The sequence below is a fragment of the Nocardiopsis flavescens genome, from assembly GCF_900141985.1.
Lineage (GTDB): Bacteria > Actinomycetota > Actinomycetes > Streptosporangiales > Streptosporangiaceae > Nocardiopsis > Nocardiopsis flavescens.
This window is the reverse complement of the sequence record NZ_FQZK01000017.1, coordinates 1-114393: the sequence shown is the minus strand read 5'-3', so window position 1 is coordinate 114393 and position 114393 is coordinate 1. Positions and strand designations below refer to the sequence as shown.

The 114393-nt window shown below is 72.8% G+C and carries 104 protein-coding genes (1 of these 104 only partly in view); 61 read left to right on the top strand and 43 right to left on the bottom strand.

Features of this window, described 5'->3' with window-relative positions; all coding sequences use genetic code 11:
* The 5 genes from BUE45_RS23390 to BUE45_RS23370 form a co-directional block, all read right to left on the bottom strand.
* A protein-coding gene (locus BUE45_RS23390; RefSeq protein ID WP_073381696.1) for a M20/M25/M40 family metallo-hydrolase crosses the window boundary here: on the bottom strand, positions 1-57 show its 5' end (the start). Its footprint begins 1314 nt before the window's first position; 57 of the gene's 1371 nt are visible here — the first part of the coding sequence; its start codon is at positions 55-57; its stop codon lies off the left edge, out of view.
* A gap of 65 nt (positions 58-122) precedes the next feature.
* The gene (locus BUE45_RS23385) at positions 123-956 is read right to left on the bottom strand and encodes a M55 family metallopeptidase (RefSeq protein ID WP_073381694.1); all 834 of its coding nucleotides are present in this window, start codon (positions 954-956) and stop codon (positions 123-125) included.
* Between the two features lie 60 nt (positions 957-1016).
* Positions 1017-1811, bottom strand: coding sequence for a HEAT repeat domain-containing protein (locus BUE45_RS23380; RefSeq protein ID WP_073381693.1), 795 nt, complete (start codon positions 1809-1811; stop codon positions 1017-1019).
* 100 nt (positions 1812-1911) lie between these two features.
* Complete coding sequence (locus tag BUE45_RS23375; RefSeq protein WP_073381691.1) at positions 1912-2121, bottom strand: DUF397 domain-containing protein; 210 nt, start codon at positions 2119-2121, stop codon at positions 1912-1914.
* The gene (locus tag BUE45_RS23370; RefSeq protein ID WP_073381690.1) at positions 2118-2981 is read right to left on the bottom strand and encodes a helix-turn-helix domain-containing protein; all 864 of its coding nucleotides are present in this window, start codon (positions 2979-2981) and stop codon (positions 2118-2120) included. The genes BUE45_RS23375 and BUE45_RS23370 overlap by 4 nt, the downstream gene beginning before the upstream one ends.
* Positions 2982-3270: 289 nt before the next feature.
* Between BUE45_RS23370 and BUE45_RS23365 the strand changes: the two genes are divergently transcribed.
* Positions 3271-3564: a hypothetical protein gene (locus tag BUE45_RS23365; protein ID WP_073381688.1), complete on the top strand. Its 294-nt coding sequence runs from the start codon at positions 3271-3273 to the stop codon at positions 3562-3564.
* 181 nt (positions 3565-3745) lie between these two features.
* Here the strand turns inward: BUE45_RS23365 and map are convergent, their stop codons facing one another.
* On the bottom strand, positions 3746-4597 hold the full coding sequence (map, locus tag BUE45_RS23360) for a type I methionyl aminopeptidase (protein WP_218619583.1): 852 nt from the start codon (positions 4595-4597) through the stop codon (positions 3746-3748).
* 106 nt (positions 4598-4703) lie between these two features.
* On the opposite strand from map, the gene BUE45_RS23355 reads away from it, so the two are divergent.
* Together BUE45_RS23355 and npdG are read left to right on the top strand one after the other, a co-directional pair.
* On the top strand, positions 4704-4892 hold the full coding sequence (locus BUE45_RS23355) for a hypothetical protein (protein ID WP_073381717.1): 189 nt from the start codon (positions 4704-4706) through the stop codon (positions 4890-4892).
* Between the two features lie 46 nt (positions 4893-4938).
* Positions 4939-5634 carry an NADPH-dependent F420 reductase gene (npdG, locus tag BUE45_RS23350; RefSeq protein ID WP_073381686.1) on the top strand — a complete coding sequence of 232 codons (696 nt, stop codon included), beginning with the start codon at positions 4939-4941 and terminating at the stop codon, positions 5632-5634.
* 43 nt (positions 5635-5677) lie between these two features.
* On the opposite strand, the gene BUE45_RS23345 is transcribed toward npdG, so the two are convergent.
* The 3 genes from BUE45_RS23345 to panB all read right to left on the bottom strand — a co-directional run bounded on the left by BUE45_RS23345 (position 5678) and on the right by panB (position 8779).
* Positions 5678-6718, bottom strand: coding sequence for an LLM class F420-dependent oxidoreductase (locus BUE45_RS23345; protein WP_073381685.1), 1041 nt, complete (start codon positions 6716-6718; stop codon positions 5678-5680).
* A gap of 148 nt (positions 6719-6866) precedes the next feature.
* Positions 6867-7757, bottom strand: a complete 891-nt coding sequence (locus BUE45_RS23340; RefSeq protein WP_073381683.1) for a sulfurtransferase — start codon at positions 7755-7757, stop codon at positions 6867-6869.
* 167 nt (positions 7758-7924) lie between these two features.
* Positions 7925-8779: a 3-methyl-2-oxobutanoate hydroxymethyltransferase gene (panB, locus tag BUE45_RS23335; RefSeq protein ID WP_073381682.1), complete on the bottom strand. Its 855-nt coding sequence runs from the start codon at positions 8777-8779 to the stop codon at positions 7925-7927.
* Positions 8780-9190: 411 nt separating this feature from the next.
* On the opposite strand from panB, the gene BUE45_RS23330 reads away from it, so the two are divergent.
* The 6 genes from BUE45_RS23330 (at position 9191) to BUE45_RS23305 (ending at position 19403) form a co-directional block, all read left to right on the top strand.
* Positions 9191-10792 carry an MFS transporter gene (locus BUE45_RS23330; protein WP_073381680.1) on the top strand — a complete coding sequence of 534 codons (1602 nt, stop codon included), beginning with the start codon at positions 9191-9193 and terminating at the stop codon, positions 10790-10792.
* A 40-nt stretch (positions 10793-10832) separates the two neighbouring features.
* Entirely contained in the window at positions 10833-11294 is a 462-nt protein-coding gene (locus tag BUE45_RS23325) for an RrF2 family transcriptional regulator (protein WP_073381679.1), read from the top strand.
* A gap of 215 nt (positions 11295-11509) precedes the next feature.
* A complete protein-coding gene (locus BUE45_RS23320) occupies positions 11510-12691 on the top strand; it encodes a globin domain-containing protein (protein ID WP_073381677.1) in 1182 nt (393 codons plus the stop codon).
* Between the two features lie 47 nt (positions 12692-12738).
* Entirely contained in the window at positions 12739-15597 is a 2859-nt protein-coding gene (locus BUE45_RS23315; protein ID WP_073381715.1) for a helix-turn-helix transcriptional regulator, read from the top strand.
* A 90-nt stretch (positions 15598-15687) separates the two neighbouring features.
* Positions 15688-18534, top strand: coding sequence for a helix-turn-helix transcriptional regulator (locus tag BUE45_RS23310; RefSeq protein WP_073381675.1), 2847 nt, complete (start codon positions 15688-15690; stop codon positions 18532-18534).
* Positions 18535-18914: 380 nt separating this feature from the next.
* A complete protein-coding gene (locus BUE45_RS23305; protein ID WP_073381674.1) occupies positions 18915-19403 on the top strand; it encodes a hypothetical protein in 489 nt (162 codons plus the stop codon).
* 51 nt (positions 19404-19454) lie between these two features.
* Here the strand turns inward: BUE45_RS23305 and BUE45_RS23300 are convergent, their stop codons facing one another.
* Positions 19455-20816 carry a glutamine synthetase family protein gene (locus BUE45_RS23300; protein WP_178378625.1) on the bottom strand — a complete coding sequence of 454 codons (1362 nt, stop codon included), beginning with the start codon at positions 20814-20816 and terminating at the stop codon, positions 19455-19457.
* 249 nt (positions 20817-21065) lie between these two features.
* Here BUE45_RS23300 and BUE45_RS23295 point away from each other — a divergent pair, with 249 nt between their 5' ends.
* A complete protein-coding gene (locus BUE45_RS23295; RefSeq protein ID WP_073381670.1) occupies positions 21066-22838 on the top strand; it encodes an NAD+ synthase in 1773 nt (590 codons plus the stop codon).
* A gap of 40 nt (positions 22839-22878) precedes the next feature.
* On the opposite strand, the gene BUE45_RS23290 is transcribed toward BUE45_RS23295, so the two are convergent.
* The 4 genes from BUE45_RS23290 to BUE45_RS23280 all read right to left on the bottom strand — a co-directional run bounded on the left by BUE45_RS23290 (position 22879) and on the right by BUE45_RS23280 (position 29513).
* Entirely contained in the window at positions 22879-25890 is a 3012-nt protein-coding gene (locus BUE45_RS23290) for an AAA family ATPase (RefSeq protein ID WP_084737704.1), read from the bottom strand.
* Between the two features lie 86 nt (positions 25891-25976).
* Positions 25977-26147 (bottom strand): hypothetical protein, encoded by a 171-nt coding sequence (locus BUE45_RS32690; protein WP_178378624.1) that lies wholly within the window; start codon positions 26145-26147, stop codon positions 25977-25979.
* Positions 26148-26359: 212 nt separating this feature from the next.
* Positions 26360-29284 carry a helix-turn-helix transcriptional regulator gene (locus tag BUE45_RS23285; RefSeq protein ID WP_342746041.1) on the bottom strand — a complete coding sequence of 975 codons (2925 nt, stop codon included), beginning with the start codon at positions 29282-29284 and terminating at the stop codon, positions 26360-26362.
* 46 nt (positions 29285-29330) lie between these two features.
* A complete protein-coding gene (locus BUE45_RS23280) occupies positions 29331-29513 on the bottom strand; it encodes a hypothetical protein (protein ID WP_073381667.1) in 183 nt (60 codons plus the stop codon).
* A 266-nt stretch (positions 29514-29779) separates the two neighbouring features.
* Here BUE45_RS23280 and BUE45_RS23275 point away from each other — a divergent pair, with 266 nt between their 5' ends.
* The 3 genes from BUE45_RS23275 (at position 29780) to BUE45_RS23265 (ending at position 32990) form a co-directional block, all read left to right on the top strand.
* The gene (locus tag BUE45_RS23275; RefSeq protein ID WP_342746040.1) at positions 29780-30397 is read left to right on the top strand and encodes a hypothetical protein; all 618 of its coding nucleotides are present in this window, start codon (positions 29780-29782) and stop codon (positions 30395-30397) included.
* A 73-nt stretch (positions 30398-30470) separates the two neighbouring features.
* Positions 30471-30812 carry a hypothetical protein gene (locus BUE45_RS23270; RefSeq protein ID WP_073381665.1) on the top strand — a complete coding sequence of 114 codons (342 nt, stop codon included), beginning with the start codon at positions 30471-30473 and terminating at the stop codon, positions 30810-30812.
* A gap of 381 nt (positions 30813-31193) precedes the next feature.
* Entirely contained in the window at positions 31194-32990 is a 1797-nt protein-coding gene (locus BUE45_RS23265) for a carbohydrate-binding module family 20 domain-containing protein (RefSeq protein ID WP_073381663.1), read from the top strand.
* A gap of 34 nt (positions 32991-33024) precedes the next feature.
* Here BUE45_RS23265 and BUE45_RS23260 read toward each other — a convergent pair whose 3' ends face one another.
* Positions 33025-33624, bottom strand: a complete 600-nt coding sequence (locus tag BUE45_RS23260) for a D-alanyl-D-alanine carboxypeptidase family protein (RefSeq protein WP_084737702.1) — start codon at positions 33622-33624, stop codon at positions 33025-33027.
* A gap of 172 nt (positions 33625-33796) precedes the next feature.
* On the opposite strand from BUE45_RS23260, the gene BUE45_RS23255 reads away from it, so the two are divergent.
* Positions 33797-34471 carry a response regulator transcription factor gene (locus tag BUE45_RS23255; protein ID WP_073381662.1) on the top strand — a complete coding sequence of 225 codons (675 nt, stop codon included), beginning with the start codon at positions 33797-33799 and terminating at the stop codon, positions 34469-34471.
* The gene (locus tag BUE45_RS23250) at positions 34468-35580 is read left to right on the top strand and encodes a sensor histidine kinase (protein WP_073381660.1); all 1113 of its coding nucleotides are present in this window, start codon (positions 34468-34470) and stop codon (positions 35578-35580) included. Before BUE45_RS23255 ends, BUE45_RS23250 begins: the two co-directional genes overlap by 4 nt.
* Here BUE45_RS23250 and BUE45_RS23245 read toward each other — a convergent pair.
* A complete protein-coding gene (locus BUE45_RS23245; protein WP_073381659.1) occupies positions 35568-38612 on the bottom strand; it encodes a bifunctional [glutamine synthetase] adenylyltransferase/[glutamine synthetase]-adenylyl-L-tyrosine phosphorylase in 3045 nt (1014 codons plus the stop codon). The two genes, BUE45_RS23250 and BUE45_RS23245, sit on opposite strands and share 13 nt — an antisense overlap.
* A 1013-nt stretch (positions 38613-39625) precedes the next feature.
* Here BUE45_RS23245 and BUE45_RS31985 point away from each other — a divergent pair.
* A complete protein-coding gene (locus BUE45_RS31985) occupies positions 39626-40813 on the top strand; it encodes a hypothetical protein (RefSeq protein WP_143173454.1) in 1188 nt (395 codons plus the stop codon).
* A 73-nt stretch (positions 40814-40886) separates the two neighbouring features.
* Here the strand turns inward: BUE45_RS31985 and BUE45_RS31980 are convergent, their stop codons facing one another.
* Complete coding sequence (locus tag BUE45_RS31980; RefSeq protein WP_143173453.1) at positions 40887-41720, bottom strand: GNAT family N-acetyltransferase; 834 nt, start codon at positions 41718-41720, stop codon at positions 40887-40889.
* The gene (locus BUE45_RS23240; RefSeq protein ID WP_073381657.1) at positions 41717-42475 is read right to left on the bottom strand and encodes a GntR family transcriptional regulator; all 759 of its coding nucleotides are present in this window, start codon (positions 42473-42475) and stop codon (positions 41717-41719) included. Before BUE45_RS23240 ends, BUE45_RS31980 begins: the two co-directional genes overlap by 4 nt.
* A 540-nt stretch (positions 42476-43015) precedes the next feature.
* Here BUE45_RS23240 and BUE45_RS23235 point away from each other — a divergent pair.
* The 16 genes from BUE45_RS23235 (at position 43016) to BUE45_RS23165 (ending at position 55083) form a co-directional block, all read left to right on the top strand.
* On the top strand, positions 43016-43348 hold the full coding sequence (locus BUE45_RS23235; RefSeq protein WP_143173452.1) for a hypothetical protein: 333 nt from the start codon (positions 43016-43018) through the stop codon (positions 43346-43348).
* 93 nt (positions 43349-43441) lie between these two features.
* A complete protein-coding gene (locus tag BUE45_RS23230) occupies positions 43442-43687 on the top strand; it encodes a hypothetical protein (protein ID WP_073381654.1) in 246 nt (81 codons plus the stop codon).
* Between the two features lie 88 nt (positions 43688-43775).
* On the top strand, positions 43776-43958 hold the full coding sequence (locus BUE45_RS23225; RefSeq protein ID WP_073381652.1) for a hypothetical protein: 183 nt from the start codon (positions 43776-43778) through the stop codon (positions 43956-43958).
* Positions 43955-44113, top strand: coding sequence for a hypothetical protein (locus tag BUE45_RS32685; RefSeq protein ID WP_178378623.1), 159 nt, complete (start codon positions 43955-43957; stop codon positions 44111-44113). Before BUE45_RS23225 ends, BUE45_RS32685 begins: the two co-directional genes overlap by 4 nt.
* Positions 44110-44307, top strand: a complete 198-nt coding sequence (locus BUE45_RS23220; protein WP_073381651.1) for a hypothetical protein — start codon at positions 44110-44112, stop codon at positions 44305-44307. The genes BUE45_RS32685 and BUE45_RS23220 overlap by 4 nt, the downstream gene beginning before the upstream one ends.
* Complete coding sequence (locus BUE45_RS23215) at positions 44304-45560, top strand: hypothetical protein (protein WP_073381649.1); 1257 nt, start codon at positions 44304-44306, stop codon at positions 45558-45560. The genes BUE45_RS23220 and BUE45_RS23215 overlap by 4 nt, the downstream gene beginning before the upstream one ends.
* 217 nt (positions 45561-45777) lie before the next feature.
* On the top strand, positions 45778-46059 hold the full coding sequence (locus BUE45_RS23210) for a hypothetical protein (RefSeq protein WP_073381648.1): 282 nt from the start codon (positions 45778-45780) through the stop codon (positions 46057-46059).
* Positions 46060-46298: 239 nt separating this feature from the next.
* Positions 46299-46691 (top strand): hypothetical protein, encoded by a 393-nt coding sequence (locus BUE45_RS23205; protein ID WP_073381647.1) that lies wholly within the window; start codon positions 46299-46301, stop codon positions 46689-46691.
* 78 nt (positions 46692-46769) lie between these two features.
* Positions 46770-48764: an FtsK/SpoIIIE domain-containing protein gene (locus BUE45_RS23200; protein WP_073381645.1), complete on the top strand. Its 1995-nt coding sequence runs from the start codon at positions 46770-46772 to the stop codon at positions 48762-48764.
* Positions 48765-48949: 185 nt separating this feature from the next.
* Positions 48950-49303, top strand: a complete 354-nt coding sequence (locus tag BUE45_RS23195; protein ID WP_073381644.1) for a hypothetical protein — start codon at positions 48950-48952, stop codon at positions 49301-49303.
* Positions 49304-49452: 149 nt separating this feature from the next.
* Entirely contained in the window at positions 49453-49878 is a 426-nt protein-coding gene (locus tag BUE45_RS23190) for a hypothetical protein (protein ID WP_073381642.1), read from the top strand.
* Positions 49879-50046: 168 nt separating this feature from the next.
* Positions 50047-50724, top strand: a complete 678-nt coding sequence (locus BUE45_RS23185; protein WP_218619582.1) for a DNA cytosine methyltransferase — start codon at positions 50047-50049, stop codon at positions 50722-50724.
* On the top strand, positions 50721-51686 hold the full coding sequence (locus tag BUE45_RS23180) for a bifunctional DNA primase/polymerase (RefSeq protein ID WP_073381639.1): 966 nt from the start codon (positions 50721-50723) through the stop codon (positions 51684-51686). The genes BUE45_RS23185 and BUE45_RS23180 overlap by 4 nt, the downstream gene beginning before the upstream one ends.
* Positions 51687-53480, top strand: coding sequence for an ATP-binding protein (locus tag BUE45_RS23175; RefSeq protein ID WP_073381638.1), 1794 nt, complete (start codon positions 51687-51689; stop codon positions 53478-53480). It begins immediately after the preceding gene.
* 86 nt (positions 53481-53566) lie between these two features.
* Positions 53567-53776, top strand: a complete 210-nt coding sequence (locus tag BUE45_RS23170; RefSeq protein ID WP_073381636.1) for a helix-turn-helix transcriptional regulator — start codon at positions 53567-53569, stop codon at positions 53774-53776.
* Between the two features lie 86 nt (positions 53777-53862).
* Positions 53863-55083 carry a tyrosine-type recombinase/integrase gene (locus BUE45_RS23165; RefSeq protein ID WP_073381635.1) on the top strand — a complete coding sequence of 407 codons (1221 nt, stop codon included), beginning with the start codon at positions 53863-53865 and terminating at the stop codon, positions 55081-55083.
* Positions 55084-55157: 74 nt separating this feature from the next.
* Here the strand turns inward: BUE45_RS23165 and glnA are convergent, their stop codons facing one another.
* Positions 55158-56582, bottom strand: coding sequence for a type I glutamate--ammonia ligase (gene glnA / locus BUE45_RS23160; RefSeq protein ID WP_073381633.1), 1425 nt, complete (start codon positions 56580-56582; stop codon positions 55158-55160).
* 309 nt (positions 56583-56891) lie between these two features.
* Between glnA and BUE45_RS23155 the strand changes: the two genes are divergently transcribed.
* The 3 genes from BUE45_RS23155 (at position 56892) to BUE45_RS23145 (ending at position 60575) form a co-directional block, all read left to right on the top strand.
* Positions 56892-57362: an RDD family protein gene (locus tag BUE45_RS23155; RefSeq protein ID WP_073381632.1), complete on the top strand. Its 471-nt coding sequence runs from the start codon at positions 56892-56894 to the stop codon at positions 57360-57362.
* Between the two features lie 169 nt (positions 57363-57531).
* On the top strand, positions 57532-58956 hold the full coding sequence (locus tag BUE45_RS23150) for an LCP family protein (RefSeq protein WP_073381630.1): 1425 nt from the start codon (positions 57532-57534) through the stop codon (positions 58954-58956).
* 227 nt (positions 58957-59183) lie between these two features.
* Positions 59184-60575, top strand: a complete 1392-nt coding sequence (locus BUE45_RS23145; protein WP_073381629.1) for an LCP family protein — start codon at positions 59184-59186, stop codon at positions 60573-60575.
* Positions 60576-61132: 557 nt separating this feature from the next.
* Here the strand turns inward: BUE45_RS23145 and BUE45_RS23140 are convergent.
* The 10 genes from BUE45_RS23140 to BUE45_RS23095 form a co-directional block, all read right to left on the bottom strand.
* Positions 61133-61849, bottom strand: coding sequence for a DUF4191 domain-containing protein (locus BUE45_RS23140; protein ID WP_073381627.1), 717 nt, complete (start codon positions 61847-61849; stop codon positions 61133-61135).
* Between the two features lie 225 nt (positions 61850-62074).
* Positions 62075-63022: a lipoyl synthase gene (gene lipA / locus BUE45_RS23135; protein ID WP_073381626.1), complete on the bottom strand. Its 948-nt coding sequence runs from the start codon at positions 63020-63022 to the stop codon at positions 62075-62077.
* Positions 63023-63110: 88 nt separating this feature from the next.
* A complete protein-coding gene (gene lipB / locus BUE45_RS23130; RefSeq protein WP_073381624.1) occupies positions 63111-63815 on the bottom strand; it encodes a lipoyl(octanoyl) transferase LipB in 705 nt (234 codons plus the stop codon).
* Between the two features lie 9 nt (positions 63816-63824).
* Positions 63825-64757, bottom strand: a complete 933-nt coding sequence (locus tag BUE45_RS23125) for a TIGR01777 family oxidoreductase (protein ID WP_073381623.1) — start codon at positions 64755-64757, stop codon at positions 63825-63827.
* Positions 64758-65092: 335 nt separating this feature from the next.
* A complete protein-coding gene (locus BUE45_RS23120; RefSeq protein WP_073381621.1) occupies positions 65093-65662 on the bottom strand; it encodes an NADPH-dependent FMN reductase in 570 nt (189 codons plus the stop codon).
* 189 nt (positions 65663-65851) lie between these two features.
* The gene (gene sucB / locus BUE45_RS23115; protein ID WP_073381620.1) at positions 65852-67207 is read right to left on the bottom strand and encodes a 2-oxoglutarate dehydrogenase, E2 component, dihydrolipoamide succinyltransferase; all 1356 of its coding nucleotides are present in this window, start codon (positions 67205-67207) and stop codon (positions 65852-65854) included.
* A gap of 105 nt (positions 67208-67312) precedes the next feature.
* Entirely contained in the window at positions 67313-68689 is a 1377-nt protein-coding gene (gene lpdA / locus BUE45_RS23110) for a dihydrolipoyl dehydrogenase (protein WP_073381619.1), read from the bottom strand.
* Between the two features lie 117 nt (positions 68690-68806).
* Positions 68807-70315 carry a leucyl aminopeptidase gene (locus tag BUE45_RS23105; RefSeq protein WP_073381617.1) on the bottom strand — a complete coding sequence of 503 codons (1509 nt, stop codon included), beginning with the start codon at positions 70313-70315 and terminating at the stop codon, positions 68807-68809.
* A 299-nt stretch (positions 70316-70614) separates the two neighbouring features.
* Positions 70615-71403: an adenosylcobinamide-GDP ribazoletransferase gene (locus BUE45_RS23100; protein ID WP_073381616.1), complete on the bottom strand. Its 789-nt coding sequence runs from the start codon at positions 71401-71403 to the stop codon at positions 70615-70617.
* Complete coding sequence (locus tag BUE45_RS23095; RefSeq protein WP_073381710.1) at positions 71400-72389, bottom strand: bifunctional adenosylcobinamide kinase/adenosylcobinamide-phosphate guanylyltransferase; 990 nt, start codon at positions 72387-72389, stop codon at positions 71400-71402. The genes BUE45_RS23100 and BUE45_RS23095 overlap by 4 nt, the downstream gene beginning before the upstream one ends.
* A gap of 212 nt (positions 72390-72601) precedes the next feature.
* Here BUE45_RS23095 and BUE45_RS23090 point away from each other — a divergent pair, with 212 nt between their 5' ends.
* Complete coding sequence (locus BUE45_RS23090) at positions 72602-72808, top strand: hypothetical protein (RefSeq protein WP_073381614.1); 207 nt, start codon at positions 72602-72604, stop codon at positions 72806-72808.
* Positions 72809-72982: 174 nt separating this feature from the next.
* Here the strand turns inward: BUE45_RS23090 and BUE45_RS23085 are convergent, their stop codons facing one another.
* Together BUE45_RS23085 and BUE45_RS23080 are read right to left on the bottom strand one after the other, a co-directional pair.
* Entirely contained in the window at positions 72983-73987 is a 1005-nt protein-coding gene (locus BUE45_RS23085) for an aldo/keto reductase family protein (RefSeq protein ID WP_073381612.1), read from the bottom strand.
* A gap of 327 nt (positions 73988-74314) precedes the next feature.
* Entirely contained in the window at positions 74315-74959 is a 645-nt protein-coding gene (locus BUE45_RS23080; protein WP_342746039.1) for a DUF3043 domain-containing protein, read from the bottom strand.
* 117 nt (positions 74960-75076) lie between these two features.
* Between BUE45_RS23080 and BUE45_RS23075 the strand changes: the two genes are divergently transcribed.
* The 8 genes from BUE45_RS23075 to rpsD all read left to right on the top strand — a co-directional run bounded on the left by BUE45_RS23075 (position 75077) and on the right by rpsD (position 81889).
* Complete coding sequence (locus BUE45_RS23075; protein ID WP_073381608.1) at positions 75077-75844, top strand: PspA/IM30 family protein; 768 nt, start codon at positions 75077-75079, stop codon at positions 75842-75844.
* Positions 75841-76119, top strand: a complete 279-nt coding sequence (gene pspAA / locus BUE45_RS23070; protein ID WP_073381606.1) for a PspA-associated protein PspAA — start codon at positions 75841-75843, stop codon at positions 76117-76119. The genes BUE45_RS23075 and pspAA overlap by 4 nt, the downstream gene beginning before the upstream one ends.
* 313 nt (positions 76120-76432) lie before the next feature.
* Complete coding sequence (gene htpX, locus BUE45_RS23065) at positions 76433-77350, top strand: zinc metalloprotease HtpX (protein ID WP_073381604.1); 918 nt, start codon at positions 76433-76435, stop codon at positions 77348-77350.
* A 32-nt stretch (positions 77351-77382) separates the two neighbouring features.
* A complete protein-coding gene (gene pspAB, locus BUE45_RS23060; protein ID WP_073381602.1) occupies positions 77383-77979 on the top strand; it encodes a PspA-associated protein PspAB in 597 nt (198 codons plus the stop codon).
* A gap of 90 nt (positions 77980-78069) precedes the next feature.
* A complete protein-coding gene (locus tag BUE45_RS23055) occupies positions 78070-79170 on the top strand; it encodes a glycerate kinase family protein (RefSeq protein ID WP_073381601.1) in 1101 nt (366 codons plus the stop codon).
* A 253-nt stretch (positions 79171-79423) separates the two neighbouring features.
* Positions 79424-79771 carry an iron-sulfur cluster insertion protein ErpA gene (gene erpA, locus BUE45_RS23050; protein ID WP_073381599.1) on the top strand — a complete coding sequence of 116 codons (348 nt, stop codon included), beginning with the start codon at positions 79424-79426 and terminating at the stop codon, positions 79769-79771.
* A gap of 231 nt (positions 79772-80002) precedes the next feature.
* Positions 80003-80974, top strand: a complete 972-nt coding sequence (locus tag BUE45_RS23045; RefSeq protein ID WP_073381597.1) for a carbohydrate kinase family protein — start codon at positions 80003-80005, stop codon at positions 80972-80974.
* Between the two features lie 303 nt (positions 80975-81277).
* Positions 81278-81889, top strand: coding sequence for a 30S ribosomal protein S4 (rpsD, locus tag BUE45_RS23040; protein WP_073381595.1), 612 nt, complete (start codon positions 81278-81280; stop codon positions 81887-81889).
* 150 nt (positions 81890-82039) lie between these two features.
* Here rpsD and BUE45_RS23035 read toward each other — a convergent pair whose 3' ends face one another.
* Positions 82040-82297 (bottom strand): sulfurtransferase TusA family protein, encoded by a 258-nt coding sequence (locus BUE45_RS23035; RefSeq protein WP_073381593.1) that lies wholly within the window; start codon positions 82295-82297, stop codon positions 82040-82042.
* Positions 82298-82743: 446 nt separating this feature from the next.
* Between BUE45_RS23035 and ctaC the strand changes: the two genes are divergently transcribed.
* The 4 genes from ctaC (at position 82744) to BUE45_RS23015 (ending at position 87257) form a co-directional block, all read left to right on the top strand.
* The gene (ctaC, locus tag BUE45_RS23030) at positions 82744-83691 is read left to right on the top strand and encodes an aa3-type cytochrome oxidase subunit II (RefSeq protein WP_449406663.1); all 948 of its coding nucleotides are present in this window, start codon (positions 82744-82746) and stop codon (positions 83689-83691) included.
* Positions 83691-85367 carry an aa3-type cytochrome oxidase subunit I gene (gene ctaD, locus BUE45_RS23025; protein ID WP_073381589.1) on the top strand — a complete coding sequence of 559 codons (1677 nt, stop codon included), beginning with the start codon at positions 83691-83693 and terminating at the stop codon, positions 85365-85367. The genes ctaC and ctaD overlap by 1 nt, the downstream gene beginning before the upstream one ends.
* Before the next feature lie 6 nt (positions 85368-85373).
* Positions 85374-85799, top strand: a complete 426-nt coding sequence (locus BUE45_RS23020; RefSeq protein ID WP_073381587.1) for a cytochrome c oxidase subunit 4 — start codon at positions 85374-85376, stop codon at positions 85797-85799.
* A gap of 183 nt (positions 85800-85982) precedes the next feature.
* On the top strand, positions 85983-87257 hold the full coding sequence (locus tag BUE45_RS23015; RefSeq protein WP_073381585.1) for a L,D-transpeptidase: 1275 nt from the start codon (positions 85983-85985) through the stop codon (positions 87255-87257).
* Positions 87258-87363: 106 nt separating this feature from the next.
* Here the strand turns inward: BUE45_RS23015 and BUE45_RS23010 are convergent, their stop codons facing one another.
* The 5 genes from BUE45_RS23010 to BUE45_RS22990 all read right to left on the bottom strand — a co-directional run bounded on the left by BUE45_RS23010 (position 87364) and on the right by BUE45_RS22990 (position 92916).
* Positions 87364-88488, bottom strand: coding sequence for a glycosyltransferase family 4 protein (locus BUE45_RS23010; RefSeq protein WP_073381584.1), 1125 nt, complete (start codon positions 88486-88488; stop codon positions 87364-87366).
* A 199-nt stretch (positions 88489-88687) separates the two neighbouring features.
* Positions 88688-89713, bottom strand: coding sequence for a C40 family peptidase (locus BUE45_RS23005; RefSeq protein WP_245833418.1), 1026 nt, complete (start codon positions 89711-89713; stop codon positions 88688-88690).
* A gap of 274 nt (positions 89714-89987) precedes the next feature.
* A complete protein-coding gene (locus BUE45_RS23000; protein ID WP_084737697.1) occupies positions 89988-90989 on the bottom strand; it encodes a C40 family peptidase in 1002 nt (333 codons plus the stop codon).
* 275 nt (positions 90990-91264) lie between these two features.
* The gene (locus tag BUE45_RS22995) at positions 91265-92638 is read right to left on the bottom strand and encodes an NYN domain-containing protein (protein ID WP_073381581.1); all 1374 of its coding nucleotides are present in this window, start codon (positions 92636-92638) and stop codon (positions 91265-91267) included.
* Complete coding sequence (locus BUE45_RS22990; protein ID WP_073381580.1) at positions 92635-92916, bottom strand: hypothetical protein; 282 nt, start codon at positions 92914-92916, stop codon at positions 92635-92637. The genes BUE45_RS22995 and BUE45_RS22990 overlap by 4 nt, the downstream gene beginning before the upstream one ends.
* Positions 92917-93037: 121 nt before the next feature.
* Between BUE45_RS22990 and BUE45_RS22985 the strand changes: the two genes are divergently transcribed.
* The 3 genes from BUE45_RS22985 to BUE45_RS22975 are packed head-to-tail and all read left to right on the top strand — an operon-like array spanning position 93038 to position 95839.
* The gene (locus tag BUE45_RS22985) at positions 93038-94768 is read left to right on the top strand and encodes a DEDD exonuclease domain-containing protein (RefSeq protein WP_073381579.1); all 1731 of its coding nucleotides are present in this window, start codon (positions 93038-93040) and stop codon (positions 94766-94768) included.
* Positions 94746-95510 carry a rhomboid family intramembrane serine protease gene (locus tag BUE45_RS22980; protein WP_073381578.1) on the top strand — a complete coding sequence of 255 codons (765 nt, stop codon included), beginning with the start codon at positions 94746-94748 and terminating at the stop codon, positions 95508-95510. The genes BUE45_RS22985 and BUE45_RS22980 overlap by 23 nt, the downstream gene beginning before the upstream one ends.
* Before the next feature lie 53 nt (positions 95511-95563).
* Positions 95564-95839 carry an Lrp/AsnC family transcriptional regulator gene (locus BUE45_RS22975; RefSeq protein ID WP_073381577.1) on the top strand — a complete coding sequence of 92 codons (276 nt, stop codon included), beginning with the start codon at positions 95564-95566 and terminating at the stop codon, positions 95837-95839.
* A 105-nt stretch (positions 95840-95944) separates the two neighbouring features.
* On the opposite strand, the gene trpD is transcribed toward BUE45_RS22975, so the two are convergent.
* From trpD to BUE45_RS22965, 3 genes are all read right to left on the bottom strand, one after another.
* Positions 95945-97021 (bottom strand): anthranilate phosphoribosyltransferase, encoded by a 1077-nt coding sequence (gene trpD, locus BUE45_RS22970; protein ID WP_073381576.1) that lies wholly within the window; start codon positions 97019-97021, stop codon positions 95945-95947.
* An 85-nt stretch (positions 97022-97106) separates the two neighbouring features.
* Entirely contained in the window at positions 97107-97229 is a 123-nt protein-coding gene (locus BUE45_RS33915) for a hypothetical protein (RefSeq protein ID WP_281256366.1), read from the bottom strand.
* Between the two features lie 5 nt (positions 97230-97234).
* Positions 97235-97672 (bottom strand): response regulator transcription factor, encoded by a 438-nt coding sequence (locus tag BUE45_RS22965; protein ID WP_073381574.1) that lies wholly within the window; start codon positions 97670-97672, stop codon positions 97235-97237.
* Between the two features lie 482 nt (positions 97673-98154).
* On the opposite strand from BUE45_RS22965, the gene ctaE reads away from it, so the two are divergent.
* From ctaE to qcrB, 4 genes are read left to right on the top strand one after another with little or no spacing between them, the layout of a single operon-like run.
* The gene (gene ctaE / locus BUE45_RS22960) at positions 98155-98781 is read left to right on the top strand and encodes an aa3-type cytochrome oxidase subunit III (protein WP_178378622.1); all 627 of its coding nucleotides are present in this window, start codon (positions 98155-98157) and stop codon (positions 98779-98781) included.
* Positions 98782-98798: 17 nt separating this feature from the next.
* A complete protein-coding gene (locus tag BUE45_RS22955) occupies positions 98799-99770 on the top strand; it encodes a cytochrome c (RefSeq protein ID WP_084737694.1) in 972 nt (323 codons plus the stop codon).
* Positions 99763-100878, top strand: a complete 1116-nt coding sequence (qcrA, locus tag BUE45_RS22950) for a cytochrome bc1 complex Rieske iron-sulfur subunit (RefSeq protein WP_073381571.1) — start codon at positions 99763-99765, stop codon at positions 100876-100878. Before BUE45_RS22955 ends, qcrA begins: the two co-directional genes overlap by 8 nt.
* A gap of 3 nt (positions 100879-100881) precedes the next feature.
* Positions 100882-102531, top strand: a complete 1650-nt coding sequence (gene qcrB, locus BUE45_RS22945) for a cytochrome bc1 complex cytochrome b subunit (RefSeq protein WP_073381568.1) — start codon at positions 100882-100884, stop codon at positions 102529-102531.
* A 2142-nt stretch (positions 102532-104673) separates the two neighbouring features.
* On the opposite strand, the gene BUE45_RS22940 is transcribed toward qcrB, so the two are convergent.
* Positions 104674-106473: an AMP-dependent synthetase/ligase gene (locus BUE45_RS22940; protein WP_073381566.1), complete on the bottom strand. Its 1800-nt coding sequence runs from the start codon at positions 106471-106473 to the stop codon at positions 104674-104676.
* 375 nt (positions 106474-106848) lie between these two features.
* Here BUE45_RS22940 and BUE45_RS22935 point away from each other — a divergent pair, with 375 nt between their 5' ends.
* Together BUE45_RS22935 and BUE45_RS22930 are read left to right on the top strand one after the other, a co-directional pair.
* The gene (locus BUE45_RS22935) at positions 106849-107241 is read left to right on the top strand and encodes a hypothetical protein (RefSeq protein WP_073381564.1); all 393 of its coding nucleotides are present in this window, start codon (positions 106849-106851) and stop codon (positions 107239-107241) included.
* A gap of 130 nt (positions 107242-107371) precedes the next feature.
* On the top strand, positions 107372-108313 hold the full coding sequence (locus tag BUE45_RS22930) for an ROK family glucokinase (protein ID WP_073381563.1): 942 nt from the start codon (positions 107372-107374) through the stop codon (positions 108311-108313).
* 51 nt (positions 108314-108364) lie between these two features.
* On the opposite strand, the gene BUE45_RS22925 is transcribed toward BUE45_RS22930, so the two are convergent.
* The gene (locus BUE45_RS22925; protein WP_073381561.1) at positions 108365-109177 is read right to left on the bottom strand and encodes a lysophospholipid acyltransferase family protein; all 813 of its coding nucleotides are present in this window, start codon (positions 109175-109177) and stop codon (positions 108365-108367) included.
* Between the two features lie 275 nt (positions 109178-109452).
* Between BUE45_RS22925 and BUE45_RS22920 the strand changes: the two genes are divergently transcribed.
* Genes BUE45_RS22920 through macS form a run of 3 tightly spaced genes read left to right on the top strand, consistent with a single transcriptional unit; the run spans position 109453 to position 112289 of the window.
* Positions 109453-110256, top strand: coding sequence for an alpha/beta hydrolase (locus tag BUE45_RS22920; RefSeq protein WP_073381559.1), 804 nt, complete (start codon positions 109453-109455; stop codon positions 110254-110256).
* Positions 110253-111116, top strand: a complete 864-nt coding sequence (locus tag BUE45_RS22915) for a hypothetical protein (RefSeq protein WP_073381557.1) — start codon at positions 110253-110255, stop codon at positions 111114-111116. Before BUE45_RS22920 ends, BUE45_RS22915 begins: the two co-directional genes overlap by 4 nt.
* A gap of 3 nt (positions 111117-111119) precedes the next feature.
* Positions 111120-112289 (top strand): MacS family sensor histidine kinase, encoded by a 1170-nt coding sequence (macS, locus tag BUE45_RS22910; protein ID WP_394328542.1) that lies wholly within the window; start codon positions 111120-111122, stop codon positions 112287-112289.
* Positions 112290-112303: 14 nt separating this feature from the next.
* On the opposite strand, the gene BUE45_RS22905 is transcribed toward macS, so the two are convergent.
* The gene (locus BUE45_RS22905) at positions 112304-112936 is read right to left on the bottom strand and encodes a molybdopterin-dependent oxidoreductase (RefSeq protein WP_084737687.1); all 633 of its coding nucleotides are present in this window, start codon (positions 112934-112936) and stop codon (positions 112304-112306) included.
* 298 nt (positions 112937-113234) lie between these two features.
* Between BUE45_RS22905 and aroF the strand changes: the two genes are divergently transcribed.
* Positions 113235-114281, top strand: coding sequence for a 3-deoxy-7-phosphoheptulonate synthase (gene aroF, locus BUE45_RS22900; protein ID WP_073381553.1), 1047 nt, complete (start codon positions 113235-113237; stop codon positions 114279-114281).
* Positions 114282-114393 lie beyond the last annotated feature (112 nt).

The window sequence follows — 114393 nt, the reverse complement described above, 5'->3', positions numbered from 1 at the left end:
GGCGACGGCGTCCTCACCGGCCCGGGCGGTGTCGGTGGCGGAGGAGGTGGGGGCCACGGCGCGGCCTTTCTGCGGTGCGGGGAATCGGTGTGCGGGGAGCGGGGAGCGGGGTCGGGCGGCGGTCAGCCGTAGTCCTTCTCCATCGCCTGGGAGATCATCGTGGTGACGGTCTTGAAGCAGCGGATCATCTCGTAGGCGTCCGGCGAGGTGTAGCGGACCCGGCGTGCTCCGGTCCGGGTCACCCCGGGGACGAGGGCGGCGGCCTGGGCCAGGTGGGCGGCGTCCACCTCCACCTCCACGGCCCGGGGGGAGGGGTCGGCCGGGTCCAGGCGGCCGGCGAGCAGGGTCGCCTTCGACGCGGCCAGCCGGATGTCCTGGGCGGTGCGCGCGGGCGGGCGGCAGCGGGCCGCGTACCGGCTCACGTACTCCTTGACGGCGACGGTGCGGGCGAACGGGGCGTAGGTCTCGGCGTCCTCGCAGGCGCGGTCGTCGCCGGTGACCAGGATGACGGGGGTGCCGTACTCGGCGGCCACGGCGGCGTTGAGCCGCCCCTCGCTCGCGGGCTCCCCGTCCAGCCACACCCCGGTGACGGCGTTGGGCAGGTAGGTGTGGGCGAGCACGCCCTCCTCGCCCGCCCCGCAGTGGTAGCCCAGGAAGACGGCGCCGTCGCAGTCGCCGTGCTGGACGCCCTCCACCATGGAGAGTTCCTTGTGGCGGCCGGTGACCATGGTGGCGCGCTCGTCCAGCTCCTCCAGCAGCAGGTTGCGCATGGTGGCGTGGGCCTCGTTGACCAGCACCTCGGTGGCGCCGCCGTCGAAGAGCCCGGCGACGGCGGCGTTCACGTCGCCGGTGAACATGGTGCGGCAGCGCTGCCACTGCTCGGTGCCGGGCTCGCAGTCGGCGGGCCAGGTGACGCCGGTGGCGCCCTCCATGTCCGCGGAGATGAGGATCTTCACGCGCCCGACCCTAGCTTCCGCCGCCCTGACCGCGCCAGATGCCGCCGGACCGGGCGCGGCCTAGCGGTCCGCACGGCTCTCCCGGACGTCGTCGGCGTCCTCGCGCACCCGCGGGTCGGGGTCGGCGGCCAGCCGGTCCAGCAGGGCGCCGGTGCCGGGGGTGGTCCACCAGGAGACCGCCCACGCCAGGGCGGAGCGCACCCCGGGGTCGGGGTGGTCCGCCAGCGGGGAGAGCCGGTCCAGGGGGCCGCGCCGCCGGACGGAGAAGCCGTCCAGTGCGGCGCGCAGTGCGGCGGTGTCGTCGTCGGCGAGCGCGCGGTCGACGCGCTCCAGCAGCACGCGGGGCGGCGGTCCGGGGCCGTCGGCGCCGGGGCGGCGTTCGAGCAGCCGCCGCGACCCGTACCCGCCGCGCACCCGGCAGCCGAAGCAGGTGCAGGGCGGCCGCCCGTGGGCGTCGGGGCGGTACCGCCAGCCCGTCCCCTGGCGCACGGCGCGCACCCGGCGGACCTCGCGGGCGGTGACGGAGCGGGGGAGGAAGACCTCCCAGCCGCGCGGGTCCTCCAGCGCGGCGACGATCCCCACGGCCCCGGCCGCGGTGGTGTGCCGGACGGGTCCGCCGTAGTGGCCGACCGTCACCGGCTGGTCGTCGGGCAGCAGCAGGTCCACGGCGGCCAGGCTCCGGGAGCCCTTCCAGCGGGCCAGCTCGCGCAGCCACTGGTGGGTGAGGGTGTAGGAGGGCAGGACGGGGAAGCAGAAGACCCCGCGTTCCCCGTGGTGCCCGGGGGAGGCGCGCAGCCCGGAGCGGACCGCGCGCGCCGCGCGGGCGGCGGGCGCCAGGTGGACGAAGCGGGCCATGGGGCCTCCGTGGGTCGCGGGTACGGAGGGGGAGACGCCGCAGGGCACCGGGAGGTTCGCCCTGGTGCCCTGGCCAGCCGCTGTTCTAGTGGGGTGGGGGTCAGTCGGTCACCCCGGCCACGAAGGCCGCCCACTCGTTGCGGGTGAAGGTGAGGTGTCCGTGGGCGGGGTGCTCGGAGTCGCGTACGGCGTAGGCGTTACTGCCGTCGGTGAACGCTCCCGCCTCGACACACTGGCCGCTGCCGTTTGCGCTGTAGCTGCTGATATGCCAGGCGACCGAGGAGAGGGTGGCCACCTTGTCCTTGCTCATCGAAGTTCCTTTTCTAGGTCTGCCAGTAGCGCGGCGGTGTCCTCAATACCAAGGCTGTGCTCCTGCAACCAATCGTAGGTGTCCACGAAGCGGTCCACGGCTTCGGTTTCCAGGTAGATGGAACCGGCGGGACTTTCGATATGTGCGACTTCGGGGAACGGGTCGTCCATCTTGACGAGTGCGAAGGGGCCATCGGGGCTGGAATGAGCGCCTATGTTGAACGGCAGGACCTGGATGTTCACGTTCGCCCGCTGGGACATCAGTATCAGATGGCGTATCTGGTCGCGCATGATCTCCCGGCCTCCTACGAGCCTGCGCAGCACGGACTCGTCCACGACCGCTGAGAGGTGCGCCGGCTCCCCCTCACGATCGAGAACTCTTTGCCGGTCGAGACGAAGGCTCACCCAGCGCTCGATCTCCCGCTGCGTGGAATGTCTGTTGGCGACCTGTATCAAGGAGCGGGCGTACTGCTCCGTTTGAAGTAGGCCGGGCACGGTCGTCGTCGCGAACATGCGAAGTGAGTGGGCCCGGCTTTCCAGCCAGGCGAGGTCGATCGTGGAGCCCCACACATCGTCCTTCGTGTACTTCTCCCACCAACCCGTACGGGTGAGTTCACCGGTGAGCGAGATCAACATGTCCCGTTGCGGCCGGTCCTCGACCCCGTACAGGTCCATCAGTGCGAGTACGTCGCCCCTTCGGATCGGATGCACGCCCGACTCGAACCGACTCAGCGCAGAGAGGTCGCGCTGGAGGTACTCGGCGGCCTCTTTCAACGTGTAGCCGTTGCTCTCGCGCAGCTCACGGAGCATCTTGCCGAGCCACTGTGCTCGAAGGGTCACTTTGCGTCGGGCGGTCGGCATCTCTGTTCTCCTCTGTCTGCTGGGTATCAAATTTGTGTTTGACGTTGTACGGGAGATGGATATGTGCCAACCTAACAGAAGGTGAGCCAGACCTCACTGGGAACCGGGAAGCCGCGGCGGGATCGTTGCCGCGCCCGGACGACAAGACCACCGCCTGGGACGCTCACTACGAGTTGGCCCTCTGTAGCGCCCCAGGCGGTGCCTTCAGGAGAGGGGAACCCCGATGACCGAAGTCCGCACACTCCCTGCCCCGATTGTCCCCCACGGGTGGGGCGACATCGACACCTCTGTGGACAACGAGGTCCCCGAGCTGCTCAGCGAGGACCAGCTCGACCGCTACGTCGCCACCGTCGCCGAACTCCTCCGGGCCTGCGGGCTCACCGTGGACCTCGACTCCTCCGATCCCGGAAACCTGGAGGTATACGGGGCGGGCAGCACGATGAGCCTGGAGGTGGACATCCGCGACGACCGCAGCGCGGAGTGGAGCATCAGCGGCGGGGACGAACTCGACCCCGGAACCAAGGCCCTCGCGATGGCCGCCGCCCTCGCCCGGCTCCTCGCCCCGGGCGACACGGACGGCTGACGGGCCGGACCTTCTCCCATCGCCACCGCCCACGGGTTCCCGGGTGCTCCTCCGGGACCGGGAACCCGCATGGCGGACCGTCCTCTGCGGATTCCCGCTCCTCGGCCGGTCCGCTCCGGGACCCCCGGCGCGCCGCGGGCCCCGGCGCGACGCGCCGGGGCCCGCGGGGACGACCGCGAAACTACGGGAGGGTGAGGATCTCGGCGCCGGTGTCGGTGATGACGAGGGTGTGCTCGAACTGGGCGGTCCACCGGCGGTCGGCGGTGACGGCCGTCCAGCCGTCGTCCCACATGTCGTACTCGACCCCGCCCAGGGTGATCATGGGCTCGATCGTGAACGTCATCCCGGGCACCATCTCGGTGTCCGCGCGCGGGTCGTCGTAGTGCGGCACCACCAGGCCGGAGTGGAACTCCGGGCCCACCCCGTGGCCGGTGAAGTCGCGGACGACCCCGTACCCGAACCGCTTGGCGTACGACTCGATGACCCGGCCGATCACGTTGATCCGCCGCCCCGGGCGGCACGCCTTGACCGCCCTCATGGTGGCCTCGCGGGTGCGCTCCACCAGCAGGCGGTTCTCCTCCGCCACGTTCCCGGACAGGAACGTGGCGTTGGTGTCGCCGTGCACACCGTCCTTGTACGCGGTGATGTCGATGTTGACGATGTCGCCGTCGCGCACCACCGTGTCGTCGGGGATGCCGTGGCAGATGACCTCGTTGAGCGAGGAGCACAGCGACTTGGGGTACCCCTTGTAGCCCAGGGTGCTCGGGTAGGCCCCGTGGTCCAAAAGGAACTCATGGCCCACGCGGTCCAGCTCGTCGGTGGTCACCCCCGGCACGACCCGCTTGCCGACCTCCTCCAGCGCCTGCGCGGCGATCCTGCCCGCGACGCGCATACGCTCGATGGTCTCCGGGGTCTGCACGTCGCCCAGGACGCCCTCCACGGGGTGCTTGCGCCCGACGTACTCGGGGCGGGCGATGTGGGAGGGGACCGAACGTTGCGGCGAGATGCGCCCGGGAACCAGCGGAGTAGTCATGGACACGAATTCTAGTTCGTGGTGCGGACCGGCCGCGGTCCGCCGGGTGTGAGGAACACCCCGCGCCGGGTAGGTGACCGACCGGGAACGAGGAAAGGCGGACGCGGTGGCCGACGTACAGAATGACGGCTGGTGGTACTGCCTCAGGCACGACACCGTCGAACACGGGGCGGGCTGCCCCAACAAGGAGCGGCTGGGGCCCTACCCCGACGAGGCGACGGCGGCGCGGGCGCTGAGCATCGCGGCCGAGCGCAACGACCGGTGGGAGTCCGACGACGAGGACGAGCGCTGGTGACGGGTCGCACCCGGAGAGCGGAATCCGGTTCTGGCAGGATCGGCCCATGACCGAAGTGAGCACACCCGAGAGCACCGACATCACCGGGCGGACCGTCTCCGTCCTGGGCGGCACGGGCGACCAGGGGCGCGGGCTGGCCCGCCGGTTCGCCCTGGCCGGGCACACCGTGTACCTGGGATCGCGCAGCGCCGAGCGCGCCGACGGGGCCGCGCGCGCCCTGGTGGAGGCCGAGTCCTCCCCGGTCGACGTGCGCGGACTCGACAACGCCGCCGCCGCGGCGGCGGGCGACATCGTCATCGTCGCCGTCCCGTGGGAGGGGCACCGCGAGCTGCTGGAGTCCCTGGCCGGGCCGCTGGCGGGCAAGATCGTCGTGGACTGCGTCAACCCGCTCGGCTTCGACAAGCGCGGCCCGTTCGCGCTGGACGTGCCCGAGGGCAGCGCCGCGGAGCAGGCCGCCGCCGTTCTGCCGGAGAGCACCGTCACGGCCGCGTTCCACCACGTGTCCGCCGTGGTCCTGCTGGACCCCGCGGTGGAGAGCGTGGACCTGGACGTGCTGGTGCTGGGCGAGGACCGGGACGCCACCGACACCGTGCGGGCCCTGGCCGAGCGCATCCCGGGCGTGCGCGGGGTGTTCGGCGGGCGCCTGCGCAACGCGCACCAGGTGGAGGCGCTCACCGCGAACCTCATCGCGGTCAACCGCCGCTACAAGACCCACGCGGGCATCCGGGTCACCGGGCTGTGACCCCGGCCGCGGGGCCGGGGGCGCTCCCCGGCCCCGCGCCCGCTCAGGAAGCCCAGCCCTTGACCTTCTCGACCAGGGCGACCGGGTCGCCGCCCACCGGGATGACGTTGAGGCTGGTGACCCCCGCGGCCCGGAACGCCTCCACGCGCTCGCGCACGTAGGACTCCGGGCCCACCATGTTGGTGAGCTCGACGAACTCGTCGGGGACGGCCGCCGCGGCCTCGTCCTTGCGGCCGGCCAGGTACAGGTCCTGGATCTTCTCGGCCGCCTCCTCGTACCCGTAGCGGCGGGCGACGGTGTTGTAGAAGTTCTTGCCCTTGGCACCCATGCCGCCGACGTACAGCGCGATCATCGGCCGCACGAAGTCGAGCAGCTTCTTGGTCTCCTCGCCCTCGCCGATGGCGAGCAGGCCGCCCGCGGCGATCTCCAGGCCGCCCAGCGACGCGTCCCGCTTCTCCTTCCCCGCGGCCAGCGCCCCGCCCCACACGGCCTGCGCCTTCTCGGGGATGAACAGGTGGGGGAGCCAGCCGTCGGCGATCTCGGCGGTCATCTCCACGTTCTTGACGCCCAGGGAGGCGACGAAGACCGGGATCTCCGAGCGCACGGGGTGGTTGATGATCTTGAGCGGCTTGCCCAGCCCGGTGCCCTCGCCCTCGGGCAGCGGCAGCCGGAACACGGGGCCGTCGTGGGTGAGGCGCTCCTCGCGCCGCCAGACCTTGCGGCAGATCTCGATGGTGTCCCGGGTGCGGGCCAGCGGCTTGGCGTAGGGGACGCCGTGGAAGCCCTCGATGACCTGCGGGCCGCTGGCGCCCAGGCCCAGGATCGCCCGGCCGCCCGACAGGTCGTCGAGCCCGGCGGCGGTCATCGCGATGAGGGTGGGGGTGCGGCTGTACAGGGGCAGGATCGCCGAACCGATGTTCACGGTCTCGGTGCGGGCGGCGATGTAGCCCATGAGGGTGGGGGCGTCGAACCCGTAGGCCTCGGCCACCCAGACGGTGTCCAGCCCGGCCTTCTCCAGTTCGACGACCTGCTCGACCGCGGCCTTGGGCTCGCCCGAGTACTGGAGCGGCATCGAGATGCGCATGCGTCCTCCCCAAGGGCCGGGTGCCCCGGCCCGCGTAGGTGCTGGGATATGAGGCGACTCTACTCCCGAGTAAGGTTCGGTTCGTGGCCCGCCTCACACGTGTCCGCCGCCCCGCGGCGCCGGGGGCCGCCCGGCCCCCGGGCCGGGGTCAGGCGTCGCCCTCGGGGGAGTCGCCGGTGACCAGCGGGAGCGAGGGGTCCGCCGCCCAGGCCGTCATCGAGCCGTCGTAGACGGCCGCGTCGTCGCGGCCCGCCAGGGACAGCGCGTGCACCAGCCCGGTCGCGGCGATGCCGCCGCCGCAGTACGCCACCGGGCGCACGCCCGGGTCGAGCAGCCCGGCGCGGTCGAGGATCTCGCGCAGTTCGGCCGCCGGCCGCAGGCCCCCGGTCCCGGGGTCCAGCAGTTCCGACACCGGCAGGTTGACGCTGCCGGGGATGTGCCCGTCGCGGGCGTAGGTGTGCCGGTCCCCCCGGTAGGTGGCCGGGTCGAGCACGTTCACCAGCAGCGTCCGGCCGTCGCCCAGCGAGCGCGCCACCTCCTCGGTGGAGCGCAGCAGCTCCGGGCGCCGGCGCGCCTGGAAGGCGGCGGCGATCGGGGCCGGGGTGGGCTCGGAGGTCACCCGGCCGCCCGCTGCCTTCCAGGCGCGCAGGCCGCCGTCGAGCACCGCGACGTCGTCGAAGCCCTCCAGGCGCAGGTGCCAGCGCAGGCGGGTGGCCCAGAACCCGGTGCTCCGGTCGTAGGCGACCACGCGCTTGCCCTCGCCGATGCCGAGCAGCCCGGCGTGGACGGCGAACTTCTCCGAGGACGGGACCGTCCACGGGTCGGAGGCGCCGGTGTCGGCGAAGTCGGTCGTGAGGTCGGCGAACACCGCCCCGGGGATGTGCTCCTCCTCGTACCCGGGCCGGCCCGAGCCGACGGTGTAGGGCCCCTCCTCCGGGATGTCCAGCAGGGTCGTGGCGTCGACCACGACCAGGTCGCCGTCCCCCAGGTGCCGGGACAGCCAGGCGGCGTCCACGAGCGGGTCGATGCGTGCGCTCATTTTTCCCCCTATGTCGGTAGGAAATTAATAGTACTGATCCGTCCGTCCGCCCTGCCCCCTACCCCGTGACCGGCCGCGATCACCGGCCCCGATCGCCGGCCACGACGGCGGACGCCGGCCGGGGCGGGTGCCCCGGCCGGCGTCCGGTCGGAAAAGGTGCTCCGGTGTCAGCTCGCGTACGAGTGCTCCGCGTCGGGGAAGGCCCCGCTCACCACCTCGTCGGCGTACGTCGACGCGGCCTCCCGCAGCGTCTCGTGCAGGTCGGCGTAGGTCTTGACGAACTTGGCCACCCGGGGGCTCAGCCCGGCCATGTCCTGCCACACCAGCACCTGGGCGTCGGTCGCCCCGCCGGCCCCGATGCCGATCGTCGGGATGTCGAGCTGCCCGGTGACCTGCGCGGCCAGGTCGCTGGGCACGCACTCCAGCACGACCGAGAACGCGCCCGCCCGCTCCAGCTCCTTGGCGTCCTTGAGCAGGTCCGCGGCGGCCTCGCCGCGGCCCTGCACCCGGTACCCGCCCAGGGTGTTCACCGACTGGGGGGTCAGGCCCAGGTGCGCCATGACCGGGATGCCCGCGGACACGAGCAGCTCCACCTGCCGGGCGACGGCGTGGCCGCCCTCCAGCTTCACGGCCTGGGCGCCGCCCTCCTTCATGAACCGGGAGGCGGTCGCCAGGGCCTGCTCGGGGGAGGCCTGGTAGGAGCCGAACGGCAGGTCCGCCACCACGAGGGAGCGCTTGGTGGAGCGCGCGACCGCCGCGGTGAGGGGCACCAGCTCGTCCACGGTGACCGGGACGGTGGTGTCGTAGCCGTACACGACGTTGGCGGCGGAGTCGCCGACGAGGAGGACGGGGATGCCCGCCTCGTCGAACACCCGCGCGGTGAGGGCGTCGTAGGCGGTCAGCATCGGCCAGCGCTCGCCGCGCCGCTTGGCGGCGGCCAGGTCGCGGATGGTGACGCGCCGGTTGGTGACCCCGCCGTAGAGGGCGGGCCCGGCGGAGGGGGTCTTGTCGGTGGTGTTCATGGTGTCTTCCTCCGTTGTCTCGAAGCACCGCGGTGGGTGTCCCCGGACGTGTGGACGAAATCGGTGTGCGCCGCGCGAACGCGGTCGTGGTGCGGCCCCGCGGGGGGCCGGGGCGGCCGTGGGCCGGTCGCCGCCGTCGGCGGCGGGAAGGGCCGGGCCCGCGGGCCGTGTGTGCATCATCGCACGGCCGCGTGCGTCCGCCTCCTGCGGGATACAACGGGAGGAGGACCCCGGAACTTCCCCTGTCCCCCCTCTCTCGGACGGTCGCGCGCCGCCCCGGCCGCTGTGCCGCGGACGCCGGGTGTGCGCGGTGGAACGCGGTGCCCCGGCCGCTACCATGGCGGTTCCGGTCGGGACGGGTCCTCCGCCCCCGCGCGCGGACCGGGCTTGTGCGGAGGGGAAGGTGCTCGCGTGGACGCTGGCACGGCTTATCGGCGGCGGTGGGGCGGCCTGGCGGTCCTCATCATCTGCCTGCTGGTGATCGTCGCGGACAACACGATCCTCAACGTCGCGCTGCGCACCCTCTCCGACCCCGAGCGGGGGGTCGGCGCCAGCCAGTCCGAGCTGGCCTGGGCGATCAACTCCTACACCCTGGTCTTCGCCGGGCTGCTCTTCACCTTCGGCGTCCTGGGCGACCGGTGGGGCCGGCGGCGGATGATCACCGCCGGACTCGTGGTCTTCGGCACGGCCTCGGCCCTGTCCGCCTACTCCCAGACCCCCGAGCAGCTCATCGCCGCCCGCGCCGCCATGGGCCTGGGCGCGGCCATGGTCTCCCCGCAGACCCTGTCGATCATCACGACGATCTTCCCGCCCCAGGAGCGCGGCCGGGCCATCGGCCTGTGGTCGGGGGCGGTGGGCCTGGCCATGGCGATCGGGCCGTCGGCGGGCGGACTGCTGCTGGAGAACTTCTGGTGGGGGTCGATCTTCCTCGTCAACGTGCCGTTCGTGCTGCTGGGCCTGGGGCTGATGTTCTTCCTCGTCCCCGAGTCCAGGGACGAGGACCCCGGCCGCCTCGACGTGCCCGGGGTGCTGCTGTCCATCCCCGGCCTGGTGCTGCTCATCTACGCGATCATCACCGCGGGGGAGCGCTCGTCCCTGACCGGGGCCGACGTGTGGGGCGCCCTGCTGGGCGGCCTGGCGGTCATCGCCCTGTTCCTCTTCCACGAGTCGCGCACCGCGAACCCCTCGCTGGACGTGCGGTTCTTCCGGAACCCGAGGTTCAGCGTCGCCATGGCCACCATCATGCTGATGTTCTTCAGCATGTCGGGGCTGATCTTCTTCCTGAGCTTCTACTGGCAGAGCGTCCGGGAGTTCACCCCGTTCGTCGCCGGGCTGCTGGTGCTCCCGGCGGCGGTCGGCCAGATGCTCCTGGCCCCGCTGAGCCCCAACCTGGTCCGCCGGTTCGGGCCGCGGACGGTCGCCGCCACCGGCATCCTCCTCGTCTGCGCCAGCCTGGCGTTCTTCACCCTGCTGGAGACCGACACCCCGGTCTGGCTCATCCTCGTCTTCTTCTTCACCCAGGCGAGCGCCATGGCGGTGGTCCTCACCCCCTCCACCGACGCGATCGTCTCGTCGGTGCCGCCGGGCAAGGCGGGCGCGGCCTCGGCGATGCAGAACACCGTCCGCCAGGTGGCGACGGCCATGGGGGTCGCGGTCCTGGGGGCGGTCATCTCCTTCCGCTACCGGGCGGGGATCACCCCGGCCCTGGAGGAGGTCGCCCGGGGCGGTGACGGGGACGCCGCGCCCCCGGACGGCGGGGAGCTGCACGCGGCGGGCGAGTCGATCGAGGCGACCCTCGCCCTGGCGCGGAGCCTGGGGGAGCCGGGGCGGGCGCTGGTGGCCCCGGCCAAGGAGGCGTTCCTGACGGGGCTGCACACGGCGGCGCTGGTGGCGGTGTGCTGCGGCGTCGTCGGGGTGCTCGTGGTGCTGGTGTGGATGCCGCGCGAGGTCGGGGACCACCACAGCGGGGCCGGGTCCCGCACGCCCTCCCCGGAACCGGAGGGCCGGGACTGACCCGCCGCCCCGCCCCCGCGGGGCGGCTACGCTCGCGGGCATGCGCCTGACCGCCTTCACCGACGTCTCCCTGCGCCTGGTCATGCGGCTCGCCGTGGCCGGGGAGGACGAACTGCTCACCACGCGCGCCGTCGCGGAGATGACCTCGGTGCCCTACACCCACATGGCCAAGGCGGTGGCCCGCCTGTCCGAGCTGGGGGTGGTGGAGGCCCGCCGGGGCCGGGGCGGCGGGCTGCGCCTGACCGGGCCGGGGCGCCGGGCCCCGGTGGGGGCGCTCGTCCGCGAACTGGAGGGCGCGGACGACCTCGCCGGGTGCGAGGACGACCCGCCCTGCCCGCTGCGCGCCGCCTGCCGCCTGCGCGGCGCCCTGCACCGGGCCCGCGAGGCCTTCTACGCCTCCCTGGACGAGGTGACGGTGGAGTCCCTGGTGTCCTCCCCGGCCCGCGAGGCCCTGGTGCTGCTCCGCCCGCGAGCGCCCGAACGGGACGGCCCTCAAATGTGACCGGGCTCTCCGAAAGGCCCCGGGAGGGCCCCGTCCCGGCGTCGCGGGGGACCCCGGACCCGGCGGTCGCGGGGCGAAGGGCCCTGTACGGGGAGCGGCCCGTCCGGCAGCCGCACCCGGCGGGGCCCCGCCGGGCACCGCACCCGGCGGAGGGGGTCGCGGCGGCGCACTTAATGTGCATTTCAAATGCAAATTATCTAGCGCCAGGAGGCCGCATGCTCTCCCCCGAGTCCGCCGCCACGGTCCGGTCCACCCTCCCGGTCGTCGCCGAGCACCTCGACACCGTCACCGCCCGCTTCTACGACACCATGCTGGGCGAACACCCCGAACTCCTGGACGGCCTGTTCAACCGGGGCAACCAGGCCTCCGGCGAACAGCGCGCCGCCCTGGCCGGGGCCGTCGCCGCCTTCGCCTCCGCCCTGCTCGCCCACCCGGACGAGCGCCCCGACGCCCTGCTCTCCCGGATCGCCCACAAGCACGTGTCCCTGGGCGTGACCGAGGACCGGTACACCGTCGTCCACAAATACCTCTTCGGCGCCCTCGCCCACGTGCTCGCCGACGCGGCCACCCCCGCGGTCGTCGCCGCGTGGGACGAGGTCTACTGGCTCATGGCCGGCGCCCTCATCGCCCTGGAGGCCCGCCTGTACGCGGAGGCCGGGCTCGCCACCGGCCGGGACGCCTGGCGCCCCTGGACCGTCACCGAGCGCCGCGAGCAGACCCCGGACACGGTCAGCCTCACCCTCGAACCCGACGGCGGCGCCGCGCCCGCCCCGCGCCCCGGCCAGTACGTCAGCGTCCGGGTGCGCATGCCCGACGGCGTCCGCCAGGCCCGCCAGTACACCCTCACCGGCTGGGACGGCACCAGCCGCCGCATCACCGTCAAGCGCCTGCGCGCCGGGGAGGGCCCCGCGGGCGAGGTCTCCACCCTCCTGCACGGGACGGCCCGCCCCGGCAGCACCCTCATGGTCTCCGCCCCGGCCGGGGACGTGGTCCTGCCCGGCGGCGACCACCCCCTGCTGCTGGCCTCCGCCGGGATCGGCTGCACCCCGATGGTCGCGCTCCTGCGCGGCCTCGCCGAACGCGGCGACACCCGGCCCGTCCTGGTCCTGCACGCCGACCGCGCGCCCCGCGACCACGCCCACCGGGACGAGACCGCCGCCCTGGTCGGGGCACTGCCCGGGGCCCGGAGCCTCACCTGGTACGAGACCGGGGGAGGCGACCGCACCGGCCGGATGGACCTCGCCGGGGTGGACGTCCCCGAGGGGGCCGAGGCGTTCCTGTGCGGGCCCACGCCCTTCATGCGCGGGGTGCGCACCCGGCTGCTGGAGGCCGGGGTCCCCGCCCGCCGCATCCGCTACGAGGTGTTCGGGCCCGACCTGTGGCGGGCCGCCGACTGACCGCCGGCGCCGGGCGCGGGGCGCGGGGAACGCCGTACTGTGAGGGCATGCAGGACGACCTCCCCCGCCCCGTGTTCGTCGGCCGCGACCGCCAGCTCGCCGCCCTGGCCGGGGACGGCCGCAGGGTCCTGGCGGAGGGCGCCCGCGCCGTGCTGGTCTGCGGGGACGCCGGGATGGGCAAGACCCGGCTCATCGACGAGTACCGGGCCCGGACGCCGCTGGCCCGCACCGCCGTCGGCGGCTGCCTGGAACTCGGCGGCGAGGGCATCCCCTTCGCCCCCTTCACCGCCCTGCTGCGGGACCTCTCCCGCGAGGGCGCCGCCGGCCCGGTCCCCGGTACCGACCGGGCCCCCGGCGGTGACGGCACCGGGCGCGCCCGGCTGTTCGAGTCCGTCCTCACCCTCCTGGAGGAGCGGGCCGGGCGGGGCGGGCTGCTGGCGGTGGTGGAGGACCTGCACTGGGCCGACGCCTCCACCCGGGACCTGCTGGTGTTCCTGCTGCGCAACCTGGGCGGGGCCCCCGTCCACCTGGTGGTGAGCGTGCGCACCGACGACCTGCACCGCACCCACCCGCTGCGCCGCCTGCTGCCCGGCATCGAGCGGCTGCCGCGGGTGTCGCGCCTGGACGTCGGTCCCCTCAGCCGCGACGAGGTCGCCGCCCAGGCCGCCGCCCTGCGGGACGGCCCGTCCGTCGACATCGACCTGCTGCACGAGCGCAGCGGCGGCAACCCCCTGTTCGTGGAGGCGTTCCTGGACCGCCCGTCCGGGCCGCTGCCGGAGGGGCCGCGCGAGCTGCTGTCGGCCGCCGTGGACCGGCTTCCCGACGACGCCCGCCGGGTGGTCGGGCTGATCGCCGCCGCGGGGGACCGCATCGGCCACACCCTGCTGGCCGCGGTCGCCCGCCGGGCGGGGATCTCCGAGGAGGCCCTGGACACCGCCCTGCGGCCCGCCGTGGACGTGCGGGTGCTGCGCGCCACCGCCGACGGGTACGTGTTCCGGCACGCCCTGCTCGCCGAGGCCGTCTACACCGACCTGCTGCCCGGGGAGCGCATCCGCGCGCACCGGCGCTACGCGGAGGCGCTCGGCCGGGGGGTCCCCGGCCTCACCGGGGCCGAGACCGCCCTCCAGCTGGCCCACCACGCCTACGCCGCGGGCGACCAGCCGCTGGCCCTGTCCACCGCCTGGGAGGCCGCCCGCCACGCCGCCGACACCGCGGCCCACCCCGAGCGGCTGGCCCTGCTCGAACGGGTGCTGGAGCTGTGGGACCCGGTCCCCGACGCCGCCGCCCGGGTGGGCGAGCCCCGCGCCGAGGTGCTGCGCCGGGCCGCCTCGGTGTGTCTGCTGGCCGGGTCGCTGCGCCGCGCGGTGGACTACGCGACCGAGGGGCTGGAGGAGCTGGGGGTCACCGGCTACCACCGGCCGGGGGCCCAGGCCCCGCCGGACGGCGCCCTCATCGCGGGGCTGCGCTACGTGCGCGCCTACGCCTACAAGGAACTGGGCAGCGACGGCGGCCTGGAGGACCTGGCCGACGCGTTCGTGGTGATGGGCGAGGGGCACCCCCGCGCGGCGGCGGCCGGTGCGCTGCTGGCGTCGACGTTCATGGTGCGCGGGCACCCCACCCGGGCCCGGCGCTCCGCGGTCAAGGCGCTGGCGGCGGCCCGCGAGACCGGAGACCGCGGCAGCGAGGCCGACGCCCTCGTCACCCTGGGCTCGCTGACGGCCGGAGAGGATCCGGACGAGGCGCTGCGGATGCTCGGAGAGGGGATCGCCATCGCGCGGGAGCGCGCCGACGCGCCGGTCGAGATCCGGGGGTGGGCGAACCTCGCCGGGGCCCTGTCCTACGCGGACCGGCCGGAGGAGGCGTACGCGACGGCCGGCCGGGGCCTGGACCGCACGCGGGAACTGGGGCTGGCCCGTACCCAGGGGCCGTTCTTCCTCCTGCACATGGTGGTGAACCGCTTCCAGCAGCTGCGCGTGGCGGAGTGCGAACGGCTGCTCGACACGGAGGCGGGTGACCTGCTGGTCCGGGGCCGGACCTGGACGGTGGTCCAGCAGATCGCCTTCTACCGGCGGGACGGCGCGGGGGTCGAGCGCGCACGGGAGGAGTTCCGCCGCCTGCTGCCGGAGGGGAGCAGCGCGCCGCAGGAGCAGGTACCCGTCCTCTTCGTCGAGATGATGGGGGCGGCGGTCGAAGGGAGGTTCGACGCGGCGGTCGACCTCGCCCTGCACCTCCTCGAACGCGGGGACGCGGAGAACCCCCACCTCGACACCCTGCACATGGGCAACCTCACCTATGCGGCCGAGGTCGCGGACATGATGCGCGACGTGTCGGGCCGGCAGGAGCGGGCGGAGGAGCTGTCCTCCGCGCTGCTCGCGGTCGCGGACGCGCTGCCGGAGGGGCTCGCGCCCCCGAACCGGCTGATCCGGGCCCAGGTGCGGGCCCAGGTCTCGGAGGACGCGGACACGGCCTCGCGGTCCCTGGAGGGCCTGCTGCCGCAGGTGCGCGAGCGCCGCTTCCAGCGCGTGTACCTGCTGCTGGCCGCGGCCCGTGCCGCGGCACGGGCGGGGCGGGCGGACGCCGCCGCCGGACACCTGGCCGAGGTGGAGGAGGCCGCGCGGGAGAGCGGGCTGACCCTGTTCGGGGAGCTGGCCGACCGGATCCGCGGGCGGCACGGGCTGCCCCGGCCCCGCGCGGCGGCCGGGGAGGCCGCACCCGCGGGGCTCACCCGGCGCGAGGCACAGGTGCTGCGGCTGGTGGCGCGGGGGATGACCAACCGGGAGGTCGGCGGTGAGCTGTTCATCTCGGCCAAGACGGTGAGCGTGCACGTGTCCAACCTGATGGGCAAGCTCGGGGTGGCCAACCGCAACGCGGCCGCGGCCCGGGCGCGGGAGCTCGGTCTGGACTGACCGCACCGAATGTCCGATAAGTGATCTATGGCGTAAAGGTGAGCTATTCGGGTTTCCTCAAACGCGCGACCCCTTGGGCATACTGGCGCCATGGCCCCCACTCCCACGGTCTTCATCGGACGCGGATCCGACCTCGCCCGCCTGCTCGCCGAGGCGGGGTCCGCCGCCCGCGGGCAGGCGCGGACCACCCTGGTCCTGGGGGACGCCGGGGTCGGCAAGACCCGCCTGCTGGAGGAGTACCTGGACAGGACGCCCCTGGCCCGCACGGCCGTCGGCGCCTGCCTGGAGACCAGCGGCGGCACCGTCGCCTTCGCGCCCTTCACCGCGGCCCTGCGCCACCTGGCCCGCGAGGTGCCGCCCGGCCCGGCCCGTGCCGGGGCGCTGGCCCGGCTGCTCCCCGAACTCGGGCCCGCCGGGCACGCCGCGGATGGCGGTGACCGCTCCCGGCTGTTCGAGGCCGTCCTGGCCTACCTGGAGGAGGCCGCCGCCGACGGCGGCCTCGCCCTGGCGGTGGAGGACCTGCACCGGGCCGACGCCTCCACCCGCGACCTCCTGCTCTTCCTGGCCCGCAACCTCGGGTCCGCCCCGGTCCACCTGGTCGCCACCGTGCGCGCCGACGACCTGCACCGCGCCCACCCCCTGCGCCGCCTGCTGCCCGACCTGGAGCGGCCGGCCCGCGCCACCCGGCTCGACCTGGTCCCCTTCGACCGCGAGGAGGTCGCCGCCCAGGCCGCGGCGCTGCGCGGCGGCTCCCGGCCCGACCCCGGCGCGCTGGACCTGCTCTACGAGCGCAGCGGCGGCAACCCCCTGTTCGTGGAGGCCCTGGTGTCCGCCCCCGGCGACGGCCTGCCCGACACCTCCCGCGACCTGCTGCTGCGCGCCGTCGACCCGCTCCCCGACGCCGACCGCGCGGTGCTGGGCCTGGCCGCGCTGTCGGGCGCGCGCGTGCACCACGCGCTGCTGGCGGCCGTCGCCGCGGACCTCTCCGAGGACGAGCCGGACGGGGTGCTGCGCCGCGCGGTGGACGCCCGGGTGCTGCGCGTGGCGGGGGAGGACTACGAGTTCCGCCACGCGCTCCTGGCCGAGGCCGTGCGCGAGGACCTGCTCCCCGGACAGCGGGTGCGCGGCCACCGCCGCTACGTGTCCGCCCTGGAGGCGGGGGTGCCCGGCCTGGCCGAACCGGAGCGGGTGCTGCGCCTGGCCCACCACGCCGACGCCGTGCACGACCACCCCCGGGCGTTCGCCGCCCGGTGGGCGGCGGCCGGGCACGCGGCGGGCGCGTTCGCCCACCCCGAGCACCTGGCCGCGCTGGAACGGCTGCTGGAGCTGTGGGAGCTGCTGCCGGACCCGGAGGCCGTCGCCGGCCCGCTGGGCGTGACCCGCGGCCGGCTGCTCCTGGACGCGGCCCGGGCGGCCGTGCAGACCGGCGGCGCCCACGAGGCGCTGCGCTACACCGCCGAGGGGGCGGGGCAGGCGGAGGGTCCCGCCGACCGGGCGGCGTTCCTGCTGGTGCGGTCGCAGGCGCTCAAGGCGCTGTACCGCCGGGCCGAGGGGCTGGAGGCGCTGGACGGCGCGGCGGCGCTGCTGCCGCGGGGGCACCCGGACCGCATCGCGGTCCACGGCGCCCGGGCGGCGCTGCTCTCCCTGGTGGGAGGGGACGCGGAGGCGCTGCGCGAGGCCCGCGCGGTCCTGGACCGGGCCCGCGCCGCCGGGGACCGGCGCAGTGAGACCGACGCCCTCATCACCCTGGGCAGCGTGCTGTCCCCCGTGAGCCCCGGGGAGGCCCGGGAACTGCTCGTCGCCGGACGGGAGCTGGCGCGGGGCCTGGGGATGGTCGACGCCGAGCTGCGCGCGTGGAACAACCTCGGGGTCCACCACATGTTCCGGCTGGACTGGCACGGGGAGCTGCGGGCCGGCCGGGAGGCGCTGCGCCGGTGCGCCGAACTCGGGATCACCCGCTCCCGCGGCCTCGCGCACGCGGTGGGGGCCGCGGCGGCGCTCGTGGACCTGGGGCGGCTGCGCGAGGCGGAGGCGGAGCTGGAGGGCTACGGTACCGGCCGCGTGTTCGACGAGGACGGCCGCCGCCTCGTACTCGCCGAGATCAGGCTCGCGGAGGGCGACCCCGCCGGGGCGCGGGAGCACTGGGAGCGCGGCTCGCGCCCCCCGGACGCCGCCGACACGCACGGGTACGCGATGTCCGACCAGACGGGGGTGCGGGTGCTCGTCCGGGAGGGCGACCTGGACGGGGCGCTGGTGCTGGCCCGCCGCCTGGTCGGGGAGGAGCGGGACCGGCGGCCCACGCAGGCGTCGGTGGACGGGGCGGTGCCGGTCGCCGAGCTGGTGCGCGCCCTGCGCCGCGCGGGGCGCGGGGCGCAGGCGGACGCGCTGGCCGGGGAGGTGGGGGTCTTCCTGCGGCCCTCGTCCTGGTGGGCGACCCCGTACGGGGAGCTGCGGCGCGCCCAGGCGGGGGCGCGGCTGGCCGCGGACCCCGCGGACGCCCTGGCGGAGTGGGAGCGGGCGCTGGCGATGGTGCGCGGCCGGGACGCCCACCTGGAGGAGTTCCGGATGCTGGAGGAGGCCTGCCGGGCCGCCGCCGAGGCGGGGGAGCGCACGCGCGCGGGGGAGCTGTTCGGCGAGCTGGAGGCGGGCGCGGGGCTGCTGGACACGGACGCGCCGCTGCGGGAGAGGTACGTGGAACCGCTGCGGCCGGCGGCCGGGCGCGCGCGGCCCCCGGCGGGGCTGACGCCCCGTGAGGCGGAGGTGCTGGCACAGGTGGCGGAGGGGCGCACCAACACCGAGATCGGGGAGAGGCTGTTCATCTCGGCCAAGACGGTGAGCGTCCACATGTCCAACCTCATGGGCAAGCTCGGGGTGACCAACCGCCACGCGGCGGCGGTCCGGGCCCGGGAGCTGGGGCTCGCCCCGCCCGGGGCGTGAGCGCGGCCTGCCGGGAGCGCACCGCACGGCCTCCTTCCCGTGCCCGCGGGGGAGGGCGCGGCCGGCCGCCGGGCCCCGTTGCCGGCAGGTGTGAGGGGACCGTGCTCCCGGCCCCGCCGGGGGCGGTCCCGCGGCGGTGATGGGCCGGTCCGCCCCAGGGTGCGGTCGCCGGGTCCCGCTGTCGGAAAGGTGTGAGGGGGACAGGGGCCCCGTCACCGGAAAGGCACGAGGGGGACCGCTGGCCCGGTCCTGCCGGGGGCGGCCCCGCGGCGGTGGCGGGGCCGGTCCGCCGCCGGAGTGCCCCGCCTCACCCCGCCGAGGACGCGACTGAGTCCGGGTACTCATGCGTCCGACCGGGGCCCGGGGGGAGGATCAGGGGTATGGACACGACGCTGACCCACCCCCACCGCACCCCCCGACCGGTGTTCGCCCTGTACACCGTGCTGCTGCTGGCCGGTTCCGCGCTGGCCGCCTGGTGGGCGTCCCGCACCTCGCCGGAGGAGGCGCGCGCCTGGGGGATCACGCCCCAGGAGGCGGACTACGCGATCGTGCCGCCGCCGCTGCCGGAGTGGTCCGTGCCCGTCATCGGCGCCGTCGGCGCGGTGCTCGCCGTCGCGGGCGCGATCCTGGTGGTCCGTGAACAGCGTGCGGGGCGGGCGGCCTTCGCCTGGGCGCTGGGGGCGTTCCTGCTGGTGCCGGTGGCGCTGTTCGGGGGCCTGCTGTGGGCGGTGGCCACCGCGCCGGGCATCGGCGCCAACATCGGCCTGGGCCTGGTGGTCTTCGTGCTCGGCCCGCTCGCCCTGGTCTTCCTCCTGGGGGCGGCCGGCGCGGTCGCCACGGCGCTGCTCGCCCGCCGCCGCGACCGCTGACCCCGGTGCGCCGGGGACGCGGGCCCGCCCCGGGCCCGCGTCCGGCGCGTCCTACAGAGTCGGCAGGTAGCGCTGCAACTCGTACGGGGTGACCTGGCGGCGGTAGTCGCGCCACTCGGCCTTCTTGTTGCGCAGGAAGAAGTCGAACACGTGCTCGCCCAGCGTCTCCGCGACCAGCTCGCTGTTCTCCATCAGCCGGATCGCCTCGTCCAGGCTCTGCGGCAGCGGCCGGATGCCCAGCGCCCGGCGCTCGGAGTCGGTGAGCGCCCACACGTCGTCCTCGGCGCCCGGCGGCAGCTCGTAGCCCTCCTCGATGCCCTTCAGGCCCGCGGCCAGGATCACGGCGTACGCCAGGTACGGGTTGCAGGCGGTGTCCATCGACCGGATCTCGATCCGGCTGGAGTTGGACTTGCCGGGCTTGTACATGGGCACCCGGACCAGGGCGGACCGGTTGTTGTGCCCCCAGCAGATGTAGGCGGGCGCCTCGCCGCCCATGCCGGCGGAGGCGGCCGGGTCGTCCCACAGCCGCTTGTAGGAGTTCACCCACTGGTTGGTGACCGCGGTGATCTCGTCGGCGTGCCGCAGCAGGCCCGCGATGAACCCGCGCCCCACCTTGGACAGCTGGTACTCCGCGCCGGGCTCGTAGAAGGCGTTGCGGTCGCCCTCGAACAGCGACAGGTGGGTGTGCATGCCCGACCCCGGGTACTGGGTGAAGGGCTTGGGCATGAACGTCGCGTACACGTCCTGCTCCATCGCCACCTCCTTCATCACGAGCCGGAAGGTCATGATGTTGTCGGCGGTGGTCAGCGCGTCCGCGTACCGCAGGTCGATCTCCTGCTGGCCCGGGCCGCCCTCGTGGTGGCTGAACTCCACCGAGATGCCCATGGCCTCCAGCATGTTGATGGCGTTGCGCCGGAAGTCGTGGGCGCTGTTGTGCGGGGTGTGGTCGAAGTAGCCGCCGGAGTCGTTGGGCACGGGCAGCTCGCCCAGCTCGGGCATCTTCTTGAGCAGGTAGAACTCGATCTCGGGGTGCGTGTAGAACGTGAACCCCAGATCGGAGGCCTTGCCCAGCTGGCGCTTGAGGACGTGCCGGGGGTCGGCGGGGGACGGCGAGCCGTCGGGCATGAGGATGTCGCAGTACATGCGCGCGGTGCCGTGCGGTTCGTTGCGCCAGGGCAGCACCTGGAACGTGGACGGGTCCGGCTGGGCCAGCATGTCGGCCTCGTAGACGCGCGCGAAGCCCTCGATCGCGGAGCCGTCGAACCCGATGCCCTCGGAGAAGGCCGCCTCCAGCTCGGCGGGGGCCACTGCGACCGACTTGAGGTACCCGAGCACGTCGGTGAACCACAGCCGCACGAACCGGATGTCGCGCTCCTCCAACGTGCGGAGCACGAATTCCTGCTGTCGATTCACGATCAACCTTCCTCGATGGCGGTCGGCCCGGAGCCGGTGTCCCGGTCCCAGTCTGCCGTGCGCATATTTCCGGGGTATTTCCGCGCCCGCCCGCCGGGCCGTCCGGTTCGTCCCCTCCTTTGGGCATTATCGCCGGTGGCGGCGCGACACGGGGCCTACCCGTCCGGGCGCGCCCGGGAACCCGCGCCCACCGCACCGGGCGGACCCCGTGTCCGACCCGGGCGTGCCCGCCCGGCTAGGCTCGGGGCCGTGGCACAGCTGAGAATCGCACTCGCCCAGGTCAACCCCACCGTCGGTGACCTGGAGGGCAATCTGAGGATCGTCGTGGACGCCGCCCGGCGGGCCCGGGACCGGGGGGCGCACCTGCTCGCCCTGCCGGAGATGGCCGTCACCGGATACCCGGTGGAGGACCTGGCGCTGCGCAACTCCTTCGTGTCGGCGTCGGTCAAGGCGGTCCACCGCCTGGCCGGGGAGCTGGCGGAGCGGGGACTGGGCGACCTGCCGGTCGTGGTGGGCTTCCTGGCGCGCAGGGAGGGGCCGGGCGCCCGGTACGGGCAGCCCGCGGGCGCCCCGCAGAACGCGGTGGCGGTCCTGCACGAGGGGGCGGTCGCGGTCACCTCCGCCAAGCACCACCTGCCCAACTACGGCGTGTTCGACGAGTTCCGCAACTTCGTCCCCGGCGACACCCTGCCGGTGGTGCGGGTGCGCGGGGTGGACGTGGGGATCGCGGTGTGCGAGGACCTGTGGCAGGAGGGCGGCCCCGTCACGGCGGCCCGCGCCGCCCGCGTGGGGCTGCTGCTGTCGCTCAACGGGTCCCCCTACGAGCGGCACAAGGACGACGTGCGCCTGGAGCTGTGCCAGCGGCGCGCCCGGGAGATCGGGGCGGCGCTGGCCTACGTGAACATGGTGGGCGGCCAGGACGAGCTGGTCTTCGAGGGCGACTCGCTGGTGGTGGACGCCGAGGGCGAGCTGGTGGCCCGCGCGCCCCAGTTCACCGAGGAGCTGCTCGTGGCCGACCTCGACCTGCCCGCGGGCGGCGGGGAGGGCGTCCGCGACGGCGGGGTCGTGGACGGCCTGACGGTGGTGCGGCGCACGGTCTCCGCCGACCCGGTGGAGCCCTACACCCCGCAGGAGAACACGGTCACCCCGCGCCCGGACCCGCTGTCGGACGTGGGCGAGGTGTACCGGGCGCTGGTCACCGGCCTGCGCGACTACACGGTCAAGAACGGGTTCGGGTCGGTGCTGGTGGCGGTCTCCGGCGGCATCGACTCGGCGCTCACCGCGGCCATCGCCGTGGATGCCGTGGGCGCCGACCGGGTGCACGGCGTGCTGCTGCCCAGCGCGCACTCCAGCGACCACTCCGTCTCCGACGCCCAGGAGCTGGCCCGGCGGCAGGGGTTCGCGGCCCGCACGATCGCGATCGCCCCGGTGGTGGAGGCCTTCGAGTCGGCCGCGGCCGGGGCGGGCGCGCCCCTGGACGGGCTGGCGGCGGAGAACCTCCAGGCCCGGGTGCGGGGCACCCTGGTGATGGCGCTGTCCAACCAGGAGGGCCACCTGGTGCTGGCCACCGGCAACAAGAGCGAGGCGGCCACCGGGTACTCCACGCTGTACGGCGACTCGGTGGGCGGGTTCGCGCCCATCAAGGACTGCTGGAAGTCGCTGGTGTGGGAGCTGGCCCGGTGGCGCAACGCCGAGGCGGAGCGGGCGGGGGAGGTCCCGCCGATCCCGGAGAACTCGATCGAGAAGCCGCCCAGCGCCGAGCTGAGCCCGGACCAGCTCGACTCCGACTCGCTGCCCGACTACGCGGTGCTGGACGCGGTGCTGGACGCCTACATCGGCACCGACAAGGGCGAGGCCGAGCTGGTCTTCGCCGGGTACGACCCCGAGCTGGTGCGGCGCGTCATCCGCCTGGTGGACCGGGCCGAGTACAAGCGCCGCCAGTCGGCGCCGGGCACCAAGATCAGCGCCCGCAACCTGGGCCGGGACCGGCGGCTGCCCATCACCAACCGCTGGACGGTCTGAGCCGTCCCCGCGGCGGGGCGGTGAGGGCCGCCCGCAGGGCTCAGCCCAGGCCCAGGTCGCGCAGCCGCGCCCCGGCGGTGGCCCGGTTGGGCACGCCCAGCTTGGCGAGGATGTTGGACACGTGGACGCTGGCCGTCTTGGCCGAGATGAACAGCTCCTCGGCGATGCGGGCGTTGGTGCTCCCGGCGGCGAGCAGCCGGGAGACCTCCAGCTCGCGGGCGGTGAGCCCGGCGGGCGCGGCCGGGGCGGGCGCCTCGTCGGTGAGTCCGACGCCCAGGCGGCGGGCCAGGTCCGCGGCGGAGGCCGCCAGCGGGGCGGCTCCGTGCCCGTCGGCGGCGGCGTGGGCGGCGCGCACCAGGGCGCGGGCCCGGTCGCGCTCCCCGGCGGCCACGGCGGCGCGGGCCGTGCGCAGCCGCGCGGAGGCCAGGTGGAGCACCATCGGGGTGTCCTCCCAGGCGGCGACGGCCCGCTCCCAGAGTTCGAGGCACCGCTCGGGGCCGGTGGTGCCGTCCAGCCCGGCGGCGTGGGCCAGGACCCGGCGGCGGTGGGCGCGCTGGGGCGAGCCGGTGACGGCCATGGCGCCGGTGACCCGGACGGCCATGTCCATGACGCGCCGGGCGGCGGCCTCGTCGGCGCCGGATTCCGCGCCGCGCGCGGCGGCCTCGGCCATCACGTCCACCAGGGGCCAGGTGTAGCCGCGCGCGGCCTCCAGCTCCAGCTGCTCCAGGGCGCGCTCGGACAGTGCCAGGACGGCGTCCACCGAGCCCTCCGCCAGGCCGGCCTCCAGCTTGGCCAGCAGGTCCAGTTGGATGATGTTCATGCGCTGGGCGTCGGGGAGGCGGTCCCGGCGGGACCAGCCGGACACCTCCAGGGCGGTCTCCAGGTCGCCCGCGGCGGCGGCGCTGCGGGCCAGGACGGCGTCCACGTAGCTGCGGTCCTTGACGGGTGCGCGGGTGCGCAGGATCATCTCGCAGATCTCGCGGGCCTGGGACAGGTGGCCCAGCTCGAAGTGGATCTCGGCGCGGTTCTGGTGGTTGAACGTCTTGTGGACCGAGGCCCAGCCCATCTCCTCGTGGCGGGCCAGGGACTCCTCCAGGACCTTCAGGCCCTCCTCGTGGCGGCCCAGCTCGCGCAGGAAGTGTCCGAGGTTCCCGGCGCCGCGCGCCTCCACGGAGGGTTCGGAGACCTCGGCGGCGGTCCGCATGGCCTCCTCGATGAGCGGGCGCCCGAGTTCCAGGTCGCCCTCGCCGATGTACAGGCTGCCCAGGGTGATGCGGGCGTCGGCGGCCGCGCACCGGTCGGTGGCGTCGGAGCCCTCGGCCAGGGCGATGGCCCGCTCGGCGAGCTCGCTGACCGAGTGCCCGGTCTCGCGCAGGTCGCGCAGCCGCTCCTGGTCGGGCGGGGCGACGCGGTCGGCGCGGTGGCGCAGGCTCTCGCGGGCCAGGATGGACAGCAGGGACGCGTAGCCCGGCATGTGGGGCGGGTGCAGCTCCAGGGCGGCGACGAGGTCGGTGATGCCCCCGCCGCAGGTGCTCAGGGAGCGGGCCAGGCCGCGGCGGCGCAGCAGGGTGGCCTTGACCGCGCGGGTGCTGTCGTCGGCGGGGTCCCGGGGCAGGGTCGCCAGGGCGGCGTCGGCGAGTTCGCGGGCGCGCCGCCCCCGCCCGGCCTCCACGGCCGCCCCGGCGGCGCGGGAGACGACCTCCGCCCAGGTGCGGTCCTGGACGCGGTCGCGGGCGTCGGGCACCTGGTCCCACAGGGACAGGACCCGCTCCAGCATGTCGAGCTCCTCGCCGTAGGCGAGGGTGTCCGAGGCGCGGACCGCAGCCCACCAGGCCGCCTGGAGCGCCCGCGGCAGCTCGCGGGCGGCCATGTAGTGGTGGGCCTCCTCCGCGGCGCGCCGGTCGTAGGGGAACAGTTCGGGGTGCTCGTCGATGAGGCGGGCGAAGCGCAGGTGCGCGCGGGTGTGGGGGCCGGGCAGGAGTTCGCCGTGCACGGCGTCGCGCAGCAGGGCGTGCCGGAACCGGTAGCCCTCGCCGTGGACCTTGAGGACGTTGGCGTCGACCAGGGCGTGCAGCGCCGCCTCCAGGTCGGGGTCGGGCAGGTCGGCGGCCCGGCGCAGCACCTCGTGGTCGATGCCCCCGGAGACGGCGCCCACCGAGGCCGTGCGCAGGACGGCCCGGGCGGTGTCGTCGAAGCGCTGGAGCGGTTCCAGGAGCAGGTCGCGGAACAGGTCGGGGACGTCGCCGCGGCCGGCGGGGGCGTCGGCCAGGGACTCCACGAACAGGGGGACGCCCTCGGTGCGGCGGTACAGCTCGTCCAGTTCGTGTGGTGCCGGTGCGCGTCCGCCGCGCAGGGCGGTGGCGTGCTCGCCGGTCTCGGCGAGGGTCAGCGGTGCCAGGTGCAGCGACTCCACGCCGGGGACGCGCTGGAGCTCGGGCAGCAGGCGGCGCAGCGGGTGGGCCCGGTGCAGGTCGTCGCTGCGGTAGGTGGCGAGGATCTGCACGCCGGGGAGTTCGAGGTTGCGGATGAGGAAGACGAGCAGGTCGCGGGTGGCGCCGTCGGCCCAGTGCAGGTCCTCCAGGACGAACGTGACGCCGTCGTCCCCGGCGCTCAGCGAGAGCAGCCGCAGGACCTGCTCGAAGAGGATGCCGCGGTTCTCCGGCTCGAAGCCGGTACCGCGGTTCTCGTCGCGTCCGCCGGAGGGCTCGCCCAGTTCGGGCAGGAGGCGGGCGAGTTCGCGGGTGCCGCCGGGGGCGGCGGCGGCGAAGAGCCCGGGTCCGCGCTCGCGCAGGAGCTGGCGCAGGACCGCGGTGAAGGGTGCGTAGGCCAGGCCGTCGCCGCCGAGTTGGAGGCAGGCGCCGACGTAGACCGAGCCCGGGGGCAGGGTGGCGGCGAACTCGCTGACGAGGCGGCTCTTGCCGATGCCCGCGTCGCCGCCCAGCAGGAGCATGCCGGGGCCGGTGTCGCGGGTGCGGCGCGCGTGGTCGCGCAGGGCGCCGAGTTCGGCCCTGCGGCCGATGAACACGGGACCGCTGTCGACGAGTAGGGGCATACCGCTCATTATGCCGACCTCGGGTGGCGGGGGGCGGGTATTTTCCTCGCGGGGCGCCGGGCCCGGGGCCCGGCCGGGCCGCCCGGTCAGGCGGCCCGGCCGAAGCGTTTCCCTCCCTCGCCGCGGCGGGTGCTCCCGGCCTGTGCGCGGCGGCGGGCCTCGGCGCGCTGGGCCAGGGCCTCCCGGCGCAGCCGTGCGGCGCGCAGGCGCTCCTCGGCGATGGCGCGGGCGGTGGCGTTGAGGATCTCGGAGTTCATGGCGGCGGCTCCTTCGGGGCGGTGTGCCGTGCCGGTGGCCCTCACCGACGACTCCACGATGTCGCTGAGGGCCCCGCCGCCGCATCGGGAGAACTCCCTGTTCCCGGGGCCGCCGCGGGCGGCGCCGCGCGGGCGGCCTAAGACATCGGGGTCCCGGGGCCGGTCCCGGGGCCCCGGGGCTAAGACGTCCGGGCGCGCGTCTGAGACCGGGCTCAGTCCAGGCCCAGTGCGCGGGCCCGGGCGCCCGCCGAGGACCGGTTGGCGACGCCGAGCTTGGCCAGGATGTTGGAGACGTGCACGCTCGCCGTCTTGGGCGAGATGAACAGCTCCGCGGCGATCTGCGCGTTGGTGGCCCCAGCGGCCAGCAGGCGCAGCACCTCGGTCTCGCGCGGGGTCAGCCCCGCGGGCGCGCCCCGGTCGGGGGCGGTGAACCCGGCCCGGCGGCCCAGTGCGGCGGCCTCGTGCCCCAGGGGCGCCGCGCCGCTCGCGGCGGCGGCCGGCCCCACCGGCTCCCACCAGGCCCGGGCGCGCTCCTGGTCGCGCACGGCCAGGGCCGCGCGGGCGGCGCGCAGCCGGGCCGAGGCCAGGTGCAGCACCAGCGGGGTGGCCTCCCACGCGGCCACCGCCGCCGCCCACCGGTCCAGGACCTCCCCGGGTTCGGCGGTCCCCTCCGCCAGCCGGGCGGACGCCGAGGCCCGGAACGCCTCCTGGACGGGGCCGCGCACGGGCATGGCCAGCCGTTCGGCCACCAGGTCCCGCACCCGGTCGCCGTTCCCGCCGCCCGCCCGGCGCACCGCCTCGGCGGCCAGGTCGTTGACCACCCAGCCGTACCCGAGCGATCCGGTGAACCCGGGCCGCCGGAGGATGTGCGCGGCGTAGTCGCGCGCGGTGGCGGCCTCGCCCTCGGCCAGCAGCAGGTCCAGCCAGGCCGAGACCGCCTGCTGGGCCTGGTCCAGGCGCTCCAGGCTGAGCGCGGAGGCGCGGTCGACGGTGGCGATCCCGGCCTCCCGCAGCCCGGCCCGGTCCGCGCCGGAGCGGGCCGCCGCGGTGTCGCCGGCGGCGACGGCGGCCCGGGTGGCGGGGACCAGGAGGAAGACCCGGTGCATGGGGGTGGGGCTGTGGCCGAGCGCGCGGGCGGACACGGCGCGCGCCGTGTCCAGGTGCCCCAGCTCGTAGTGGGTCTCGGCCAGGTTCTGGGAGGTGAAGCTTCCGTACACCCAGGCGGAGCCGGCCCGGTCCGGGGCGGACAGGAACCCCTCCAGCAGTTCCAGCGCCCGGGTGTGCTCGCCCTGCTCGCGCAGGTAGTGGGAGAGGTTGTTGACGCCGCGGGCCTCCATCATCGGGTCGCCGATGCGGCGGCTCAGCCCGATGGACCGCTCCACGTGGGGGCGTCCCCGGTCCAGCAGGCCCCGGCCCATGAGCACCGATCCCAGGGTGACCAGGGCGGCGGCCAGGGCGCTGTCGTCGCCGGAGCGCTCGGCCGCGGCGATGGCCTCCCGGGACAGGTCCTCCGCGGACCGGTCCAGCGGTCCGCGGCCGTCGGTGCGGAACATGGTCTCGCGGGCGACGATCGACAGCATGCGCGCGTACCCCGGGTCGCCCGGCGGGTGCAGGCGCAGCGCCTGGGCGAGGTCGTCCTCGGCGCCGGCGTCGACGCAGTGGGTGCGGGCCTGCCCCCGGCAGCGCAGCACCATGGCCCGCAGCGCGCGGCCGGGGTCGTCGGCGGCCTCGGCGGGCAGCTCGGCCAGGGCCTCGTCGCACAGGTGCCAGGCGGTGCGGGGGTGTCCGGCCTGGAGCGCGGCCAGGGCGGCCTCGGCCAGCACCTCGGGGTGCTCGCGGCCTCCCAGGAGCGCGGGTGCGCCGGGCACCCGGTCCCACAGCTCCAGGACGCGGCGGAGCATCGCCAGCCGCTCCCCGTGGGCCAGGGCCTGCCCGGCGCGCTCGGCGGCGTCCCAGGCGGAGGCCACCGCGCGGGGCAGGTCGTGGGCGGCCTGGAAGTGGTGGGCCAGTTCGGCGGCGCGGCGCTCGGGCGGCACGGCGCCGGGGTCGGCGCCGATGATGCCGGCCAGCAGCAGGTGCAGGCGGGTGCGGGTGCCCGGCAGCAGCGCCTCGTGGACGGCCTCGCGCAGCAGGGCGTGCCGGAACCGGTAGCCGTCGCCGTCGACGTGGAGCAGCCGGGCGTCGACCAGCCCGTGCAGGGCGGCCTCCAGCTCCCGGTCGGGCAGGTCGGCGGCGCGGCGCAGCACCTCGTGGGAGACGGTGCCCGAGACGGCGCCCACGGCGGCCAGGCGCAGCACCGAGCGGGGGGTGTCCTCCAGCCGGTCCACCGGTGCCAGCAGCAGGTCGCGGAAGGCCTCGGGCACGCCGCCGGGCCGCGGGGCGTCCGCGGCGGCCAGGGCCTCCACGTACAGGGGGATGCCGTCGCTGCGGCGGTACAGGTCGTCGAGCGCGGCGGGGTCGGGGGTGCGGCCGGTGAGGGCCCGCACCTGTTCCTCGACCTCGGCGCGGGTGAGCGGCGCCAGCTCGGTCCGCACGACCGGGGGCAGCCGCTCCAGCTCGGGGAGCAGGCGGCGCAGCGGGTGGGCGCGGGGCAGGTCGTCGCTGCGGTAGGTGGCGACGAGCTGCACGCCGGGCAGGTCGAGGTTGCGGATGAGGAAGACCAGCAGGTCCAGGGTGGCGCCGTCGGCCCAGTGCAGGTCCTCCAGGACCAGGGTCAGGCCGCTGTCGCCCGCGGCGGTGCGCAGCACGTGCAGGACCAGGCCGAACAGGACGTTCCGGTCGCGGTGGCCGCGTCCGGGGACCGGGCCCAGCTCGGGGAGGAGGCGGGCGAGTTCGTTCTCCTCCTCCCCGGTGGTGAAGAGCGCGGGTCCGCGCTCGCGCAGGAGGCGGCGCAGGGCGGTGGTGAAGGGCGCGTAGGCCAGGCCGTCCACGCCCAGCTCCAGGCAGCCGCCGACCAGTACGTTCTCCTGTGTCCGCGCGAACTCGGCGACCAGCCGGGACTTGCCGATCCCGGCGTCCCCGCCGAGCAGCAGGGCGCCGGACTCCTCGGTGCGGCAGCGGCGGGCGTGCGCGGTGAGGGCCGCCAGCGGTGCGGCACGGCCGACGAGCACCGGGGCGGTGCCGGGGAGTAGGGGCATGGGCGCCATTATGCCCAGCCGGTCCGGCGCGGTGGCGGCGGCGTGCTCAGGCGGCACGGCCGCGGGGCGCGTCCTCGCGCCGGTGCCGCACCGGCCGGAGCCACGCGCCCAGGCGGGCGCGGCGCTCCCGGCGGCTCCGGCGCAGCGCCTCGGCGCGGTGCCCGATGCGGCGGACGTCCTCCTCGGTCAGCGGCGGGCGCGGGACCTGGAACAGGGCCTCGTGGAACACGGCGTCCTCCTCGGGTCGGGCGGGGCCGGGTGCCCCGCCTCCTCCACGATCGGTCTGAGACCCGGGGCGGGGCATCGGGAGAAATCCTGTTCCGCGGCGGTACCGGGGGGTCTCAGGGGTTCTTAGGCGGAGCGGGACGTCTTATCCGTGTTCGGGGCCGGGGCGGGCGGGCCCGGTGGCCCCGTCCGGCGTGTCACAACCGGCGATCCGGCGCGTACTCATAGTTGTCTTGGTTGGTGTTGTGACCGCACGGACGGAAGGCGCGGATGATGCACAGGATCGAGGACGGCCGACGGGGCCGGTGGCGGGCGGCCGGGCTGGCCGCCGCGGTGGGCGCGGGCCTGGTCGCCGCGGCCCCGGCGGCGGGGTCGGCCGGCCCGGCCGCGCCCGCCCCGACGCCGCCGGAGGCCTTCGTGGCGCTGTCCCTGGCGGCGGAGGAGGCGGCCCCGCTGCCCGGTCACGAGACGGTGCTGCGGGCGACGGTGGCCAACGGCGACCCGGACGAGGGGGTGAGCGGCGCCCAGCTGGCCCAGCACGTCCCCGACGACCTGGAGATCCTGGAGGTGGGCGGCGGGGGAGTGCTGGAGGGCGGCATCGTCAACTGGCCGGTGGACGTGGCCGCCGGGAGCGAGCGGGACTACACGGTCCGGGTCCGCGTGCGCGAGGACGCGGTGGGGGCGGAGCGGCTGATGAGCACGGCCTGCCTGCTGCTGGAGCGGGACGCCGACCCGGCGGCCTGTGCCAGCGACACGGTCGTGGTGGCCTCGCCGACGGTGCTGTCGCGGGCCTCGGAGGCGGTGGACGGCGCGATGCTGCTCCGGGTGGCGGGTGCCGCCCTGCTGGTGGGGCTGGGATGGCTGGTGTGGCGGCGCCGTATGGCGTGAAATCCACCCGATCGTTACGTCGGGGTGTCAGGAAAACCCTTCGAGTACTACACGCGGTAGTAGTCTAGGGGTCATGGACATCCTCTACTCCGCGCTCGTCTTCCTGCACATGATCGGCCTCGCGGGCATCATCGCGGGCTTCCTCATGCAGGTCATGACCGACAACCCCAAGTCGACCAAGGTCCTGCTGCACAGCTCCCTGCTCCAGCTCGTCACCGGCCTGCTCCTGGTCGGCGTCGCCGAGATGGCCGACCTGGGAGAGCTGAACCACATCAAGATCGGCGTCAAGCTGCTCATCGCCCTGGCCGTCGTGGTGGTGGGCGTGCTGAACCTGCGCAAGCCCGCCCGCAACCTCGCGGTCATCGCGGGCGTGCTCGCCGTCGTCAACATCGGCGTCGCCGTCTTCTGGGGGTAGCGGGGCGGTGCCGCCCCCGGCCGCCCCGGCTCCCGCGCCGGAGCGGCCGGCGGGCCGCGGGGGCTCCCCGCCGCCCGGAGGCCGCCCCCGATCCCCGACCGGTCCCGGACCGGTGCCCGCACGGAACCCGTGGTCCGTGCCGGCACCGGTCCTTTCCGCATCCGCCCGCAATTTCTTGCGCTCGCGCCCCCGGTGACCCGGCGCGGCGGAGCGTGATCGCGGCCGGTCCGGACCGCGGAAGGGACGGCGTTCCTTTTCGACGCGCGGATCGGGGTCTATTCACAAAGCCGTAACAGGCCGGTAGTGTGCTCGGCATCACGCAAATTCTTGCGTTAACCGCAAGAGGATGCGCGATCCCCCGCAAGCGACCCAGGAGCGCCGATGCACCGACGCACCCCCCTCAAAGCCGCCGCCGCGGCGGCCCTGCTCCTCCTCCCCCTGACCGCCCTCCCCGCCTCCGCGGCCCCCCTGCCCGCCCCCGTGCAGGCCGCCGCACCCGTCACCCCCGACGGCGAGACCCTCGTCCAGCTCTTCCAGTGGAACTGGGACTCCGTCGCCGCCGAGTGCGAGAACTTCCTCGGACCCAACGGATTCTCCGGAGTCCAGGTCTCCCCGCCCCAGGAACACGTGGTCATCCCCTTCGCCGAGGGCGGCAACCACCCCTGGTGGCAGGACTACCAGCCCGTCTCCTACCGGCTCGACAACACCCGGCGGGGCACCGCCGACGAGTTCGCGGCCATGGTCGCCACCTGCCGCGACAGCGGGGTCCGCATCTACGTCGACGCCGTCGTCAACCACACCACCGGCGACGGCTCCGGCGTCGGCAGCGCGGGCACCGCCTGGAGCAAGTACGAGCACCCCGACCTCTTCGGGGACAGCACCGCCTCCTACGACCGCGACGACTTCGGGCCCTGCTACGAGGAGATCGCGAACTGGAACGACAAGGAGGAGGTCCAGAACTGCCAGCTGGTGGGCCTGGCCGACCTCAACACCGCCGACCCGCAGGTGCGCGACCACCTCAAGCGCTACCTCAACGGCCTCGTCGACCTGGGCGTGGGCGGCTTCCGCGTGGACGCCGCCAAGCACGTCCCCGAGGCCCACATCGCCGACATCTTCGGGAACCTGAACACCGTCCCCGGTTTCGGCGGCACCCCCCGCGTCTTCCACGAGGTCTACGGCGACGCCACCGTCCCCTACACCGCCTACGCCCCCTACGGCGAGGTCACCAACTTCGACTACCAGCGCGACGTGGCCGGCAAGTTCAAGGACGGCAACATCGCCGGGCTGGCGCAGCTGCCGGACTACGGCGGGCTGACCTCCGACCAGGCCACCGTCTTCATCGACAACCACGACACCCAGCGCTACCACCCGACCCTCACCTACAAGGACGGGGACCGCTACCACCTGGCGACCGCGTTCATGCTCGCCCACCCCTACGGCACCCCGGTGGTGACCTCCGGCTACGACTTCGGCGACAACGTCACCGAGGGCCCGCCCAGCGTCGGGAACGTCGGGGGCAACCCGGCGGGCTGGATCACCGAGGACACCGACTGCTCCACCGGCGCCTGGGTCTGCTCCCACCGGCACCCCACCGTCGCGGGCATGGCCGGCTTCCGCGCCTCCACCGGCAGCGCGGGCCTGACCCAGCGGGCCACCGACGGCAGCGGACGCCTGGCCTTCGACCGCGGCGCGCGCGGCTTCGCCGCCTTCAACGCCACCGGGAGCGCCTGGCAGCTCACCGCCGCCACCTCCCTGCCCGACGGCACCTACGACAACGCCGCGGGCGGCGGCACCGCCACCGTCTCCGGCGGCAGCGTCACCGTCCAGGTCCCCGCGAACGGGGCCGTGGCCCTGCACGTGGACGGCGAGTGCGAGGACGACTGCGGCGGCACCGACCCGGGCACCCCCGGCGACGGGTTCAACGCGGTCGTCCACACCGAGTGGGGACAGGAGGTGTACGTGGTCGGCTCCACCCCGGCGCTCGGGTCCTGGAACCCGGCCCAGGGCGTCAAGCTGTCCACCGACGCCGCCACCTACCCCACCTGGTCCGGGACGGTGACCATCGGCGCCGGCACCGAGTGGAAACTCGTCAAGATCGACGGCTCCGGCAACGTGGAGTGGGAGACCGGGGCCAACCGGACCGGCCCCGCCGCCACCGTCACCTGGAACCACCGCTGAGGGCGCGGGACCTCCCGACCGGCGCCCCCGTGCCTCACCCCCCAGGCGCGGGGGCGCCCCCGCGCCTCGCGGAGGCGTCGGCGACCGGCTGCGGGCACGGCTCGCCCGGCTCCACCGCCAGCTCGTAGTGCCACAGCTCGTTGGCGTAGGTCCGGCACAGCCCGTACTCGTGCCCGAACCGCGAGAACCAGTCCGCCGCGTTCGTGTACCCGATGTCCACCGCGTCCCCGCTGACATGGGTCGATCCGGTGGGCGAGGCCACCCACCGGCGCGCCTCCTCCTCGCCGTGCTCGCGCACCGCCTCCTCCCACAGGTGCTCCTGGTAGCGCTCGCTGCGCCAACCGCCGGTCACCACCACCTCGTCGATCCCGGCGTCCAGCGCCGCCGCGGCGGCCTCGCGCACCGCCGCCAGCAGTTCGGGGTCCAGCCCCGTCAGCGCGGGCACGTCGGCGTCCACCGCCAGCCCCCCGCCCACCGGCACGTACCCGTCGTCCTCGGTCAGCGGCCCCGCGCCGCCGGTCGGGCCCGACACCCCCGGCAGGCCGCCCCCGCCGCCCCCCGGGGCCGCGCAGCCCCCCGCCGCCAGCACGGCCGCCACGGCCGAGGCCGCCGCCCATCGGTGCACTCCGCCCACGGATCCCTCCCCCGCCAGGGCCGGACCCCGTGTCCGGCGCTCGGGACCCACGCCACCAGGGAGGGCGTTGCGCCCGTGTCGCGCGATCACGCAACACTTCCGCAACGGGGCCGGCTCCTAGACTCGTAGCCGGGCGGCCGGGAGGGCCCGCCGACGAGGGGGGACACACCGCATGCGCGTACTGGTCGTCGAGGACGAGCCCTACATGGCCCAGGCCCTCCAGGCGGGCCTGCGCCAGGAGGCCATCGCCGCCGACGTCGCCCTGGACGGGGAACAGGCGCTGGAGCGCATCGCCGTCCACGACTACGACGCCGTCGTCCTGGACCGCGACATCCCGGGCGTGCACGGCGACGACGTGTGCGCCGTCCTGGTCCGCGACCACCCCGGGACCCGGGTCCTCATGCTCACCGCCGCCGCGCGGCTGCGCGACAAGGTCGACGGGTTCTCCCTGGGCGCCGACGACTACCTGACCAAGCCGTTCGCCCTGGAAGAGCTGGTGGTGCGCCTGCGCGCCCTGGCCCGCCGCCCGGCCGCCGCCGTGGGACCCGTCCTGTGGGTCGGCGACCTGCGCCTGGACCCCTACCGGCGGGAGGCCCACCGGGGGACCCGCCCGCTGCGCCTGCCCCGCAAGCAGTTCGCCGTCCTCGAACTCCTCATGCGCGCCGACGGGGCCGTGGTCACCGCCGAGACCCTGCTGGAGAAGGTGTGGGACGAGCACGCCGACCCCTTCACCAGCGCGCCCCGGGTGGCCGTCTCCCACCTGCGCAAGGCGCTGGGCGACCCCGACCCCCTCGTGACCGTCCCCGGCGTCGGCTACCGCCTCACCGCCCCCGGGCGGGAACGGTGAACGGGGCGCCGCCGCGGCGCCCGGGACTGCCGGTCAGCGCCCGACTGCGCCTCACCCTGGGCTACGCCGCCTTCCTGGTCCTGTCCGGCATGGCGGTCCTGGCCGGCGTGTACATCGTCGTCCGGTACCTCCCCGACTACCCGCTGACCACGGCCGACCCCAGCGTCACCCATATCAACATCGCCTCCCGGGGCGAGATCGTGGCGGCCCTGGTGGACGTCACCCTGTGGGTGCTGGCGGCGCTGGCCGTCATCGGCCTGTCCGGCGGCTGGTTCCTGGCCGGATGGGTGCTGCGGCCCCTGCACCGCATCGACGCGGCGGTCCGCGCCGTCGCCACCGGCCGCCTGGACCACCGCATCCGCCTGACCGGGCCCGACGACGAGTTCCGGCGCCTGGCCGACGCCTTCGACCACATGCTCGACCGGCTCCAGGACGCCTTCGCCGTCCAGGAGAGGTTCGCCGCCAACGCCTCCCACGAGCTGCGCACCCCGCTGGCGGTCACCGCCACCATGCTCGACGTCGCCCGCCGCGACCCCGGCCACGACCCCCTGATCGACCGGCTCAGCGAGGTCAACGCCCGCGCGGTCGGCCTCACCGAGGCCCTGCTGCGGCTGGCCGACGTCGACGCCGTCACCGCCGCCGCCCGCCCCCTGGACCTGGCCGACCCCGTCCGCCGGGCCGTCGCCGAAGCCCGCGGGGAGGCCGGGCGGCGCGGCGTGGACCTGCGCCTGGAGGCCTCGCCCGCGCCGGTCACCGGAGACCCCGAACTGCTGCTGCGGCTGGCCGACAACCTCGTGCGCAACACCCTGCGCCACAACGTCCGCGGCGGCACCGCGACCGTCTCCGTCGGCCGCGCCCCGGACGGCTCGGCCGTCCTGCGCACCGACAACACCGGGCCCGTCCTGGCACCGGAGACCGTCGCCCGGCTCACCGAGCCCTTCCTGCGCGGGGAGGGGCGCACCCGCCGCGACGGCGGGGGCCACGGCCTGGGGCTGGCCCTGGTCTCCCGGGTCGTGGACGTCCACGGCGGGACGCTGCGCCTGGACCCGCGTCCGGGGGGAGGGCTCACCGTCGCGGTCGCCCTCCCCGTCCGGGCTCACTCGTCGTAGAACACCCGCTCCATCACGGCCCGCGCCCGGCGGGTCGTGCGCAGGTAGGCCTCCGTCAGCTGCTCGGCGGGCCCCTCCCACAGGCCCTCCTCGCCGTCCTCGGGGGTGCGGCAGCCCAGGGCCGCGGCCAGCGCCGCCCGCACCCGCAGGTCGGTGGGCAGGGAGTCGCCGCCCCGGCCGCGCACCAGCATCACCATGCCGCGCACCCGCGAGGCCAGCCGCCAGGCCTGCTCCAGCACGACACCGTCGTCGGCCGCCAGCAGCCCGTGGGCGACGGCCGCCTCCAGCGCCTCCAGGGTGCCGGTGGTGCGCAGGTCCGGGTACTCGTGGGCGTGGCGCAGCTGGGTCAGCTGGGCCACCCACTCCACGTCGGACAGCCCGCCCCGGCCCAGCTTGGTGTGCAGGGTCGGGTCGGCGCCGCGCGGCAGCCGCTCGGACTCCATCCGCGCCTTGAGCTTGCGGATCTCCAGCACCGCGGAGGCCTCGATGCCGCCCTCCGGGTAGCGGACCGGGTCGATGAGCGCGCTGAACGCGGCCCGCAGCTCCGGGTCCCCCGCCACCGGCCGGGCCCGCAGCAGCGCCTGGCTCTCCCACACCTGCGACCAGCGGCCGTAGTAGGCGGCGTAGGAGTCCAGGGTGCGCACCACCGGACCGCTGCGGCCCTCCGGCCGCAGGTCCGTGTCGACCTTCAGCGCGGGTTCGGCGGCGGGCATCTCCAGCAGCCGCGCCAGCTCCCGCACGACCGCCATGGCCTGCCGGGTGGCCGCCGTGGCGTCCGCCCCGGGCAGCGGGGCGTGCACGTACATCACGTCGGCGTCGCTGGCGTAGGTCAGCTCGCCGCCGCCGAACCGGCCCATCGCGACCACGCACACGCGGGTCAGCTCCTCGCCGTCGGCCTCCAGGACCCGGGCGGAGGCCACCCGCAGGGCGGCGTCGATGGTCACCGCGGCGATGTCGGTCAGCGCCGACCCCACGTCCCGGACGTCGGAGACCTCCAGCAGGTCGGCGGCGGCCGTGCGCAGCAGCTCCCGGCGGCGCAGCGCCCGCACCGCCGACACCGACTCCTCGGCGGTGTCGTAGCGGCGCAGCGCCGCGTCGGCCTCGGCGGCCATCACCTTGGGGTCGCGCCGCACCAGGTCGGCGTCGTCGGCGAGCATCCCGACCGCCTCGGGCGCGCGCAGGAGGAGTTCGGTGACGTAGCGGCTGGTGCCCAGCAGCCACGCCATCCGCTCCGCGACCCGCACGTCGTCGCGCAGCAGCCGCAGGTACCACGGGGTGGTGCCCAGGGCCTCGCTGACCTGGCGGAACCCCAGCAGACCGGCGTCGGGGTCGGGGGCGTCGGAGAACCACCCCAGCATCACCGGGAGCAGGGTGCGCTGTATCGACGCGCGCCGAGACACGCCCGAGGTCAGCGCCTCCAGGTGGCGCAGCGCCCCGGCGGGGTCGGCGAACCCCAGCGCCTCCAGGCGGTCGCGGGCCTGCTCGGGGGAGAGCCGCGCCTCCTCGCCGGGCAGTTTGGCGACGGCGTTCAGCAGCGGCCGGTAGAACAGCTTCTCGTGCAGGCGCCGCACCTCGGCGGCGACCTTGCGCCGGGCCTCGGTCAGCTCCCGCACCGGGTCCGCGGTGAACCCCAGGGCGCGGCCCAGCAGGCGCAGCTCCGACTGCCCGTCGGCGGTCCCGCCGTCGGGCATCAGGTGGGTGCGGCGCAGCCGCTCCAGCTGGAGCAGGTGCTCCAGGCGGCGCAGGAACCGGTAGGCGTCGGCCAGCCCCGCCGCGTCCGGGCGGCCCACGTACCCGTGCTCGGACAGGGCGGCCAGGGCCACCAGGGTGGTGCCCGACCGCAGCCGCCCGTCGGCGCGCCCGTGCACCAGCTGCAGCAGCTGCACCGAGAACTCGATGTCGCGCAGCCCGCCGGGGCCCAGCTTGAGCTCGCGGTCGGCCTGCCCGGCGGGGATGTGCTCCAGCACCCGGCGGCGCATCGCCTGCACGTCCTCGACGAAGTTCCTGCGCGAGGACGCCTCCCACACCATGGGTGTGATCACGTCCATGTAGGCGCGGCCCAGCTCCATGTCCCCGGCGATGGGGCGGGCCTTGAGCAGGGCCTGGAACTCCCACGTCTTGGCCCAGCGCTCGTAGTAGGCGCGGTGCCCCGACAGGGGGCGCACCAGCGGCCCGTTCTTGCCCTCGGGGCGCAGCGCCGGGTCCACCTCCCACAGGGTGCCCTCCGCGTCGGTCTCCGCGGGCACCCGCATCAGGGCCGTGGCCAGCCGGGTCGCCGACCGCATCGCGGCCTGCTCGTCCACCGGCCCGCCGTCCCCGGGGGCGTCGGCGGGCTCGGCGACGAACACCACGTCCACGTCGCTCACGTAGTTGAGCTCGCGGCCCCCGCACTTGCCCATGCCGATGACGGCCAGGCGGCAGCGGGCGGCGTCCTCGGGGTGCTCGGCGCGGGCCACCGCCAGCGCCCCGTCCAGCAGGGCCGCCGCCAGGTCGGACAGCTCGGCGGCGACCGCGTCCACGGTGGCCAGGCCGGTCAGGTCCCGGCCCGCCAGCCGCAGCACCCGGCGCCGGTAGGCGACGCGCAGGGCGTGGCGCAGCTCCTCGGCGGAGCGGGTGCCGGAGAGGTCGGCGGCCGGGGCGGCGGCGTGGGGGTCGGCGCCCACGGTGTGCAGCAGGCCCCGGCGCAGCTCCTGCGGATCGGGGGTGCGGGCGGCGTCGGCGCCGCGCAGTTCGCGCCAGTCGCCGGGGTGGCGCACCAGGTGGTCGGAGAGCGCTGCGCCGGTGCCCAGCACCCGGCACAGCCGGTCCCGCAGGGCGGGGTCCTCGCGCAGCGCGTCGCGCAGCGCGTCGGGGTCGGGGTCGCTCTCCAGGACGCGGATGAGTCCCAGCAGGGCCCGGTCGGGGTCGGGGGCCGCCGCCAGGGAGTCGATCACGGCCGTGTCGGAGGGGGAGTCCAGCCCCGCCCCCGTCACCAGCCGCAGGGCCCGGGGGCTGTCGCTGAAGCCGCGCCGAGCGAGCGCGCCTGCCGTCATGGTGTCTCTTCCGTCCCTTGCCACGCGTCAACGGTAACCGCACGGCCTCCGGCGGACCGCACGGCCGGGGGCCGGAACACCTCCGTGCGCTCCCGCTCTCGGGTTCGCCCGGGGACGGTCCGGAACCGGGTCGGGGCCGGTATCCGTTCGGATACCGGCCCCGGGGAGGAGGGCGCGCCGCCGGGCGCGCCTCTCCGGGGAGCTGCGACTGCGGCCTAGATGTCGTAGAACTGATGTCTGCCAAGACGCTAGCAGTGCGAACCCCCGAAGTCCCCAGCTGGGGCCCGACTTCATCTGTTGGTAACACGCGCCGTCTCGCGCCGTTTTCAGCTCTGGTGTGCGCCCGATGTGCGCCCGAGGCGGACCACCGGCCTGCCGTGGCCGGGGTTCGTAGAGCTAGCCAGTGGGGGGCTTGCTGCTGGTGCTCTTCACCTTCTTAGAGAATAAGAAGAGCTAGCCTCCGCAGCCTCCGCATGCGTGTCAGAACCGCCTCTGAACTGCGCAGATGCTGCGGAGGCTAGCGCCCGTTCTCAGCCTCCGCCTAGCCTCCGCAGCCTCCGGACCAGCCTCCGCCTACCCCCTGGCTAGCTAGGCAGTGGGGGGTAGCGCGCTTCGAGCCGCGCATAGCGCCTGGCACGCGGCAGGGTTGTCTCCTGCATGTCGTACACGCGACGTAGCCTGGACTTCCTGATCAATCGAGGAGTGTTTTGATGCCCCCCACTAGGGAAATTACCGAGTACCGAGTTATCACTGCCGACAAGGATTGGGGCGCCCGCGCCAGCAAGTGGCTGTCTGTAGTTGAAAGTGACGGACACGTCGTTCACCTAACAAATGAAAATCCCGCGGGCGTATACGGGGTGGTAGTGGAATGCAATGGGCATTGGTACAGGTTGGAAGCCAGCCCTGAGATGTCTTCCGGTGGCCACGTGATTCGCGCCTTCTCTGTGGAAACAGGTCACCCGTAGGATAATTGGAATATCAAGTACGCCGACTTCTCTGAAAATTCTCAGAAGGTGGCTTACTTGAAGGCCAAAGGAGGTCTGAAAATGCCGCAAAAGATACCCAATGATCTGCTCTTTTACTTCCTTCTCCCTTTTGATTTGCCAATCCCTTCCGGCGTGATATACGGCCCTGTTTCCGATAAATATTCAGAGAGTTTGAATCATGTATCGTTGCGAGTAACTCACACTCATGTCAATTTTCAGGATCTTGCAGAAGATCCCTACGGGTACGGATTCTCTACGATCATTGGCACCCATGATCCAGGAGAAGAGGAGCGATCATGGCAGACTTGGATCCAGGCTAAGACTACGGATGAGATATTCGCGGACGAACCCGCAAGCTCGAATCCGAGTGCCGATGAGCGCTTTTCCATTATATTTGAACGGTGCATGGGTGCCGTAAATTCGCTCATTGGGGCCTCGCAGGTGGCTACCAAGGAGAACCTTATGCGAAAGATTTCAAAAGAAGGTCTCGCGCCACAAATTATATATCGAGTGTTTGAGGGTGGTACGGATGCCCTCTTGTGCCAATCCAGCTTTCGGCTCAACAACAAAAAATACAACGAGAGATTCGCATCCTATTCCCACGATGATGCTGAGAGCATCCGTGCTGTCATCGACTACGAGCGCCGAGGAGCTGTCGAAGGTAGGCATCACCCTATTAGGGTCGCCCGTCAGCTAGCTACTGAAGGTCATGCTCGACTGATGAGTGGTGATGAAATATCTGCCATAATTATGATGCAATCCGCCGTGGAGAAGTATCTCTCCGGCGTCTTTGAGATGATTCTTCTCGATGAAAATCCAAGCAGGTCTGATATTGACCAGATTCGAGGAGATACTAGCTTTAAGTCTCTGTTCACGAAAATGTTGCCCGACAAGCTGGGGGGTAATTGGAGTACTAGCAATACCAGCACGCCTGCCGGTGCTTACTGGGTCAGGCTTTATGGGCTGAGGAACCAGATTATTCATTCAGGGCACGAGCCGCATTGGCGGGATTTGCCTCCCGCTTCGGAGGCCTTTCATGATTTGTTTGCTTTTGTGGATGAGCAGGTGGCTAAAAAATCCAGACTTTATCCGCGAGCACTGCTTGCCGTGACTGACCCCGGGGCGGGAGGTGACGGGAATCTTACGAAATCCCAGCGAGAGCGTGTGCAGGATCTCGAGGGGACCTTGTATTGGTGTCCAATCAAGCAAGAATGACGTCTCCTTGCGGTCCATCCCTCGAAAAAGGGCCTCCAATATACTGGAGGCCCTAATTTCGATCTGGCGAGGCTCAGATGTATTTCAACTGCACAGAACCCGCCTCGTCCAAAAGGACGTACTTCTGGGAAGTGGGGCTGTCGTCGAGGGCCTTCCAGTGTTGGACGCGGTCTGCGTAATATTCCCTCCACCCGGGGTGTCCTACTCGCCAATCAGTGCCGTCGTGCCAAATTCTGCGACTCTCCCCGAGGTGCAGAGTGAGGGGGTGTGCTTCTTCTCTAAATGGGGAAACACCAGAAACCACGGCTTGAGAAACTTCATGCACAGGAAGATATGCATCTGCATCGATCGCATCCTGCGAAGCTGTGGGGCGAATAGCAGTTTCGATAATCAATGCTTCCTCATTTTCGCGAAGCCTCGCCGGGTGCTCAAAAAGCGCTCCACTATTGCGCCCAGGAACGGACATCGTACGTAGATGAATCCAGCCGTTTCTCACGTAGTAGCTGTGCAGCCCAGAATTGCTCGCCCACGCGTCAAGCCGCACCGCCTTGTATCCATGGCGTCCAGCGTACTCGATGGCCCATTCGAGGACCCAGGCGCCGATACCTGACGGGCGGCCTGCAAGCTTGGCCAAGTAAAGAGCAGGGACCTTCTGCTCACGATGAGTCCAAAAATCTGGGTCCGCTTCTGGACTCAGTGAGACCGTCGCAACAAGGTCGCCTCTGGCATCGTGAACGACAAAAGTTTCGCCGCGCTGGATCATGGGACGCAGCCGTTGCTCCGTCATCCACCCCGGTTTCCACTGGTCGATGCCACGAGCCTCCAGCTTGTCGGCAGCCTCGTTCAGCAGGTCGACGACATCGCCTGTGTCCTTCTCTCCGGCCTGGCGAATCCTCCACGCGTTCACGCGGGCAACTCATAGATGAGTTCGATAGTGTCGCCGGGCCAGGTGTGACGGCTAACCTTCACTGGTCGATCTTCCGAGTACCCGACTCTGTGCTGGATCAAGACGGAGACGCCCGCGCCAATACGAAGCTTCTGCGCCTCTTCGGGAGTAGGAGGACGCCAGCGCAAGGTATCGCGGTACTGCGTCTGCACCAAGCCGCGCTCAGTCATCAACGCGACGATCCCTTGGGGCACATCTGCTGGATCGAGAATCTCGGGAATCTCGCGAGCGATGTCCATGGGGTAATAGGTGTCAGCCAGGTTGCTTGGTTGACCATCCAGCGTGCGCAGACGTCTCCGAACAGCAACGGAGTCTCCCTCGGAGATGGCAAGGTGCCGGGCGATCTCTTTGTCCGCGTGCACGATGCCGACGTCGATGTGTTGGTCCGGAACTCGGTTGTGCTCCTGACTGTCACTCACCCAGGCATCAACGCCGGCGGCTTTCCGATGGTCAATGCGCTCGCTTCGGCTGACATGGATCGGCAGGATGCGCAGGTCCCTGACACGACGTCCCGCACGGGTGTTCCCAGGGGTTACGAGCCCCTCCGTCACCAGTTGCTCTAGAGCCTTGACTGCGGTGCCGCGACTGACTCCATGCTTGCTCGCCAAGTCGCGCTCAGTTGGGACTTCGTCTTCGGGAGCGAGCTGACCGGACCGAATCTGCTCCCTTAGCTGCTCTGCGACCTGCGCATACAACGGTGACTCTCGCAGCGACATATCCGCCCCTCCCAGCGTGCCGAGAACTTTGGCCTAGTCCAAAGGTAGCAAACGCTTGACTCGCCTCCAGGTCTCGTGCTTCTATTTGGACTAGTCCAAACAGTTCAACGGTTTGGCGGGGGGCAATATTCCCCAGCTCGGCAGCGGACTCCGCATCACCGCAGGTGAGGCGCGTGGAAGCCCGGAGCGCTTGAGCTTTGAGAACACCTCCTTCGGAGGGACATAGCGCGCACGCCCTGACCCCACCCCGAGCAGTCAAGGGGCGGCGAAGGGAAGACGTGGCCACGGCACCCCCACACGGGTGCGCCGCCCCGAACCACCGGGGCCGCGAGGAATGGCCGCGCCGCACCCCTGGGGTGCCTGCTGGGCCCCTCCCCGCCACAACACGGGGAGGGGCCCAGCAGGGACCACCCGGGTCCACCACCCCCGCCACGGTCGGTGCCGACTCACCGCACCGCAGATCTGACTGGCCACCACCTGCGCCACCTCCGCCTGATGGGGCCGACCTGACTCCCGCCACGACACTCCACGAGGGACACCATGACGAACACCGCCGCCACTGTTCTGCCGATGCCGTTCACCGAGACCGACCTGGCCGACATCACCGAGACCGCCGAGATGGCGAACGGCTTCTACCGGGTGGTCACCTCCGCCCGCCTGACCCGCTCCGGAGCCCTGCTCCTGGTGAGCACCGACGCCGCTAAGGGCCGAGTCGTCCCGCTCCTGGAAGCCGCCGGATACACCGCTCGCGAGGTCGCCCCGGGGCGCATCGCGGTCACCGGCGCCGTCGACCGGCTCACACTGCTGCGGGCCGAACGCGACCGCCTGAACGCCGAGATCAACCGCCTGAGCGGCGACCAGACCGTCGGCTGAACCCCGAACCACCCCTACCGACGACGACGGCCCCCGCGGGATTGCGCCCCGCGAGGGCCACACCGAGATCACCTGCTGAAAAGGACCATCCCGATGGCGACCATTGTGCCCTTCGCAAACCGCACCCGCACCCCCGTCCCGGACCTGGGAAAGATGACCGGCCTGCTCGGAGACTCCGAACTGGCTAGCGAGCTGTTCGCCCCGCCCCGGCCCGACGAGAGCCCGCAGGACTACGCCGCCCGCCTGGCGGCCGGCGCCGACATCCTCGCGGACCTGCTCGGTGAGCTGCCCTCCCCCGACGGCGCCCCCGCTGCGGTGCTCCTGGGGAGGGTCGCCTGATGCTGCTCACCCTCGCGATCGTCCTCGCCTATCTGGTGCTGGCCGCGCTGCTGCTGACCCCCGCCAATCCGCTGCGCAAGGAGCCCTGATGGAGCCGCTGTTCTACGTCGCCCTCGGAGCGCTGGTCGGCATGCTGGCCACCACCGCCGCCACTCGTGTCCGCACGTCGCTCACCCGGGGGCGGGCCAAGCTGCGCCGGTGGGGCCGCACCCGCCTCACGCTCACCCAGGTCCCCCGCACGGCCAGGAACCGCAAGGGGGTCCGGCGATGAACCTGCTTGTGACCCTGCTGCTCACCGCAGGCGGCCTCGCGGTCGTGTTCGTGTTCCTGCACCGGATGACCGGCGGCCTGGTGCCCGACCGGGCCAGCGACCTCGCCGAGCTGCGTGCCATCCGCGCCCGACAGGGCGGGGGTGAGGTGCGGTGACCACCGCCGAGCTGATCCAGGCCGCGGGCATCGTCACCGTGCTGATCAGCCTGCTCCTGCTGCTGGCGTTCGTCGTGCTGCGCCTGGTCGCGCTGGTCTTGGCCGCCGCGTTGATGGTCCTGGACCAGGCCGCTACCGCGGTGATCCGCCCGCTGTCCCTGCCCGCACCGGCCACGAAGGAGGCCACCCCATGAGGTTCGGCAACCGCCGCCAGGCCCCCGACGTGGCCGCGACCGTCGCCGACCAGGTCGCGACCGCTCGTCGCCTGGTCGGCATCACCGACCAGCGTCTGCTCACCGACCCGCGCACCAATCCCGCCACCCGGGGCCGGGCGGACGCCCTGCGCACTCAGGAACAGGTGGCCGCCCTGGAGCAGGCCCACCGCCGCGCCCTCCGCCGGGGCCGCGTCAGCGACTCGCGGGCCGCAGCCGCCGAGCGCACGCTCCAAGCGATCCAGGCCGCCCGGGAAGCCACCTCCCCGGGGCGGGCGGTCGCGGACCTGACCCGCACCCGGGCCCGGTACACGCTCGGCTGCCTGGTGCTGTCGGTGGTGCTCTCCATCGGGTCCGCCATGGCGATCGAGGTCTGGCTCCAGTCCCGCCCCACAGAATCGCCGCTGGGCATGGGCTACGTGGTCGAGGCCGGACTCACCATCCTGTCCACCTGCATGATTGTCCTGCGGGGCCGCCTGGCCGCCCGCAACACCCGCCTGGAGCCCTGGCAGCGGTACGCGTTCTGGGCCCTGATCGGAGTCCCGCTCGCCATCAGTGCGGTCCTGGCCACCTTCGGCAGCCCTATCGGGGCGATCTGCTCCCTGGGAGCGGCCGCGTGGAGCGTGGCCGCGTACGTGTCCACGACCACCCTGTCGACCGCGGTGGGTGAGGCCCTGGAGGACGTCGACGCCGCCGACGAGAACGAACTGCGCCGCATCGCGATGGACGACCACCAGGAGGAGACCCCGGCCGAGACAGCAGCGGACCGGCTGGCCTCTGCGTCCCCGGTCCAGGAGTGGCTCGCCGAGCAGACCGAGCTGATGACGGACCAGATCGCGGTGTTCCTGACCGACCACGACGGCCCCGACGACGGTGTGAGCCCCCGCCCCTCCGACCCGGACCACGACGGACCGACCACGGGCCACAACCACCTCCCAACCCAGGAGGACGTCGCCGAGGCCTGGCGGATCCGCCAGGCTCACAATGCGTCTCGCATTGTCGTTGACCAGAACGAACACGACCGGACCGAGGCGGGCCCCGACCACGAAGTGAGCCAGCGAACCGAACCGGCCAACCAGGCCCGACGTGCGGCCGGTGAGCACAACCGCCAGCGCGTCGCGCACTACTGGGACGACCACCCCGACGCCACCGCGGCTCAGATCGCGGCCGCCCTGGGGTTGGGCGAGTCCACGGTCAAGCGCCACCAGAGCGCGATCCGTAAGGAGCGGCGATGAACCACCGCCACCTGCGGCCGGCCGCCTGGTCCCGCCGGACCCCGGTCGGCTTCGACCACGCCGCTTGGATGCGCCGCAACAGCCCGCTCACCCCAGCCCAATGCGAGGCACAGGGGCTGTGTGTGGACTGCGGAGGCCGGGGCGGCCTGTGGTGGTCCTTCGGTGCCGAGTACAGGTACACGCCCTGCCGCTCCTGCACTCCGGAAGGCGGAACCCGGTGAGCGCCGGCACCGGCCCTGCCACGGTCCGGCACCGACCCACCATCACCCGGCACGTGGCCGACCTGGGAGAGGGCGAGGCGTGGGTGTACCGCATGCGCTGCACCTGCGGCGCCCCCGACTTCACCTCGCACTACCAGCACATGGCCTCGGACCGGCGCCGCTACCACCTGGAAGTCGAAGCGACCGTCGATGCGTCCGAGCGCTGCCGCGACAAGCGCCACCGCATCCCCGACTGGGACGTGTGCGCCCTGTGCGCGGACCAGCTGCCCCTCTTCTGACCAGCACCATCCGCCCAGATCCGGGGTGGTGGCCTCACCGCCAAGATCCGCCACCACCCCACTCACCAGAAAGGCACCCGCCCATGTTCGAGCTGCTCATCCTCGCCCTGATCCTGGCCACTGGCATCGGCCTGGTCATCTCCGGACACCGCCACGAGAACCGCACCCGCTGACCCCCGACCGACCTGCGGGCCCGCCCCGGTCTGGGGCGGGCCCGCGCTGTTCAGGAAGGAGACCGTATGGCCAGCGGGATCGTCGCCCTGGTCGCGACCGGGCTCGCCATCGCCCTGCTGATCTTCGGCAAACGCGGGCGGCTGCTCACCCTGACCTCGGTCATCGCCGGACTAGCGGTGGTGCCCTTCGCCGCCCCCTACGTCGTGGCGGGGGTGCGCAGCGCCGACTCGGCCACCTTCGACGGGGCCGCGACTCTGATCGCGGTCGTGGCCACCGCGTGGGTGGTCTTCGAGCTCAAGGACGGCGGCACCCGCTCCCTCACCCCGTGGCTGGCGCTGCTCGTGCCCTGCCTGTGGCTGGCCGCGTCCGGCCCCTTCATCGGTATCTACGAGTTCGTCCAGGGCGGCCTGGACTCGGCCGAGCAGTTCACCACCGAGTTCGACGTCAACGACTACTGACCCCACCAGCGAAGCGGGCGGCGGCCTCACCGCCAAGATCCGCCGCCGCCCGCACCTCACCAGAGAGGCACCATCAGCATGACCGCCAGCCAGCCTGAACACGAGCCCGAACCGATCCACGACGCTGAGGTCATCGCCTTTCCCGCCCGCCCGGACACCCAGGTGGTGGATGCCGAGATCGTCCCCACCGACACCGAGGACCAGGAGGAGACGGCCAAGCCCGAAGCGCCAGCGGCGACCACCGAGGTCGCGGTCCGCCCCAAAGGGCGGGCCGTGGTGGTACCCGCCTCGCTGCGCACCGCCGCCTTCCGTGCCCGGGAAGTCGCCAAGCGCCCCGACCGCCTGGCCCTGGCCGTGCTCAAGCACGAGCTGATCTTCGGCAGCGTGGGCACCGCCCGCGGCGCCGGGCACGTGTGGCGGTGGATGACCGCCGCCGAGCTGGACACCCAGCTCGCGATCAAGCCCGAACTCGTCCTGACCACCCGCAAGAAGCGCCGCAACGTCGTGCTCACCGGCGCCGGCACCACCGCGGCCGCCGTAACCGCGGCCTGGTTCCTGCTCACCCCGGCCGTGCCGATCCTCGCCCTGCTGATGGTCCTGGCCGTGGCCGGAGGGCTGGAAAGGCGCCGTACCGCGCTGGGGGCCGCGGAGGCCGGGCACGCCGCACTGGGCGGGTCCCCCTCCGCCAAGGAGGTCAAGCAGGTGTTCGTGGCCGCCAAGCTGGCCAAGCAGGCCGACCAGGTCCGCGTGGTCGGCCCCGTGACCCGCACCGACGGGGCCTGGGAGGCGACGCTGGAGCTGCCCCCGGGCACCACCTACAAGAACGCCACCAAGAAGCGCGGCGAAGTGGCCGGCGCGATCGGTGTCGATGAGGTCCAGGTCGCCCTGGACCCGGTCAAGGGCCACAACGGGCGGGTGAAGCTGTGGGTGGCCGATGAGGACCCCATGCAGGGCCACCGTGTGGAGAACCCGCTGGCCACCCGCGCCGCGGACAGGGTCAACTTCTGGACCGACAAGCTCTTCGCCGGACGTGACGCCCGCGGGCGGGCCGTGGAGTTCAAGATGGTGGAGCGCTCCTACATGATCGGCGGGGAGCCCGGCGGCGGTAAGAGCGTGGCCTCCAACAACGTGCTGGCCTGGTTCTTCCTCGACCCCAGGACGCAGGTCTACCTCGCCGACGGCAAGTTCGGATTCGACCTCATGGTGTGGGAGCCCATGGCCAAGTTCGTGCTCACCGACAAGCGCCCCGAGGCGATGATCGCGATGCTGCGCGAGGTCATCGCGGAGATGGACCGCCGCTACAAGATCCTCCGCAAGATCGGCGCCCCCAAGGTCACCGAGGCCATCGCCAAGAAGTACGGGCTGCACCCGATTGTGGTGCACATCGACGAGGTCCAGTTCTGGTCCGCGTCCGGGGACACCAAGGCCGACAAGGAGTTCATGACCGCGCTGGCCGACATCGTGGGCCGGGGTCGGGCCGCGGGCATCATCACCGGCGTCATCACCCAGCGGCCGGCCGCCGAAGTCGTCCCGACCCGGCTACGCGACATCCTGTCCATCCGCTGGGCGCTGCGCTGCACCACCCCGGCCGCCTCGGACACCATCCTGGGCACCGGCTGGTCCGGACGCGGCTACTCGGCTGCGCTGTTCGAGCCGGACCAGCGCGGTGCCGGATACGTCCTGGCCGAGGGGTCCTCGCCCGTGCAGACGCGGGCTGCGTTCATCGACCCCGACCGAGGGGAACTCCAGGCCCTGGCCGACCGCGCCTACGCACTGCGCAAGGACGCCGGCACCCTGCCCGCCGCCGACGAGAGGACCGACGTGCGGCTCCTCAACGCCGTCCTCGGGGCGATGGGGGACGCGGACAAGATCCACTCCGACATGCTCGTGACCCGCCTGGCCGACACCGACGAGTTCGCGGACCTGACCCAGGAAGCACTCGCGAAGATCCTGCGTCCGCTCGGTGTCGTCTCCAAGGGGGTGTGGGCCGCCAAGATCGAGGACCCGACTACCAAGACCACCCGCCAGGGATACGAGAAGGACGCCGTCCTGCAGGCCCTGGAGAGGGTCTAGAACACCCCCTAGAAGGGGCCTAGGACTAGCCCCTCAGGGCCTAGATCCTAGGCCCTGAGACTAGAAACCAGACCCCTTCTTGACCTGCCCTCTTGGCCTTCTAGAGCCTCTAGGGCCGCTCCCGAACCCCCGCCTGGAACCCACCCCGGGCGGGGGTTCGTCATCTCCTTTGAGAAAGGCACTCCATGACGGACCTTCACGCCATCCGAGCCCGTGTCGAGTCCACCGCTCGCGGCCCTTGGAAGAGGGGCTTCGAAGCGGACGGCACCTCGGTCATCCACCGTCCCCACCCGGTAGTCGAGGGGGCGGCCGAGGTGCTCTTCGGCGCGCACGGGGCAAGCGAGGCCGACGCCGAGTTCGTCGCCCACGCCCGCCAGGACATCCCCGCGCTCCTGGCGGAGATCGACCGGCTGCGTGGGGAACTCGCCCGGGCCCATCCCGGCGCACCGCGCCGCAGCGTGGTGAACACGATCACTGGCGGGTCGACCGGAACGGTCATCCAGACCGGCGGTGACTACTACGGCGACCTGCACCTGTGAGACCCGCCGGTGCCCCTGATCCGTCCCGCCCGTCCTGCGGGACGGGTCGGGGGGACCGCCCGGTCCACCGCACACGACGACGGCCCGCCCCAGATCTGACCAAGGACCCCGGGGCGGGCCGCGCTCACTCCCGAAGGAGCACTACCAGTATGACCGCCGAACTCGCCGAGGGCCTGCGCAACTGGGCTGAGGGCTACACCGCCGACACCGCCGCCGTGAACCTGCTCATCGAGCACGACGTGTGGCTGCGGCGCCCCGACTTCGTGAACCGGTGCGTCCACCAGGTCCCCGTCTCCGCGTTGGTCGACCCTGTCCGGCCCATCGCCCACATCGACTGGGAGAAGGCCGTCAAGGCCCTGAACCGGCGCACGTTCCCCGCGTCCTCCTCCGAGACCGGCGTGCTGCGCATCGCCGCCTCCCTGGCCGAAGACCACCCGGTCAAGCTCCGCGACGCCCTGGTCGGCATGGACGCAACCACCACGGCCGCGGTGCTCACCGCGCTCACCACCGCCGCCGGCCACCGCGACCGCATCACCCTCACCCTCGCCGCCCGCTCCCGGCCCGACTGGCTCTGACCGCACCACCCTCGCCAAAGCGGCCCGCGACCTGAATAGGGCTGAAGGGTGAACCTGCACCGACCGCACCCGTCGCCCCGGCCGCACCTGACCACGCCCGATGGGGCCCAGACACCACCTGCGGTGTTTGGGCCCTTCTCTTTGCCCACCCTGGAGAAGGGACATCGCGTGAAGCTTCTGGACCTGTACTCCTGCGCTGGCGGAGCCGCTCGCGGCTACCAGCACGCCGGATTCCACGTCACCGGCATCGACATCGCCCCCCGCCCGACCTACTGCGGAGACGGCTTCGTCCAAGCCGACGCCCTGGACTACGCGGCCGCCCACGGCCACCGCTACGACGCCATCCACGCCTCCCCGCCGTGCCAGAACTACTCCGCCCCCACACGCGGCACCAACGCCGCCCGCAACACCACGACCGGACGGGAACACCCGGACTTGGTCGAAGCCACCCGCGCCGTTCTGCAAGCGGTCGGGCGGCCCTACGTGATCGAGAACGTGGCCGGATCCCCGGTCCGCAAAGACCTGCGCCTGTGCGGGGAGATGTTCGGGTTGGGCGTGTTGCAGCACCGCTGGTTCGAACTCGGCGGCTGGTCAACCGCCCAACCCGCCCACCGACCGCATCGCGGCCGTGTCCGCGGGTGGCGGCACGGGGTGTTCTACGACGGCCCCTACGTGGCCGCCTACGGCGCGGGTGGAGGCAAGGCCACCGTCGCCGAGATGCAGCAGGCCAAACAGATCACGTGGACCGCCGACCGGGTGGAACTGTGCGAGGCGATCCCACCGGCCTACACCAGCTTCCTCGGAGCCCGACTGGTCGCCTTCCTGCGTGGGCAGGTGGCGGTATGAGCCTTCTGCCCTACGCCCTGGCCGCCGCCCGCCGCGGCTGGCCCGTCTTCCCCCTCACCCCCGCCAGCAAGAAACCCCCGCTGGTCAAGGACTGGGAGCGGGCGGCCACCACTGACCCGGCGCGCATCCGCGCTTGGTGGCAGCGGTGGCCCGCGGCGAACTACGGCATCGCCACCGGCCCCGCGAGCCTGGTCGTGGTCGACCTCGATGTCCCCAAGCCCCAGCAGACCCCACCCGCGACGTGGGCGCTGCCCGGGGTGGTCGAGGGCGCCGACGTGCTGGCGGTGCTGGCCGAACAGGCCGGGCAACCGCTGCCGCTGGACACCTTCACCGTCCGCACCCGCCGGGGCGGCACCCACCTGTACTTCACCCACCCCCACGAGGGACCGCGCCTGGGCAACACCAGCGGCGACCAGGGCGCCGGACTCGGGTGGCTGATCGACACCCGCGCCCACGGCGGCTACGTCGTCGGCCCCGGCTGCCCGGTTCGCGCCGCGGACGGCACGGGCAGCTACGAGGTCCTCGACCGTGCAGTCCCCGCACCATTGCCGGAATGGATAAGGAGCCTGCTGCGCAGGCACGACTCCCCGGACCGGCCCACCGCCTCCGGAGTCCCGTCGCGGGGGCCCGTGCCGGACGTGTTCACGGCGATCACCACCGACGACCGGCGCCGTGCCGCGTACGTGCGGGCCGCGGTCACCGGCGAGCTAGCCAGGGTTCGGGAGGCGCCACCCCACACCCGCAACACCAACCTGTACATCGCCGCCGCCTCGCTGGGCCAGTTCGCCCGCGAAGGCCTGCTCGACCCCGGCTGGATCGCTGACGCGCTCCACAACGCCGCGACCGCGTCCGGAGCCCGGGACACCCCGAGCCAGATCACGACCACGATCCGCTCCGGGCTCGCCAAGGGCCTCCGCGAGCCCCGACGTACCCGCACACCACCTGGAAGGACGGCCGCCTAGATGAGCGGGAACAGCGACGAGAAGAAGCCCTCCCAAGCCACGCTCCTCATCGAGATGGCCGACCGCCGAGTCGACGTCGTGGCCGGGGCGGACGGGCGCACCTACGCCGTGCAGCGCGGAGGGCCCCAGATCGCGTTCCCGCTCCTGCGCAAGGACGGGCTACGCGCACAGCTCGCCCGGCAGTACTACGCCGAGCACCACTCCGTCCCCTCGCAGTCGGCCCTGACCGACGCGATCAGTGTCCTGGAAGGACGCGCCATGGACCAAGACCCACAACCCATCAACCTGCGCCTGGCCACCCACCGCACCGAGGACGGCGACCAGGTCGTCATCGACCTGGGCACCCCGGACGGGCGGTGCGTCATCGCGGGCGCCGGCGGCTGGCACATCGCGCCGGTGTCGCCAGTGCTGTTCCGCCGCACCAAGCTGACCAGCCCCATGCCCGACCCCGGCCCGGCCGGGCAGACCGACCGCGGACTGGCCGCGCTGCGGGCCCTGCTGAACGTGGACGAGCACCACTTCCGGCTCATCGTCGGATGGCTGGTCGCCGCGTTCCTGCCCGACATCCCCCACCCGATCCTGGCCGCCAAGGGCGAGCAGGGCACCGGCAAGTCCACCGCCCTGGCCATGCTCATCAACCTCATCGATCCCTCCCCGGCGCCGCTGCGGTCCCTGCCCAAGGACATCAAGACCTGGGCCACCGTCGCCTCCGCCTCCTGGGCGGTGTGCCTGGACAACGTCTCCACCATCCCGATGTGGCTCTCGGACACCCTGTGCAAGGCCGTCACCGGCGACGGCCTGGTCGACCGGGCCCTGTACTCCGACGACGACGTGTCCGTGCTGGCCTTCCGCCGCCTGCTCGCGCTGACCTCGATCGACACCGGGGCGCTGGCCTCGGACCTGTCCGAGCGGATGCTGACCGCGGAGTTCCTGCCCATCAAGGGCGACCAACGCCGCACCGACGCCGAGGTCAAAGCCACCTTCGACGAGGCCGCCCCCGCGATCCGCGCGGCCCTGTTGGACCTGCTCTGCCGGGTGCTGGCCGAGCTGCCCACGACCCACCTGGCCGAGCTGCCGCGGATGGCGGACTTCGCCCGCATCCTCGGAGCCCTGGACACGGTCATGGGCTGGGACACCCTGCACACCTACCGGGCCGCCTCGGAGATCACCAGCGCCGACCTGCTCGACGCCAAGCCCTTCACCTCCGCCGTCGCGGACTTCATCGACGAACGCGGTACTTGGACCGGATCCATCAGCCAGCTCCTGGGGCTGATCCCCGCGCCCGAGGTGCGGCCCCGCTCCTGGCCGGTGGACGCCACCCGCGCCTCCGGACAGCTCAAGCGGGACGCCCCGGTGCTGCGCTCGATCGGTATCACCGTCGAAGAGGCCGGCCGATCGAAGGACCGCCACCGCCGCCAGCTCTACACCTTCACGGCCCACGCCCTCGACAAGCAGCCTCCGCAGCCTCCGGACGCCGATCCTGGCCTGTTCACCCCGGTGACCAGCCAGGACACCATTTTTTTTGACCACCGAGTCACATCTGACCCTGCGGAGGCTAACGGCTCAGCCTCCGCAGCCTCCGCACCAGGCTCCGCGCATCACCCCAGCTCACAGGAGTCGTCGGAGGCTGCGGACCCTGCGGAGGCTGTCGTCCCCCAACTCTCTAAAAAGGTGCCCGACCCCCTGCCCATAGAGACGGGATCGTGCACCTCGTGCGGTGCCGCGTTCCGCCGCTACGAGCCCACCACCCACCCGAGCGTGTGCGGCTCCTGCGCACACCACCACCGCACCTGACCGCACCGCGAAAGGCGGCCCCGGCCCGAACTGCCACGCACCGGCCGGGGCCACGCCCCACCCGATGAAGGAGAGGCACCACCAGCATGACCGCTGAACAGCAGAACGCGAAGCGCGGATCGACCACAGCCGCCCGGCTCTGGACGCTCGAAGAGACCGCGGGCTTCCTCGGAGTCCCCGAGACGACCCTCTACCAGTGGCGCCACAAGAGGACCGGGCCGCCCTCCCACCGGGTGGGCAGGCACGTTCGCTACTACCCGGAGGCCGTGCACGAGTGGGTGCGGTCCCAGGCCTGACCGGGCGCAGTCGGCGGTGCCAGCGGGAGGAATCCCGCCGGCACCGCCTTTTTCTGTTTCCAGCACGAACCACAGCAAGGACGCCCATGCCCGTAGTCGACCTCTGGCACAAGACGGAGACCCAACCGGACGGCTCCCGCAAGAAGGTGCGGAGCAGCAAGTACGGCAGGGGGAAGCGTTGGGCTGCCCGGTACCGGGCCCTGGACGGAGAGCAGAAGGCGCCGGTCTTCGAGACACAGGAGAAGGCTCGCCAGCACCTCAGGCAGGTCGAGGGAGACCTGGCCCGCGGGCAGTACGTCGACCCGAAGGCGGGGCGGGTTCTCCTGGAGGAGTTCGCCCGGCCGTTCATCGCCAACGCGTCGGTCGACGAAGCCACGCGGTACGCGATGGAGCAGCGCTTCCAACGGCACATCTACCCGCTGATAGGCAGGCGACCCATGAACACCATCCGCCCGTCGGACATCCAGAACTGGATCAGGGGACGGCAGCAGGAGCTGGGGGACCGGACTGTCCGGACCATGTTCGAAAACCTCTCCAGCGTCTTCTCAGCGGCCGTGGACGACGACGTCCTTGCCAAGAACCCCTGCCGGGCCAAGTCGGTGAAGGCGCCGTCCCCCACGCAGAAGAAGATCGTGCCCTGGCCGGTGAGCCGCGTGGTCGCCGTCCGGGCCGCGCTGCCGGAGCGCTACCGGGCTCTCGTGGACATGGGGGTCGGCTGCGGGCTGCGCCAGGGGGAGGTGTTCGGCGTGGCCGCCACCGACTTCGACTTCGCGGAAGAGGTGCTGCGGGTGCGCCGCCAGGTCAAGATCGTGCGCAGCACCCTGTGCTTCGCGCCGCCCAAGGGAGGCAAGGAGCGGTACGTGCCGCTCCCGCGGAGCGTGGCCGTTCCCCTGGCTGAGCACATGCGGCGCTTCCCGCCCGTGGAAGTCACCCTGCCGTGGAAGAAGCCGGACGGGAAGCCGGTGACGGAGCAGCTGGTCTTCACCGGGCGAGAGCGCAAGGCCCTCAACAAGAACTACGTGAACCCCTACCTGTGGAAGCCCGCGCTCGCGTCCGCGGGTGTGATCGGCCGGCGGGAGCCGGGGGGACGCTTCGAGGAGTCCAGGGAGCACGGCTTCCACGCCCTGCGCCACCTCTTCGCGTCCCTGGTCCTGTCCGGCGGGGCCAACATCCGGGACCTGGCCGACTACCTGGGGCACGCGGACCCGGGGTTCACCCTGCGGACCTACGTCCACATGATGCCGACGTCCTCCCAGAAAATGCGGGAGGCCATCGACAGCGCGTGGAACGCTGGCGATGGCCTCTGAGGCTCGCGATGTGCGCCCGACGTGCGCCCGGTGGGGGAGTAGCCCCTGAAGGCGCACGTCAGGGCGTTGCAGGCCTAGATGTCGTAGTACAGCTCGAACTCGCGCGGGTGCGGGCGCAGGCGCAGGGAGTCGATCTCCTCGGTGCGCTTGAAGTCCACGTAGGTCTCCAGGAGGTCCTTGGTGAACACACCGCCCTCCAGGAGGAACTCGTGGTCCTCCTCCACCGCGTGGAGCGCGTCGTCCAGCGAGGCCGGGACGGTCTTGATGGCCTTGGCCTCGGCCGGGGGCAGCTCGTAGAGGTCCTTGTCCACGGGCTCCGGCGGCTCGATCTTGTTCTTGATGCCGTCGACGCCGGCCATGAGCATGGCGGAGAAGGCCAGGTACGGGTTGGCCGACGGGTCCGGCACGCGGAACTCGATGCGCTTGGCCTTGGGGTTGGAGCCGGTCAGCGGCAGGCGGATGCACGCGGAGCGGTTGCGCTGGCTGTAGACCAGGTTGATCGGGGCCTCGTAGCCGGGCACCAGGCGGTGGTAGGAGTTCACCGTCGGGTTGGTGAAGGCGAGCAGCGCCGGGGCGTGCTTGAGCAGGCCGCCGATGTAGTAGCGCGCGGTGTCGGACAGCTGGCCGTAGCCGGACTCGTCGAAGAACAGCGGCTCGCCGTCCTTCCACAGGCTCTGGTGGCAGTGCATGCCGGAGCCGTTGTCGCCGAACAGCGGCTTGGGCATGAAGGTCGCCGTCTTGCCCGCCTCGTTGGCGACGTTCTTGACGATGTACTTGTACAGCTGCACGCGGTCGGCCTGCTGGAGCAGGGTGCCGAACCGGATGCCGATCTCGGCCTGGCCGGCGGTGCCGACCTCGTGGTGCTGGAGCTCGACCTCGATGCCGGCCTCGATGAGGGCGCGCACCATGTCCGAGCGCAGGTCGCTGTAGTGGTCGACCGGCTCGACGGGGAAGTAGCCGCCCTTGTAGCGGGGGCGGTAGCCGCGGTTGCCGCCCTCGATCGCGGAGCCGGTGTTCCAGGCGCCCTCGATGGAGTCGATCTCGTAGAAGCCGGTGTTGGACCGGGTCTCGAACTTGACGTCGTCGAAGATGTAGAACTCGGCCTCGGGGCCGAAGAACGCGGTGTCGGCGACGCCGGAGCCGCGCAGGAACGCCTCGGCCTTGCGGGCGACGTTGCGCGGGTCGCGGCTGTACGACTCCAGGGTGAGGGGGTCGTGGACGAAGAACGTCATGTTCAGCGTCTTGTGCTTGCGGAAGGGGTCCAGGACACCGGTGCTCAGGTCGGGGAGCAGCAGCATGTCGGACTCGTGGATGGCCTGGAAACCGCGGATCGACGAGCCGTCGAACATCTGACCGTCGGTGAACGTCGAGGCGTCGACGTTCTCGGTCGGGAGGGTAACGTGGTTCACGCCCCCGAACAGGTCCGTGAAACGGACGTCGAGGAACTTGACGTCCTCGTCCCGGATGAAAGCGAGCACCTCGTCGACGCTGCTGAACAAAACGAACCTCCGTGCAGGTGGCTGAGACGACGGGATCCGGCGGGCCGCTCCATCGCGGACGTGGCGGATCATCGCGGCGTCTCCCGGCTTCGCTGACGAAGCTAAGAGCGCGGGATTTCCGCGCCGTGTCTCCATTGTTTCCTGCATGTTACGGAGCCCGGTGTTGCCGCAGACCACCCCGGCTGACCCGGTGATTCCGGCGTGTACGGGGCGAAAACCGGACATGTGCGAGTCCGGGTGTGTCGTGTGCCACCGCGCCCGCCCCCACCCGGGTCGGGGCCGTGCGCCGCGGTGGATACCGTGGAGGGCATGAGCGAGGACAGGGGCGCGGCGGCCGCGACCGACGATTTCCGATACCGCGGCAACCGGCTCGGCCTGCCCGAGGAGGGGCCCGGCTCGGTCCCGGGCGTGGGGCGCCGCCTGGTGGGCCTGCTGCTGGACTGGCTGCTCGCGCTCCTGGTCGCCGCGGGGCTGTACTCCGCGGGCGCCATCGGCGCCGGGATCGCCGACGAGCAGCAGGCGACCAGCCTGGTCAGCAACACCGCGCTGCTGGTGTTCGCCGTGATGAACATCCTGCTGCTCACCCTGTTCGGCACCTCGGTCGGCCGCCGCCTCGCCGGTGTGGGGATCAAGGCCACCGGCGAGCGCCCCTGGCCGTGGTTCGCCTCGATGGCCGTGCGCACCCTGCTGCTGTGCCTGGTCATCCCGGCCGTCATCTACGACCGCGACACCCGCGGGCTGCACGACCGCGCAGCCGGGACCGTGGCCGTCCGCCTCTGAGCGCTCCCGCGCCGACGGTCCCGACCAGGTCACAAGTGGATTTACGGCACTCGGGGTGCTGTTAACATCCGATTCTCGACCACACCGTCCCGGGACGGTGTGATCCCCTCATCGGACGCCTCGCGTCACTTCTCCCTCCCGGGCCCCACCCCACCCCTCGAAGGTTCGCATGGCCGGAAAACGCTCTGCCGCACGCCCCGCGGGGGCCCTGGACGCCCTGCGCCTGTCCGCCGGGCAGTGGGTCGCCTGCGTGGTCACCGCCCTGTCGATCATCGGGAGCCTGGGCGGCTACCTCTGGTACCAGGGCATCGCGAACAACATCACGACGGCCCAGGTCGACACCGACGCGTGGGACCGCCCCACCAGCGTCGAGGGCGTGATGAACCTGCTGGTGATCGGCTCCGACGTGCGCTCGGGGGAGAACGCCAACTACGGCGAGGTCGAGGGCGAGCGCCCGGACATGATGCTCATCGCCAGCATCAACGTCGACAGCGGCTCCGTCACCATGGTCAACCTGCCCCGCGACCTGGTCGTGGACCTGCCCGCGTGCGAGCAGGTCGAGGGCTACCAGGGGATGGCCGCCCAGAGCGGCATGATCAACTCGGCGATGACGTTCGGCGGCGTCGGCTGCCAGTGGAACACCGTCGAGCAGGTCACCGGCGTCCACCTGGACCACTTCGTCATGATGGACTTCACCGGGTTCAAGGACATGGTCGACGCCGTGGGCGGCGTGCAGATGTGCATCCCCTCGGCGATCGACGACCCCAAGGCGCACCTGGTCCTGGAGGCCGGCGACCAGACCCTGGACGGCGAGCAGTCCCTGGGGTACGTCCGCTCCCGCTACGGCCAGGGCGACGGCAGCGACCTGTCCCGCATCGAGCGCCAGCAGCAGTTCATGGGCGCCATGCTGCGCCAGGTCCTCAGCAGCGAGGTGATGACCAGCCCGCTGGCCATCACCAACTTCCTCAACGCGGTCACCGAGTCGGTGACCGCCGACGACGAGTTCACCGTCGACACGATGACCGACATCGCGATCTCCATGCGCGAGGTGGACCTCAAGAAGATCCAGTTCGTCACGGTGCCCAACGGCCAGCACCCGGCCGACGCCAACCGGCTGGCGCTGAGCGAGCCCGCGGCCTCGGAGCTGTTCGCCGCCATCAACTCCGGCGCCGACCTCAGCGGCGGCGAGGAGGAGGCCGAGGAGCCGCAGGAGGCGCCCGCCGACGCGCCGGACCCGGCGGACATCTCCCTGGACGTGCTCAACGGGACCGCGGTCGAGGGGCTGGCCTCCCAGGTCGCCGAGCGGCTGACCTCCGACGGGTACACCGTGGTCGCCACCGGCAACCCCGAGGTCCGCGTCCCCGCGGTCACCACCGTCTACCACGCCCCCGGCCAGGAGGCCGCCGCCGAGCTGCTGGCGAAGTCGCTGGAGACCGCGGTCACCGAGGAGGCGGCCGGGCTCACCGGCACCCTCGAACTGGTCCTGGGCCCGGACTGGACCGGGTTCAAGGGCGACGAGTCCTCGGCGGACCTGTCGGTCACCGACGACCTGGGCGGGATCACCGCGGAGGCGGAGCCGGCCAGCGCCTGCTGATCCCGCAGGGGGGTGTTCCGGTCCCCGGGGCCTCATGACCCGTATTTGACCGAAACCCGGGCTTCGGCGTACCGTGCGGTAGCGTTCGGCCGTGATCCCCGCGTGACCCTCGGGCGTACGCGGGAAAATCGGTCACCCCCTCCTTTGTCCCTGAACGGATCGCAGGTGCCCTGTTGGCTCCCAGACACGTGTCCAGAACCGTCAAGTCCGCGGCGGCGAGAGCGGGGATGTCCCCGGGCCAGTGGGTGGCCTGCGGACTGACGGGCGTGGTCATCGCCGGCAGCCTGGTCGGCTACGCGGGCTACCGCGACGCGCTGGCGGTGCAGACCGAGGACATCGACACCGACGCCTGGGGGGACCGCCCGGCGCAGGTGGAGGGCATCCACAACATCCTGCTGCTCGCCACCGACGAGCGGGCGGGGGACGACGCCGAGTACAGCGTCGCCAACGGCATCCGGCCCGACGTGCTGGTCCTGGTCAACATCGACGTCGACAAGGGCGGCGTGACCATGGTCAACATGCCCCGCGACCTGATGGTCACCATGCCCGGCTGCGACCCGGCCGAGGACAAGCCCGGCATCACCACCGGGACGGTGGACCAGCTCAACCACGCCATGTTCTACGGCGGCCTGGACTGCCAGGGCAAGACCATCGAGAACATCACCGGCGTCCACCTGGACCACATGGTGCTCGTCGACTTCGCCGGCTTCCAGTCCATCGTGGACTCCGTCGGCGGGATCGACATGTGCATCCCCGAGCCGCTCCAGGACCCCAAGGCCAAGCTGGACCTGCCCGCCGGGGAGCAGACCCTGGACGGCCTCCAGGCCCTGGCCCTGGCCCGCTCCCGGGACACCACCGAGAACGGCAGCGACCTGGACCGCATCAAGCGCCAGCAGGAGATGATCGGCGCCATCCTGCGCAAGGTCACCACCGGCGAGATCATGTCCAGCCCCGCCACGCTCTACGACTTCTTCGGCTCGGTCACCGACAGCATGACCACCGACAGCGAGTTCGGCGTCGACGAGATGGCCGAGCTCGCCATCGCCATGCGTGAGGTGGACCTGGGGCGGATGAACATGGTGACGGTCCCGGTCGAGGACTACAACGACGCCAAGGTCCAGTTCATGGAGCCCCAGGCCTCGGAGCTGTTCACCGCCGTCGCCGCGGGCGAGGCCACCGCCGCCGAGCGGGAGGAGCCCGGGGACGGGGAGGGCGGGGAGTCCCCCGAGGAGGCCGTCGACCCGTCCGAGGTGTCGGTCCACATCGTCAACAACGTCGGCACCCCGGGCCTGGCCGGCCAGGTGGAGCCGCTGCTGGCCGGGCTGGGCTTCACGGTGACCGGCTCGGGCAACCCCACCACCCGCGCCCCGGAGCAGACCACGGTCTACCACGCCCCCGGAGAGCAGGGGCGGGCGCAGGCTCTGGCGGACGCGCTCGTCAGCGGCGCACAGGTGGAGGAGGCCGCCGACCTGTCCGGCTCGGTGGAGCTGGTCATGGGCGCCGACTGGCAGGGCGTGGAGCTGGAGGCCGGATCCGGGGACGGGCCGGCCGCGGAGCCCGGCGGCGCGCTGGAGGGCCTGGAGGGGACCTCGGCCGACCAGGCCGTCGACTGCGGGTAGGGACGACCGCACACGGGCGCACGGGCCCCGGGAGCGCCGCACGGCGCACCCGGGGCCCTCGCCGTGCCGCCCGGGCGCGGGCGGGCTGGAACCCTGCCCGTCCCCCGGCCGCGGGGGAGCGGCGGAGACCGCCGTGGTCCCGGTGCCCGTCGGCGCCCCGGTGCCGGGGCCGGCCGAGGTGTTCCGGCGCGGCGCCCGGATGCGCGACGACGTACGGGGCCCGGCCCGGAGCCGCCCGGGGAGGACGAGGGCGCGGACACCCCCGTGCGGCCGGACGGGGTGCCTGGCCGCCCGCGGGGCCATCCTCACCGGAGGCGCCGCCCGGGTCGGGACCACCGCGCTCGACCCGGCGGTGCTCGGCGACGGCCGCGCCCGGCCCGTCCGGTTCGGCACGCCGGCGGCCCCGTGCCGCGAGCCGGGCCGCCGCCCGGCGGCCCCACCGGCCGCGCACCCGCGGCGGGCCGGGGCCGACCCGTGCGCACCGCACGCACGGAAAAGGGGGCGCGCACCCGGCCGCGGCCGGACGCGCGCCCCCCTCGCGGCGGGCGCCGGGCCGGTCAGCCGCCGCCCTGGCCGCGCATGCCCTTGGGCATCTTCGCGTTGCGGGGCAGCGGGCCCTTGGGCATCTGCATCTTGGCGGGCAGGGCGCGCAGCCGGTAGTTCAGCTGCGTGACGTCCTTCTTGTCCAGGGTGCGCGGCAGCCGCACCAGGGTGCGCTGGAGCTTGGACAGCGGGACCTGGTCCTCGCCGTTGCCCACCTTGTAGTCGTAGATGGGGGTGTCCAGGGCCACCCGGGAGACGCGCTTCTTCTCCGAGGAGATCAGCGACTTCAGGCGGTGCGGGTCGCCCTCGCCCACCAGCACGACGCCGGGCCGGCCGATCACCCGGTGCACCACGTCCTGCTGCCGGTTGGCGTTGACCGCGAACTCGGTCGTCCAGTTGCCGCGCATGTTGTCCAGGATCGCCGCGCCCGCGCCGATCTGGCCGTCGAGCATCTTGTACTGCACGCGCTGGGCCGAGCGGGTGAAGATGATGAAGCCGGTCAGCAGCGCGATCGGCAGGCCGGTCAGCGGCCACAGGATCCACGAGCCGGTGATGATGCCGACGGCGACGAACACGGCGAGGATCAGCACCGCGACGCCCGCGGCCAGCGGGATGCTGCGCGGGCTCTGGCGGTGGACGACCTTGGCGACCATGCCGATCTGCTTGAGCCGGCCGGGCTCCTTCTTGTCCTTGCCGGCGGTTGCTGCGCTCTCGGAACCCTTTTTCGCCATCGTGCTCTCAGGCAGCGCGCGCCGACGGACCGTCGGCGGGGACGGAGATCCCGAAGCTGCCTTGCCTCCTTCTACGCGGTCGACTCGTGCGGCGCCCTTCGGCGCCACCTGGCGGGGCGCCCTGTCGGGCCCCAGGATATGCGGCGGGACCCCGGTGCGCGGAACGGTGGCCCGGGGGCCACCGTTCCAGCTTGGTCACGACTCGGGCCGAACACCCGTTATGTACTACTTCGCCATTGCCGCGACCTCGGCGTCACGCTTCTCGCGCGCCTGCTGGTACAGGCGCCCGGCCCGGTAGGAGGACCGCACCAGGGGGCCCGACATGACACCCGCGAAGCCGATCTCCTCGGCCTCCAGGCCCAGGTCCACGAACTCCTGGGGCTTCACCCACCGGTCGATCGGGTGGTGCAGCTTGGAGGGGCGCAGGTACTGGGTGATGGTCAGCAGGTCGCAGCCGGCCTCGTGCAGGTCGCGCATGGCCTCGCTGATCTCCTCCCGGGTCTCGCCCATGCCCAGGATGAGGTTCGACTTGGTGACCAGGCCGTCCGCGCGCGCCTCGGTGATGACCCGCAGCGAGCGCTCGTAGCGGAAGCCCGGGCGGATGCGCTTGAAGATCCGCGGCACCGTCTCCACGTTGTGCGCGAGCACCTCGGGGCGGGACCCGAAGACCTCGGCCAGCTGGTCGGGGTCGGCGTTGAAGTCCGGGATGAGCAGCTCGACGCCGGTGCCCGGGTTCAGCTCGTGGATCTTGCGCACCGTCTCGGCGTACAGCCAGGCGCCGCCGTCGTCCAGGTCGTCGCGGGCCACGCCGGTGATGGTGGCGTAGCGCAGCTCCATCGTCTTGACCGAGTTCGCGACCTTGGTCGGCTCCATGCGGTCCAGCGCGGAGGGCTTGCCGGTGGCGATCTGGCAGAAGTCGCAGCGGCGGGTGCACTGGTCGCCGCCGATGAGGAACGTGGCCTCGCGGTCCTCCCAGCACTCGTAGATGTTGGGGCAGCCCGCCTCCTGGCACACCGTGTGCAGGCCCTCGGTCTTGACCAGGGAGCGCAGCTCGGAGTACTCGGGCCCCATGTGCGCCTTGATCTTGATCCACGGCGGCTTCTTCTCGATGGGGGTCTCGCTGTTGCGCGCCTCCACGCGCAGCAGGCGGCGGCCCTCAGGAGCGATGGTCAACGTGAACCCGTTCCCTTCTGTGCCCCGCGGCCCGGCCGTCCAAGGTGTGGACCGGGTCGTGCGGGGACCGGCTCATGGTGGTGTGTCATCACCGGGCGGTGACGGGCTCGGACAGCAGTCCGGGTCCGTCCGTGTGGCTGTACTGCCGCGCGCCCAGAACGTCCGCGAGGTGGCGCTCCATCAGCGGCCGCACCTCGGCGACCGGCACGTCGCGGCCGAGTTCGGCGCTGAGCGAGGTGACCCCGGCGTCGGAGATGCCGCAGGGGACGATCCGGTCGAACCACGACATGTCATTGTTGCAGTTCAGGGCGAGCCCGTGCATGCCGACCCCGCGGGCGATACGGCAGCCGATCGCCGCGACCTTGCGTTCGATGAGGCCCCGGCCGGGATCGGCGGCCAGCCACACGCCGGTGCGCCCCTCCACCCGCAGCCCGGTGAGGCCGTACTCCGCGACGGTGCGGATGATCGCCTCCTCCAGCATGCGGACGTAGGCGATCACGTCGACGGGGTCCTTCAGCCGCACGATGGGGTACACCGTGAGCTGTCCGGGGCCGTGCCACGTGATCTTGCCGCCCCGGTCGATGTCGACGACCGGCGCGCCCGGGTCGGTGATGGGACGATCCCACCTCCCGGTGCGTTTGCCCGCCGTGTACACGGGCTCGTGCTCCAGCAGCAGGACGGTGTCCGCCACTTCGTCGGCGACGCGGCGCTCGTGGAGCCGCTTCTGCAGGTCCCAGCCCTCGTGGTAGGGGACGGGGGCATCGCCGAGCCATGCGTAAACGAGATCACTCACACATTCACTCTACGCCCCGGCGGAGGGCAGCGGTCGGGCCAGGATGTCGGATAGCGCACTGTCGATGGTGGGAAGTGTGAAGGAATAACCTTCCGTGATCAGGCGTTCGGGGCGGCCCCGCAGATCCAGCAGGGCGGTCTCCTGCGCGTAGTCCCCCAGGGTGACGCGCAGGGCCGTCTCCGGGACCCGCAGTACCGCCCGCCGGTCCAGGGCCCGTGCCAGGGCCTCGGTGAAGTCGGCGTTGCTCACCGGCTCGGGCGCGCAGAGGTTGACCGGCCCGGTCAGGTCCGGCCGGTCGAGCAGGAACCGGATCGCCCCCACCGCGTCGTCCATGGAGATCCACGTCATGTACTGCGACCCGGAGCCGATCCGGCCGCCCAGCCCCGCCCGGTACAGCGGCAGCACCGACCGCAGGTAGCCGCCGGAGCGGTCCAGGAGCACCGCCAACCGCAGGTGCGCGGTGGCGATCCCGGCGGCGGCGGCCGGGGCGGCGGCCTCCTCCCAGTCCTCGCAGACCCGGGCCAGGAAGCCGGATCCGGCCCCGTCGTCCTCGGTGACCACCCGCCCGCCGCTGTCCCCGTAGAACTGCATGCCCGAGGCGGACAGCAGCCGCGGGGGAGGGCGGTCCATGCCGGCCATCGCCCGCACCAGGGTGCGGGTCCCGCGCACCCGGGCCCGCCGGAGCGCCTCCCGGCGCCCCCGGGGCCACGGGGCCTGGCTCAGCGGCGCCCCGGCCAGGTGCACCACGGCGTCGGCGCCGTGCAGGGCCACGGTGTCCACCCGCCCCTGCTCGGGGCGCCATTCGGCCTCCTCCAGCCGGGACCGGTACACCGGCCGCGGGGCGTGCCGCACCATGCGCACCACCCGGTGCCCCTCGGCGAGCAGCGCCTCGACCAGTACCGCGCCGACGAGACCTGAGGTGCCCGTGATCGCCACTTTCATGCTCAGGTGTCTACCCGGCGCGGGAGCGAGTACCGGAGGCGGGGTGCCCTTGCGGGGGGCCGCCCGGATTTTTTCCCGGGGATTTTCGCCAAAGTCCTGCGGGGCGGCCCCCGGGTCTTCTACTTTGAACGTGGGACATGGAACTCCGCATCAGCGCGGGGCTACCGTGGGCGACGCGCTGTCGGGCTGGCTGTCGCGTCCACCCAACAGACCTTTGATGATGGGGATCATCAGGGGATGGTGATTGGTGGGGTAGAAAGACGGGGCGGCGCCGTGAGGCGCCGCCCCGTCCACGTCGTGGCCGCTCCCGGACGCCCCGCGGGGGCCGCGGGCCCTCAGACGGGGTAGGGCCGGCTCCGGCGGGCCTCGCGCAGGGCCAGGGCCCACCAGGCCAGCTCGTCCAGCAGGAGCCCGGCCGCGGCGCCGGCGCCCGCCATCTCCGGGCGTGGGAGCCCGTCCTCCCCGAACAGGGCACTCGCGTTGTGCAGGCTCACCGTGTCGCGGATCGTCGCCACGTGCAGCTCCGAGAAGACCGTGCGCAGCTGCTCGATCGCGCGCAGCCCCCCGGACATCCCCCCGTAGGAGACGAACCCCGCCGCCTTGCCGAACCACTCCCCGCGGGCCGAGTCGATCGCGCTCTTGAGCGGGCCCGGGTAGCCGTGGTTGTACTCGGGGGTGACCACCACGAACCCGTCGGCGGCGGCCACCCGGGGGCCGAAGTCCGCCACCGGGGCGCCGTGCCCGTGCCCGTGCCGCTCCGTGAGAGGGAGGTCGGCCACGTCCAGGACGTCGACGTCCAGGTCCGGCCGGGAGCGGACCAGGTCCACGAACCAGCGGGACACCGCCGGTCCCGTGCGTCCGTTCCGGTTCGCTCCCAGGATCACCGCGATCCGCAGGTTTTCCATGTGATGAGGTCCTTGTGCCGTGCCGTCGGTCCACCAACGCTAAGACCTCAACCGCCGTAGAGGTCAAGCGGATGTGATCTTCCACGCCGAAGGGCCGGGCACCGTGCGGTGCCCGGCCCTCCGGGTGGGTCGGCGGCCCGGGGCCGCCCCGTCCCGGCCCCGCGCCGGACCCCCGGCGCGGAGCGGGGGTCAGCCCAGGCCCAGCTCCGCCTCGAAGGCGCCCTCCTCCAGGCGCTCCCGCACCGTCTGGAGGAAGCGGCCGGCGTCGGCGCCGTCGATGAGCCGGTGGTCGAAGCCCAGCGACAGGTACACCATCGAGCGCACGGCGATGACCTCGCCGCCCACGGCCGGGTCCTCGACCACGATCGGGCGCTTGACGACCGCGCCGGTGCCCAGGATCGCGACCTGCGGCTGGTTGATGATCGGGGTGCCGAACAGCGCCCCGGTGCCGCCGGTCTCGGCGATGGTGAAGGTGCCGCCGCCCAGCTCGTCCGGGCCCAGCAGGCCGGTGTGGGCCCGCTCGGACAGGTCGGCGACGGTGGCGGCCAGGCCGCTCAGGTTCAGCTTGCCCGCGTCCTTGACCACCGGGGCCAGTAGGCCGCGCTCGGTGTCCACCGCCACGCCCAGGTTCTCGACGTCGTGGTAGGTCACCTCCTGCTTGTCCGCGTCGATGAACGCGTTGAGCTTGGGGTGCGCGCGCATCGCCTCGACCGTGGCCAGGGCGAAGAACGCGAAGAAGTCCGGCGCGCCGCCGTGCTCGGCGGCCCGCTCGCGCAGCCGCGCGATCTTGGTGACGTCCACCTCGACGACCTGGGTGGTCGTCGCCGAGACGCGCAGGGACTCCACCATGCTGTCGGCGATGTACTTGCGCAGCCGGGTGAGCTTCTCGGTGCGCCCGCGCAGCCCCGAGTCGTCGGTCCGCTTGCGCGGGGCCGAGGAGGGCGCGGCGGGGGCGGCGGCGCGCGCGGCGGCGGCCTTCTGCTCCTCGGCGGCCTTGAGCACGTCCTGCTTGCGGATGCGGCCGCCCACGCCGGTGCCCCGGACGCGGCTCAGGTCCACGCGGTGCTCGGCGGCGAGCTTGCGCACCAGCGGGGTCACGTAGCCCTCGGTACCGGTGTCGGTCCCCGAGGGGCCGGTGCTGCTGAGGGTGCCGATGTCCACCGACGGGCTCTCCGGGGCGGGGGCCGGGGTGCTCTCGGCGGTCGCGGGGGCGGGCTCGTCGGCGGGAGCGGCGGCCTCCGGCTCCGGGTCCCGGGCCGGCTCGGCGGGAGCCGCGGGCTCGGCCGGGGCCTGGGCGGGCGCGGCGCCCGCGCCGCCGATGATCGCGATCTGGGCGCCGATGTCCACGGTCTCGTCCTCCTGGACGAGGATCCGGGTCAGCACGCCCGCGACCGGGGAGGGGATCTCGGTGTCCACCTTGTCGGTGGAGACCTCAAGGAGCGGTTCGTCGACCTCGACGGTGTCGCCCACGTTCTTCAGCCACTGGGTCACGGTCCCCTCGGTGACGCTCTCACCCAGGGCGGGCATGGAAACGGATGTCGGCATGGGTTCCTCGTTGGATATGGGCGCGGTGTCCTGCCCGATCCCGGTGATGGGCAGCGCGGATGTACGGCGGCGGGGGCGGGCCGTGGCCCGCCCCCGCCGGTGCGGTCAGTCGTGGACGTGGAGCGGCTTGCCCGCCAGCGCGAGGTGCGCCTCGCCCAGCGCCTCCGATTGGCTCGGGTGCGGGTGGATGAGCTGGGCCACCTCGGAGGGCAGCGCCTCCCAGTTGTAGATGAGCTGCCCCTCGGCGATCAGCTCGCCGACCCGGCTGCCCACCATGTGGACGCCCAGCACGGGGCCGTCCTTCTCCGCGATGACCTTGACGGCGCCCTGCGTCTGGAGGATCTGGCTCTTGCCGTTGCCCGCCAGGTTGTAGTTCACCTCGACGACCTCCAGCCCGCGCTCGGCCGCGGCCTTGGAGGTCAGGCCGACGGAGGCGACCTCGGGCTCGCAGTAGGTGACGCGGGGGACGCCGTCGTAGTCGATCGGGGCCGGGTTGAGGCCCGCGATGTGCTCGGCGACGAAGATGCCCTCGGCGAAGCCGACGTGGGCCAGCTGCAGGGTCGGGATCAGGTCGCCGACCGCGTAGACGTTCCCGACGCCGGTGTGCAGGTTCTCGTCCACGGTGACGAAGCCGCGGTCCAGGGACACGCCCTGCTCCTCGTAGCCCAGGCCCTCGGAGACGGGGCCGCGGCCGATCGCGACCAGCAGCACCTCGGCCTCCAGGGTCTTGCCGCCCTGGAGGGTGACCGTGACGCCGGAGCCGGTGGTCTTGACCGACTCGAACGGGGTGCCCAGCTCGTACTTGATGCCGCGCTTGCGGAAGGCGCGCTCCAGCAGCTTGGAGCTGGACTCCTCCTCGACCGGCACCAGGTGCGGCAGGGCCTCGACGATGGTGACCTCGGAGCCGTAGGAGCGCCACACGCTGGCGAACTCCACGCCGATGACGCCGCCGCCCAGGACGATCACGGAGGAGGGGACGCGGTCCAGGCCCAGGGCCTGGTCGCTGGTCATGACCTTCTCGCCGTCGATCTCCAGGCCCAGGGTCTTGGGCTTGGAGCCGGTGGCCAGCAGGACGTTCGCGCCCTTGTAGACCGCGTCGCCGACGGTGACCTCGTCCTTGGCGGTGAGGCGGCCCTCGCCCTCCACGACGGTGATCTTGCGCGACTTGACCAGGCCGGTGAGGCCCTTGTGCAGGCCGTTGACCACCTTGTCCTTGTACTTGTGCACGGCCTCGATGTCGATGCCCTCGAAGGTGGCCCTGACACCGAAGTTCTCGCTCTCCTTGGCGGAGTCGGCGACCTCGGCCGAGTGCAGGAGGGCCTTGGTGGGGATGCAGCCGCGGTGCAGGCAGGTGCCGCCGAGCTTGTCCTTCTCGATCAGCACGACGCTCATGTCCAGCTCCGCGGCGCGCAGTGCCGCCGCGTAGCCGCCGCTGCCGCCGCCAAGGACGACGAGGTCGAAGGTGCCGCCGCTCTCACTCACGGGAACGAACTCCTTGTTGTGGTGGCTGGTGATTCGGGTGGGTCCGCGGCTCGGGGGGAGGGGACCGCGGTCGGGGCGGCCGGCGCGGGCTCAGGGAGCGCCGCCGCCCCGGCGGGCCTACTCGGCGTAGGACTCCGCGATGCGGACCAGGGTCCGGGTGCCGGCTCCGGTGCCGCCCTTGGGCGTGTACCCGTACGGGCCGCCCTGGTTGAAGGAGGGGCCCGCGATGTCGAGGTGCGCCCACTTGACGCCCTCGCCGATGAACTCCTTGAGGAAGACGCCGGCGGACAGCATGCCGCCCCAGCGCTCGCCGGCCACGTTGGCGATGTCGGCGACCGCGGAGTCCAGGCCCCCGCGCAGTTCGGCGGGGAGCGGCATCGGCCAGGCGGCCTCGCCCTCGGCGCCGGCCGCGGCGACGACCTGCTCGCGCACGTCGTCGTCGTTGGCCATGACCGCGAACACGCGGGTGCCCAGCGCGACCAGCTGGGCGCCGGTCAGCGTGGCGATGTCGACGACCAGGTCGGGCCCGTCCTCCTGGGCGCGGACCAGGGCGTCGGCCATGACGAGGCGGCCCTCGGCGTCGGTGTTGAGCACCTCGACGGTCTTGCCGCCGTAGATGCTCAGGACGTCGGAGGGGCGCTGCGCGGTGCCGCTGGGCATGTTCTCGGCGACGGCGAGGTAGCCGACGACGTTGACCTTCAGGCCCAGGGCGGAGACGGCCCGCAGGGCGGCGAGCACGGAGGCGGCGCCGGCCATGTCGGACTTCATCCAGTCCATGGAGCCCGCGGGCTTGAGGGACAGGCCGCCGGAGTCGAAGGTGATGCCCTTGCCGATGAAGGCGACCGTGCGGGTGGCCTCCGGGTGGGTGTGGGACAGGCGGACCAGGCGCGGCGGGTTGGCCGACCCCTGGCCGACGCCGGTGAGGCCGCCGTAGCCGCCCTCGGCGAGGGCCTGCTCGTCCAGCACCTCGAAGTCCAGCCCGGCCTGCGCGGCGATCTCCTGCGCGGCCGAGGCGAGGTCCTCGGGGACCAGGTCCGAGGGGGCGGTGTTGACGAGGTCGCGGGTCAGCTCGACGGCCTCGGCCAGGACGGCGGCGCGGTCGGCCGCGGCATCCGCGCCCGCGGCGCCGCTCGCCAGGAGCAGGGTGAGGTCGGCGGACTTCTTCGCGGCACCGGGGCCGGTGCGGTAGCGGTCGAAGGAGTAGGCGCCCAGGCGGGCGCCCAGGGCCACGGCCCCGGCCTCCTCGGCGGTGCCGGCCGGCAGGGCCAGGGCCACGCGGCCCGCGCCCTCGGGGCGGCCGGCCAGGGCGCGCAGGGCGGCGCCCGCGGCGCGGGCGAGGACGTCGGCGTCGACCGCGCCCCCGGCGGGCCGCTCACCGAGTCCGACGGCGACGATCACCGGGGCGGCGACGGCCCCGAGGGAGGGAAGGGTGTGCACCTCCTCCGCGGCGCCGCTCGCTCCCAGGAGCGACAGGGTCTGGGCGAGGCCGCCGGAGAAGGCGGCGTCGACGTCATGAGCGCCCGACGCGGGCTCCGGGGCGTCGCCCCCGGAGTGGTAACCGACGACGAGGGCGTCGGCGTCGAGCGAACTGGGGGACTCCGTGTGTACTGACAACGTCGTGCTCACACCCACGATGCTAGTCGCCCCGTGCTCCGGTCGGTGACGTGGCACTCCGGCTCCTGAGGGGGCCCTGCGCGCCGGTGCGGGGGGTGGGGGCGGTCGGGGGTCGGCCCCCCTGCCGACCGGCCGGGGACGGCGCCCTGGCCGCCGGTGGCGACCGTCGCAGGGGGGCGCCGGGCGCGCGGTGCGCCGTTCGTCGGGATCGCCGATGGAACATGGTGTGAAAAAATGTGATGATGGCTACACCGGGCGCGCCGCGGCCCCGCCGCGCGCCGGAAAAGGCCTGATGGACCCCGGGCCCGGGTTCACAGCCACGCGACCGAGCCGGCCAGTACCACCAGCGCCACCGTCGCGCCGGTCTCGGCCAGCGCCCCCATGACGTCGCCGGTCACACCGCCCAGGCGGCGCACCGCCCGGCGGCGGAGCAGGGCCGCCCCCGCCAGGCCCGCGGCCAGGGCGGCCGCGCAGGCCGCGGCGAACCCGGGGGAGACGAGCAGGCCCAGCGAGCAGCCGGCCAGCACCGCCGCGGTCGCCGCCGCGGCACCCGCCGCCGGCACCGTCCCGGCCACCATCGCGCCCAGCCCCTCCGGCCGGGCCGCGGGCACCCCCGGGGTGCACGCCCAGGTGATCGCCGTCCGCCCCGCCGCGCCCGCCGCGACCGCCCCGGCCAGGGCGGCCCAGGGCGACGCCTCCGCCAGCCGGGCCAGCGCCAGCACCTGGGCCCCCAGCACGAAGACCAGCGTGATCACGCCGAAGGGCCCGATGTCGGAGCGGCGCATCACCTCCAGCGCCCCCGCCGCGGGGCGGGCGCTGCCCAGCCCGTCGGCCAGGTCCGCCAGCCCGTCCAGGTGCAGGCCCCGGGTGAACAGCGCCGCGGCGCCGACCCCCAGCAGCGCGGCCAGCGCCGCGGGCAGCCCCGCGGCCGTCCCGGCGGCGGCCACCGCCCCGGTCAGCGCGCCCGCCAGCGCCCCCAGCGCAGGGGCCCAGAGCATCGCCCACCGGGCCGCCGCCCGGTCCGCCCGCTCCACCCGCACCGGGACCACGGTGAACACGCCCACGGCCAGGCGCGCGCCCGCGCCGGCGGCACCGCTCACGGGAGCTCCAGCACGCGCCCGGCCGTCACCAGGACGACCTCCTCGGACTCGGCGGCCGCCCACTGGTTCAGCCGTCCCAGGTGGTCGCGGAACAGCCGGCCCGAGCGGGTCGCGGGCACCACGCCCGAGCCCACCTCGTTGGTCACCGCCACCACGTACGCCCGGGTGGTCCGCCAGGCCTCCAGCAGGTCGCGCACCTCGGCCTCGACCCGCTTCTCGGCGCCGGGCGCGGGCTCCTCGTCCCACAGGCCGTGCCGGTCCATGGCCGCCGTCAGCCAGGTGCCCAGGCAGTCGATGAGGACCGCGCCCCCGGCCCGCCGGAGCAGCGACGACAGGTCGCGGGTCTCCTCGGTCTCCCACCACCGGGGACGGCGGGCGGTGTGCAGGGCGACCCGCCGCGCCCACTCCGGGTCGCGGTCGGCGTCGGCGGGCTCGCCGGTCGCCACGTAGGACACCCTCGGCTCGGCGAGCAGCCGCAGTTCGGCCTCGGCGGACTTGCCCGAGCGCGCCCCGCCGGTGACGAGGACCCGGTGCGGTCCGCGCGGTCGCGACGGGGGCCAGACCGAGGGCGGACACGACATGGCGTGGCCGTCGCCGGGGGCGAAGGCGCCCCACAGCCGGGCCCGGCGGGCGAACTCCCGCGGGGAGCGGACGCTGTGGTCGCCGCCGACCGCGACGACGGCCGTGGTCACGCCGATCACCCCGCTGCGCCGCAGCTCGCCGATGGTCTCCGGCCGCCGGGCGGCGTCGACGATGACCATGTCCACCTGCTGGGGCGGGGCCGAGGCGAACCCGGAGTCGGGAACGGCCGCCTCCACCGCGTGCGCGTCGGGCGGCGCCGCGGGGCCGGAGCGGGCGTAGAGCAGCCGTCCGCCGTCCGGGCCCTCCACCCGGACGCCGTCGGGCGTGGGCGTCACCGTGTAGCCCTGGGGCACCGGTCCCGCCGCCCCGCTCTCGCGGAGCCGGAACCGGTCGTCGACCGTCACCCGCAGGGGCAGGCGGCGGTCGGCCTGGGCCTGGTTGCAGGAGGCGCAGGTGCACTGCGGGGCGGGCCAGCCCGCGTGGCCCGCGGTCCCCGTGAATCGGATTCGCACCTGAAGTAGTAAACCGCATGCCCCGCCGAGCCTTGGTTAAGCTCGGCACACGATCGCGGTGACCCGTAGGCCGCGACCTATCGGGACGGAAGGGGCGGTCGACGATGGCGTGGACCTGGCGCTACCACGAGGCCGACGGGGCGGACCCGCTGGCGGGGGACCTGCCCGCGGAGTCGTTCACCTCGCGCGGCGACGCGGAGAGCTGGCTGGGCGAGAACTGGGCCGAGCTCACCGAGGGCGGGGTGGACCGGGTCGTCCTGCTGGAGGACGGCAAGGAGGTCTACACGATGTCCCTGGAGCCCGCGGAGTAGGCGACGGGGCCCGGCCCCCCGACGGGGGCCGGACCCCGGTGAGCGCTCCGGCACCGCGCCCGCCCCGCACGGCGGAGGCGCCTCCACGCATGGTCCGGCGGGGCCGCCCGGAGGCGGCTTCGGCCCCCGGGCGCGCCGGCACCGCCGGAGAGCGGGGCCCAGGGAGCGCCGCGCCTAGGCGCGGATGTCCTCCGGGCTGCGGGTGAGCGACGGGTCGCGGTCGACGCTGTCGCCCAGGACCTCGTCGATCCGGGCCAGCAGCCCCGCGTCCAGCCTCACCCCGGCCGCCTGGACGTTGTCCCGCACCTGCTCGGGCCGGGTGGCGCCGATGATCGCGGTGGACACGTTGTCGTTCTGCAGCACCCAGGCCACGGCCAGCTGCGGCAGGGTCAGCCCGGCCTCGGCGGCCAGCGGGGCCAGCTTCTGCACCCGCTCCAGCAGCTCCCGGTCGCCGACCCGGTCGGCGATGAACCGCTTGTTGTGGGCGTCGGTGGCCCTGGTGTTCTCGGGCAGCGGCTCGCCCGGCTTGTACTTGCCGGTGAGGATGCCGCCCGCGATGGGCGACCACACGACCTGTCCGAGGCCCTCGCGGCGGGACACGGGGACGACCTCGGACTCGATGACCCGCCACAGCATGTTGTACTGCGGCTGGTTGGAGACGATGCGGTCGAACCCGGACTCTTCGGCGATCTTCAGCGCCCGCCCGATCTGGTCGGCGTTCCACTCCGACACGCCCACGTACAGGACCTTGCCCTGGCGGACCAGGTCCTCGAAGGCCCGCAGGGTCTCCTCCAGGGGAGCCCCGTGGTCGAACCGGTGGGCCTGGTACAGGTCCAGGTAGTCGGTGCCCAGGCGGCGCAGGGTGTCCTCCACGCCGCGGATGATGTGCTTGCGCGACAGGCCGCGGTCGTTCTTGCCCGGGCCCACCGGCCAGTAGAGCTTGGAGAAGATCTCCAGGCCGTCGCGGCGCTCGCCCTTGAGCGCGCGGCCGAGGACCTCCTCGGCCCTGCCCTGGGCGTAGCCGTCGGCGGTGTCGAACGTGGTGATGCCGGCGTCCAGTGCGGCGCGGACGCAGGCCAGGGCCGCGTCCTCCTCGACCTGGGAGCCGTGGGTGATCCAGTTGCCGTAGGCGATCTCACTGACGACGAGACCGCTCTTGCCGAGATGGCGGAATTCCATGCCCGGAACCTTAGTGGGGCGCCCCTGCCCGCGCGAGGGCGGTCCCGCGTGTCCGGGACGGCCCGCCCGGGCCCCCGCCACGCGATTCGGGGAAAGACCGGGGACGTCCCCGGGACCGCCCGGAGAAGGGGCCCGGAAAGAGGTCGGGGCCCGGTGCGCGTGCGCACCGGGCCCGGGTGTCCGTGGGGGGCGGTCTCCCCTGCCCGCCGCTCGCGGGACCGACCGGCCGCCGCCCCGTGCCGGGGCGCCCGCACGGGGCCGCGGTCGCGGGCCTTGCGCGGGTGGCCTCGACCCGGGCGGATCGGAGCGGGCCGGGGAAAGGGGGGACTAGTGCGGGACCGGGGCCTCGCCGACCTTGAGCTTGGGCTTGGGCAGCCGCAGCCGGCGGAACTGGATCTGGCGCATGACGGCGTACCAGCCGATGCCGCGCAGCATGTCGTCCTCGGGGTAGTGCTCGGCTGCCTCGCGCTTGACGCGGCGCGAGGTGAGGATGCCCTCGATCACGAGCGACACCATCATCAGCGGCCACGCCACGTACGCCACGCCGACCTGGAACAGCGGGCTGGGCACCATGATCAGGAGGATGATGACGATCGACAGCGGGAGGAAGAACTCGCTGAGCGTGCGGCGGGAGTCCACCAGGTCACGGGCGTAGCGGCGGGCCGGGCCGAGGTCGGCCGGGCGGTAGTAGCGGGCCTCGTCGGCGGGAACGCCTTTGAGTCCTCCGGAACTCACCTTGCTGACGCCTCGTTGACGTTCGAGGCGGGCGCGGTGGATCTGGTAGGCCTCCTTGCGGGTCTCCGGAGCCTTCACCAGCTTGCGCGGGGACGACTCGGATTCCTTGCGCTTTGGGGTGGGGACACCCTTCTTAGGGGTATATCCCTTAGGTTGGGTGGCCTCAGAGGCCTCAGGGCTGGCGGATTCGGTGGTCTTCGAATCCGTGTCTGCGGAAGCGGAGCGACGTCGGAACACACCCTCAGGGTAGCCGGTCACAGCTTTATGGCGACCGCGGGTCAGACCGCGTAGGGTTGGGCAAAGCGCCCGCTGGGAACAGCCGATGTACGCACCGAGAAGGGGACGGCCACGCCGATGAGCGTGTTTCAGCGACTTTCCATGATCTTCAAGTCCAAGGCCAACAAGGCCTTGGACTCGGTCGAGGACCCCAGGGAGACACTCGACTACTCGTACCAGAAGCAGCTCGAACTCCTGCAGAAGGTCCGGCGCGGCGTGGCCGACGTCGCGACCTCCCGCAAGCGGGTCGAGCTCCAGATCCAGCAGCTCGAACAGCAGTCGGGGAAGCTGGAGACCCAGGGCAAGGCGGCCCTCACCCAGGGACGCGAGGACCTCGCCCGCGAGGCCCTCACCCGCCGCTCCGGTCTCACCCAGCAGATCGACTCCCTGCGCGAGCAGCACGCCAACCTCCAGGGCGAGGAGCAGAAGCTCACCCTGGCCGCGCAGCGCCTCCAGGCCAAGGTGGACGCCTTCCGTACCCGCAAGGAGACGATCAAGGCGACCTACACCGCGGCCCAGGCCCAGACGCAGATCAGCGAGGCCTTCACCGGCATCTCCGAGGAGATGGGCGATGTCGGCATGGCGATCCAGCGGGCCGAGGACAAGACCGCGCAGATGCAGGCCCGCGCCGGCGCCGTCGACGAGCTGCTCGCCTCCGGCGCGCTCGACGACGTGACCGGGTCGGGTCCGCGCGACGACATCCAGGCCGAGCTGGACCGCATGGCCAGCACCAGCGGTGTCGAGGCCGAGCTGGAGCGCATGAAGCTCGAACTGGGCGGCGGCTCCTCGTCCTCCACCCCGCAGATCGAGGGCGGCGGCGCCTCCGGCCGTGGGGAGGGCTCGTGATCGTCCGCATCATGGGGGAGGGCCAGGTGGACCTCACCGACGCCGACCTCGACCTGCTCAACTCGTTCGACTCCGAGCTGGAGTCGGCGATCGAGAAGGGCGACGAGGCCGCCTTCCGCAAGGCCCTGCACGACCTGCTCGGCAAGGTCCGCGAGCACGGTACTCCGCTGGAGCCCGACGCCCTGGAGCCCTCGCAGTTCATCCTGCCGCACGCCGACGCCAGCATGGACGAGGTCCGGCAGATGCTCCAGGACGACGGCCTGATCCCGGGCTAGGGCGTGTTCTGCTGAACCTCCGCTCCGCCGCGGATCCCGCGCGGGGCGCCCAGGGGGAGGGGTCCCCCGGCGCACCGCGGACCCCGCGGAGCGGGAGAGCGTTCAGAGCGCGGTCCCCGAGGGGGCCGCTCGACCGGACCCGCCACCACCGTCCTCGGCGGGACCGGCCCGGTGCCTGCGCGTGATGTTCTCCGGGGCCGCCGCGACCTCCCGGTCGCGGCGGCCCCGGCGTGTTCACGTGGGGTTTTCACCCTCTTCTCACCCTCGCGAACTAGACTCCGATATGTCCGAACCACCGGGAAGGGCGCGACGCATGGCGGGTTCCAAGTTCACTCCTGACCGAGGCCTCACCGGCCGCATGGCCCTCACCATGTTCCTGCTGGTACTGGTGTACGTGGCCTTCGTCGTGGGGCTGGTCGCCGCCGGACTGAACATCTGGCTGGTGCTGGTCATCGTCCTGGCGTTCGCGCTGTTCAGCTACTTCTCCTCCGACCGGATCGCCATGTTCGCCATGGGCGCCAAGGAGGTCTCCCCCCAGCAGGCGCCCGAGCTGCACGCCCTCATCGACCGGCTGTGCGCCATGGCCGACATGCCCAAGCCGCGGGTCGGCGTCGCCGACACCGACGTGCCCAACGCCTTCGCGACCGGGCACAGCCAGAAGGCCGCGGTGGTCTGCGTCACCACCGGGCTGATGCGCCGCCTGGACGGCCAGGAGCTGGAGGCGGTGCTCGCCCACGAGCTGTCCCACATCGCCCACCGCGACGTCACGGTGATGACCGTCGCCGGGTTCCTGGGCATCGTCGCCGGGTTCCTCACCCAGGCCGGGCTGCGCTTCGCCGCGTTCTCCGGGGCGAGCCGGGGCAACAACAACGGCCCGGCCCCGGCCGTGGTCGCCCTGCTGGTGGTCCTGGTCAGCGCCCTCGCGTGGGCGCTGAGCTTCCTGCTCACCCGGGCGCTGTCGCGCTACCGGGAGCTGGCCGCCGACCGCGCCGCCGCCTACCTCACCGGCCGCCCCTCGGCGCTGGGCAGCGCCCTGACCAAGATCACCGGGGACATGTCCCGCATCCCCAGCCGGGACCTGCGCCAGGTCGAGCCGTTCAACGCCTTCTTCTTCGCCCCGGCGTTCACCAAGGGGTTCAGCCTCAACAGCCTGATCGCCACCCACCCGCCGGTGGAGCGGCGCCTGGCGCAGCTCTCCGACATCTCCCGGCAGCTGGGCCGCGGGGCCTGAGCACCGGTGACCCTTCCCCGCAAGGAGGCAGTGTGAGTTTCTGGCGGGCCCTGCTGGGCCGCTCCAAGCCCGTCCGTCCCGACCTGGACGCCCTGTTCGGGCTCCCGTCGGCCGCGGTCACCCTGCGCGCGGCGGCCGGGTTCCGCCCCACCGGGACGGGGTCGGTCTCCTTCCGGTCGACGGAGGGGGCCGCCTTCGCCGGACTGGAGAAGGACATCACCGCGCTGCTGGAGGCCGGTGACGGGCCGCCGGTCGGCCAGGTCACCGACGAGTACGGCTACACGTGGCTGGTGGTGCGCTCCGACGACCCGCCGAGCGGACAGGGGGAGGTCACCGACCCCGACATCACGGGCCTGGTCACCTCGCTGCACGCCGTCAACTCCACCCTGGAGGAGAACGGGTACGGGCCCTCGCTGCTCTGCTCGCTGGTGGGCTTCACCGACGGGGAGCGCTCGCTGGGCCTGGTCTACCTCTACAAGCGCGGCACCTTCTACCCGTTCGCGCCGCTGCCGGGCCAGCGCCGCGACAACGCCCTGGAACTCCAGGCCCAGGCGGCGATCGGCGGGGACCTGCCGATGGAGGCGGACCGGTCGCGCTGGTTCCCGGTGTACGGCGCACCGGGCCTGTAGTTTTCATATTGCGGAAAATAAAATCCGCCATATGAATTTTTTCGGCCTCCGGGCCTGGCGCCGGACGGCATGACCCAGCACACTGGACCCGTGCACATCGTGATCGCCCCGGACAAGTTCGCCGGAACCCTCAGCGCCCTGGAGGCCGCCCGCGCCGTCGCCGACGGCTGGCGGTCCGTCGCCCCCTCCGCACGCCTGGACCTGCTCCCCCTCTCCGACGGCGGCCCCGGATTCGTGGAGGTCCTGCACACCGCCCTGGGCGGGACCCTGCGGGAGGCCGCCGTCACCGGGCCGCTGGGCGGCCCCGTCACCGCCCGCTACCTCCTCGCCGGGCGCACCGCCTACGTGGAGAGCGCCCAGGCCTGCGGGCTGCACCTGGTCCCCGCCGACCGGCGCGACCCCGCCCGGACCACCAGCTCCGGGGTGGGGGAGCTGATCGCCCGCGCCGCCGCCGACGGCGCCCGCACGGTCGTCGTCGGCCTGGGCGGCAGCTCTACCAACGACGCCGGCGCCGGACTGCTCGCCGCCCTGGGCGCCACCCCCGCGGACGGGCTCTCCCGCGGCGGCGGCGCGCTCGCCGGCACAGGGGCGGTCGACCTCGCCCCGGCCCGGGAGGCCGTCGCCGGGGTGCGCCTGGTCGCCGCCACCGACGTCGACAACCCCCTGCTGGGCCTGCACGGGGCCAGCGCGGTCTTCGGGCCCCAGAAGGGCGCCGACGCCGCCGGGGTGCAGCGCCTGGACCTGGCCCTGACCGCCTTCGCCGACCGGGTCGACCCCGGGGCCCGGGTCCGGACGGCCCCCGGCTCCGGGGCGGCCGGGGGCCTGGGGTTCGCCCTGCTGCTGCTCGGCGGCGCCGTCGAGTCCGGCGTCGGCCTGGTCCTGGACGCCGTCGGCCTGGCCGGTCGGCTGGCCGGCGCCGACCTCGTCATCACGGGGGAGGGGTCCTTCGACTCCCAGTCCCTGCGCGGCAAACTGCCCCACGGCGTGGCCCGCATGGCGGGGGAGCACGCGGTCCCCTGCGTGGTCACCGCCGGGCGCGTCGCGGTGGGCCGGGCCGAGGCCGCCGCCGCGGGCATCACCGAGACCTACTCCCTGGCGGAGTCCGCCGGCTCGGTGGCCGCGGCGATGGAGCGCCCCGCCGAGGGACTGCGCGACCTCGCCGCGGGGGTCGCCCGCCGCTGGAGCCGCTGACCCCTCTCCGCCGCCCCGTGTCACGGCGGTGCCGGGTGGGTACCCTGGGGGGACAGGCGCGGACCGACCCGTACCGGCCCCGGCGGCCCGGACCCGCGAGAGCCGGACGGACACGGCGGCGGCGCGTCGGAATGCGGTGCCGGATCCGGGTGTTGGCACCCGTTGAAGAGCACATCCGTCCCTGGGGCGGGCGCCAGACCGGGGCCGCGGGCGCAAGCGGGCCGCAACCCCTTTCCACGAGGAGCTTTACACGATGACGGTTCAGAGCGAGACCACCGAGGGGATCGTCCTGACGGACGGCGCGTCCGGCAAGGTCCGGGCGCTCCTCGAACAGGAGGGCCGGGACGACCTGCGCCTGCGCGTCGCGGTCCAGCCCGGCGGCTGCTCCGGGCTCCGCTACCAGCTCTACTTCGACGAGCGCGAGCTCGACGGCGACATCGTCACCGACTTCAGCGGTGTCGAGGTCGTCACCGACCGGATGAGCTCCCCCTACCTCATCGGTGCCACGATCGACTACGTGGACACCATCGAGAAGCAGGGCTTCACCATCGACAACCCCAACGCCACGGGCTCCTGCGCCTGCGGCGACTCCTTCAACTAGGACGCGCGGCCCCGGGGCGCCCCGGGGAACGCCGACGGCCACCGGGGGAGGGCGGACACGGTCCGCCCTCCCCCCGCCGCGTCCGGGAGGGAGGCGGCCGCGGGGACGCGAACGGACGCCGGGCGGCATGTCTGTACCCTGGGTCAGTCCGAACGGGCACACCCTGAAGCACGTGCCCGGAGCAGTGTCCGGCCCCCGGCCGGCGCGTCCCGACCAAGGAGCCCTCCTCCCGTGCGTATCGCGGTTGCCGGATCCATCGCCACCGATCACCTGATGTCCTTCGAGGGGCGGTTCGCGGAGCAGATCATCCCCGAGCAGATCCAGCAGTTGTCCCTCTCCTTCCTCATCGACGAGCTGGACGTCCGGCGCGGCGGCGTCGCCGCCAACATCTGCTTCGGCCTGGGCGGCTTCGGGCTGTCCCCCGTCCTGGTCGGCGCCGCCGGCGCCGACTTCGAGGACTACCGCGCCTGGCTCGACCGCCACGGCGTCGACACCTCCCACGTCTACATCTCCGAGCTGCGGCACACCGCCCGGTTCATCTGCACGACCGACCGCGACCAGAACCAGATCGCGTCGTTCTACGCGGGCGCCATGGCCGAGGCGCGCAACATCGAGCTCCAGCCGATCGCCGACCGCTTGGGCGGGCTGGACCTCGTCCTGATCGGGGCCGACGACCCGGCAGCGATGGTCCGCCACAGCGAGGAGTGCCGCACCCGGGGCATCCCCTTCGCCGCCGACCCCTCCCAGCAGCTCGCCCGCATGGAGGGCCCGCAGGTGCGCACCCTCATCGAGGGCGCCGCGTTCCTGTTCACCAACGAGTACGAGAAGGCGCTCGCCGAGCAGAAGACCGGCTGGTCCGACGAGGAGGTGCTGTCCCGGGTCGGCACCCGGATCACCACCCTGGGCGCCAAGGGCGCCCGGATCGACCGGGCGGGGGAGCCGGGCATCCACGTGCCCGCCGCCGCCGTCGGCGACCTGGTCGACCCCACCGGCATGGGCGACTCCTTCCGCGCCGGGTTCCTGGCCGCCCACTCCTGGGGCCTGTCCCTGGAGCGCGCCGCCCAGGTGGGCAACGCCACGGCCGTGCACTGCCTGGAGGTCGACGGCCCGCAGGAGTACACGCTCACGGGGGCCTCGCTGCTGGAGCGCCTGGAGCGCTCCTACGGCGCCGGGGTGGCCGCCGAGGTCCGCCCGTTCGTCTAGGGTCCGCGGACCCCGTAGAGTAGACAGTCGTGACCCCGCGTCCCGTGCACTCCCATGCCCGGGGCGCGACCCGCACGGACCCCGCCGCTTCGACTCGGCGGGTCCGCCGTGCCCGCCGGTGCGCTGAAACGCGTGCCGGTGCGTATGAAGCCCGAACCGTTCGCGCGGGGTCGCCGCGACGGTGGGGAACCCGCCTCCCACCGCGTCCGCAGGGCGCGCACGGGGCCCGGGCGTGCCCGTACGCCTCCCAGTTCTAGGCCAGCCTTACCTGGGATTCCCCGCATTCCATTGAAAGGACATTGCATGCGCTACACCGGACCCAAGGTGCGGTTGTCGCGGCGCGCCGGAATGCCGCTGACCCGTAAGGCGGTCAGCTACTTCGAGAAGCGCCCCTACCCGCCCGGTGAGCACGGCCGTCGCGTTCGCCGCAACAGCAGCGACTTCGCCGTCCGCCAGGCCGAGAAGCAGAAGGTGCGCTGGTACTACGACCTGACCGAGAAGCAGCTGGTCAGGATCTACGAGAACGCCAAGAAGCGTTCCGGCCGCACCGGCGAGGAGATGCTCGCCGAGCTGGAGCTGCGCCTGGCCACGGTCGTGCTGCGCGCCGGTCTGGCCGCGTCGATCTACGCCGCCCGCCAGTTCATCAACCACGGCCACATCACCGTGGACGGCAAGAAGGTCGACATCCCGTCGTACCAGGTCAAGCCGGGTCAGATCATCGCGGTCCGGGAGAAGTCCCGCTCCATGGTGCCGTTCGTCGAGGCCGCCGAGGGCGTCCACGCCGACGACAAGATCGCCGGGTTCCTGGCGGTCAGCCACAAGGACCTGCGCATCGCGGTCGTCGACCGCCCCAAGCGCGAGCAGATCCCGGTGCCCTTCGACGAGCAGCTCGTCGTCGAGTTCTACGCCCGCTAGCACCCCCGCGCGGCGCCCCCGCGGCGCCCCGCGTGCGAGCACAGGCCGCACGGACCCCCGGGTCCGTGCGGCCTTTCGCGTACGCCCCGCGGCCCCCGGATAACGGTGTGCCCGAATCGTTACGGTCAGGCGGCCGGAACGGGGGAGCGCTCAGTACATGCGCCGGATGTGAAACGCGCTACCCCGGGCCAGGGGCACCTCCGCGACGAATTCGTGCATCTTCATCCGGCACCAGGCGGGGATGTCCGCCTTGGCCGCGGGGTCGTCCGCGGTGACCGCGATGACCCCGCCGATGGGCACCTCGTGCAGGCGCTGGGCCACCCAGATGATCGGGATCGGGCACTTGCGGCCCACCGCCTCCACGACCACCGACGGCGGCCCCGCCGCCGGCCACCGTCCCTCGGACACGCGGACCCCCTGTGCGCTCTCGTTCCGTATCCCAATCTTGACCGCTCCCGCCCGGTAAGGCGAACCCGGTTAAGGGTGTCGTAAACCCAGCGATACTCTCACCTTGTTCTCTCCCTGTGGGGGTGCCGGACCTCGGACGCACCCGCTGTGGACGCGGGCGCCGCCCGACACCCGCAACGGGTGCCCCGGCGGCCCCACGGGGAAGGGCCCGGGGGAACGCCGGGCCGCGCCTCGCCGACCGCCGGGAGGGTCACCCCCCGCGGACCGACGGGTCCGGCTCCACGGACCACCGAGCGTCCCGAATCACGGGCCTTCGGCAACACGCTGACCAGGCAAGCCCATGAACGGGACCCTGGGCGGTTCGCGATAATGTTTCCCCCTGACAAGCTTTGGATACTTAGGCCGCCCGTGGAAGTCCACGGGCTACACCGCTGGGAAGGCAATCCGTGAGTCCGACCCGCCAAGAAAATCGGCGCTCCAACGCGCGCCGATGGGCACCACGCGGCGCCGCGCTCGCCGTGCTGGGGCTGGCCGCGACCGGCTGCGCGTCGAACGAGCTCACTCGTTTGGGCATGCCGGAGCCGATCACCGAGCAGGCCGAGCGTGTTCTCTCGCTCTGGCAGGGCTCCTGGGTGGCGGCTTTCGCGGTCGGCATTCTCGTGTGGGGATTGATGATCTGGTCGATCATCTTCCACCGCAAGCGCTCTGAGCAGCTGCCGCCCCAGGTGCGCTACAACATGCCCATCGAGGCGCTCTACACCGTGCTTCCGATCGTCGTCATCGCGGTGCTGTTCTACTTCACCGCACGCGACCAGAACTACCTGATGGACACCGAGCAGGAGGCCGACGTCCACGTCGAGGTCGTCGCCTTCCAGTGGGCCTGGCAGTTCAACTACCTGGACGCCCCCAAGGACGAGGGCGGGGAGGTGCTGTACTCCGAGGTGGGCGTGCCCAACCCCGACGGCACCGCCGACCCCTCCACCCAGTCCACGCTGGTGCTGCCGGAGAACGCGGTCGTCCACTTCGACCTGCACTCCCCGGACGTCATCCACTCGTTCTGGATCCCGGCGTTCGGCTTCAAGATGGACGTGGTCCCGGGCCGCGCCAACGCGTTCCAGGTGAACCTCAACGACGGCACCGCCGGCGAGTACATCGGCCGCTGCGCCGAGCTGTGCGGTGTGGACCACACCCGCATGCTCTTCAACGTCGAGGTCCTGCCCGAGGACGAGTACGAGGCCTGGGCCGCGGAGAAGGAGCAGGCCGTGGCCGCCGAGCAGGCCGAGGCCGCCCAGACCCCCGACACCCCGGACACCTCCGAGGAGAGCGGGGCCGAGGGCTCCGACGCCGAGGGCACCGGCTCCGGCGCCGACGAGGCCGAGGAGAACAACGAGTAATGAGCACGACCACGACCCCGACGCACACCGTGTCCCAGGGGACCCCGGGCCGCAAGGGCTCGATCATCGTCAACTGGCTGACGTCGACCGACCACAAGGTCATCGGGTACATGTACCTGATCACCTCGTTCGCGTTCTTCCTGTTCGGTGGCGTCCTGGCGCTGCTCATGCGCGCCGAGCTGTTCTTCCCGGGCATGCAGGTCATGTCCAACGAGCAGTTCAACCAGATGTTCACCATGCACGGCACGATCATGCTGCTGATGTTCGCGACCCCGCTGTTCGTCGGGTTCTCGAACATCATCATGCCGCTGCAGATCGGCGCCCCCGACGTGGCGTTCCCCCGGATGAACCTGTTCGGGTACTACCTGTTCCTGTTCGGCAGCCTCATCGCCGTCAGCGGGTTCATCACCCCGGGCGGCGCCGCCAGCTTCGGCTGGTTCGCCTACACCCCGCTGTCCGACGCGGTCCGGTCACCGGGCCTGGGCGGCGACCTGTGGATCCTGGGCCTGGCCGTCTCCGGTCTGGGCACCATCCTCGGCGCGGTCAACTTCATCACCACCGGGCTGTGCATGCGCGCGCCCGGCATGACGATGTTCCGCATGCCGATCTTCACCTGGAACACCCTGCTCACCAGCGTCCTGGTGCTCATCGCGTTCCCGGTTCTCACCGCGGCCCTGATCGCCCTGGGCGCCGACCGCATGGTCGGGACGCAGGTCTACAACGCCGAGCACGGCGGCGCGATCCTGTGGCAGCACCTGTTCTGGTTCTTCGGCCACCCCGAGGTGTACATCATCGCGCTGCCGTTCTTCGGCATCGCGACGGAGATCCTGCCGGTGTTCAGCCGCAAGCCGATCTTCGGCTACAAGAGCCTCGTGGCCGCCACGATCGCCATCGCCGGCCTGTCCGTGACCGTGTGGGCGCACCACATGTTCCCCACGGGCGCCGTGCTGCTGCCGTTCTTCTCCTTCATGACGTTCCTCATCGCGGTCCCGACCGGGGTGAAGTTCTTCAACTGGATCGGCACGATGTGGCGCGGGCAGCTCACCTTCGAGACGCCCATGCTGTTCACCATCGGCTTCCTGGTGACCTTCCTCTTCGGCGGCCTCACCGGCGTGCTGCTGGCCTCCCCGCCGATCGACTTCCACGTCACCGACTCCTACTTCGTGGTGGCGCACTTCCACTACGTGGTGTTCGGCACCGTGGTGTTCGCCATGTTCGCGGGCTTCTACTTCTGGTGGCCCAAGTTCACCGGCAAGATGCTCAACGAGCGCCTGGGCAAGGTCCACTTCTGGCTGCTGTTCCTGGGCTTCCACGGGACGTTCCTGGTCCAGCACTGGCTGGGCGCCATGGGCTTCCCCCGCCGGTACGCGGACTACCTGCCCGGTGACGGCTTCACGGAGCTGAACCAGATCTCGTCGGTCTCCTCGTTCGTCCTGGCTGCCTCGACGCTGATCTTCTTCTGGAACATGTACATCACCGCGAAGAAGGCGCCCCTGGTCGAGGTCGACGACCCGTGGGGCTACGGCTGCTCGCTGGAGTGGGCGACGTCCTGCCCGCCGCCGCGGCACAACTTCACGTCGCTGCCGCGGATCCGGTCCGAGCGCCCGGCGTTCGACCTGAACCACCCGCACGCCGCTGCCCCCGGCGCGGTCCCCGTCGGTGCCACGAAGGAGTAGGGGCGCATGAAGACGCAGGCCTATCTGTTCATGGGCGTCTCGACCTTCTTCGGTCTTGCGGCCCTGCTGTACATCTACTGGTCCTGGCAGGACACCGGTGCCATCGAGTGGACCGGCACCACGGCGCTGGTCGTCTCCATCGGGTTCGGCTGGATGATCGGGTACTGGCTCTGGCAGGCGGCCCGCCGCAGCGAGCGCTTCCACGGGCTCCCCGCGGAGGAGCGGCTCGACGGCGAGATCGCCGAGAACGCCGGCGAGTACGGGTTCTTCAGCCCGCACAGCTGGTGGCCGATGTTCGTGGCCCTGGCCGTGGCGTTCACCGCCGTGGGCGTGGCCATCGGCTGGTGGATGGTGATCATCGGCGCGTTCGCGATCATCCTCACCTCCATCGGCTGGATCTTCGAGTACTACCGCAAGGAGTTCCAGCACTAGCCGGAACGCCGAGCACCCGCCCCGGCGGCGACCCACGGGTCGCCGCCGGGGCTTTTCCGTGCGCCCGGGAGGTCGCCGGCCGGGAGGGGAGCGGCCCGAGGGACGCGAGTGGCCAATGCCGGGATTTCCCTCATGTCCGATGTAACCTGTTGATCACATAAAGTGACATCTGGGGGTTATGTCATGGACCGACGAGTCCGGCTCTCCGGGCGCCTGGTCACCGCCGCCGTCGCCCTGGCCCTGCTGGCCACCGCCTGCACGCCCGCCGGGGAGGAGCCGCAGGAGGCCCCCCGGCCGCGGATCTCCATCACCCCGGCCCCGGGGGAGTCCGGGGTCGCGCCCAACACACCGGTCCGGGTCGCCGTCGAGGACGGCGTCCTCACCGACGTCACCGTGGAGCAGGCCGGCCGCGAGCAGTGGGCGGCGGCGGAGGAGGAGGCGCCCGGGCGGGCGCCGGTCGCCGGCACCCTCGCCGAGGACGGCTCCGCCTGGGTCAGCGACCGGAACCTGGCGCCCGGCGGCCGGGTCGCCGTCTACGCGACCGCGCGGGGCGCCGACGGGGAGCACACCGAGGTGGTCTCGTCCTTCGCCACCCACGGGGTGGCCAAGGACGCGCGACTGGCCGCGCCCCTGGTCCTGCCGCAGGACGGGCAGACCGTCGGCGTGGGCATGCCCGTCGTCGTCACCTTCGAGGAGCCGGTGGAGCACCGGGAACAGGTCGAGAACTCCATGCACGTCACCTCGGAGAAGCCCACCGAGGGCGCCTGGAACTGGGTGGACGAGACCACCGCCGTCTTCCGGCCCCGGGAGTACTGGGAACCGCACCAGAAGGTCGTCGTCGACCTGCGCCTGACCGGTGTGGAGGCCGCCGACGGGGTGTTCGGCACCGCCGACGAGCGCATCGGCTTCGAGGTCGGCCGCGAGCTGGTCGCGACCATGCACGTCCCCGACCACCGCATGGACGTGGAGGTGGACGGCGAGCGGGTCCGCTCCATCCCCGTGAGCAACGGCAAGGGGGAGCGCCGCTTCAACACGACGACGTCCGGCGTCCACGTGCTGATGGAGAAGTACAGCAGGCTCGTGATGGACTCGTCGACCGTGGGGATCCCCGAGGGCTCGGCCGGCTACTACCGGCTCGACGTGGACTGGGCGGTGCGCACGTCCGACAGCGGCGAGTTCGCCCACGCCGCGCCCTGGAACGGGAGCATCGGCCACGCCAACCGGTCCAACGGCTGCACCAACATGTCCGTCGCCGACGCCCGCTGGTTCCACGACAACACCCTGACCGGCGACGTGCTGGAGACCACCGGCACCGGCCGGGACCTGGAATGGGACAACGGGTGGGGGTTCTACCAGCGCTCGTGGGAGGCGTGGCTGGAGCACAGCGAGACGGGCGCGCCCCAGGACACCGCCGCGGGCTCCCCGCCGCCCGGCGGCGTCCACGGCGACGACCTGTGAGGCCCTGCCGCGACTCCGGCCGCGGGCCCCGGCCCTGCGGCCGGGGGCGCGGTGCCCGCCGGGGCCCGGGCGGGCGACCACCCCGGCCCGGGTGGCGCGGAGCCCGCTAGGGCGTGAGCAGGCCCGTGAGGCGCGCGCAGGCGCGGTCCCAGGTCCACTCCCGCTCCACCCATTCCCGGCCGCGTGCGCCCATCCGGGCGGCGCGGTCGGGGTCCCGCAGGAGCCGGATGAGGGCCCGCGCGGTCGGGCCGGGGCGGGAGCCGTCGACGACGTACCCGGTCTCCCCGGGCAGGACCGCGTCCGGAGCGCCCCCCGAGTCGCCCGCCACCACCGGCAGCCCGGTGGCCGACGCCTCCAGGTAGACGATCCCCAGCCCCTCCACGTCCAGGCCGCCCCGCCGGGTCCGGCAGGGCATCGCGAACACGTCCCCCGCGTCGTAGTGCGCCGGCAGCTCCGCCGCCGCGACCGGGCCGGTGAACACCACCGAGTCCGTCCCGGCCGCCGCCGAGCGCAGCCGCGCGGCGCGCGGTCCGTCCCCGACGACGAGCAGGGCGGCGCCGGGCACGTCCGCCAGCACCCGGGGCCAGGCGCGCAGCAGCGTGTCCTGCCCCTTGCGGGCGACCAGGCGGGAGACGCACACCACCACCGGGCGGTCGCCCAGCCCGTACCGCTCGCGCACCCCGACGCCGCCCGCGCCGGGGCGGAACCGGTCGGTGTCGACCCCCGGCGCGACCCGCCGCATCCGCCCGGTGGCGGGCGCCGACAGGGCCCGGGCCAGCCGCCGCCGGGAGTACTCGCCCAGGTAGGTGACGGTGTCGGTGGTGTCGCCGACGCGGCGCAGCGCCTCGCGCGCGCCCGGCAGCAGCGCCCACCCCGTCTCGTGCCCGTGGGTCAGCGCCACCTGGCGGCCCACGGAGCCGGCCAGGGCCCCGGCGGCCAGCCCCAGCGGGGCCGCGGCCCCGTACAGCACGGAGTCGCAGCCCTCCAGGCGGGCGATGGAGGCGGCCCGCCGGACCACGCGGGGCGAGGGCAGCAGCACCTTCGCCGTGTCGCGGACCACGGGGAAGGGAAGCCGCAGGTCGAAGTGGGGGTCGGCGGCGGCGTCGGCACCGGAGGGCGAGGAGGTGTACACGACCACGTCGGGCAGGCGCAGCGCCACCTCGTGGACGAAGGCCTCGATGCCCCCGGCCCTGGGCGGGAAGTCGTTGGTGATGATCAGCGTTCGCGGCACGCCACGAGGGTAGCGGCGCGGCGCCCTCCCGCGGGCGACCCGGGGGCCGCGCGGCGGCCGGCCCGGCGGAGGGGCCCGGAACGCGCCGCGGCCCCGCACCCGTGACCGGTGCGGGGCCGCGCGGACGGATCCGGGCCCGTGCCCCGGGCGCCCCGCCGCCGGGGCGCCCGAGCGGAGCGCAGGATCAGCCGGACACGTCCTACGGGCGCACGGCCGTGACGAAGTTGGCGCGGTAGTAGTCGCTCAGGGCGACCGTGCCGATCGGCTTGCTCGACGTCGAGGCGTGGACCATGATGCCGTCGCCCGCGTACAGGCCCACGTGGCTGGGGCTGGCGCCGTAGAAGAAGAGCAGGTCGCCGGGCTGCATGTTGTCCCAGCTGACCCGCTGGCCGGCGTTGACCTGGTCGTAGGTGGTGCGCGGCAGGCTCACGCCGGCCTGCGCCCAGGCGGCCTGGGTCAGGCCGGAGCAGTCGTAGCCGCCGGGACCGGTCCCGCCCCACACGTACGGCTTGCCGATCTGGGCGTAGGCGAAGTCCAGGGCCGTCCGGGCGTTGCCCGAGGCCGGGCCGGTGTAGCTGCCGCCACCGCCCCCGCCTCCGCCGCCCCCGCCGGTACCGCCGCCCCCCGTGTTGGCGGTGTTGGTGGTGGCCGCGGCGCGCTCCTCCTCGGTCAGCTCGTCGAGCAGGGCCTCCTGCTCCGCCATCTTCTCCTCGGCGGCCTCGGTGGCCTCCTCGGCCTCCTTGAGGGCCTCGGCGGCGGCCTCCTCCGTCTCGGAGGCCTCGGCCTCCAGGGTCTCCAGCTCCTCCAGCTCCTCCAGGTACCGCTCCAGGCTGGCGTCGTTCTGCTCGGAGAGGTAGGTGAGGTCGGCCTGGTGGAACATCGCCTCCTCGGGGCCGCCCGCGCCGATGAGCTGCGTGGGGGAGCTGAAGTCGGTGCCGGTGTAGGCGAGGGTGGCCAGGGTGCGCACGCCCCGGCTCAGGTTCTCCACCCGCTCCTGGGCCTCTTCGAGGTCCTCCAGGATGTCGTCGAGCTTCTCCTCGGCGACCTCGTGGTCCTCCTCCGCCTCGTTGTAGGCGGCGTTGAGCTCGGCGAACTCCTCTTCGAGTCGCTCGATCTCCTCGCGGACCTCGTCGGCGGTCGGCTCGGCGTACGCGACCGCCGCGGGCAGCAGGAACGCCCCGCAGGCCAGGGCGGAGACGACCGATACACGGCGCGATACGGACACGGTGGGAAACACCTTCCTCAAAGGGAGGCGCCGACCGGAGCGGGGGGCTTCCGGGGTGTGGAGCGGGGGACCGGGCCGGCGCGGTGAAGGGGCCGAAAGTCGTTCGGCGTTGAACACTAGTGCATCCCCGGGGCGCTCTCAACCTTTTCGTGATGTTCAGAACCATGGCCGGACATGGCCGAAAAGGGGAGGTGGGGAACGCCCCCGGGCAGGCCCCGCAACGCCGCAAGGCCGCCCCCGCGCGGGGGACGGCCTCGGTGGAAAGGCGAATGCGTCAGGGGCGCACGGCGAACTCGAACACGCCGCCCCAGTAGGCGGCCAGTCCGACGACCTCGATGTTGCGCCCGGTGCGCGGGGCGTGCACCATCTGCCCGCCGCCCGCGTACAGGCCGTTGTGGCTCAGACCGGTGAAGAACATGATGTCGCCCGGCTGGAGCGCGTTGATGTCGTAGATGCGGTTGCCCACCTCGGCCTGGGAGTACGTGGTCCGGGGCAGGTCCACGCCCCCGGCGCGCCAGGCGGCCTGGGTCAGGCCGGAGCAGTCGTAGCCGCTGGGGCCGGTGCCGCCATAGATGTAGGGCTTGCCGATCTGGGCGTAGGCGAAGTCCAGCGCGGCGCCCGCGCTGCCCGAGGCCCCGCCGGTGTAGGACTGGCCGCCGGAGTCGTCGGCGCCCTCGACGGAGGTGTCGGCGGTGGGGAACTCGGCGAGGAGCTCCTCCTGCGCGGCGATCTTCTCCTCGACGTCGTCCTTGGCCTCCTCCGCCTCCTCCAGCGCGTCCTCGGCCTCCTTCAGGGCCTCCTCGGACTCGTCCTTGAGCGAGAACAGGCGCTCGGCGGACTCGCCGAACTCGTCGAGCTGCGACTGCTGCGTTTCGGACAAGTAGGTGAGGTCGGCGTTCTGCTCCAGGAGCGACTCGGGGCCGTCGGAGGTGAGGATGTTGGTGATCGAGTCCAGGTCGCCCGACTGGTAGGTCGCGTTGGCGAGCTTCTGGACCTTCTCCTTCAGGGCCTCGTAGTTCTCCTGCTCGTCCCCGACCTGCTCGTCGAGTTCCTCGAACCGGGCCTCGGCGACCTCGTGGTCCTCCTTGGCCTGGTTGTACGCCTCGACCGCGGCGGAGGCCTCCTCGTTGAGCCGCTCGATCTCCTCCTCCACCTCCTCCAAGGTGGGTTCCGCGTAGGCGGTGCCGGGAACGAGCAGGGAGCTTGCGACGACCGCTCCGATTCCGGTCGAGGCAGCGAGGCGGCGAGCCGTACGCCGACCACCGGTGTTCTTCATGGCGGGCCACGCTCCTTGGGGTGTGAGAAGTCCGCAGGGGGTGCTGGGGAGACACGTACATGGGGGAGGGGACCGCGTCCGGGACACGGGCACCGGTGTGAGTGTGCGGGACCAGACCGGTTTCACACGGGCGGTGTTCTCTCCGGTGGAGCACTCACGTTCCCGCTAGAACCTAGCGGACCGTGCGGCACGGCTCAACCACACGGCCGAACACATGGCGCGGATCTCAGGCGGAACAGCGAACCGGGTGCGGTGTCCGCGACACCGCACCCGGCTCAGCCGTGCGACTCCAGCCTGCGCAGGAAGATGGGCGAGGAGATCGCCCGCGCACCGGCGCGGCGCACCGCGCCCACGATCTCCCGGTCGGAGGTGACCACGGCGATCGGCCGCCCGGGCGGCTCGGCCCGCACCAGGCGCACGATCAGCTCGTCCGCGGTCTCCCCGGGGGCGCTGAACAGCAGGCGCACCCGCCTCGTCTGGGCCACCGCCGGCGGCGCGTCGACGTCGGCCCCGTCGAAGACACACGTGATCTCGGCCTTGGTCCGGCTGGCCAGCCCCTCCAGCGAGGAGAGCAGACGGGTGCGCTGGTCGGCCAGCGGCAGGGTCCCGTACCCGGTCTTGGTGACGTTGTAGCCGTCCACCAGCAGGTGGACGCGCGGCACCGTCAGCAGGTGTTCGAGCAGCCCGGGGTCGTCGTCGGGCAGCCCGCCCAGCGACACCCGGCGGCGCTCGTCGGCCTCGGCCGCCACCAGGTCGGCGGGGGAGTCCACCGAGGCCGGCAGCGCGAGCTCGCGGCGCAGCCCGTGGGAGGCGTCGACCAGCACGTCCAGCAGGACGCGCAGCCGCGCCTCGTCGGCGTTGCGGCCCACCCGCGCGGCCCGCCGGGCGTTCTCCACCTGGGCCTCGGCCGCCGACAGCCGGGACTTCAGCCGCCGGTTCTCCGACTCCAGCGAGCCGGCCCGGCCGGTGGCGTCCGCGGCCAACTCGTCGGCCCGCAGCGCCACCTGCTCGGCGTGCGCCGCCGCCTCCCGGGCCCGGCGCCGCTCGGTGTGCACCTTCTGGCGCAGCTCGGAGATCTCGGCCTTGTGCTCCTTGAGCCGGGCGCGCAGCCGCTCGGTCTCGGCCCGGTGCTCCTCGCGGGCCCGGGACAGCCGGCGGTTCACCTCCTCCAGGGCCTCGGCCGCCTCGTCGGCCTCCTTGGCGCCCGCCTCCCGGTCCAGCTCCCGGTGCACGCCCTCGACGATGTCCGCCCACCCCGGGGGGCGCAGCAGGTAGGCGCAGGCCCCCACGGCCACGGGGTCGGCGGCCGGGGGGACCACGCCCGAGCGCAGGCCCTCGGCCAGCTCGGGCCACACCTGCTCGACCCGCTCGGCCACCAGGGACCGGAAACCCGGGTCGTTCTCCAGCTGCGCGGCGATCTGCGGGCCGGCCAGCCGGGCCCGGCGCCGCGGCTCGAACTTGGCCACCCGCCGCAGCGGTGCGGGCAGCTCGGAGGCGCGCATGCCCCCCAGCACGTCGGACCCGTAGTCGATGACCCGGGAGCGCACGGCCTCGGGCAGGGGGCGCAGCAGCCGCTCCCCGCCCTCCCCGCGACCGCTCGCGGGCGCCGTCCCGTCCCCGGGGCCACCGGCCTCCGGGCGGGTGCTCATGCCCTACCCGTCGGGCTCTCCGCCGAAGTGTCGGAGACCGACCGGTCGGCGTCGGGGCGGGCGATGGTCTCGATGCGGTCCGCGGCCCCGCACCAGCGGCACTTCACCTGCTCGATCGTCTCGGACAGCACGGTGCGCTCCTCGACGCGCCCGTCCCCGGACAGTTCCAGGTGCACGAAGTCCCGGGAGCGGACGGTCCGCGTCACGTCGAACCGCGTGAGGTTGCCGCATCCGGTGCACCGCCACCGCTCATTGTCACCCGGCATCGCGATCCCCACGGTTCCTCCTCTAGATCGTGTACGGGGGCCTCGCGGCCCCCTCACCCCCATCTTTCCACGTCGGGTGGCCGGGACCGGAGGGCGGCCGCGTTCGGTCGTCGCCTCCGATTACCCTGACCGGGTGGTTCGACGGTCCGCGGCGCCCGAAGGCGTGCAACTCGACATCGGTGACATCGGCACCCCCCTGGGCGCCGTGTCCTTCGTCGTGCTCGACCTGGAGACGACGGGCACCAGCGCCACCGGCTCCCGGATCACCGAGGTCGGGGCGGTGCGGGTGCGCGGCGGACGGGTCGAGGAGGAGTTCACCTCGCTCGTGAACCCCGGCGTGGCCATCCCCGCCCAGATCACCCTGCTCACCGGCATCACCCAGTCCATGGTGGCCACCGCGCCGCCGCCGGAGGAGGTGCTGCCCCGCATCCTGGCCTTCCTCACCGAGCGGGAGCACACCGCCCTGGTCGCCCACAACGCCCCCTTCGACGTGGGGTTCCTCAAGGCGGCCTGCGAGCGCCACGGCGTGCCCTGGCCGGACCCGCCGGTGGTGGACACCCTGCGCCTGGCCCGCGCCGTCCTGCCGCAGGGGCAGACCCGCAACCACCGGCTGGGCACCCTGGCCGCGTACTTCGGCTCCCCGGTCACCCCCAACCACCGGGCGCTGGACGACGCCCGCGCCACCGTGACCGTCCTGGCCGGGCTCATCGACCGCCTCACCCCGCTGGGGGTGGGCAGCCTGGAGGAGCTGCGCGCGGTCACCAAGCCGCCCACCAGGGCCCAGCGCGCCCGGCGGCACCTGGCCGAGGGGCTGCCCGAACGCCCCGGGGTGTACGTGTTCACCGACGCCCGCGGCGCCGACCTGTACGTGGGCAAGAGCAACAACCTGCGCCGCCGGGTCGCCTCCTACTTCACCGCCGCCGAGAACCGGCGGCGCATCCGGGAGATGGCCGGGGTGGTGGCGGGCGTCACGCCCATCGTGTGCGCCACCGACCTGGAGGCCTCGGTGCGCGAGCTGCGCATCATCGCCGAGCGCAAGCCCCCCTACAACCGGCGCTCCCGCCACCCCGAGCGGGTCCGCTGGGTCACCCTCACCCCCGAGGCCTACCCCCGGCCTTCGGTGGTGACCACCGTCAAGGACGACGGCGCCCCCTACATCGGCCCCTACACGTCGGCGGCCGAGGCCGAGCAGGCCAAGGCGGCCCTGCTGCACGCCCTGCCGCTGCGCCAGTGCACCCACCGGCTCACCCCCGGCGGCACGGACGGGGTCACCGCCTGCGTGATCGCCCAGCTGGGCCGCTGCGGCGCCCCCTGCGACGGCACCGAGTCCCAGGACGCCTACCGGGAGCACGCCGAGGCCGCCCGGACCGCCATGACCGGCGACGCCGACGCCCTCGTGGCCGCCCACACCGGCCGCATCGCCGAACTCTCCGCCGACCTGCGCTACGAGGAGGCGGCAGCCCTGCGCGACCGCCTAGCCGCGTTCCTGCGCGGAGCCCGCCGCGCCCAGCGCATGGGCGCCCTGGCCGCCGTCCCCCACCTGGTCGCCACCCGGCCCGGCCCCACCGGGTGGGACACCTGCGTGGTCCGCCACGGGCGGCTGGCCGCCAGCGCCGTCCTGGAGCCCGGCACCGACCCCGCGGCGTTCCTGCGCGCCCTGGTCGCCACCGCAGAGACGGTCGGCCCCGCGACCGCCCCGCTGCCCGCCGCCCTGCCCGGCGAGACCGAGCTGATCCTGGCCTGGCTGGGCCACCCCGCCACCCGGCTGGTGGAGGTCGACGGCGAGTGGACATGCCCGCTGCGGTCCGCCGAGGCGCACGCCGGGATGACACACTGGGCGCATGGCCGCGATACCGCTCAATGACGACCACCCCGTACGCCGCACCCCCGTCGTCGCCTACCTGCTGATCGCGGCCAACGTGCTGGCGTACCTGATGTCGCCGCAGGCCACCACCGCGGTCTGGTACCCGGCCGACATGGTGGAGCGGTTCTGCGCCATCCAGGACTACTTCATGCGCTGGGGCGCGGTCCCCGCCGAGATGTTCGGGTACACCGCCCTGGCCGAGCCCTCCGTCCCCCAGTGCGGGGCCATCGACGGCAAGCAGGTGTGGCTGTCGGTACCCGCCTCCATGTTCGTCCACTCCGGCGCCGCCCACCTGGTGGGCAACATGGTGTACCTGTTCGTGTTCGGGCCGGTGGTGGAGGACCGCATCGGGCGGCTGCGGTTCCTGGCGCTGTACGCGCTCACCGGGCTCGCCGCCGCCTACGGGTTCGCGCTGGGCGAGCCGCAGGGCGAGATCCCCATGGTCGGCGCCTCCGGCGCGATCTCCGGGGTGCTCGGGGCCTACCTCGTGGTGCAGTTCCGCAGCAGGGTCACCACGCTGGTGTTCGGGGTGGTCCCCATGCGCCTGCCCGGGTGGGCGCTGGTGGGCAGCTACTTCGTCCTTCAGTATCTTCTCTACGTCACCACATCGAACGCCCCCGGTGCGGGCTCGGGCGTCGCCTACGCGGCGCACGTGTACGGATTCGTCGCCGGGGTGATCGTGGGATGGGTGGTCTACCGGCTGCGCTGGCGCTCCGGGACGCGGCTCTCCGACGTCTACTAGCCGCCCGCGGCCCGCAGGACCTCCGCCCGCGCCGACACCGCCCAGGAGGCACAGTGATCACCGCGATCGTCATGATCAAGGCCGACGTCCACCGCATCCCCGAGGTCGCCGAGGCCATCGCCGAGATCGACGGGGTGAGCGAGGTCTACTCGGTCACCGGCGGGGTCGACCTCATCGCGGTGGTGCGGGTGCGCCGCCACGAGGACCTGGCCGAGGTCATCCCGGGACGGGTCAACAAGGTGCCCGGGGTGACCTCCTCCGACACCCACATCTCCTTCCAGACCTACTCCAAGCACGACCTGGAGTCGGCGTTCGCGATCGGCTGGTAGGCCCGGCGCGCCGGGGGGCGGGCGCCGCGTACGGCACCCGCCCCCCGCGGCGTTCCCGGTCCGCCCGCCGCCGGGCCCGGAGCCCCGGGCCGGCGCGGGACGGCGCTAGACGCCCTTGGCCAGGGCCTGGCTGGTCTCCACCCACGCCGCCAGCGTCCGCTCGGCGGCGCCGCTGTCGACCGCGGCCACCGCCCGGTCGTACCCGTCGCGCACCGCGTCCGCCAGCGGCCCGTCGACCCCGTCCACGGCGGCCAGCGCCGCGCCCGCGTTCAGCAGCACCGCGTCGCGCACCGGGCCGGTCCGGCCCGCCAGCAGGTCGCGCACCGCCCGGGCGTTGAACTCGACGTCGCCGCCGCGCAGCGCGTCCGGGGCCGAGCGCGCGATCCCCAGGTCGGCCGGGTCCAGCGTCTCGCGCCGCGCGGAGCCCCCGCGCACCACCCACACCGTCGAGGTGGTCGCGGTGGTCAGCTCGTCCAGGCCGTCGTCGCCGCGGAACACCAGCGCCGAGGCGCCCCGCGCGGCGAACACCCCGGCCATGACCTCGCACATGCGCTCGTCGAACACGCCGATGGCGGCCGCCGTCGTCTGCGCCGGGTTGGTGAGCGGCCCCAGGAAGTTGAACACCGTCGGCACCGCCAGCTCGCGGCGCGGCTTGGCGGTGAACCGGAACGAGGGGTGGAAGACCGGCGCGAAGCAGAAGGCGATGCCCGCCTCCCGGGCCACCCGCACGGTCAGCTCCGGCGGCAGGTCCAGGACCACGCCCAGCCGCTCCAGCACGTCCGCCGTCCCGCAGGAGGAGGACGCGGCGCGGTTGCCGTGCTTGACCACGCGGGCCCCGGCCGCCGAGGCGACGATCGCCGCCATCGTCGACACGTTGACCGTGTGCGCGCGGTCGCCGCCGGTGCCGACGATGTCCAGTGTCGGCCCGGGGACCTCGATGCGGACCGCGTTGTCGAGCATGCCCCGGGCCAAGCCGGTCACCTCGGACACGCTCTCGCCCTTGGCGCGCAGCGCGATCGCGAAGCCCGCGATCTGGGCGTCGGTGGCCGATCCCGACATGATCTCGTTCATCGCCCACGCCGTGTCGGCGGAGCTGAGGGTGGTCCCCTCCAGCAGGGCGGTGATGAGGTTGGCCCAGCTCAGCTCGGTGACGGCGGAGGGCACGGCGGCGGGGACGTTCATGGGTACTCCAGGGGTGACGAGGGCACGGGGGCGCACGAGGAGCGGCGCGGCGGGAGCCGCGCCGCCGTCCGGCGGGTCCGGGGACTCAGTACGACCGGGGACGGGGGTGGACGCCGCCGCGCCATCGCCCGGTGTCGGCGCCGTGGTTCAGCGCCCCGCCCACCGCGCGGCGGCGGCGCATGTCCCGCTCGCCGTCGTCACGCGCCACCCGGGTCACCTGCTGAGCGCGGTGAGCCGGCGGCGCATCAGCTCCGCCAGCGAGCCGGCCAGCGCCACCGGGTCGATCGGGTGGCTGACCACCTGCTCGGCCTGCGACCACGTCGCCAGCCAGCCGTCGTCGCGGCGGCCCACCAGCAGCAGCACCGGCGGGCACTGGTAGATCTCGTCCTTGACCTGGCGGCACAGGCCCATGCCGCCGACCGGGGCCGCCTCACCGTCGAAGATCGCCACGTCGATGCGCTGGGAGGGGTCGGTCTCCTCCAGCAGCCGCAGCACCATCGGCGCCGTCGCGCACTCGACGACCTCCACCTTGGGCACGTCCGCGGCCGGGCGGCGGCCGATCGCCGTGCGCACCTGCTCGCGGGTGTCGGCCTTGTCGCTGTAGACGAGCACGCGCATCCGGGCACCCGTGTCCGTACCGCTGTCCACCATCGCGCAACCGTCCCGTCGCTTCGTACCAGGGCCGCCGCCGAGGGGGTGCGGCCGAGGCGTTCGTAGGCTGTGTGCCTCTGACTCTATTGCCTCGCGGTCCCGGTGCCCAGGAGTTGCCGGATGCGCCGGGGCGGGGTTGAGACCTTCGACACCCCAGGATGCCAGTACCTTCCGGGGGCTCGCCCACCGGCCCCGGGGAGGGCGTTGTGCAACGGTGACCGTTTCGTTGCCCCGCTGTTGGGCGAAGGGGATTGAAGGGGCATCGCGGCGGGTACGGATCGCCCCAGCGGCGCGGGGAGCGCGTGCGCTGCCCCGCCGTGGCGCGTCGCGCCGACCCCCGGGCGGGCCGAGGCGGTACAGTAACGCCCGAGTCACGGAGAAACCCCTGCCCCCGGGTGCCGGGGCGCCCGATACCGGCACGGATCCGGCTCCTTACGGGGGGTCGAGTACGGGCCTCCGCGAGATGCCGTAATAATGCTCCCGTGGCGACAGCAACCGCGAACCCAAAATCAGCACCGACACCAGCACATGGTGCGGCAAAGCGTCCTGACCTGGTGAGCGTTGGCACCATCGTTTGGTTGGCCAACGAGCTCATGTTCTTCGCTGCGCTGTTCGCGATGTACTTCACCATCCGATCGGTGATCAACGGCAACCCCGACCTCGGGGTGTGGCCCGGCGCGCACCTCAACGTGCTCTGGGCGCTCTCGATCACCGTGGTCCTCGTGGCTTCCAGCTTCACCGCTCAGGCAGGCGTCTGGGCCGCCGAGCGCGGTGACGTGAAGAAGCTGCGCATGTGGTTCTTCATCACGTTCTTCATGGGCCTGTTCTTCGTTCTGGGACAGGCGTACGAGTACTACGAACTCATCGCGCACGAGGGCCTGACCCTCCAGTCCAGTGCCTACGGGTCGATGTTCTACCTGACCACGGGCTTCCACGGACTCCACGTCATCGGTGGTCTGATCGCGTTCCTCATCATGCTGGGACGCACGTACGCAGCGAAGCGCTTCACTCACCAGCAGGCGACCAGTGCGATCGTCGTGTCCTACTACTGGCACTTCGTCGACGTGGTCTGGATCGCTTTGTTCATCACCATCTACTTCATCCAGTAACCCGAAACGGGGAAACCGTGAAATGGATTACCGCGCGGCGACGGCATCCCCTTGCGGGGTATGTCGTCGTCATCCTCGCGCTAGCCCTGTTCGGGGTGGGGTACGCCGCCGTGGCGCCCACCTCCGACCAGGCGCAGGCGCAGACCCTCGCCGCTGACGCCCCGTCCCCCGAGGACGTGGACGTCGCCGAGGGCAAGACCATCTTCGACCAGACCTGCGCCTCGTGCCACGGCCTGGACGGTTCGGGCGGAGAGTTCGGCCCGGACCTGCGCGACGTTGGTCCCGCGGCGATCGACTTCCAGGTCAGTACCGGCCGCATGCCGTCCATGAACCCGGACGCGCAGATGCCGCGCAAGCCGATGGTCATGACCGAGCAGGAACTGGCCGACCTGATCGCCTACTACAACGAGTCGATCCGCAACGACGGTAGTGGCGCGGACGTCCCCTACGACGTCCCGGACATCGAGCCTCACCCCGACGACTTCGCTCCGCTCCGCAGCGACTTCGACAGCGAAGAGGCCTACGAGGAAGCCGTCGAGGAGGCCGAGGCCGAGTACCAGGCCGCCCTCGAGGACTACCAGGCCGAGTACGACGCCTACATCTCCGGTGCCGACGACACCGAGATGGGCATGCGCCTGTACCTGACCAACTGCGCCCACTGCCACGGCTGGTCCGGCGGCGGCGGCGCGCTCACCGACGGCCGGTGGGCGCCCGAGATCCACGAGTCGACTCCGCGTGAGATCTACGAGGCCATGGTCAGCGGCCCCGGCGCCATGCCGATGTTCAGCGACGGCGTCATCGCGCCGGAGGAGAAGCAGGAGCTCATCTCCTACGTCAAGACCCTCCAGGCCGAGCCCGACGCCGGTGGCATCTTCAACCTCCAGCGTGTCGGCCAGGTCGCCGAAGGCCTGATCGGGTGGGTCGTCGGCCTCGCCCTGATCGTCGCCTGCGCGATCTGGATCACCGCGAAGCAGCGTGCCCATGACTGAGAACAACACCAACAGCAGCGGTGACGAGACGCCCGAGCGCGTCGTCGGCACCCCCGCGGACGAGAAGCCCGTCGTCACCGGCGCGGCCGTGTCCGAGGAGGGTCACGCGGGGCCCTACCCGGCCTCGGAGACCCACTTCAACACCGAAGAGGGCCAGCGGCGGGGCGAGAAGGTCGCCTCCGTCTGGTTCATCCTCGCCTTCCTGGGCGGGATGGGCTTCCTGGTCTCCTACTTCGTCTTCACCCCCGGCGACATCGCCGACCCGCAGCTGGGCCAGTACTCGAACGCGCTCCTGGGCGGCACGCTCACCCTGGCGCTGTTCGGCATCGGCGCGGGCATGACGGTGTGGGCCCGCAAGGTCATGCCGCACTACGAGGTCTCCTCGCCCTACGACGAGCTGCCCTCCAGCGACAAGGAGAAGGGGTCCTTCGGGGACTTCTTCATGCAGGGGGCCGACGAGAGCGGGTTCACCAAGCGCCCGCTCATGCGCCGGACCCTCATCCTGGCCATGGTGCCCCTGGGCCTCGCGCCGATCGTGCTGCTGCGCGACACCGGCCCGCTGCCCGGCGACAAGCTCAAGCAGACGCCGTGGGAGAACGGCCGCCGCATGTACGTCGAGGGCACGCACCGCCACGTGCGCGCCGAGGACCTGGAGAACGACCCGTACGGGATGATCTCCGCCCTCCCCGCCGTCGACGACGACCACTACCCGCACGGGATCAGCCTCAACGACGCCGCCAAGTCCGTCATCCTGCTCATCAAGATGCCGGCCGAGGACTGGAAGTCGAGCATGGAGGAGGACATCGAGGTCGAAGGCGAGGTGGCCTCGCGTCTGAACTGGACGCACAACGGGATCATCGCCTACTCGAAGATCTGCACCCACGTGGGCTGCCCGGCCGCGCTGTACGAGCGCACGACGCACCGCATCCTGTGCCCGTGCCACCAGTCCACGTTCGACGCGTCGGACGCCGCCAAGGTCGTCTTCGGCCCGGCCCACCGGCCGCTGCCGCAGCTTCCCATCGGTGTCGACGATGAGGGCTACCTCATCGCCCGGGGTGACTTCACGGAGCCGCCCGGTCCGACGTTCTGGGATTACGCGAAGGACTAGTCGATGAGTAAGACCACGCAAGCTCCCAAGGCGCTGCGCGGCGTCGGCAATTTCATCGACGACCGCTTCCACGCCGCCAAGATGGGCGAGAAGAACCTGCGCAAGGTCTTCCCGAACCACTGGTCGTTCATGCTGGGCGAGATCGCGCTGTACTCGTTCATCATCCTGCTCCTCACGGGTGTCTTCCTCACGCTCTGGTTCAAGCCGAGCATGATCGAGGTCGTCTACGACGGGCCCTACGAGCGCCTCAACGGCGTCGTCATGTCGGAGGCGTACGCCTCGACGCTGCACATCGACTTCGCGGTGCGCGGCGGGTTCCTGGTCCGCCAGATCCACCACTGGGCCGCGCTGATCTTCGTCGCCTCGCTCGTCGTGCACATGCTCCGCGTGTTCTTCACCGGGGCGTTCCGCAAGCCGCGTGAGATCAACTGGCTCATCGGTGTCGCGATCTTCACCCTGGCGATGCTGGAGGGCCTCTTCGGCTACTCCCTGCCCGACGATCTGCCCTCCGGCATGGGCGTCCGCATCCTCCAGGGCGTGATGCTCGCGCTGCCGCTGGTCGGCACGTACATCTCGATGTTCCTGTTCGGCGGGGAGTTCCCCGGCGAGGACATCATCACGCGCCTGTACATGCTGCACGTGCTGGCGATCCCGGCCCTCCTGCTGGGCCTGATCGTCGCGCACTTCATGATCCTGTGGCACCAGAAGCACACCCAGTACCCCGGACCGGGGAAGACGGACAAGACCGTGGTGGGAACCCCGATGTTCCCCGGATTCGCGGTCAAGGCCGGCGGGTTCTTCTTCTTCACGTTCGCCGTGATCGCGGGTCTGAGCGCGTTCGTGCAGATCAACCCGATCCACCTGTTCGGGCCGTTCACCCCGACGTCCATCACCTCCGGGCTCCAGCCCGACTGGTACATGGGCTTCATGGAGGGGTCGCTGCGCATCTTCCCGAACTGGTTCGACTTCCAGATCTTCGGGTACGCGGTGCCGATCGGCGTGCTGGTCCCGGGCCTGGTCATCCCCGGCATCGTGTTCGGCGGGCTGGGCGCCTGGCCGTTCCTGGAGCAGTGGATCACCGGCGACAAGCGGGCGCACAACGTGGCCGACCGGCCGCGCAACGCCCCGGTCCGCACCGGTGTGGGCGCCGCGGGCATCACGTTCTACGGGCTGCTGTGGCTGGCCGGGTCGAACGACATCCTCTCGGAGACGTTCTCGATCAGCCTGTACGTGACCACGTACATCTTCCGTGTTCTGGTCATCGTCGGCCCGTTCGTGGCCTACTTCGTCGCCAAGCGCATCTGCCTGGGCCTGCAGCGCCGTGACCGGGAGTCCCTGGAGCACGGGTACGAGAGCGGGATCATCCAGCAGCTGCCCAGCGGTGAGTTCATCGAGGTGCACAAGCGCAACTCGGAGGAGACCACGGAGGTGCTGGCCAGCAAGCCGGAGATCACCTCCACGGCGCTCACCGAGCCCGCGGCCGACGACAAGGGCGTCAGGAACCCCGAGTCGCGCAAGGCCAAGGGCCGCATCCGCCGCGCCCTCGCCGAGTGGTACACGAAGGACAACGTGTCCTTCGAGGGGGTGGAGCCGCACACCGGCCACCACCTCCACCACTCGGAGGAGGCCGTGAAGGAGCACGCCTCCCACTGACGAGGCGAGGAACCGCAGGGACCCGGCCCCACGGCCGGGTCTTTGCGTTTTCCGGGCCCGGGCGGGGCGGGGGGCCATCCTGAGGGCGTCGCTCCCACGCCGGGTCGCGGGGGGTAGGGCCGCGGGTATCTTCCCGCTCAGTCACGGGGGGTCACCCGCCTGGAGCGCCCGACCCCAGCGGGAGGGTGTCGCTCCCACCCCAGGTTGCGGGGGTGAGAGCTCGACCGGAGTTCTCCGAAAGCTCGGCCGCTTGGGGTGGGCGGCCGGCGGAGCGTGGACCTGGCCCCGGCGCGGTCGGCGGGCGGTAGAGCGCAGGGGCGTTGCGTTGGGCGCGCGTCCATAGTGGTGGGGGTGTGTTCCGGGGCTGGGTCGAGCGAGGCGATCCCAGCCCGGCCGCTTGGGGTGGGAGGAATGCCCCCTGCAAAGGGTGGGGGGCGCGAGGAGCGGCCCGTACGTAGAGCCCACCCATGCCCTCCCAACGCCGTAGGGGGTGGAACGTGCACGGTCTTGGGGCCCCGGGCACAGCCGGTGAGCATTGATCGCCACCCCGACTCCAAGGGGTTGACGAGGGCGTACTCGGCTCCGCGGACCCCTGGGGGTGAAGGCCGCGCGCACCTGCTGGCCGCGCCACCGGGGGTTGTCCACCCGCCTGGAGGCCTCAGCTGTAGCCGGAGGGTGTCGCTCCCACGCCGGGTCGCGCGGGGTAGGGCGGCGGGTACCTTCTCGGCCCGCCGCAGGGGGTGTCGGGGCACGCTCCCGGAACCTCCGCCCGAGGGGGTGAGACGAACTCCGAGGTCTCCAGGACGGTCACCCGTTGGGAAGGGCGGTCTGTGGTCGCGCCCGGCCAGAACCTTTGGCTTCCAAAACGCGAGCCGCTTGGGAAGGTACAGACCGGCGGAGCCGGATCCGCCCCCACGATACGACGGGCGGCAGACGGCCGGGCGGGTGCGTGGGTTGCGCGTCGCGGGTGGTGGGGGTGTGCTGTCCGGGGGCGGGTCCGGGCGAGGCCTGCCCCGCCCGACCACGTGGAAAGGGAGGAAGGGTCCGCCTGCACAGCCGCGGTTGCTCCCGACCTCGCTTGGAACACCAGCCCCAGACGTAGTAACCAGCACCGAAGCGCCCTCCCGCACCACGACGCACCGAGGCCGCGCGTGTGCGCCGCCCTCACCCCCGCGCGGTGGAGCGAGCAGGTAACCCGCACCCCTGCCGCCAGGGTCGGCGTGACGCCCTCTGGCGGCGGCTGGGGGTTGCCGGGCGGGTGGACGCCCCCTGGTGGTTGAGGCGGGCGGGTACGCACGGTCTTAACCCCCCGCGACCTGAGGTCGGCGTGACGCCCTCCGGCTGCGGCTGAGGGCTCCGGGCGGTGGACAACCGCCACTGGCTGGGCGGGGTAAGTACGCGCGGCCTTCACCCCCATGTGCCCGGGGAGGGAGGTACGCCCTCGTCAACCCCCTGGAGCCGGGGTGGCGATCAACGCCGACCGGCTGTGCCGAAGGCCCGGAGACAGCGCACGCTTCACCCCCCATTGCGTTGAGGAGGGCATGGGTGGGCTCTACGTACGGGCCGCTCCTCGCGCCCACCACCCTTTGCAGGGGGCATTCCTCCCGCACCAAGCGGCCGGGCTGGGATCGCCTCGCTCGACCCAGCCCCGGAACACACCCCCACCACCCACGACGTGCGCCCAACGCACCGCCCCGGAAGTCTGCCGCCCGCCGACTGCGCCGGGGCCAGGTCCACGCTCCGCTGGCCGCCCTCTCCAAGCGGCCGAGCTTTTGGAACAACTCCGGTCGAGCTCTCACCCCCGCGACCTGAGCAGGGAGCGACACCCTCCCGCTGTGGCCGGGCGCTCCAGGCGGGTGGACAACCCTCCCGGTAGCCGGGCGGGGAGCGTGTCTGCGGCCCTCACCCCCGCGACCTGAGCGGGGAGCGACGCCCTACGACTGTGGCCGGGGCCGCGGTCCGCCGACCGGCTGGGGCCGGGCGCTCCGGTCGGGTGGGGCCGTGGGGCCGCGGGTCGGAGGCCGCGGTCCGCTGCCCGCCCGCCCTCGCATCGTGTCCGGTATGTCGGAGGTTTCGGCGCAGCCGAAAAAGCCGGTCCTCTCGGGGAGAGAACCGGCTTCGGAGGGAGTGCTCCACCCGGGGTCAGCCCGCGTAGATCTCCTCGATCTCCTTGTTCCACTCCTTGCTCACCACGTGGCGCTTCACCTTCAGGGAGGCGGTCATCTGGCCGCTCTCCTCGGTGAAGTCGGAGGGCAGGATCTTGAACTTCTTGATCGCCTCGGCCTTGGACACGGCCTCGTTGGCGTGGTCGACCGCCCCCTGGATCGTCGCGACCAGGTCCGGGTCCTCGGTCAGCTCCGGGAGGGAGCCGGTCTTCTTGTTGGCTTCCTTCCACTGCTCGAAGGACTCGGGGTCGATCGTCACCAGGGCCGCGATGAACTTGCGGTTGTCGCCGACCACCATGCACTGGCTGACCAGGGCGTGGGCCCGGATGCGGTCCTCCAGCACCGCCGGGGCGACGTTCTTGCCGCCCGCGGTCACGATGATCTCCTTCTTGCGGCCGGTGATGCTGAGGAAGCCGTCGTCGTCCAGGGACCCCAGGTCGCCGCTGCGGTAGAAGCCGTCCTCGGTGAACGCCTCCTTCGAGGCCTTCTCGTTGTTCCAGTAGCCCACCATGATGTGGTCGCCCTTGAGGAGGACCTCCCCGTCCTCGGCGATCCGGATGGTGGTGCCCGGCATCGGCTGGCCCACGGTGCCGATCTTGTTGAACTCCGGGCTGTTCACGGAGGTCGGAGCGGTCGTCTCGGTCAGGCCGTAGCCCTCGATGATGGTGAAGCCGATGCCGCGGAAGAAGTGGCCCAGGCGCGCGCCCAGCGCGGAGCCGCCGGAGACCGCGTAGTCGGCGTTGCCGCCCAGCGCCGCCAGGAGCTTGCCGTACACCAGCTTGGCGAACAGGGCGTGCTTGAGCTTGAGGGTGAGGGGGACGCGGCCGGTGGCCAGCGCCTTGCTGTAGGCGATGGCGGTGTCGGCGGCGGCGGCGAAGATCTTGCCCTTGCCGTCGGCGGTGGCCTTCTGCTCGGCCTTGGTGTACACCTTCTCGAACACGCGCGGCACGGCGAGCAGGAAGGTCGGCTTGAACACCGAGAACTGCTCGATCAGCTCGGGGCCGGTGGAGGGGAAGTGGCCCAGGGTCGCCTTGGCCTCGATGACCATCACCTGCACGAAGCGGGCGAACACGTGCGCCAGCGGCAGGAAGAGCAGGGTGGAGGGGTTCTCCCGGCCGCGCAGCACCTGCCTGGCCGGGCCGTCGAGCGCGCTGTGCGCGATGAAGAGGAAGTTGCGGTGGGACAGCTGGCAGCCCTTGGGGCGGCCGGTCGTCCCGGAGGTGTAGATGAGGGTCGCGAGGTCGTCGGCCCTGGTGGCGGTGCGGCGCTTCTCCAGGTCCTCGTCGGAGACGTCGGCGCCGGACCCGCGCAGCTCGGCGAACTCGGGGTCGTCGAAGCGCCAGATCTCCTTGAGCTCGGGAGTCCGGGCGCGGACGGACGTGATCCGCTCGGCGTGGGCGTCGGTCTCGACGAAGACGGCCTTGGCCCCGGAGTCCGAGAGGATCCACTCGATCTGCTCGGCGGAGGAGGTCTCGTAGACGGGCACGGTGACCGCGCCGACGGACCAGATCGCGTAGTCGACGACGGTCCACTCGTAGCGGGTGCGCGAGAGCAGGGCGACCCGGTCGCCGTGCCCGATGCCGGCGTTGATCAGGGCCTTGGCGTAGGCGGTGATGTCGCCGTGCAGCTCCGCGGCGGTGACGTCGCGCCACTGGCCGGACTCCTGGCGGCGGGCGGCGACGGCGTTCGGCTCGCTCGCCGCGCGTGCGTAGAGCGTGTCGGTCAGCCGCGCGTCGTCGGAGATCTCGGCTTTCGCGGGAGAGCTGTATTCGCGCACGTGATGCTCCTGGACGTGTACGGGTTCTGGATGTTCAAGGACGTGACGACCGTAACAACTTCATGCTACTCGTGAGTAGAACGGGTTGCCGTTCGGTATCCAACGGTGATCCCCGGTGACCGGGTCGTGTGTGCACGGGCGCGGCCCGTGACGTTCGGCGGGCGTGCAGGTCGGGGACCGTGCACGCACGCGCACTCTACGTGCGGGCCCTGCTTTGCTCACGTCGGTCATGGTTCGTGTCGTGTGTCCACTTTATTTCACAGTGTGGAACATGCGGGCATCCCTGATAGTTCCCTGATCCCGTGCCTCCGACCCTCTGCGGGAGCCCCGGGGCGGTTAACGTGAAGCGAGAATCCGGCTCGTCGAGGAGGACAGATGGCGGAGAACAACGGCGGCGACATCATCGATGACGCCCTGAGGCTGGTGGACGGCCTCCAGCGCAAGCTTCTGATCGCGGGCGTCAAGCGCGGTGTCGGCACGGTCACCGCCCCGCCGCCCAAGGGCGACGTGTGGGAGGAGGCCATCCGCCTGGAGACCGGTCCCGAGCCGCGGCCCGTCCTGGAGGAGGTGCTGGGCATCGTGCGGGAGTCGGCCCCCGAGATCGCCGGGCACCTGGGGCGTGCGGGGCTGGGCGTGGTGAGCGCCTTCGGCCGCACCCTGGGCGCCCTGGAGCGCTCCCTGGAGCGGGAGCGGACCGCCTCCGAGCACACCCCCGACACCTCCGCCCCGTGGCGCTCGGAGGGGGAGGCGCGGCAGGTCACCTCCTAGCACGCCCGGGGTGTCCACGACGGCCCGGGCCTGGTTTAATCGAATGGTTTACACCATTTGAAAAGACCCATGCCATGGGCCTGGCGACTTATGTCAGAGTTCGGGCGTAAGTGAGAAGGAGCCGCCCCTCATGCTGACCATCGGAGTGGACATCGGCGGGACCAAGGTCGCCGCCGGGGTGGTCGACCCCGACGGGCGGATCCTGGACCGCGTCAAGTACCCCACCCCGGCCAACGACCCCCGCGGGCTGGCCGACGTCGTCGCCAAGGCCGTGGAGGAGCTGCGCGGCCACCACGGCGAGGTGCGGGCGGTCGGCGTGGGCGTGGCCGGGTTCGTCGACGAGGACCGCGCCACCGTGCAGGTCGCCGTCAACCTGGGCCTGCGCGAGGAGCCCCTCAAGGAGCGCATCCAGGAGCGGGTGGGCCTGCCCGTGGTCATCGAGAACGACGCCAACGCCGCGGCCTGGGCCGAGGCCCGCTTCGGCGCGGGCCGCGGCAGCGACCACATCGTCTGCGTCACCCTGGGCACCGGCATCGGCGGCGGCCTGGTCATGGGCGGCCGACTGCACCGGGGCCGCCACGGCGTGGCCGCGGAGGTCGGCCACTACCGCGTCGTCCCGCACGGGCGCCGCTGCGCCTGCGGCAACCACGGCTGCTGGGAGCAGTACGCCAGCGGCCGGGCCCTGGTCGCCGCCGGACAGGACCTGGCCCGCACCGATCCCACCGCCGCCGGGAGGATGCTCCGGCTGGCCGGCGGCGTCGTGGAGCACATCGAGGGGCACGTCATCACCGAGGCCGCGGTCGAGGGCGACGAGGGCGCCCTCTCCTGCTTCCGCACCATCGGCGAGTGGGCGGGCGTGGGCCTGGCCGACCTGGCGGCGATCCTGGACCCGGAGTGCTTCGTGATGGGCGGAGGGGTCTCCGACGCCGGGGAGTTCATCCTGGAGCCGATCCGCGACTCCTACGCCCGCCACGTCTCGGGCCGCCCCGGCCGCCGCCTGGCCGAGGTGCGCCTGGCCGAGCTGGGCGGCGAGGCCGGCATCGTCGGCGCGGGGGACCTCGCCCGCCACTGACCCCCGGAACGGCGGAGGGCCCCGGTGCGCGCACCGGGGCCCTCCTGCCGTCTACGCGGCGGGGGAGTCCTCCCCGCCCCTGCCGGCGGCCCTGCGGGCCCGGCGCTCCTCCTTGCGGCGCGCCCTCTCGGCCCTGCGGCGCTCCTTGGAGTCGGCGCTCTGCTCCTTGCGGGCCTCGCGCGCCTCCTCCTCCAGCTCCGCCTTGACCGCCTGCGCGTACCGGTCCACGTACTCCTGGCCGGACAGCTCCATGAGCGCGTACATGATCTCGTCGGTGACGGCGCGCAGGACCCGCTGGTCCTTCTCCATGCCGTGGTACCGGGAGAAGTCGAGCGCCTTGCCGAACTTCACGACCGGGCGGATGCCCAGCTTGGGCACGGTCCGGCCCGGGGGCATGATCTTGTCGGCGTTGATCATGGCCATCGGCACCACCGGGACCCGCGCCTCCAGCGCGATGCGCGCCACCCCGGTGCGGCCCCGGTAGAGGCGCCCGTCGGGGGAGCGGGTGCCCTCGGGGTAGATGCCCAGCAGGTCGCCGCGCTTGAGCACCCGCAGCCCGGTGCGCAGCGCCGCCTCGCTGGCCTTGCCGCCGGAGCGGTCGATGGGGATCTGGCCCACCCCCGAGAAGAACGCGCGGCTGGCCAGCCCCTTGACCCCGGTCCCGGTGAAGTACTCCGACTTCGCCAGGAACGTGATCTTGCGCGGCAGCGGCAGCGGCCCGAAGAAGTGGTCGGAGAACGACAGGTGGTTGCCGACCATCAGGGCCGGGCCACGGCGGGGTACGTTTTCCACGCCCTCGGCGCGGGGCTGCCACAGCACGGCCAGGATCGGCCCCAGAATCGCCTTGACCACCCAGTAGAACATCTCTTCGGATCACCCCTGCACACGCGGGGAGCTCCGGGCAGGGCCTGCCTCGATCCGCTGTCCCGCTCGGCCAGCACTGCGACGAGGATACTCAGTGCGGGCCGCGTGATGCGCGACACCCCTCTTTGGGGACGAGACCGGAACATGGGTGCGCACCCATGACAAACGGTCCGTGGAACGGTTAGCCTCACGGCTGTGAAGCCGGGGTGTCCGCCGCGGCGCCTTCGCCCTGCCGCGTGCTCCGCGGCGCCGTACGCACCCCTGGGGGACGTCCCGTGAGACCGACCGATGACACCGCGCTGATCCCCGGCGCGGAGCCGTTCAGCCACCGCGGCTCCGACGTCGGCGTCCTGCTGTGTCACGGGTTCACCGGCTCGCCCCGCTCCCTGCGCCCCTGGGCCGAGTACCTGGCCGCCGCCGGCCTGAGCGTCGAGCTGCCCCGCCTGCCGGGCCACGGCACGGTCTGGACCGACATGGCGGGGACCACCACCGACGACTGGTACGCCGAGGTCGAGCGGGCACTGCTGGACCTCTCCGGCCGCTGCTCCGAGGTGTTCGTCATGGGCCTGTCCATGGGCGGCGCGCTCTCCCTCCGCCTGGCCCAGGAGCACCCCGGCCTGGTGCGCGGGCTCGTCCTGGTCAACCCCTCGCTGGCCGTCGAGGACCTGCGGCTGCCGGTCATCGCCCCCTTCCGGAACCTGGTGGCGCGCTTCCTGCCCACCACGCCCGGGGTGGAGAGCGACATCGCCAAGCAGGACGGCGGCCGGGGCGAGGGCGGCTACGACCGGGTCCCCACCGCGGCCGCCGCGACACTCCCGAAGCTGTGGCGCGCGGTTCAGGAGGGCTTGTCCGGTTTGCGTACGCCGATTCTGGCCTACCGGAGTCCCCAGGACCACGTTGTGGGACCGCGCAGTCTGCGTATCCTCGCTAGGAGAGCGGTCAACGCGCGGCTGACGATCCACCTGCTCCACGACAGCTACCACGTGGCGACCCTCGACCATGACGCCGCCGACATCTTCGACGGAAGCCTCGCCTTCGTGCGGGCCCACGCCGGAAGCGGGGAAGGAGCCGACCGATGACGGAACGTCGGGGAAACGGCCTGCTCGCCGACGCCTACGTGCCCTTGATCCTGCTGGCGCCCACGCACGCCGACCTGATGCTGGAGGCGCTGCGGCGCAGCGGTATCGCGGCCTACGCGGTACCGCTGGCCGAGGACGTGCTGGAGCCCCCCGGGGGTGACGAGGACGACCCGCCCACCGACCACCTGTACGTGGACGCCGACGAGCGCGTGGCGGCCGAGCAGGTGCTGGGGACGGAGCTGCCCGAACTCGGGGTGCGCTCGGTCCCCGAGACGGAGGAGCGCCGGGAGGACGGCGACGCCGACCGCCAGGACCCCGCCGCGGTCGGCGGGGACCTGCTGGAGGGCCCGCCGGACAACGTCGACCCGGACGCGCCGCCGGCGCGGGGATCCGACGAGGACGCGGTCTGGAACGACCTCGTCGCGCGCTTCTACGACGACGACACCCTGGCGGCCCCGCGCGGCGCGCGGTGGCCCGACGCCGAGGACGTCGGCCCCGCGGAGCCCCGCGACCGGGGGGAGGAGTCCCCGCTCGGGGACCTCCTCGCGGGGGACCCGGACGACGACGATGACGACGAGGAGGCCCGGCGCCGCGCCGAGGACGAGCTGGAGGGCCACTACGAGCCCCCGCCCCCGCCGCCGCTGCTCCAGGGCGACCGCCTGGGCATCGCCGCCTGGTTCGGCCTCCTGGGCGGCCCGGCCCTGGTGTTCGGCGCCGCCTTCCTGGGGCTGACGCTGCCCAACTGGCTGATGTTCATGGCGGTGGTGGCGTTCCTGGCCGGGTTCGTCATCCTCATCCTGCGCATGACCGACGGCAGGCCGCCGGGCGACGGCGGTCCCGACAACGGGGCGGTGGTCTGACCCCTGGGCTTCGACATCCCCCTGTGGCGCGGCATCTCGCTGTTCCGCGCCGCGGCCCTGGTCTACTCCCTGCTGCTGCTGGTCCAGCACCAGGAGCACCTCACCCGCCCCTGGCTGGGCTGGACGGTCCTGGTCGCGATGGCCGCCTGGACGGTCGTCGCCACCTCCGCCTACGCCCGGCCGGAGCTGCGCACCCGCGCGCTGGTCTGCGCCGACCTGGGGGTGGCCTTCGCCTGCCTGTTCGCCACCGCGGTCGCCGCGACGCCCTTCTACCTCACCCAGGCGCCCCCGCTGAGCGGCTACTGGTTCGCCGGCGCGGCGCTGGCCGCCGCGGTGCTCTGGGGGCGCCGCGGAGCGGCGACCGTCGCCGTCCTGTACGGGGTCGCCGACCTCACCCTGCGCGTCGTCATGGAGGCGCGGATCACCCCCGCCACGGCCCGGGGCGTGGTCCTGCTCCTGCTGGCCGGGCTGGTGGCCGCCTACATGGCACGGGTGGCCGGGCAGGCCGAGGAGAGGTTCGCCCGGGCGGTGGCCCTGGAGGCGCGCCTGCGCGAACGCGAGCAGCTGGCCCGCTCCATCCACGACTCGGTGCTCCAGGTGCTGTCCCTGGTGAGCCGCCGCGGCGCCGAGGCCGGGGGAGAGGCCGCCGAACTCGGCCGCCTGGCGGGCGAGCAGGAGGTCCGGCTGCGCGCCCTCATCACCGGCGGCCTCATCGAACCCGCCGAGCGCCCGGCCGGGGCCGGCCCGGCCGCCGCACGCGGTGCCGCGGACCCGGACGCGCCCGACGGGGAGGCGGACCTGCGCGAGCCCCTGCGCCGCCTGGAGTCGGTGCGGGTGTCGCTGTCGGCCCCGGCCACCCCCGTGCCGCTGCCCGGGCACGCCGCCGCCGAGCTGCTCGCCGCGGTCGGTGCGGCGCTGGCCAACGTCGAGCTGCACTGCCCGCCCGGGACCCGCGCCTGGATCCTGGTCGAGGACGAGGAGGACGCCGTCACGGTCACGGTGCGCGACGAGGGCCCGGGCATCCCCCCGGGCCGCCTGGAGGAGGCCGGCCGGGCGGGGAGACTGGGGGTCGCCCAGTCCATCCGCGGGCGCCTGCGCGACCTCGGCGGCACGGTCGAGGTGTTCTCCGCCCCGGGCCAGGGCACCGAGGTCGAGATGCGCCTGCCCCGCTGACCGCCGCGGGCGCGCTACAGGGGCGGCCCCTGCCCCGCCTCCTCCTGGTGGGAGAAGCGCTGCTCGCTCCAGGCCTCGGCCCGGTTGTGGTACCCGCGCTCCTCCCAGAACCCCCGCCGGTCCGCGGTCATGTACTCCACCGCGCGCAGCCACTTGACGCTCTTCCACCCGTACAGGTGCGGCACCACCAGCCGCAGCGGGTGGCCGTTCTCCGCGGGCAGCGGGGCGCCGTCCCGGTGGGTGGCCAGCAGCACCCCCTCGCGCAGGAAGTCGTCCAGGCGCAGGTTCGCGCTGTACCCGTACTCGCCCCACGCCATCACGTGCGTCACATCGGGGCCGGGCGGGGCCGCCGCCACCAGCTCGGCGGAGGACACCCCCGCCCAGGCCACGCCGGGGATGCTGAACCGCATCACGCAGTGGAAGTCGCTCACGGCGCCGCTGCGGGGCAGGGCGGCGAACTCGTCCCAGGTCCACCGGTACGACCCCAGGTCCGCGGTCGCGCCCATCACCCGGAAGTCCCACTTCTCCGGGCGGAAGGCGGGCACCGGGCCGTAGTGCAGCGCCCGGTGCCGGGTGGTGCGCACGGCCTGCCCTGGCGGCAGCCGCCGGTCGTCGCGGTCGTCCACGCCCTCCGCTGACTCGGACACCGGGTCCCCCGTTCCTCTCGTCCGACCGCCATCCTGTCAGGCGCCGACGAGAGGTAGGTCACGCGCCCCCGCCGTGCGACGGCGCCGCGACCGTGCGCTATAGTCACAGCCATGCAGCGGAACTTCTGGCGCTTTTATGGCTACCGGCCCCACACCCCGGTCGCCTGTAAAGCGCTGCGCTGACACAGACGACAGGAGCCCCGGGCCGGTAGCGGCCCGGGGCTCTTCGCGTTCCGGCACCGCGCACCGGACCTGGGCTCTCCCGCACCACATCCAACGACAGGCAGGGACAACGCACATGGTCATCGTGATGGCACCGGACGCCACCTCGGACGACATCGACGCGATCGTCGAACTCGTCGCCTCCTCCGGCGGCGAGGCCTACGTCACCCGCGGCGTCAGCCGCACCATCATCGGCCTCGTCGGCGATGTGGAGCGCTTCCAGGACCTGGGGCTGGCGGCCAAGCCCGGTGTCGCCGACGTCCTGCGGATCTCCGCCCCCTACAAGCTCGTCAGCCGCGAGAACCACGACAGCCGCAGCGTCGTCAGCGTCCGCGGGGTGCCGATCGGCGGCGACAACGTCACCGTCATCGCCGGCCCCTGCGCGGTGGAGACCCCCGAGCAGACCCTCGCGGCGGCCCGGATGGCACTGGCGGCCGGCGCATCCCTGCTGCGCGGCGGCGCCTACAAGCCCCGCACCTCCCCGTACGCCTTCCAGGGGCTGGGCGAGGCCGGGCTGAAGATCCTCGCCGAGGTGCGCGAGGAGACCGGGATGCCGATCGTCACCGAGGTCGTGGACGTCGCCGACGTCGAGCTGGTCGCCTCCTACGCGGACATGCTCCAGATCGGCACCCGCAACATGCAGAACTTCGCCCTGCTCCAGGCGGTGGGCGCCGCGGGCAAGCCGGTGCTGCTCAAGCGCGGCATGAGCGCCACCATCGAGGAGTGGCTGATGGCCGCCGAGTACATCGCCCAGCAGGGCAACCTGGACATCGTCCTGTGCGAGCGCGGCATCCGCACCTTCGAGAAGGCCACCCGCAACACCCTGGACATCAGCGCCGTCCCGGTCGCCCAGAACCTGTCCCACCTGCCGGTGATCGTGGACCCGTCCCACTCGGGCGGCAAGCGCTCCCTGGTGCTGCCGCTGTCGCGGGCCGCCGTCGCGGTCGGCGCCGACGGCGTCATCGTCGACGTCCACCCGCACCCGGAGACCGCCCTGTGCGACGGGCCCCAGGCCCTGGTGGAGGAGGACCTGGCCGAGCTGCGCGACCTCGCCGAGACGCTGGCGGCGCTCACCGGGCGCACCCTCACCCCGGCCTCCGGGCACGAGCTCGCCGGCATCTGAGCCGGCCCGACACGGACGGGGCCCGCGCGGTGGAGCTTGGGTTCTAGTGGTTGTCGCAACACCCCACCTCAGGGAATGCGATGGACTTCCAGATCCCGGACAGCCCGATCAT

What these genes read in the sequence shown, in the direction of transcription:
- npdG (WP_073381686.1), top strand. Translation starts at nt 4,939, where the DNA reads ATGACCGAAGTGAGCACACCCGAGAGCACCGACATCACCGGGCGGACC.
- panB (WP_073381682.1), bottom strand. Translation starts at nt 8,779, where the DNA reads ATGAACACCACCGACAAGACCCCCTCCGCCGGGCCCGCCCTCTACGGC.
- BUE45_RS23000 (WP_084737697.1), bottom strand. Translation starts at nt 90,989, where the DNA reads ATGAAGAACACCGGTGGTCGGCGTACGGCTCGCCGCCTCGCTGCCTCG.
- trpD (WP_073381576.1), bottom strand. Translation starts at nt 97,021, where the DNA reads ATGAACGTCCCCGCCGCCGTGCCCTCCGCCGTCACCGAGCTGAGCTGG.
- BUE45_RS23225 (WP_073381652.1), top strand. Translation starts at nt 43,776, where the DNA reads ATGGAGCCGCTGTTCTACGTCGCCCTCGGAGCGCTGGTCGGCATGCTG.
- BUE45_RS23170 (WP_073381636.1), top strand. Translation starts at nt 53,567, where the DNA reads ATGACCGCTGAACAGCAGAACGCGAAGCGCGGATCGACCACAGCCGCC.
- BUE45_RS22965 (WP_073381574.1), bottom strand. Translation starts at nt 97,672, where the DNA reads ATGGTGGACAGCGGTACGGACACGGGTGCCCGGATGCGCGTGCTCGTC.
- BUE45_RS23285 (WP_342746041.1), bottom strand. Translation starts at nt 29,284, where the DNA reads ATGCCCCTACTCCCCGGCACCGCCCCGGTGCTCGTCGGCCGTGCCGCA.
- ctaD (WP_073381589.1), top strand. Translation starts at nt 83,691, where the DNA reads ATGAGCACGACCACGACCCCGACGCACACCGTGTCCCAGGGGACCCCG.
- BUE45_RS22930 (WP_073381563.1), top strand. Translation starts at nt 107,372, where the DNA reads ATGCTGACCATCGGAGTGGACATCGGCGGGACCAAGGTCGCCGCCGGG.
- map (WP_218619583.1), bottom strand. Translation starts at nt 4,597, where the DNA reads ATGACTACTCCGCTGGTTCCCGGGCGCATCTCGCCGCAACGTTCGGTC.
- BUE45_RS23140 (WP_073381627.1), bottom strand. Translation starts at nt 61,849, where the DNA reads ATGGCGAAAAAGGGTTCCGAGAGCGCAGCAACCGCCGGCAAGGACAAG.
- BUE45_RS22915 (WP_073381557.1), top strand. Translation starts at nt 110,253, where the DNA reads ATGACGGAACGTCGGGGAAACGGCCTGCTCGCCGACGCCTACGTGCCC.
- BUE45_RS23345 (WP_073381685.1), bottom strand. Translation starts at nt 6,718, where the DNA reads ATGCGCATCTCGATGCCGCTCCAGTACTCGGGCGAGCCCAAGGCCGCG.
- BUE45_RS22925 (WP_073381561.1), bottom strand. Translation starts at nt 109,177, where the DNA reads ATGTTCTACTGGGTGGTCAAGGCGATTCTGGGGCCGATCCTGGCCGTG.
- htpX (WP_073381604.1), top strand. Translation starts at nt 76,433, where the DNA reads ATGGCGGGTTCCAAGTTCACTCCTGACCGAGGCCTCACCGGCCGCATG.
- qcrB (WP_073381568.1), top strand. Translation starts at nt 100,882, where the DNA reads ATGAGTAAGACCACGCAAGCTCCCAAGGCGCTGCGCGGCGTCGGCAAT.
- BUE45_RS23150 (WP_073381630.1), top strand. Translation starts at nt 57,532, where the DNA reads ATGGCCGGAAAACGCTCTGCCGCACGCCCCGCGGGGGCCCTGGACGCC.
- BUE45_RS23085 (WP_073381612.1), bottom strand. Translation starts at nt 73,987, where the DNA reads ATGGAATTCCGCCATCTCGGCAAGAGCGGTCTCGTCGTCAGTGAGATC.
- BUE45_RS23015 (WP_073381585.1), top strand. Translation starts at nt 85,983, where the DNA reads ATGGACCGACGAGTCCGGCTCTCCGGGCGCCTGGTCACCGCCGCCGTC.
- BUE45_RS23075 (WP_073381608.1), top strand. Translation starts at nt 75,077, where the DNA reads ATGAGCGTGTTTCAGCGACTTTCCATGATCTTCAAGTCCAAGGCCAAC.
- BUE45_RS23320 (WP_073381677.1), top strand. Translation starts at nt 11,510, where the DNA reads ATGCTCTCCCCCGAGTCCGCCGCCACGGTCCGGTCCACCCTCCCGGTC.
- BUE45_RS23245 (WP_073381659.1), bottom strand. Translation starts at nt 38,612, where the DNA reads ATGACGGCAGGCGCGCTCGCTCGGCGCGGCTTCAGCGACAGCCCCCGG.
- BUE45_RS22980 (WP_073381578.1), top strand. Translation starts at nt 94,746, where the DNA reads ATGGCCGCGATACCGCTCAATGACGACCACCCCGTACGCCGCACCCCC.
- BUE45_RS23270 (WP_073381665.1), top strand. Translation starts at nt 30,471, where the DNA reads ATGGACATCCTCTACTCCGCGCTCGTCTTCCTGCACATGATCGGCCTC.
- BUE45_RS23200 (WP_073381645.1), top strand. Translation starts at nt 46,770, where the DNA reads ATGACCGCCAGCCAGCCTGAACACGAGCCCGAACCGATCCACGACGCT.
- BUE45_RS23265 (WP_073381663.1), top strand. Translation starts at nt 31,194, where the DNA reads ATGCACCGACGCACCCCCCTCAAAGCCGCCGCCGCGGCGGCCCTGCTC.
- BUE45_RS23020 (WP_073381587.1), top strand. Translation starts at nt 85,374, where the DNA reads ATGAAGACGCAGGCCTATCTGTTCATGGGCGTCTCGACCTTCTTCGGT.
- BUE45_RS23145 (WP_073381629.1), top strand. Translation starts at nt 59,184, where the DNA reads ATGTCCCCGGGCCAGTGGGTGGCCTGCGGACTGACGGGCGTGGTCATC.
- BUE45_RS32685 (WP_178378623.1), top strand. Translation starts at nt 43,955, where the DNA reads ATGAACCTGCTTGTGACCCTGCTGCTCACCGCAGGCGGCCTCGCGGTC.
- BUE45_RS23180 (WP_073381639.1), top strand. Translation starts at nt 50,721, where the DNA reads ATGAGCCTTCTGCCCTACGCCCTGGCCGCCGCCCGCCGCGGCTGGCCC.
- erpA (WP_073381599.1), top strand. Translation starts at nt 79,424, where the DNA reads ATGACGGTTCAGAGCGAGACCACCGAGGGGATCGTCCTGACGGACGGC.
- BUE45_RS23125 (WP_073381623.1), bottom strand. Translation starts at nt 64,757, where the DNA reads ATGAAAGTGGCGATCACGGGCACCTCAGGTCTCGTCGGCGCGGTACTG.
- BUE45_RS23195 (WP_073381644.1), top strand. Translation starts at nt 48,950, where the DNA reads ATGACGGACCTTCACGCCATCCGAGCCCGTGTCGAGTCCACCGCTCGC.
- BUE45_RS23325 (WP_073381679.1), top strand. Translation starts at nt 10,833, where the DNA reads ATGCGCCTGACCGCCTTCACCGACGTCTCCCTGCGCCTGGTCATGCGG.
- rpsD (WP_073381595.1), top strand. Translation starts at nt 81,278, where the DNA reads ATGCGCTACACCGGACCCAAGGTGCGGTTGTCGCGGCGCGCCGGAATG.
- BUE45_RS22995 (WP_073381581.1), bottom strand. Translation starts at nt 92,638, where the DNA reads ATGAGCACCCGCCCGGAGGCCGGTGGCCCCGGGGACGGGACGGCGCCC.
- sucB (WP_073381620.1), bottom strand. Translation starts at nt 67,207, where the DNA reads ATGCCGACATCCGTTTCCATGCCCGCCCTGGGTGAGAGCGTCACCGAG.
- BUE45_RS23240 (WP_073381657.1), bottom strand. Translation starts at nt 42,475, where the DNA reads ATGTCGCTGCGAGAGTCACCGTTGTATGCGCAGGTCGCAGAGCAGCTA.
- BUE45_RS23315 (WP_073381715.1), top strand. Translation starts at nt 12,739, where the DNA reads ATGCAGGACGACCTCCCCCGCCCCGTGTTCGTCGGCCGCGACCGCCAG.
- BUE45_RS22935 (WP_073381564.1), top strand. Translation starts at nt 106,849, where the DNA reads ATGGCGGAGAACAACGGCGGCGACATCATCGATGACGCCCTGAGGCTG.
- BUE45_RS23305 (WP_073381674.1), top strand. Translation starts at nt 18,915, where the DNA reads ATGGACACGACGCTGACCCACCCCCACCGCACCCCCCGACCGGTGTTC.
- BUE45_RS23310 (WP_073381675.1), top strand. Translation starts at nt 15,688, where the DNA reads ATGGCCCCCACTCCCACGGTCTTCATCGGACGCGGATCCGACCTCGCC.
- BUE45_RS32690 (WP_178378624.1), bottom strand. Translation starts at nt 26,147, where the DNA reads ATGAACTCCGAGATCCTCAACGCCACCGCCCGCGCCATCGCCGAGGAG.
- BUE45_RS23165 (WP_073381635.1), top strand. Translation starts at nt 53,863, where the DNA reads ATGCCCGTAGTCGACCTCTGGCACAAGACGGAGACCCAACCGGACGGC.
- qcrA (WP_073381571.1), top strand. Translation starts at nt 99,763, where the DNA reads ATGACTGAGAACAACACCAACAGCAGCGGTGACGAGACGCCCGAGCGC.
- BUE45_RS23190 (WP_073381642.1), top strand. Translation starts at nt 49,453, where the DNA reads ATGACCGCCGAACTCGCCGAGGGCCTGCGCAACTGGGCTGAGGGCTAC.
- BUE45_RS23275 (WP_342746040.1), top strand. Translation starts at nt 29,780, where the DNA reads ATGATGCACAGGATCGAGGACGGCCGACGGGGCCGGTGGCGGGCGGCC.
- BUE45_RS23215 (WP_073381649.1), top strand. Translation starts at nt 44,304, where the DNA reads ATGAGGTTCGGCAACCGCCGCCAGGCCCCCGACGTGGCCGCGACCGTC.
- BUE45_RS23290 (WP_084737704.1), bottom strand. Translation starts at nt 25,890, where the DNA reads ATGCCCCTACTCGTCGACAGCGGTCCCGTGTTCATCGGCCGCAGGGCC.
- BUE45_RS23375 (WP_073381691.1), bottom strand. Translation starts at nt 2,121, where the DNA reads ATGAGCAAGGACAAGGTGGCCACCCTCTCCTCGGTCGCCTGGCATATC.
- BUE45_RS23370 (WP_073381690.1), bottom strand. Translation starts at nt 2,981, where the DNA reads ATGCCGACCGCCCGACGCAAAGTGACCCTTCGAGCACAGTGGCTCGGC.
- BUE45_RS23120 (WP_073381621.1), bottom strand. Translation starts at nt 65,662, where the DNA reads ATGGAAAACCTGCGGATCGCGGTGATCCTGGGAGCGAACCGGAACGGA.
- BUE45_RS23155 (WP_073381632.1), top strand. Translation starts at nt 56,892, where the DNA reads ATGAGCGAGGACAGGGGCGCGGCGGCCGCGACCGACGATTTCCGATAC.
- BUE45_RS23255 (WP_073381662.1), top strand. Translation starts at nt 33,797, where the DNA reads ATGCGCGTACTGGTCGTCGAGGACGAGCCCTACATGGCCCAGGCCCTC.
- BUE45_RS23175 (WP_073381638.1), top strand. Translation starts at nt 51,687, where the DNA reads ATGAGCGGGAACAGCGACGAGAAGAAGCCCTCCCAAGCCACGCTCCTC.
- BUE45_RS23230 (WP_073381654.1), top strand. Translation starts at nt 43,442, where the DNA reads ATGGCGACCATTGTGCCCTTCGCAAACCGCACCCGCACCCCCGTCCCG.
- aroF (WP_073381553.1), top strand. Translation starts at nt 113,235, where the DNA reads ATGGTCATCGTGATGGCACCGGACGCCACCTCGGACGACATCGACGCG.
- BUE45_RS23235 (WP_143173452.1), top strand. Translation starts at nt 43,016, where the DNA reads ATGACGAACACCGCCGCCACTGTTCTGCCGATGCCGTTCACCGAGACC.
- BUE45_RS23090 (WP_073381614.1), top strand. Translation starts at nt 72,602, where the DNA reads ATGGCGTGGACCTGGCGCTACCACGAGGCCGACGGGGCGGACCCGCTG.
- BUE45_RS23205 (WP_073381647.1), top strand. Translation starts at nt 46,299, where the DNA reads ATGGCCAGCGGGATCGTCGCCCTGGTCGCGACCGGGCTCGCCATCGCC.
- BUE45_RS23380 (WP_073381693.1), bottom strand. Translation starts at nt 1,811, where the DNA reads ATGGCCCGCTTCGTCCACCTGGCGCCCGCCGCCCGCGCGGCGCGCGCG.
- BUE45_RS23340 (WP_073381683.1), bottom strand. Translation starts at nt 7,757, where the DNA reads ATGAGCGCACGCATCGACCCGCTCGTGGACGCCGCCTGGCTGTCCCGG.